Genomic DNA, 113,499 nt, shown 5'->3' with positions numbered 1-113,499 from the left:
GCCGGATTCTCGTCGTCGCGACGGGCGCGCTTATGTCGCCGCTGGCGCTTCAGCAGAGCGAGTCCATCCCGGGCATCGCGCACGCGGTCGCGCTGGAGGCGCCGGATTCCATTTTGGAGAAGGAAGGTTAACGTCATGCCGATGTGGAGTCAGATCATTTTCCGCTCGCTGGGCGCGCTGGTCGTGCTGTTCATCATGGCCCGGCTGCTCGGCAAAAAGCAGATTTCCCAGCTTACTTTTTTTGAATATATACTTGGCATTACGCTCGGGGAACTCGCGGGCTTCATCTCCACCGATATGGAGGCCCATTATTCGCACGGGCTTATCGCGCTGGCTGTCTGGTTCGCCGTCCCCTTTACCCTGGAGTATATATCGATGAAAAGCATCCGGCTGCGCCATTTGCTCGAAGGACGCGGCCGGGTCGTCATCAAAGAGGGCAAGGTGATGGAGGATAATCTGAAAAAAGGAGCATCTGACGTCGGACGAGCTGATGGAACAACTGCGCGGCAAAAACGCCTTTAACCTCGCGGACGTCGAGTTCGCGGTCATGGAGACGAGCGGGGGAACTCAGCGTCCTGCTCAAAAAAGAAAAGCAGCCGCTCACGCCGAGCGATATGGGCATGCCCAAGGTTCACGAAGTCGAGCCGCAGGTCGTCATCATGGACGGCAAAATGATGAACGAGCCCCTCGCCACCGCGGGTCTTAGCCCGGGTTGGCTGGCGACCGAGCTGGAGAAAATCGGCGTTACGGTGGACAACGTATTTCTCGGTCAGGTGGACGCCTACCAGCAGCTTTACGTCGATCTGTACGACGACAAGCTTCAGGTGCCCGCGCCGCAGGGCAAGGCGCTGCTGCTCGCCAACCTGAAAAAGCTGGAGGCGGATCTGGAGCTGTTCGCCGTGTCGACGAAGGACAAGGACGCCAAAGCCATGTACACGCGCACCTCCGCTGCGCTCGCGCAGGTCATCTCCGACCTGAAGCCAATGCTGCAGGGGTAACGCGTTCAAGTAGGGCGGACCGTCAATAAATTCGGCTGACGATCTCCTCGAACTCGGGCTCCTCGACGTGCACGTCCGCGATGTCTCCCCAAGCGGACAGCAGGCGCAGGACCTCCATGACGCCGATCCGCTCGCGATTGAAGCTGACTGCGGCCTCCCGTCCAAGCGCGCTTTCTACGCAAATCTCTTCGGAGGCGGCCGTCAGGCCGTCTCCGATTCGCATGCCCGGCGCGAGGGCCGTGTCCCCGGCATACGTGACGCGCACCGTCGTCGGCAGTCCGATTCGCTCCCGGAGCTTCTCCAGCCCGCCGTCATACAGCAGCTCTCCGCGGCTGATCACGATGACCCGCTTGCACAGCGTTTCGATGTCGTCCATGTCGTGCGTCGTGAGCAGCACCGTTTTGCCGAATTGATCGTTGAGCAGCCTCAAGTGGTCGCGAATCTGCCGCTTGGCCGCCGCATCCATGCCGATCGTCGGTTCGTCGAGCACCAGCAGCTCCGGGTCGTGCAGCAGCGCCGCGGCCAGATCCCCGCGCATCCGCTGCCCGAGCGACAGCCGGCGCACAGGCGTATCCCAGAAATCCCGCAGCTGCAGCACTTCCTCGAGCTTCGCCAGCTGCCGCTCCTTCGCCGCGGCCTCAAGACGGAACATCGCCGCCAAGATGTCGAAGCTGTCCTTCAGCGGCAGGTCCCACCACAACTGCGACCGCTGGCCGAACACGACGCCGATACGCCTCGCCACGCGCCGCCTGTCCCGCTGCGGGCTAAGCCCGCAGATCCGCACCTCCCCCGCGCTCGGGTGGAGAATGCCGCACAGCATCTTGATCGTCGTTGACTTGCCCGCACCGTTAGGCCCAATAAAGCCGACGAACTCGCCTTGTTCGATATGCATGTCGAGCGCGTTGACCGCCGTCACGATCTTGCGGTCGCGCGAGAACAAAGTCCGCACCGCTTTAAGCCTGCCCGCCTTGGGCAGCGTCGTCGCGAACGTTTTTCCGAGCCCCTTGGCTTCCAGCATCGTAGTCATGCCGAGCCCTCCTTGTTCGATGGAATGTGTAAAATGACCGTCCGTTCGACGAATCAGGTACCCGTGCTTTGGTATCTCCGCACCCCGACGCGCCACAAGGCGAGCGCCGCGCCAAGGGACATCGCCGCCACGGCACCGGTCGCGGGGATCGTCCACCAGCCCCATTCGGACCGGATAATAAACATCGCCGGCACGTAGTTGATGAATCCGAACGGAACGACGGTCAGCAGCAGCGTGCGCAGCCAGTCGGGAAACAGGCTGAGCGGGAGCTGGCTTGCGGTCGTGGACGCATTGTCCGTCAGCACCGACAGATCCTCGGTTCGCGTCGTCCAAAAGCCGACCGCCGCCGTCGCGAGACCGACGGCGAACATAATGACGGTGCCCGTGCAGACGATCAGCAGCGTTAAAGGAATCGCCGACCACCCGGCCGTCCCGTCCCCGAGCAGCTTGCCGAGGCAGACGCCCAGCACGGTCAGGCTCTGCAGCAGCTCGCCGCCGACCATCCGGGTCCGGGAGGTCAGCACCGACAGCAGAAGCGGCATCGGCCGCAGCAGCAGCTGGTCCAGCTGTCCGTTCACGAGGTAAGGCTCGAAATTGTTGACGGCGGAGCCGACGCCCCGGTACAAATACTTGGCCGTCATGAGCACGCCGTAGAGATACCCGATCTCCCACACGTTCCAGCCCCGGATCGCGCCGAACGCGTGCAGCACGACCGCCAGGCCGAGAAACTCGGCGACGGTCACGACCGATGCGAGCAGCGTCGTCAGCAGGAAGCTGACCCGGTACTGCATCCTCGCGCGGACGTTGATCTTGTAGAGCAGCCAGGAGATTCGCAGCCAGTTCATCCGCCCTGCACCTCCACCTTGCGCCGTACGGCGGACGTCGCCGCGAAGCAGGCGAACGAGAGCAGCGCGCACCAGACCAGCGGCGCGAGCAGCGCGGCCGGCGCCGCATTGCCGAGATAGGTGCGGGTCGGAATGTCGTTGAACGCCGGGTACGGCGACAGTCTGGCGATCGTCTGCAGCCAGCCGGGCATCCAGGCGATCGGCATGAGGAAGCCGGACAGCACGAAGCTCAGCGAATAGTTCAGCAGGCTGAACCAGCGGCTCTCCACCGTCCATAACGCCGTCACGCCGATGCAGTACGAGATGCAGATGCCGATATAGGCGGCCATGGCGAGCGCCGCAAGCGTGCGCAGCCAAAGACCGGGTTCAGAGGGAACCGGCAGTCCGACGAACACCGCGTAGAGGACGTACAGGGGGAGGGCGGTGAAGAGTAAGTTGTAGGCGATCGAGCCGGTTTCCCGCCCCGCCGAGAACGCGAACAAGTGAATCGGGCGAATCAGGTCAAGCGCGATTTGCCCGGTACGGACCCGATCCTCCAGCCCGAGTCCATGGGAGGTGAACGTCAGCCACAAAATCACCTGGTTAAACGCGATGTAGGCGACCATCCCCTCCCGTCCGTAGCCCTCCAGCGCGTACTGCTCGCCGATCCCTTGCCATATCGAGATATAGATCATGCCGAAAATCACGCTGGCAACCGTGCGCACGGCGTGCGACGCCGTATATTGCAGACGGCTGTTGTACGCGCTTCTGGCCAGCACCCATAGCACAGTCATTGTATCCCTCTTTTCGCGTCAGATGGGCTCTCCCGGGAAGAGCATTCCAAATGATAACAAATTCACAAAAAAAGACTAGACTATTCTTTTCCGGCGTGTTAATCTAATATTATAGATGTCGAGGATACATATCTCTTTTACGATCAGCAACCACTGATCCCCTTACTTAAAATTTGCCTAAAATCCGCCTTTGGCGGTTTTTTTTTGTGTCCACACACGGTAATATGAAGTAACTCTTCTGCTTGGCTTCCCTCATTCAAGTCGGCGCGACCGAAGCTTGCCGAAGTTCCGCCCGCACCTTGAAGCATACGGACGGAGAAGCAGGGCATAGGATATAGGGGGCTTGGGACCGTCCCGTTCCAAAAAGTGGTTGTCGAAATGTGACATCGCTTGTAAAATTAGCATGGATTGGGTACAGGCTTCTGCACCACAACACGACGCAAAGGTGGAATTGAGCAAATGACGACAAGTTCGGAGCTTCGGGCACGAGCAAGAACGACATTGCATGGAAAATGGACGGAGCCGGTGCTGCTCGCGCTGGTCTATTTCATCGTATTTTCGGTAATCGGCATTCTCGAACGCATCCCGCTGATCGGATGGGTGGCTTCGCTTGTGCTGACCGGGCCACTGATGCTCGGGCTTTACGGGTACTTCCAGGATCTTGTGCGCGAACGCAATCCGAGCATCGGCGGGCTGTTCAGCGGCTTTAACCGCTTCTCCGAGGCCTTTATCTTAAACCTGCTCGTCGGGATCTTTACGTTCCTCTGGATGCTGCTGTTTATCATACCGGGCATCATCGCCGCGATTCGCTATTCGCAAGCCTTCTTCATCTTGCGCGACAACCCGGGCATCGGCGGCCTTGAGGCCATTCGGCGTAGCAAAGAGATGATGGCGGGCAACAAGGGACGCTATTTTGTCTTCTGCCTGAGCTATCTCGGCTGGGCCATTCTCGGCTTGATCCCGCTCGGCATCGGACTGCTGTGGGTCGTACCTTACTTCTACACCGGACTCGCCCACTTCTACGAGGATCTGAATCGGGCCAATTATGTTGAACCGCCCCTCCAGCCCGGTCTGAACAACTATCAATACTGATAACCGAAGCCTATCCGCAAAGGGAGACTGGACGATGACATCCGACGATTCGAATAACAATTGGAGCGGGCCGGGGCCGGCGGATCCGTCTCCCGGCTCGGACGCCGGCAAGGCGCCGGACGCTTCGCAAGCCCAGCCGTCGAACCGCGACGGCGAAGCCGCGGGAGACCGCGCGGCGAGCGATCCGGCGCGCGCGCACGAGGGGCAGGCTGCGGGCGACGGGAACCGCACGGGAGACGAACCGGCGCGGACGTTCGACCGGCAGGGGGGCCGGCGGCGGGTACCGCTCGGCGGATGAGCAGGCGTGGCCGCCGAATCGGCAGGCGCCCGGAGGCGGCTATCGCGCGCCCGAAGATCCATCGCGGGCTGCCCCGGGCTGGCATCCCGGGGCCCAGCCCGGCGCGTATCCGCCGCGAGCCGATCAGCAGCATGGGCATTATGCAGGCCATCCGTACGACCAGCATGCCGGACAGCAGCAAGGGCAGCATGCCGGTCAACCGTATGCCGGTCAGCAGCATGGGCAGAACCATGGCGGCTACTATCCGCCGCCCCAAGGCCCTTCTTATTCGCAGCATCACCCGAACCATGGCCAACAACCGTACGGCGGCGGGCCGGCTCAGAATCCTTCATACCGCCCGCCGGCCTACGATTATGCCCGTTCGCCCATGACGCCGCCTGCACGCTCGAACAGCAAGTCGGTCGCCGCGCTAATCCTCGGCATCGCTTCGATTGTCATCCCGTTCATCGGCTTCTTCCTGGGCGTCGTCGGCATCATCGTATCCGCGATCTCGTTGAAGGAGATCCGCGTTCGCGGCGAACAAGGCTCCGGCATGGCCGTCGCCGGACTCATTTGCTCGATCGTGGGCACGGTCCTGTACTTCGTCATTCTCGCGCTGATCCTCATCTTCGCCTTTGCCGCGACGGACAACAATTACGATTACAACAACTATTCGAACATCATCATGGAAGCATAAAAAAAAGGCTGTCCTTCCGAGCGCAACTTGCGATCGGGAGGGACAGCCTTCTTCATTCATGCCTCGGCCTTACTCCTCGTAAATCTTCGACAGCAGCGGCCCGAGCTCGCGCAGCGCTTCTTCTTCGCGCTCGCCGTCGACTTCCAGCGTGACTTCGTCTCCCTTGGCGAGGCCCAGCGAGAGCAGGCCCAGCGAGCTCTTGCCGTTGACCTTCTTGGTTCCTTTGATCAGGTTCACCTTGCAATTGAACTGCGTCGCCGCGTGAACGAAGATCTTGGTCGGGCGCGCGTGGAACCCGGACGGGTGAATGACGGTATACGTTTCGGACAGCATCAGGCATGACTCCTTTGTTCTACGAATTGTTTGACTTCCTCTTGCGTGCCGAGCTGCAGCGCCTCTTCGGCAAGCTTCGACCATTCTTCCTTGGACAATCGGCCGATCAGCTCGCGGGCGGGCAGCACGGACGACGCGCTCATGCTGAACTCGCCGAGGCCGAGGCCGAGCAGCAGCGGAATCGCCGTCAGGTCGCCGGCCATTTCGCCGCACATGCCGGTCCACTTGCCTTCGCGCGCCGCGGCGCGGATGACCATGCGGACGAGGCGCAGGATGGACGGATGATAAGGCTGGTACAGGTACGCTACGGCATCGTTCATGCGGTCCGCCGCCATCGTGTATTGGATCAGATCGTTCGTCCCGATGCTGAAAAAGTCGACTTCCTTCGCCAAGTAGTCCGCGTTCAGCGCGGCAGCCGGAATCTCGATCATGATGCCGACCTCGATATCGGCGGCGATAGGGACGCCTTCGCTTTCGAGCTTGGCGCGCTCCTCGCCCAGAATCGTCTTCGCTTGGCGAAGCTCGCCCGCAACGGCGATCATCGGGAACATGATATTCAGCTTGCCCGCCGTGCTCGCGCGGAGCAGCGCGCGAAGCTGCGTGCGGAACACGTCCTCGCGGCTTAGACAAAAACGAACCGCCCGCAGGCCGAGAAACGGATTGCTCTCCTTGGGCAGCGACAGATACGGCAGCTCTTTGTCGCCGCCGATGTCGAGCGTGCGGATGACGACGCGTTTGCCCTTCATTTTATCCAATACATGCCGGTAGGTCTCGTACTGCTCTTCCTCGGTCGGAAGCGAGTTGCGCCCCATGTACAGGAACTCGGTGCGGAAAAGTCCGACGCCGTCGGCGCCGTTCTCCATCGCCTTGGCGACGTCCTCGACGCCCCCGATGTTGGCGGCAAGCTCGACATGCACGCCGTCCGCCGATACGGAAGGCTCGGCCGCGAGCCGCTTCAACTCGGCCACCCGCGCGTCGTGGGCATCCTTTTTCGCCCGGTAAGCCGCAAGTTCTTCGTCGCTCGGATCGACGACGATTCGCCCCTCCGTCGCGTCGAGGACGATCGTCGTCCCGTCGGGGACGTCCGCCGCGGCTTTGCCGACTCCGACGATCGCGGGCAGCTCCAGCGAGCGCGCCATGATCGCGGAATGCGACGTGCGGCTGCCGATCTCGGTGACGAAGCCGCGCACGTAGTCCAGGTCGAGCTGCGCCGTATCGGACGGCGTCAGATCCTCAGCCACGATAATCGTCTCCTCCGTAATGCCGGACAGCGCGGCGTACGGCCGACCCTGCAGATGGCTCATGACCCGGCCGGAGACATCCAGCACGTCGGTCGCCCGTTCGCGAAGCATCTCGTTGTCCATGCCCCGCAGCATCTCGACGATCATGCCCGTCACTTCGTGAAGCGCGTATTCGGCGTTCACCGATTCATTGCCGATCTGCTCGAGGACGGCGTCCACGAGATCGGGATCTTCGAGGAGCATCAGATGGGCTTCGAAAATCTCTGCCTTCGCGGCGCCGAGCCTGCGCTCCGTCGATTCGCGGATCGCGTCGACCTCCGTCTTCGCCCGGGCGACGGCGGCGCGGAAGCGCTCCGCCTCCGCGGACGCGTCTCCGATCTCCGCGCGCTGCGGCGCCTCGGCCGCGGCATGCGCGTACCGGAACGCCCTGGCGATGGCGATGCCGGCAGAAGCCGCTATGCCGGTTAATTGTTGGGACATCGTGCATCTCTCCTTTTCGTCAGCGCTGCGTCCCGGCAGCCAATGCCTCGAACTGCTTCACTGCCAGCAGCAGCAGCGGGTGCGCCTGCGGCAAAGACGTATATTTAGCCAGCGTGGCCCCCGCCCCGGCCTCCTTCAGCGATCGTTGCAACTCCGCCGACTCCGGGTCGTCCGGGTAATCGAAGCGGAGCGCCGCGGCCATGACCTTGGCGAGCGCCGCGGGCTCTTCGCCCTGCTCGAGCGCTTGCAGCGCGGGGCTGACAAGGCGATCGTTCGGCGACAGCTTGCGGATCGGCGAACGGCCGACGCGGGCGATCTCGTCCGTCAGATGCGGATTGCGGAAGCGCCCGAGGATCGTATCGATATAGCGTCGGTGCGCCTCCGGCTCGAAGCCGTGCTTGCGGACGACGACGGCGCCCGTCTCGTCCAGCGCCGCGCGCACTTCGCCGACCAGCGCTTCGTCCGCCATCGCCTGTTGAATCGTCTCGTAGCCCTTCAGGTTGCCGAGATACGCAGCCGAAGCGTGACCCGTGTTGACGGTGAACAGCTTGCGTTCGATATACGGCGTCAGATCGCCGACGTAGTGCACGCCTTCAACCCGTTTAAATCCCGGGAACATCGCGGATTCGTCGACCGCCCATTCGTAAAACGGCTCCACCGTCACCGAGAGCGGGTCCTCGCTGTGCTGGATCGGCACGATCCGGTCTACCGCCGCGTTGGGGAAGGCGCACGCGGCATCGGCCTTGGCGCGCGTCTCCTCGTTCAGATGCCCGTATACGTGTTCCTTGAGCTGGGCGCTGCCGCCGATCGCGTTCTCGCAGGCGATCAGGTGAAGCGGAGCTGCGCCGGCGGCGATGCGGCGCTCGATGCCGCGCGCGATCCCGGGCGCGATATGCTTCAAAATGTTCACGCCGACGGCGGTCGTGACCAGCTCGGCTTCGGCCACGGCGGAGGCCACGGCGCCAAGGTCGGTGCCGTCAATCGCCGTCACGCCCGTCACCTGAATCCGTCCCTGCTCGTCGTCGGCCAAGGTCACCGTATATTCGCCCCGTTCGCGAAGCGCGTCGACCAGCGCCTTGTTTATGTCGGAAAACGTCACTTCATAGCCCGATCGAGACAGCAGGAGGCCGATAAACCCCCCGCCCGATGTTGCCGGCGCCGAAATGCAGAGCCTTCATTCCTCCGCACCGCTCTCGAATATTTCGATCATCTCTACAGGCGTCTTGGCCGCGAGAATGCGCGCCATGTTCTCGTCGTCCGAGCAGATCATCGCCACGTTCGTCAAAATATCCAGATGATCGTCGCCGACCGCCGCGATGCCGATGACCAGATGCGCTTTCTCGCCGTCGCCGAAGTCGACCCCGGCCGGCAGTTGGACGATCGACAGGCCCGTAGACTTGATCGTGCCCTTGGATTCGCTCGTTCCGTGCGGAATCGCGAGGCCGCCTCCCATATAGGTGGACAGCGAGTTCTCGCGTTCGATCATGCTGTCGACGTACGCCGGTTCGACGTGGCCCGCCTCCACCAGCAGCTGGCCGGCCAGGCGAATCGCCTCGTATTTGTCGCCGACGGAAGCGTTCAGCTTCACTTTGTTTGCGGATAAAATGCTCATATCGTTCACTCGCTTTCGGTTTTAGTTAGGAAAAAGCTTCTCAGATGCGCCGTCATACGCTCGCGGATCGCCGTCTCGTCGCCGCCCTCGAGCAGCGCGACCGTCTCCTCGTCGAGCAGCATCGCGCTGATCTCGCTTAAGACCTCGAGACTTTCGCGCGCCAGCGCCCGGGGGGGCCAGCATGAGGAGGAACCGGTTCAATTGAACGCCGGGCCCGTCTTGCTGCGGCATTCGAACCGGCTTGCGAAGCCGGTACAGCTTAAGCGTGGACCGAGAGATCTCCGGCGCCCGCGTATGAAAAAGCGCAAGGCCCGTGCCTGGGATCATCTGGCTGCCCTGCTCCTCCCGCCCGAGCAGCCGGTCCCGCACGGCGTCCGCGCCGCTCAGCAGGCCGAGCGCTTCCTCCCGCCGGCAGGCGTCGTCCAACGCCGCATACAGGTCGCCAGCCTCCTCGCCAAGCTCGATCGCCCGGAACCCGCCGACAATCGACACGATCTCGTCGAGCGTCGTTTTCAGGCGCTGCAGCCGGGCGAAGCCGCCGCCCTCGGACCGCGGCGAGCCGCTCTCTCCTTTGCGGACAGCGGCTCGCGACGGCTCCCACGGCGCTTCCCGGACGAATGCGCGCAGCCGGTCGGCCTCTCCCTGCGTCAGCAGGGGGCTGACCTTCATGTAGCGGTTCGGATCGATCGGAAGATCGATCGTGGAGATGATGAGGTCGTACGCGCCCTCGTCGAGGCGCGCCGCCTCGTACCAGGACACCCGGTCCGCGACCTCGATCTGCGGGAGCTCCTTGCGGATGCGCATCTGCAGCAGCTTGGAGGACCCGATGCCGCTCGTGCACACGAGGATGGCGCGCACGTCCCGCTGGAGCTGCTTGAGCCGCTCTTGAGAGGCGCCGAAGTGCATGACCAGGAAGCCGACTTCCTCGTCCGGCACCTCGAGCTGGGGCAGCGCCGCGTCTGCGGCATCCTTGACGGCAGCGAACAGCGACCCGTAGTCCCGGCGAATCTGGTCCAGCAGCGGATTGCGAATGCGCTGACCTTCGCCGAGACGCTGCACCGCCTGCTTCAAGTGCTCGAACAAGCCTTCCCGGAGCGACCGGTCCTCGTCAAAATCGCTGCCGGTCGACGTCTGCACCGACCTGATCAGCCTGCGGACCGTGTCCGCCAGCGCCAGATCGTCTCCCGGGAGCAGCGCGAGATCTTTGCCGTGCGCGTCCAGCAGCAGCTCGGCGACGTAAGCCGTCTCCGCCGGCCCGATCGCTACGCCGGGCCGCGCCGAGAGCTGCTCCGCCAACTGCGCGGCTTCCGCCGCGGCCCGCTCCGACGCCTGTCTGTCCGGGGGCGGCGGGTGGTACGGGACAGGCGCGTCCGCCGTCGTTCTGCCCTGCCGGACGCGATGCAGCGCGATCGAGAGGCGGATGAGCAGATCCGTGTAGACCTGTTCGTTCAGGCTGCCCGCCCACCTGCGCTCCAGGCGCCACAGCGCGCGCTCGATATCGGCCATGTCGCCGCGCCCGGCGAGCTCGAACAGCATGCGGTCGAGCGGATGCGACGGCGGCTCGCCCCGGCTCGCGATCAGCTCGGCGTCGTCGAGGCGCAGCCGGATGAGCTGCCGGATCGTCTCCCGCAGCTCGGCCTCCCCGCCCGCGAGCTCGACGCCGTAGCCTCTGCGGCGAATGAGCCGGACGCCGAAGCGCTCCACCCATTCGGCCAGCTCCTCCAGGTCGCTGCCGATCGTCTGTACCGTGACCTTCAGCTCGTGCGCCAGCGCGAATTGCTTGACGGGCTCCCGCTCCCTAAGCAGCAGGCAGAGCAGATAAATCTGCCGTTCGTCCGGGGAGAACTCGGTCTCCTCCGACGCGGATACGATGCCGCCGAGCCGCTCGAGCGCGGCCGGATCGCCCTGCAAGGCGATGCCCGAGCCGGATTTTTTCACCAGCGATACCGCTTGGCCCGCCAGCAGATCCTCGACCGCGGCGAGTTCGCGGTGCACGGTGCGGGAGCTGACCTGAAGCCCCGCGGCGAGTTCGGCGGCCGTCATCTCCCGACCGCTGCGCAGCAGCAGCTCCAGGATGCGCCGGGTTCGATTGGATACGATCATGGACGGATCATTCCTGTCTATCCAAAATGGGCTGAACGCCGGCGATATGCTCGCCAGCGTCAGCCGATTCGATATGTCGGAGGAGACGCCCCTCTGGGAGGCTCCTCTTCCGAATGCTCGCCCGGGATCAGGTCAGCCTGTTCACCAGCACGTCGTATTCCGGACTTTTAAGGAAGTTGTCGATCGAAATGTGCTCTGCGTTCGGCGCCTTCTGTCTGGCGCGGTCGGTGAGCGTCTTGTGCGTAATGACGATATCCGCGTCGTCCGGAATATCGCTGATCGCCGTATTGACGACCGTCACGTCGGATCCCGCGGCCTTCATCCTCTTGCGAAGGATCGAGGCGCCCATCGCGCTCGAGCCCATGCCGGCGTCGCAGGAGAACACGATCTTGCGCACGTCTTCTTTATCCTTTACCGCCGATGCTGCCGTTTGAAGACCTGCGTCGACGAACGCCGTGTCCGGAATCGCTGGCCGCGCCGCGCCGCTAGAAGCCGTGACGCCGGCGACCGGCGCCGCGGAATTGGCCGCTGCCGCAGCAAGCCGCTGGCGTACCCGCCGCTTTCATCGCCTTCATGCGGCTTTGCGCTTCCTCGATATCTTCGTCCTCCGCGTTTTTCTTTGACGTCTTCAGCAGCAGCGCCGCGACCGCGAAGGATACGATCGCCGCGGTGAGCACGCCGCTCAGCACCGGCAGCAGGCCGCCCTTCGGCGCCATCGCGATATAGGCGAAGATGCTGCCCGGCGAAGGCGGAGCGACCAGGCCCGCGCCGAACACCGAGAACGTGAACGTGCCGGTCACGCCGCCCGCGATGACGGCCAGGATCAGGCGCGGATTCATGAGGATGTACGGGAAGTAGATCTCGTGAATGCCGCCGAAAAAGTGGATAATCGCCGCGCCGGAAGCCGATTGGCGGGCCGAGCCGCGGCCGACGAGCATGTAGGCCAGCAGGACGCCGATGCCGGGACCCGGATTCGACTCGAGCATGAACAGAATCGACTTGCCGGTGCGCGACGCTTCGTCGAGCGCGATCGGACTCAGCACGCCGTGGTTGATCGCGTTGTTCAGGAACAGGATCTTCGCCGGCTCGATGAGCACGTTCGCCAGCGGGATCAGGTTGTGATTGACCAGGAACTCGACGCCGTCCGACAGCCAGGACGTGAGCTGCTCGATGACCGGCCCGATGCCCGAGAACGCCAGCAGCGTCAGGCCTGCGCCGATGATGCCGAGCGAGAAGTTGTTGACCAGCATTTCGAAGCCCGCTTTGATCTTGCCTTCGACGGATCTGTCGAACCGCTTCAATACCCAGGCCGCGAGCGGACCGCAGATCATCGCGCCGAGGAACATCGGGATGTCGGTGCCGACGATGATGCCCATCGTCATCAGCGCGCCGATGACGCCGCCTCTCGTCTTGTGCACCATGGTGCCCCCGGTATAGCCGATCAGGATCGGGAGCAAATACTTGATGATCGGGTCGACGAGCTTCGCGAGCTCCGAATTCGGCGCCCAACCGGTCGGTATGAACAATGCGGTGATGATGCCCCAGGCGATGAACGCCCCGATGTTCGGCATGACCATGCCGCTCAGGAATCGCCCGAATTTCTGGACGCCTACGCGTATGCCACCGCTAGAAGCAGAACGCTGTACATGCTCCATTTCGGTTCCTCCTTCAAGTTAACCGCTTTCTTTTCGCGGCACTCCGCCAGCGGTCGATATGCGTTTATCGTACCCCTCGCCCACTTCCGCGGCAACAGAAGGAAAACGCGAATTTGTCAATCATACTGTTGACAGCATTTGATGATTTTATGAGCCGGCAGCCAGCGGCGCGGGAGAAGGTACCGTCGTTTGCCGGGACATGAAAAAACCGCCAGGGAGGGTCGCAGCTTTCCCTGACGGTCCTTGCATCAAGCGCGTGCGCGATCGGCGGAAAGCCCGCGACCGCCTGAACGCACAACCAGCCGCGCCAACGCCTCTCCACAGCCGCCGCCAGCGAGGCGCGATTGAACGACGCATGTGCGCGAAGATGCGATAAGGCCGATATACCGCTAGATTAAACCTTGAACAACGCACGGCCTGCGGGCTTGATGAGCTTGGCAGGATTGGCGGGCTTGGCGGGCTTGGCGGGCTTGGCGGGCTTGGCGGGCTTGGCGGGCTTGGCGGGCTTGGCGGGCTTGGCGGGCTTGGCGGGCTTGGCGGCTTGGCGGGCTTGGCGGGATTGGCGTCCTCGAGGTTGACAGCCGACACGCGCCGCCGCACCTCTCGCGGGGAGCTGCGCGAGGTGCCGAAAGCGCTCGCAGCCTATACAAATAGCTGTTGAAACGCATTTATTTCCTTCGATCACGACGTTATTGGGCCAAATAAGTGTTGAAGCGCAATTAAATTCCCACTTTCGAGCGTTTTGACCCGGTCTTGAACCAATTAAATGCGTTTGAACACTTATTTTCTCCCCAGCCCCGATCAGCGCGCCGATTAACTGCTTTTCAACACTTATCGCCCCCCCGGCTTCCGACTCGCGGCTCCCAGCTCCCGGATTATCCGTGTCCAGATCGAGCACAATTGCGCTTGATCTCCTTTTGGATCTTCCTATTACAAAAAAACGAGTCTGTTCCTAACCGAGACTTCAACGACCGCGCGATGGCGCAGGAGGGCCAGTTTGTTCCCAAACAGAACTTCGACGCCCCCGCGACGGCGCAGGATGGCTAGTTTGTTTCTAACCGAGACTTCGGCGGCGGGGCGACAGTGCAAGCGTACTCGTTCGTTTCTAACCGGGAATCCTTCGGCAAAATAATGGTGAAGCCTCTCTTGGGTTTCGACTGATGCAAACTGAAATAGGCAGCATCCAGCATCGAATCTTTTCCCCTTACTCCACGGCAGCGCCCGCCGGCAGGACCTTGCCGGATTCGCCGGCTCCCTGTCTCGAACGCTTGTAGAAGAGCAGCGTCGCGAGAAACGCGGCGCCGAGCATGGCGGCGTAGACGTATAGCACAGGCGTCAGATGCGCCCCGAACTGGTCCGGCGTCGCGATCTCGCCGCCCTGCCGGAACACGAGGCTGCCGATGGCGATGCCGAACACGCCGCCGAGCTCCCGCGTAGCGTTGGCGACGCCGCTCGCCTCCCCGGAGCTTGAATCCGGCACGGCGGAGAGCACGCCCTCGGACAGCGGCGTCATGCTGAGCCCCATGCCGAGTCCCGCCAGCACCATCGCGGGCGCGAGGTAGGCGAAGGAGAATACGGCGCCGTTCGCGACGATGAGGATCGCGAACAAGATCAGCGCGGCCGTCTGCAGCAGCAGGCCGGCGAGCAGCACGCGGCGGGTGCCCAGGCGTCCGATGACGAGCCCCGCCAGCGGCGCGGCGACCATCGTGGCGCCGGTCCACACCATCTCGCGGATGCCTGCGCCGAGCGCGGAGTAGCCCTGCGCTTGCTGAAGGAACAGCGTGAGCAAGAAGATCGCGCCGAAGATGCCGGCGTACAGCCAAAATCCGGCGACGATCAACGCCGAGTAGTCGCGGCTCTTGAACAGGCGGAGCGACAGCAGCGGGTGCGGATGGCGCCATTCCCAGGCGACGAAAGCGGGGAGCAGCAGCAAGCCTCCCGCGAGCGGCCCCCACACTTCGAATTCTCCCCAGCCCGCTTCGTTCCCGCGAACGAGACCGAATACGATGCCGAGCATCGAGGCCGCGATGAGTACCAAGCCGAACAGATCGAGCCGTTTCTCTTCGCCTTTCGATTCGCGGATCCAGAGCCAGCCGAACGCGACGGCCAGCGCCCCGACCGGGACGTTGATCCAGAAGATCGTCTGCCAGGGCGAGCCGTTCACGATGAGTCCGCCGACAAGCGGCCCCATGGCGAGTCCAAGCCCGGAGACGCCCGACACGATGCCGATCGCCGCGGCCCGGTACTTGGCCGGGAACGCCGCGCTGACCAGCGTAAGGCTGATCGGCGTGATGGCCGCGCCGCCTATGCCTTGCAGCGCTCTTGCCAGCGTGAGGCCCAGCGCATGCGTGCTGAGCGCGGAGGCGAGCGAGCCTAAAGTGAATATCGCGATGCCGAGCAGAAACATCCTTTTGCGTCCGTACCGTTCCCCCCAGCATGCCGAAGGGAATGAGCAGCACCGCAAAGGTCAGTGTATAGCCGTTGGTGAACCATTCGAGATCCGCGAGACCTGCATCGAACGACTTTTGAATCGACGGCAGCGCCACGCCGAGCACCAGCGTATCCAGCATGACCATGAACAGCGCCAGGCAGACGACGACCAGCATCCGGTTCCTTTGGGAAGTTGACATCGTTGACATCATCTTTTCCACTCCTTATTTATCGATAAATAAATGAATTCCCTAAAACAGCCGCCAAGCCTCCAAGCCTGGCGGTTACAGCCATCGGTTATGCTGGCCGTTCCGGCATCTTTTGCGCTTCCGGAGATCGGCAAGCGGCTTGCGCTGCCTCATTCTTGCCCGTACCATGGGAGCAGTCTCGGCAGCTCCAATATTTGCGAGAGCGCGATGAGGAGGCCTACGCTGATGAACATGCCGGCTTCGCCCGACGCATCGGGAATGCCCGCCTGCGCAAAGCGGTTGCCGACCGTCCGATGAATCTCGTCGAACTTCGACTTCACCTCGTCCCGAATCGCCGGCTCGGGGATCGAATAGGCTTGCATGAGGAGCAGGATCTCGTTGCGATGGGTATCGAGCAAATCCTTGAAGGCGCAGCCCATCCGGTGAGCCAGCTCCTCGGGCGGACTCTCCACGGCGGAAAAGGCGTGCACCAGCCTGCGATAACCGCGGTCCAGCACGGCCAGGAACAATTCCTCCTTCGTCCTGAAGAAATGGAACACGTAGGGCTGCGTCACGCCCACGGACTTCGCGACCAGCGCCGTCGTCGTCTTGTAAAAGCCGTGATGCGCGAACAGCTCGGCGGCCGCGTCGAGGATTTGCGCTTTGCGCGTTGCCGTGGCTGCATCGTCTCTGGGTGTCATGTTCCGCAACTCCAAATCAAGTTTATTTATTGATTAATAAATATCACGTCAGGACATTCCCTGTCAATGCATTTGCTTCCCAAAAAGCTTTGGCGGAACGGGAGGGCTTTGCTTTCGGATTTTTGATAAGATAAAGGTATCTGGACAATTCGGAGGTCGCTGACGTGGACTACATCATATTGGATATCGAATTCAACGGACGCAAATTCGCGAGCGAGCTGCCCATGGAAGTGATCGAGATCGGCGCGGTGCGGCTAAACGACGCGTTGGAGGCGGTCGACGAGTTTTCGGCGCTCATCAAGCCCGTCTACTTTTCCAAGCTGAACAGCTTCATCAAGAAAAAAACCGGCATTCCGCAGGAGGATATCGATCGCGCGGACGGCTTCGTGCCGGTCATCCGTGCGTTTCAGGCGTGGCTCGGACGCAGCGAGGCTTGCCGCTTCGTCACGTGGGGCGGCGAAGACTTCAAGCGGATCGTGCTCGATACGCGCATGCACAAGCTGGACGATGCGTACTGGATGTCCGCCGTCTACTTCGACTTGCTCAAGGTATATCTGCGCAGCCGCGGGCTCACCAACGACGTCAGCGTCGAGGCGGCGCTCGAGGAGCTCGGCATTCCGTCCGAAGGCTCGGCTCACCGGGCGCTGGACGACGCGCGGATGACGGCGGAAATCTTCCGCAAGACGTTCGCCAAGCTCGATCCCGAGAAGGACGCGAAGCAGTACAAGGACACCTTCAGCAACGCCAAGGAACGGCGCACGGTCAAGAACGCGATCCGGCTGGCCCAATCGCAGAAGTTCGCGATGAATTGGGAGCTGCTGACGGAGCATGTGCTCGCCGGCAAGATCGACCTCTCCGATCCGCGCAAGGCGGCGGAGCTGAAGGCCTACTTCGAGGCGGAGACGGCGAAGCCGCCTAAGCCGCCCAAGCCGAGAAGCGCGGAGCGTCAAGGCGCAAGCCGGGAAAATGAAGGGCGGCAAATCGGGACGCACGCCGACGCCGAAGCGCCTGGCGCAAAGAACGTCGAGACGGATGCCGCAGAGCAGAACGCGGACGACGCTGACTGACCGCTATATCCGTAATAGCCTGACGGGTCGTTTCGCTTCGCATGCGACAAGAAAGCCGCCTGCGGTCTTTGGTTTGCAATAAGCGCGTAGCGGACGGACAGATGCGGACAGAGGAGCCGTTATCCTTGACCCTATCGCGATTCGCGGACCGCTCGCGGACTCAGAGGCCGTTATGGCGGAATTTCCGGCCTTGTTTAGCCTTAACTTGGGGTAATAATGTCCCTCCAGTCCAAAGTTCTCGCATTTGGACTGTTTTTTACCAAATAGCGTGTCCTGGGTCCGATGCCCTGTGCCCGCTGTCCGACCGCCCAACTGCCTTCCACTTCTTCACACAGTTCTCATTTGCAGCTATCCGCTTGCCTTTCCGCCTATCTTCGCCGCGAGGTTAGCAAGAGAAGCCTGCGATTTCTGCGTGAACTTATACATTCCGATCGTTTAAAAAAAGGCTCAAGCCGCAAACCGGCTTAAGCCTTTTTTTTGTTCTTATGCGACTCCCTCCGGTGAAGCTGCAACTCGCCGCCGCCCAGTCACGCCTTTTTGTTGCGCATCGCCTTGAGCACCTTCACGCCCTCGACCTCGCCGTCCGCGAACCGGCCGTAGTCCTCCGACTCTTTGGGGACGAGCGCAACCTTCCCCTCGGCGTTGAAGTGCAGGCCCCAGCCGTACTTCTTCGGCAGCATCGAGGCCCGCATGCAAGCTTTCGGCTTGCCGTAAAATTCAGCCCGCATCTCCGCCTCCCGCGCCTGCCGCTCCTCGGGCGAGAGCTGCTTGTGGCGAACGTAGGTCTCGTACAAAATCTCTTCCTGCGTGTGCGCGTAGGGCTCGCCGGCGATCATATCGTACTCGATGCCCGGCTTCGTCTTGCCGGCCGCCTTGTCCGGCGGCACCGCGCCGTACTCGACGGGGCAATCGTCCGACACGGCGATAAAGGTGTTGTAATAGTTCCATTCCACGGGAGAATTCCTCCTCTTCGGCGTATAAGCATCGGACATTTCCTCATGGCTTGAACGTAACATATCCGGACACGTCACACAATCGGTCTCAACGACGGGGGCAGCGAGGCGCAAACGGAATTTTGCATGTGAAGCTGCGAGATGGGAAAAGCCGTTCCCGGCGTCGGCGAGCCCGCGAACGGCTTAATTTAACGTCTGCTTCGCGATTTATTTTTTCTGAAGTTCGGCGAGCGCGAGCACGATCTTGAGCGCCTCCGCGCGCGTAGCTTGACCGTTCGGCACGAACCTGCCGCCGCCGCGGCCCTGTAAAATACCCGCCCGCTCGGCCAGCGCCGTCTGCTCCTTCGCCCAATCCGGGATCTCGCCGGCATCCGCGAAGTCCGGCTGTCCGCCGTCAAGGCCGGCGTCTTCTCCCAGCGCGCGTGCGACGATGACGGCGAGCTCTGCGCGCGTGATCGTCCGTCCCCCGCGGAAGGCGCCGTCCGCGTAGCCGCCGACGAGCCCCTTGGAAGCAGCCGCCGCAACGTGCGGGGCCGCCCAAGCCGGGATCGAAGCGGCGTCCGCGAAGCCGGAAACGTCCGGCTTCGCGGACGCCGCTATCCCTGCTTCAGGCGCAAGTCCCAACGCCTTGGACAGCATGACCGCGAACTCGAAGCGCGTGACGGTCGCATTCGGCTTGAAGGTGCGGTCCGGATAGCCGGACACGATACCCAGCTTCAGCGCGTCCCGGATCAGCGCCGCCGCCCAATGGCCCGCGATGTCCGTCGGCTCCTGCGGCGCCTGCGCGGAGGCGAATACGGCAAACTTCGTGAAGTGGTCGGTCTCGCCGACGATCGTGTCTTTGGACAGCTTGCCGCCAAGGGAGATCCACTTGCCCGCCTTTTCGTCGAAATAATGGATCGCGGCGGTCTCGCCGACGATCGGCTGCCTCGTCAGCTTGAAGCGCAGCTCGACGGCCGCTTTGAACGAACCCGGCACGCTTTTGCCGATCTCGAACACAGGGCTGATCAGCGCGGCGCCCGCTGGCGCCTGCGGATAAACCTCAAGCTTGGCGATCGTCGCGCGGTAAGCCTGATCGAGCGCGTTCGCAGGCAGCGTCACGACGGCTTCGTCGCCGTAGGTCAGCTTGCCGGCGCGGCCGGCCGGGACGTCGAGGACGCCGTCGGCGGTCACCGGCTCGCCGCCTCCTGAAGCGTCCGTCGGCACGCCGGGGCCTGGTCCGCCAGGTCCGCCAGGGCCACCTGGTCCGCCCGTGTCGCCGCGTTCGACCGCAATCTCGTAGTAGCGCTTGGCTGCGCCGTCCGGCGCCGTGACCTCAAACAGCACGGTTTCGTCTTCGATCGGCACGGCCACAGCCGTATTTTCGCCGACCGGGACGCCGTTGGCGCGAACGGTCGCGCCCGCGCCGCGAGGCGATGCCTTGACGGCGATCGCGGCGACGCCTGCCGGGAGGGTGACGCGGTAATCGGTCGTCTCCGGCGCGAAGGCCGGAGACAGCGCATAGCCTTCGACGGCAAGCGATGCCAGCGACGCGTCGGACGACAGGCGCGGATTGTCGATCTGCGCGGTGCCGCCGGCATAGACGTTGCCGCTGCGGTCGCGGACCGCCCCCGGCGCCGCGGAGAGCGCGGGCTTAACGCCCGCTGACAGCTTGGCGGACAGCGTCAGGCGGACCGATCGGCCGTCGGCGCCGTAGTCGGCGCCCATGACGGCGACCGGGACATCCTCGATCGCGAAGCTGCCCTTCGAGACGGGCGCGAATACGTCCAGGTCCTCGTCGAAGCTCAGCGTGACGACTGCGCCCGACGCGGAAGCGATAGCGGAGATCGCGCCCGGTCCTGCCAAATCCGGCGCTGCGACCAGGACGTTCGCCGCATAGTTCTCGGCCATGGCCGTACCCGAATAGCTGACGACGTTGGCCGCGTTCACCGAAAGTCCGACCGATTCGCCAGCCGGCACCGAGATCGGGCTCACGAACCGGAACGTTCGCGCCAGCGCGACGCCGTCGTCTCCGACGCGCGCGTCGACCGCCTCAAGCGTGCCCGCGAGCGCCTCGCCTCCGACGGTCGCCTTGACGCCTTCATCCGTCAACGCGCCTGCGGAGACGTACTTGTCGGTCCGGAATACGATGACGATGCCGCCGTCCGTCGACACGGTCGCCTTGGGCGCCGCCTCGATGCGCGGAGCCGCGTAGGACACCATCGGCACGTTCACCTCGAGTTGCGGCGGCGGCACGTCGAGCTCCGCGCTTTTCGCCGGCTCGTAGCCCGCCTTCTCGTAGACGACCTGCCATTTGCCCGGCGGTACGTCCCAGCCGTATTTGCCCTGGGCGTCCGTCGTCTGCGGGTTGGCCTGTCCGTACCATTCGGCGTCCCAAGGCAAGTAGCCGCCCGAGACCTGATCCAGATAATAGACGGTGGCCTTGGCGTCTGCGATCCGGTTGTCCGGGAATGTCTCGTAAACGTACCCGCTTGGATCGTAGATCCATACCGGCGTGGCGACGGGATTGCCCAGATGCGTCTCCGACACGCTGCCGTCCGGGTCCTTGGGCTCGCATTCGCCTTTCCCGGACTTGTTCGCCAGGTTCGTCAGCTGCTCCGTCTGGTGGCTGACGCTGGCGTCCAGCGCGGCGCCGATCGCCATGCTGGCGCCCATCAGGGCGAGCGAGCCGCCGAACGTAGCCGGCGCAAGCACGGCGCCCGCGATCATCATGCCCCACTTCGCCCCTTCGACGGCGATCGCATGCGTCGCCAGCTGGTCGATCTTGGCGCCGTAATAGCCGGCCATCGCCGGGTTGCACTGCGCGATCCGGTCCGCGAGATCGCCCAGGGCCGCCATATTGTCAGCGACCTGTCCGCGGCCGTCCACCGCGCTCTTCGTATCGTAGATGGAAGCTGCGCCCTTGCCTGCCTGGCCCGCGAGATCCTTTTCGTTCCACAGCACCTTGGCGCCCACCTTGACGAGGCTGCCGATGCCGCTCGCCAGACTCGAGATACGAACGGAGGCCCCCTTCGCAGAAGCGGATTGCCCTTTCCCCGCAGCCGCCGACATGATGGCTGCCAGCGTCCGGTCCGATCCGCCGATCAGGTTTTCCGGTACATAGGCGGTAAACGTTACGCTCATCTCGCCTTTGTCGCCCTGCTCGAACGCGTATTCGACGCCATAAGCCTCGACGCCGTCGGCTTGCGCCCGCCGCAGCTCTTCCTCCGTCGGCGTATAGGACGCCCCGGACTGCAGCGACAGATCGACGTGCATCGCCAGATCGCTGGCCTGCGGCAGCTTGATATCGGCGGACCCGCGGAGGATGCCTGCCCCGTCCGTCTTGAACGCGCTGGACGCGTCCGCTTCGTAGCCGCGCATGCCTGGCGGGAGCGCCTCGCTGAATTCCCGCTCGCTGCCGATCTGCTTCACGCCCGCCGGCTTGATGTCGTACGTCACGTAGATATTCTCCGATATCGTGCCCGAGAAGTTCATCGCCGCGATGTATATTCCGTCCTTAAGCTCCGCGTCGGCCGCCACGTCCCGGCCGTTCACCACGAGATGCACCTGTACGTGCTCGACGCGTTCGGGCCGGTTAAACGCCACCTCGAAGCGGAAGTCTCTGCCCGGCACGACCACGTACGGAAAACGGATCGGGCCGTTCGATACGTCGAGCTCGACCCTGCGTCCGTCGCTCTGTTCGAGCGTAAGCTTGCGAATCGTCGGACGGTCCGGGTCGTAGGCGACCGGCGCGACCGGCGTCGTCAGCGTCTCCCCGTCCCATGACGCTTCGGCGCGCAGCTCGAACGTCTTGGCCCCCTTGGGATCCGGCGCCGTCGCGTTCAACTGCCAGAAGCCGCCGGGGCTCGCGGTCGCTTCCCCGATCGGCGCGCCGGAGGCGAGCACCTTCACGACGGCGCCGGCAGGCGCGCGTCCGCCGAGCGACCAGGTCAAATCCGTGACCGAGCCCGGCGCGGAGAGCGTCAACGGCTCATTCGACAGTTCTGCGGAACCGAGCAGCTCCGTGCGCCTGCCGCCGGCCGGTCCGTACGACGCCTGACCGGTCGACGAGAGACGGGACGGCGCGCCGGGCAGCAGCTTCACCTGATAGGTTAGCGAACCGGAAGCGCCCGCTGCCAGGCTGCCCGCGGAGACGGACAACACCGTCCCGTCGAGATTGTACGCTGCCGGACTGCCGTTCAGCGAGACGGATTGCGGCACGAGCTCGGCGCCTTGCGGCACGTCCGCCAGCAGGACGACGTCTTTTGCCGCTTCGCCCGCTTGGTAGGTCAGCTTCAGCTTCGCCGTCTGCCCTGGCGACAGCGCCGGCGGGTACGCGGTCATGCCCGAGCCCTCGCGCCCTTCGAACGCGCCGGCCGCGCTCTTCAACTGAAGCGTACCGATATCGACGATACTTTGCCCGTCCGTCGTAAATGTCTTGGACGCCCGGCCCAGCCAGTTGTCGATCGTCAACCGGTACTGGCCCGGCGCGGAAGGCAAGCTCAGCTTGACTTTGTCGCCGTAGCCCGAGCCGCCGCCCCGCCATTCGGCAGGCTGCCGCCAATCGCCGTTCGCGTCCAGCTGCTGCAGCGTCGCCTGCCAGACGCCGATATATGCGGAGCTCTCTCCGACAGGCGACTTCAACGTGCCGACCAGCTGCTGCCCGATCTGGCCCAGCCGCAGGTCCACCTCGTTGACGCCTTCCCCCCAGGACGATGACTTTCTTGTCCGCGCCGAGTCCGCCTTCTCCGCCGTCCGCCGAGACGACGACCGTCTCTCCGGATTCGGCGCGCACGACGGTCGTCTCCGAGGTCACATTAGCGCCGTTAATTTGAATATGCAGATGAATGCCCGTCGTCCAATCGATCGGCAGCGGCCCCTGCCATTGTCCGCCCGCATAGCGGGTATACAGATTAATCTTGATCTTCTGGATGGGCGGCACGTCGAGCGTACGGTCGATCACGACCGTGTCGCCTTCCTTCACCGTGACGTTCTGCCGCGCGGACAGATCCCCTTCGCCCGTGAACGTCAGCACGCCGGACGCCGCAGGCGTCTTCAGCCTGTAAGCGCCGTTCGCGTCCGTGACGGCCGAATAGCTCGCTTGCCCCTCGGGAAATTCGATCGCCAGCCGGACGTTGACATTTTCCGCAGGCTTGCCGTTCGTCCGGGTCACCCGGCCCTGCACGGTGCCTTCAGGCATAGGTTCGAGCTTGATCGTCCGCACGGTCTCGCTTCCCGCGAGCTCGACGCTCGGGACGTTGTCCGTTCGGTACCGTCCGGCCGGCGCCTCCGGCGTCACGCGAATCGGGCTGCTGCCGGATGGCCAGCTCATGAACGTCGTCTCGCCCTTTTGATCCGTATCATCCCATGCCGTCAAGCCTGATGCAGCCGTCAGCTTGACTCGCAAATTGGCCAGCGGTCCATTGGCATCCTGCAGTCGAAGCTTCAGCCGGCGAGGCGGATCGACGGTGATCCTCTGCTTGGCGACGAGACCTGCGCGCGCGCCGATGCCCGCTACCTCCTGAACGAGACGGTCCTCGGGATCGAGCAGCCGGATATTATACGGCTGCCCGCCCTTCAGCCTGTCGAACGTCAGCACCGCCGGATTCGCTTCGCCGGCGATCGCCTTCATCTGCGCGAAGCTCCCGCCCGCGCCGGCGACGTTGACCTTGTAGCCCGACAGGTTCAGCGTCGAATCGACGGTAAGCGCGAGCGCGGCCTGGCTGAGGACCGGCAGCCCGTAGGCCGTCGCGGCCGGCGTCTGCGAGCCGTCCCCGTACGTCTGGCGGGCCTCCACCTTCGTCAGCCGCTCGATGCCTTCCGAGAAGGTGAAGGCGCCGAGATACAAGCCCGGCTGGTCCGCGCTCTCGGTCAGCGGGATATTCATGGTCGCTTCGCGCGGCGTGCCCAGATACGTTCCCGAGCCGTCCGCGGCTTCCCATGTGGCATAGGTGACTGTCGCCACGCTTGCAAGGCCCGGTTGGCCGGACAGACGGATCGTCTCGGTATCGCCGATCGGGACCGCGCCGCCATAGACGCCCGTGCGTCTCATCGAGACGTAGGCGGCCGCGCGGGCCGGCGTCGTCACGGTGCGCGGGAGCGTCTCGTACGCGACGTCGGCGCCGACATAACCCACGACCCGGAATTTGTATATCGTGGCGGGCTTCAGCCCCCCGAACGGTAAACGAAGTCGTGTCGCCGTCGGTCTCGCCGATCGCGCGCGGCGCGGATCCGTCCGTCTCGTCGAGCACCGCGTACCGCTCCGCCGAGCCGCCGGCCTGCCAAGTCAGTACCACGTTGCCGTCCTGCTGCGCGGCTGCCGACAGCTCGCCGCCCGCGGGATCGCCGGAAGCGGCGGTTCTGGCCGGGATCGGCGGCAGCGCGGCGCTCTCGTTGCCGGCGGCATCGACGGCCGTGACGTAATAGACGTAGTCTGTGTCCGGTGTCAGACCATCGGCGGCGTAGGTCGTCGCGGCGGTCTCCGCGTAGACGGCGCCAGGCGCGCCGGGTTCGGACGCGTAGACGCGATAGCCGGTTACCGCGCGGTTGTCCGCGGCGGCCGGCCAGGCCAACGTGACGCCGTTCGCCGTGCGGGCGGTCTGTTCGCCTGCCGCGCCGGACGGCCAGGAAGGCGGGGATACGTCTTCGCCCGCGTCGATGCCGTATTCGTACGCCGGGCCGTTCGCGCTGGTCTGGTACGCGCCGTTCACGGCTTCGACCCGATACGAAAGCTTGGTCTTGTCGGCGGGCAGCTGCGCGACGGTATAGGTCGTATCCGCCGTGCTGCCGATCAGCGATTCGATCGTATAGTAGGAGCCGAGCAGCGGGTTCGCCTGGATCTGATAGATCTTGTAGCGCACCGCGCCGGCAGGAGTCGCGCCGCTCCAGTTCAGTACAAGGCCTCCGGCCGTCTCCGACGCGTTCAGCGACTTGCCGGCCGGCCAGGCCGGCGCATCCGACGGACTCAGCGCCACCGCGACCGCGGACGTTTCCGTATAGGCGAAGCCGCCGTTCGACAAGGCGGGGTGCCGGCCGTAAGCGGCGCTCTGAAGGCCGCCGAGATTCGTCAGGCCGCCCGTTTCGACATCCGCGTAATAAAGCACGGCCGGATTGTACGTAAACTTTTTAACCAAACCCGCTCTCAGGTTCGAGGCATCGGACACGAAGCCGACATGCCTCCCGTCCGGACTGATGTCCGGCTCGTAGCTGTCGCCGTTCGAAGCGCCGCCGGCGCCGCGGCTGACCAACTGAAGCGCGTCTTGTTCGGCACGGGTCGCGTCGAACAGATAGACGTTGGACTTGACGCCTGCCGCGCCGTCCCCCAGTTGGTCCGCCGACGACGCGAAAACGACCCGCGTGCCGTCCGCGCTGATCGCAGGCGCCGGATAAACGCCCGAATCCCAGCCCCAGTCAGGCTCCGCGTTCAGCAGCGTGCGCGTATCCCCGCCGCCTTGTCCCGCGCCGGCCGCGTACAAATAAAAATCCGGGAGGAAACGGGAGAGCGACGTATCCTCGGGGTGCTCGCGGTACGCTTCGACCGTGTAGGCGACCGCGTCCCCTGTGCGATTGACGGCCGGCGTGTACGCGCTTCCCGCTTCCGGATCGCTGATCCGCTTGACGTCGATCTCTTCTCCTTCGCGCTTGTAGGCATATATCGAATAAAACGCAAATGCCTCTGCGGGCTCTGCCAGGTTATCGGCCGACGATTCGTAGACGATCGTGCCGCCGTCCCCGCTAATGTCGGGATTGTAGCTGCCGGCGTCGGCCGGATCGCCGGCGGGATCGACGCTCGCCAAATCGACGGCGTCCGCGCTCCGGTCGTAGGCCCCCCGAGGTTCTGCTGTAGACGTAGATCCGGTCGAAATTATCCACGTCCTGGGGCGAGAGGCTGCGGATCGACGGGTCGTCCGTCAGATTGGTCGCCTGGGACTGGAATACGATCCGGCTCCCGTCGTCGCTGATCGCAGGCTTACGGCTGCTCGCGTTCGCCGGCGTGCCGTCCGCTTCGGTATCGATCATCGAGGTCCGGCCGAGCAGCCGATCATGCACGTAAACATGGGAGGTATAGTCGGGCTCTCCTGCTTCGTCCGCGTACATGGCTTGCGCCGCAGACTCAAATACGACATACCTGCCGTCCGGCGTGATATCCACGCTCTCCAGCATGCTGCCGTATGCGAGCTCCCCGTCCAGGGCGCGGTGCACCTGCTCTTGCATCGTCCAGTACGGCTCGGTCTCCGCGGCGACGGTATGGCCGTACGAGGCCGGCGTCAGCAAGCTCGTTGCCAACCCCGCGACTACCAATAAAGGCGTCAGCCTCATTCTACTTTTTCTCAACGCGCTTCCCTCCATCATAACGCCTAGGTAATACCGGCATTATACGGGGGCGGGACTTACAAACTTTTTTACAAACCGCCTCTCTCGTCTTCGGAAAGGCGCAGCATGAGCGAATATTCGTCGGGATAGAGCAGGATGAATTCCGTCAGGCCGATCAGCCGGAACATTTTTTTGATAATGCCCGCTCACGCCGATGCCGTAGATTCGAAAGCCCGCCTTCTGCCCGGCGTGCGCAAGGCGGATCAGCAGCGCAATGCCCGCGCTGTTCACGATGCGCACGCCGCCGAAGTTCAACACCAGGTTGCGCCCTTCCGCCAGCCCTTCGTCCCATCGTCTGCGGCCGAGCAGCGCCTCCTCCGATTGCCGCGTCAGATTGCCCGCCAAATCGAGGATGAGCCCGGTTCCGAACCGGCGCTCCGCGATCGTCAGCTCTTCGTTCACGTCGACTCCTCCTCTCCGCCCCGGCCGGCGAACGCCAGCTCGACGCAAAAGCCGTTCTCGAGCCGGTACGCCCGCAGCTCGTCCGCGTATTCGCGCATGAACCGGAGCCCCCAGCCGCGCGGCTGCTCCCAATCGAGTTTGTCCGCGGCTTGAAGGGGAGGCTCCCCGGTTGCCAGAATGGTGCCCGCGCCGCAATCCGCGACGCGAAATACGCAGCCGCCCCGGCGCGCCCACATCGTCACCGTGACGGGCAGCTCGCGGTCGCAGCCGTTGCCGTGCTCGATGGCGTTCAGGCACGCCTCCGCGACCGCCGTGACGATCTCCTCGCGGCGGATCCGCAGCCGGTCGTCCCGGCCCAGCGTCTCGGACAATTCCCGCAGCAACTCCGCCTCTTGGCCGAGCTCGCTAGGCACAATCCATTCGCGAAGCAGCTCTGCATCGCCCATTCGGCTCTCTCCTCCGTCGGCCGCCCCCGCGGGGCCCGCGCCGTTTGCACCCACCCTATCACCCCGTTCCTTACAAATGACTTACAAATCGCCCGCTGCGCGGCGCGATCGTTCGATCAGCACGATCGTCCGGTCGTCAGCTTCCTCGGACGAGACGGCTGCGGCGTCAACCCGTTCCATAAGCGCCTTCATTTGTTCTCCCGGCTCCAGGCGGACATCCATGGTCATAAGGAGCTTCTCGAAGCGATCGAAGCCCAGCATCTCCCCGTCCGCGCCCGCGCATTCGACCATGCCGTCCGTATACATGACGAACCGGGCGCCGGCCGGAAAAGAAACGCGGCGCTCGCGGTAAACGACCGCAGCGGATACGCCGAGCGGCAGCGAGGACACCTCAACCTCTTCGAGCCGATCCTCGTTTAGCAGATACGGAGGCATATGCCCCGCGCTCGCATAATCGATGACGCCGGCCCGGGCGTCGATCATCGCAAGCCCCGCCGTCACGTACGTTTGACCCTGAAGCGCTCCGGCCAGCGACCGGTTCAGCCGCGTCAACGTATCCGCGGCCGTCCCCCCCGAGCTTGATCTCGCGCCGAAACAGCGCCATCGTCGCGGACATCAGCAGCGCCGCCTGCATGCCCTTGCCCGCGACGTCCGCGACGAGGATGGCCGCTCTCCCGTCGCCGAGCGGCGAGATGTCGTACAGATCCCCTCCGACGTCGCGGGTCTGCCTGCATACGGCCGCGATGCGGCAACCTGCGGCTTCCCGCTCTCCGCCGGGCAGCAGCCCCCGCTGGAGACTGTCGGACAGACGCAGCTCGCGGGCGGCATCCTCGTATCGGCGCGAGGCGTAAGCCTGCAGCTCGTTGAAGGCCCGTCCGAGCTGGCCGAGCTCGTCTTCGGCCGTCGCCTCGACGCGCCCCAGACGCGGATCGTCCTCACCCTCCAGCATGCCGTACATGCCGTCGATCATCGCGCGTAGGCGGCGCCGGAATCGGACGGCGAGGATCCGGAAGGCGGCGAGCGCGGCCAGGGCCGCGGCGGCCGCGAACGCGAACAGCCGCGCCAGGCCTGCGGGATCGCCCGGTATGTGCCAGACGCGAAGGTAGAGCAGAAGAAGGCCGGCGGAAGCGGCCAGCAGACCCAGGTAGGCGGTCATGAGCGACAAAATGAAGGTCGGCGCAGGACGTTTCCTCATCGTTCCCCCCTCCTCCCTCACGACGAGCAGCAGCGCGTTCGCATCGCCCCGCGACTTCGTCGAAGCCGCCGAGCGCATGCGCAGCAGCCCTTCCGCGAGTTGGCCGTCTAGCGGCTCGTCCGGATCGAGGCCGGCAAACGTGCGGCCCGCCGTTTCGTACAGCAAGGCCTCTGGAGCCGCGTCCGCTTCGTCGGTTGCCGACTTGACAGTCGCCGCTTTGCTGTTTGCCGTTTCGCCGGACGCTGCGATGATCGCCGCTTCGGCCGCCGCCTCCGAATACAAACAGACGCGATCGCCCTGCCGAAGACGCCAGCTGTCACCGCTCTTCAGCGACCGCCCCTCGCCGCCGCGCTGCAACCAGCCTCGCATGCCGCCTTGCATGCCGATCGCGATGGAGCCGCCCGCCGCATCTATGAACGCGACGGCCGCGGAGAGCTCGGCCTCCTCCGGAAAGATCTCCTTCAACTGGCTTGCGAATCGCGCCAGCGCCGTCTCGGGCGCCGATTCGCGCGAAGCCGCCGGCTCGTCTTGTCCCTCCAGCTCCGCCCGGAGCAGCAGCATCGCCGCCGACATCCGCAGCGCCGCCGGCAGCCCTTCGCCCGCGACGTCGCCGACGAGCGCCGCCAACCCGCCGCCGGCCAGCGGCACCGCGTCGCAGAAGCCGCTGCCGACCTCGGCGCGCGTCTCGTTCAGCACCGCCAGCGCGATGGCTCCGAAGCGCTGGCGCGAAGGCGGCTGCAGGCTGAGCTGCAGGCCGCGGGCGAGCCGCAGCTCCCTGACCACGGCGTCGTAATCCCGCCCAAGTCGATCGTGCAGCCGGTTAAACGCGACGGCCAGTTGGCCGATCTCGTCTGCCGCCAGCACGGGCATTTTCGGCTGCGAGGGACCGTGATCGCCCCGCAGCAGCTCGCGCAAGCCGCCGGCCAGCAGCTGCAGCTCCCGCCGGAAGCCCGACGCGAGCAAACCGAGGACGGCGCCCGCGAAACCCCATTCCAATCCGACGAGCGACAGTAGCACGGGCCAGCGGAACGGCTCGTTTTTGGCGTCGGCCACCCACACGTACCATAGCACGGACAGCATGTTGATCATCAGCAGCGCGCCGAACGTCGTCGTCAACATCGTCAGGAAGCTCCGACGGCCGATGCCGGCGCCTTGTGCATGCGTCATCCCGGCCAGCGCCGGCCGGATCAGTCTGCGGCCCACGGAGTAATACAGGATCGCCGCACTCGTGCCGACGCAAAGCTCGTACATGAAGCTGCGGATGAAATTTTGCCAATACGACGCCCCTACGTTCAGCAGCGAGTGGCCGTCGAGCGCGTAATGCACGATATGATAGGCCGGTATGGCGAAGACGGCGTAGCACACCGTCCAGACGAACAATTCCCAAGGCAGGCGCAACAGACTTCGGCCGGCCGCGGGCTCGCTGCTCGCCAGCGGATCCGATGCGCTGATTCGCGCGGCCCCGTTCAGCCGCAGCCAGACGTGGAGGCCGAGCATGGCGATGAGGATAAGCAGGATGAGCGACGTCAGCGGAATCGCAATCTTCATCTGAAAGGCGAGCGTCAGCCGCTTGATGAAGTAGCTCTCGAGGAACGACCAGCATAGCACCAGCGCCGCGCCGGACGCGAACAGCGCCAGAAAGCGCAGCATGATCGGCGACCAGGGCTTTATCGGCAAACGTTTCACCTCCCGAGCAGCCGCAGTGTCTCGTCCAAGGGGCGGATGCCGAGCTCGCTCGCCAGCCGTCGCTCCAGCTGCCTGTAAAGCTCCTCCGCCTCGGCGCGTCTGCCGAGTCGGCCGAGCAGCGCGATCAGACTCTGGTATGCTTCCTCCAGCAGCGGCTGAAGACGCACCCGCTCCCGCAGGTAGCTCTCCGCTACCTCTTCGTTCCCTGTCGCTGCCGCGGCTTCCCCCCAGCCGGCGCAGGCCTTCCCCCCTGCCGCTCCAGCTGCGTCTCCCGAAGCCGGTCCAGCCAATCGACGTACTGCAGCTCCGGCGCCAAGGCGCCGTAGAGCGGGACGGCTTGCCCATAGAGCGCCAGCGCTTGCTCCCGGTCGGCCGGCCACAGCTGCGCGGCGACTCGCATCAGCATGTCGTACCGTTCGGCGTCGGTCTCCGCGACGAGTCCTTCCTTTAGCCTCACAAGGCCTTCCCGAACCGCGATTCCGTTCGGCTCGCCCAGCCGCTCGGCGATGATCTGCTTGAGCTGATGGGATGCGACGTAAAAGCGGTTATCCGATTTGTCCGCCGCGGCATCGGGGAACAGGTCCTCGACGAGCCGCTCGCGGACCGCCGCCCGCTCCGGCTGAAGCAGCAGGTAGAGGAGCAGTTCCTTGGTCTTGCTGCGCTTCCAGCGGATGTCGCCGACCGTCGCGCCGTCCTCTCGCGTGAACAGCAGCCCGCCGAACAGCCGGACGTGCCAGCCGGACGAACGCGAGGAAGGCTGCAGCCGCCCGGGCGGCGCTGCGGACCGGGCAGGGGCTTGGGCCAGGTCCGAGGCTATGGATAGAACCGGCATTTGGGCCGAGGAGGCTGGATCTTGAGCTTGAGCTTGGGAGGATGAAGATTCGCCTGGCACTCCTGCCAACGCATGAGCCTTCGATTGAACGCTGGTCCCAACGTCCTCCCGCTCCAGCGCAGGACGCTCGGCCAGAGCGGCAAGCTGACGGGCAGCGCCTTCTAGCATCGCATCCGCGCCTGGAATCGGCATGAAGCCCGCGACTACGCGGGCTTCGGCGAAGCTCGCTTCGGCATCGGCCGCATCGTGCCGGGCAGCCGCCGCAAACGTTCGCGCGATCGCCCAGGCCAGCCGCAGCTCGACGTCCGCCGTACGGTCCAGGGCGAACGCTGCCAGCGCGTCCAGTTTGCCTGTGAGCGCCGGGGTATCGCCGCGCAAGACGGACTCGATGCGCACGTCGAACAGCCGCGCAAACCGATCGTAAGGATACGGCATGCCCTGGGACGCTTCCTGCTCCGTATCGGTACCTTCTCCGAGGCAGCGAGCCAGGCAAGCGTCAGCGGTCGCAAGCTCCTGCCGCCGCTCGGCGCGCAGCGCATCGGCGTAAAGCAGAAGCCGATCATCGATGCGGCCCATGGATGCGCGCTGCCCTAGCGACAGACGCAGCGCGAACCAGTCGGCGTCGCCGATCGCGGCGGCATGCCGCGTCAAGGCCTCAAGCAGCGCGAGGGCCGCGCGTTCGCCTTTGCCGTCCCGATCAAAGGCGGTCGCAGCAGCGCGATATTCGCGCATCTGCTCCTCAACGTCTCCGGCATACTCGGGCCCGAGCAGCGGGAGACCGAGCGCCAGCGCCCAGGCCGACTCACCCGGCATCCGCTCGCCTTCGTGCTCCCGCTCGTCCAGCAGGAAACGCAAAATCGTCTCCGCTTCGTGCCGCTGTCCGGTCCGTACGTGAACGATCGCCAGCAGCGACAACGCGGAGATCAGGGGCTCGCGTAGCGTGCCTGCGGCAAGACCCGCTACCGAAGCCGTCAACGCATCCCCCGCAGCAGCGAGATCGCCCTGCGGCAGCAAACTTTCCGCGCGGGCCTTAAGCAGCAACGGTGAAGCGGCAAGCCGCGACGCCGGCAGCGCGGCCAGTATAGCCGGATCTATGCTCCGGCGCAGCAGCGCTTCGTTCTCCAGCTTGATAACAGCCTCCTCGATCCGATTGCCCGACAACGCCTCGCGCACGAACTCGCCCAGCGTGGACTTCATAGCAGCATCTCGCCTTCTCCTGGTGGTGGTAACGCTTAATTCGACAGTCGCGCGGTTCAGTCCTGCAAGCCTAGGACGCAGGTCGCGGTTTGTTCCCGATCAAGACTTCCTTCCGAGGTAGGCGAGACATCTGGCGCGGTTTGTTCCTGCTCGAGAATTTCTACCGAGGTAGGCGAAGCGTCCGATAGAACATAAAAAAAATCCGCCGGCTTATGCAGCCCGACGGTCGTGATGAATTTCTGCCTAACTGAAGAAGAGCGTTCAGGGCGTCAGTCTCCAAGTTTGCACAAACGACACCGCCCTTCGCTGCCGCTTCGCTACACTCGCTTATGACCGTCGCGTCGGCCGCCCATTTTTACCTCCCAGGCGTCAGGTAGCCGGCCTCCAGCTCCGCCGCAGGCATCGGCCGGTCGATGTAGTAGCCCTGCGCGATGTCGCAGCGCAGCTCCCGCAGGCGGTCCATCTGCGCGGGCGTCTCCACGCCCTCCGCGATGACGCGGAGTTCCATGCCCTGCGCCATTTGGATGATCGCGCGCGTGAGCGCCTCGCTTTTCGGATCTGTGGTCAGCTCGGTCAGGAAGCTCTTGTCGATCTTTAAAATATCGATCGGCAGCTGCTTCAAATACCCCAGCGCCGAGTAGCCTTTGCCGAAGTCGTCGATCGCAATTCGGAAGCCCGCCGCCCTCAGCTCGCGCAGGACGGCGATGACAGGCTCCATGTCGACGATGCCGAAGCTTTCCGTGATCTCGAGCACGATCTGGCGCGGATCGCAGCCCGCCTCCCGCACGATGCCGCGGATCGACTCCGCCAGATCCGGCGCCATGAATTGCCTGCCGGACAGATTCACGGCGACCGCCGGCACCGCCCGCGATTGCCGGTCCCATTCGCCGAGCTGCCTGCATGCCTCCCCGAGCGCCCAGCCTCCGATCTCCCGGATCAGTCCCGTCTCCTCCGCGATCGGGATGAACTCTGAAGGCGGGATCGCGCCCAGCTCGGGATGCCGCCATCTGAGCAGCGACTCCATGCCCTCCAGCATGCCGCTCGCCAACCCGATCTGCGGCTGGTAGACGAGCCGGAGCTCCCCGCGTTCGGCCGCGAACCGAAGCTCCCGCTCCAGCCGAAGCTTGCGCAAAAAAAGCGCCGCTGATCCCCTCGTTGAACACCTGCGGCCCCGTGCCGAGCGACTTGGCCTCGTACATGGCCAGGTCCGCATGCCGCATGAGCGATTCCAGATCCTTGCCGTGATCCGGGTACAGGCTGATGCCGATGCTGGCCGTCATGTAAATCTCGTTGTCCGCCCCTTCGAACGGACGCTCCATTAGCTCCGCGATCCGCCGCGACGTTTCCATCGCTTCTTCCGCACGCTTCAGGCGCCGCAGGACGACGATGAATTCGTCGCCGCCGAGCCTCGATACGACGTCTTCCGCGCGGACGGCCCGCTTCAGGCGTTCTCCCATCTGCCGCAGCACCTTGTCTCCCGCGTCGTGGCCGAGCGAATCGTTGACGGACTTGAACCGGTCCAGGTCGATGAACAGCACGCCCAGCCGCTCTCCCTTTCTGCGGCAGCCCTCCATGACGTCCTGGAGCATCTCCTGCAGCAGCGTCCGGTTGGGCAGTCCGGTCAACGAATCGTAGTGGGCGAGATACTTCAGCTTGTCCTCCGACTGCTTGCGCTCGGTGATGTCCTTGAACATGCCAATGTAGTTCGTGACCTCGCCATGCTCGTCGCGCAGCGTCGTGATGGAGAGGAACTCGGGATACAGTTCGCCACCCTTCCGTCGGTTCCAGATCTCCCCCTTGCCATCTGCCGGTGCCGCGGAGGCTCGCCCACATCCGGTCGTAAAAGTCCCGTCCGTGCCTGCCGGACCGGAGCAGGGCGGGCGTATGCCCGCAAGCTTCTTCTTCCGTATAGCCGGTCACCGCGGTGAACGCCTTGTTGACGGACAAGATCCTGAGCCCCGCATCCGTGATCATGATGCCTTCTCCGGCATGGCTGAACACCTGCGCGTGCAGTCTGAGCTTGGAAGCGGCATTTTTGTATTCGGTGAGATCGAGGAACATCGCCATATAGTTTTGCAGCTGTCCGGCCTCGTCCTTAACCGCGGAGATCGACAGCCATTGCGGGTAAACCTCGCCGTTTTTGCGCCGGTTCCAGATCTCGCCCTTCCACTTGCCTTCGAGGTGAATAGCCGCCCACATCCGCGCGTAAAATTCAGGCGGCTGACAGTCGGACTTCAGCACGCTGGGCGTAAGCCCGACGACCTCGCCTTCGTCGTAGCCCGTAATTCTGGAAAAGGACGGATTCACTTGTATAATACGGGCGTGTCTGTCCGTGATCATGATCGCTTCCTGCGAATCGCGGTAAATTCGGGCATAGAGGGTCCATAACGTCTTGTCATGCTTCATGTTGCCCGCCGATGCCAAAAATCCGCTCATGCCCATGCCTCCCTGATGCCTCATGCCCCTGTCGTCTAATGCGAGAGCAGCCCGATTGCGTCGAGCTTCGGCTCCAGCCAGGCGCCAGCGTTCCTGATCTCGAACGTCGCTCCGATGTCCGCGCACAGGTTCCTCAAAGCCAGCAGCAGGCCGAGTCCCGAGCTGTCCAGGTCCGTGACCTCGTCCATTCGGAGCGAGACGCCCGGAACGCCCGCCGTTAACTCAGGGAACAGCCTGTGCCGGAGCTCGACCGCTTCGGCTACGCCGATCCTGCCCGACAGCACCACCTCGACCGTGCCATCCTCTCGCCTGATATCGAACTTCATGACGAACCTCCCGCGGGCGTCGACAGCCGTGTGATCCGAACCGACAGACACCGGCAAATTTAGGTAACTTTTTCTTATATACACCGTTACTGCGGGGATGTATGTGACATTTATCACACGCAGCATTCTTCCATTCGACACGGGTCGGCGGCAGCAGGTAGAATTGTAGAAAAGCGACGATCGACGAAGGAGACCATACGATGAAACTGGCGTCATGGAACGTGAACGGGCTGCGGGCAGCGATGAATAAAGGGTTCGGCGAATACTTCGACGCATTGGACGCGGATCTGTTCTGCGTGCAGGAAACGAAGCTTCAGGAGGGCCAGCTCAGCGTGGATCATGGAGAGCGGTACGGTCAGTATTGGAATTACGCGAAGCAAAAAGGCTACTCCGGCACCGCGGTGTTCACGAAGCGCAAGCCGTTGTCGGTGCGGTACGGGATCGAGGAGGACGCCGAGGAGGAAGGCCGCATTCTGACCCTGGAGTTCGAGGGGTTCTATCTGGTCAACGTCTATACGCCGAACGCGCGGCGGGACTTGTCGCGTCTTGATCTGCGGCTGGCGTGGGAGGATCGTTTCCGCCGATATCTGACCGAGCTCGATGCGATCAAGCCCGTCGTCGTCTGCGGCGATCTGAACGTCGCGCACGAAGAGATCGATCTGAAAAATCCGAAGCCGAACCGCGGCAACGCGGGCTTCACGGACGAGGAGCGCGCCAAAATGAGCGAGCTGCTGGGCGCGGGGTTCGTCGATACGTTCCGCCACCTGTACCCGGACCGGACCGACGTGTACTCCTGGTGGTCCTACATGCCCGGCGTCCGCGCGCGCAACGTCGGATGGCGCATCGACTACTTCCTCGTATCCGCGCGGCTCGCCCCCTTCGTGCGGGAAGCGTCGACCGACTGCGCCGTCATGGGCAGCGATCATTGCCCCGTGCTGCTGGAGCTGGACGATTCGGTCTGGGACGGCGTCGGGGCGAACCGATAGTCTCGGTTGGGACCAAACTTGCGCGGCAGCGGCGGCGGGGCGAACCGATAGTCTCGGTTGGGACCAAACTTGCGCGGTAGCGGCGGCAGGGCGGACCGATAGTCTCGGTCAGGACCAAACTTGCGCGGCTGCGGCGGCGGGGCGAACCGATAGTCTCGGTTGGGACCAAACTTGCGCGGCGGCGGCGGCGGGACGGACCGGTAGTCTCGGTCAGGATCAAACTTGCTCGGCAGCGGCGTCGGGGCGAACCGATAGTCTCGGTTGGGACCAAACTTGCGCGGCAGCGGCGTCGGGGCGGACCGATAGTCTCGGTTGGGACCAAACTTGCGCGGCTGCGGCGGCGGGGCGGACCGATAGTCTCGGTTGGGACCAAACTTGCGCGGCTGCGGCGGCGGGCGGACCGGTAATCTCGGTTGGAAACGAATTCGTGCGGCCCCCCCAACTGCCTAGCTGCCTGTGATCTCGACGCTAAGGCTGACGATCTGCACCATGATCGGCGTTCCTGCGAAAAGCGTCGCACCGTCGGGATCGATCGTCACGGACGTAGGCGTCAACGTGTAGATGTTCTGTTCTTGGGGCACGCCATTCAAATACAGCATCGAGTAAGCGCTTGGACCGAGCCCTTCGAACGAAGCGGCGGGCACGCCGTTTACCGTGAATTGGCCGGCACCGATCGTGACCGGGACGCTCGCGGTCTGTTCCAGAAAAGCGAGATACAGCGCGTTGCTTGGCAAAACGGCGATGTCCGCGGGTAGCGGCCCTGCCGGTCCGGGGGGGGCCCATCGGTCCGGGCGGACCCGGAGGGCCGACGGGGCCGGGAGGCCCGCTCGTGCCGGTCGGGCCCGCGATCCCGGGCTGACCGTTCGCACCGGCAGCGCCTGCGGGGCCGGCAGGTCCGGCGGGGCCCATGGGACCCGCCGGTCCCGCGAGACCTCTCGGATCCGGCGGAATTGCCTGGGCCGGCGGGTCGTCCGGATCTGGCGGGTCTACTGGATCTGGCGGGTCTACTTGAGCGGGCGGATCTGCCGGATCGGACGGGTCTATCGGCTTGGGCGGATCTATCTGAGCGGGCGGATCTGCCGGATCGGCCAGAACTGGCCCGCTTGACGGCCAAGCCCCCCCCTTGAGCGCCCCGATGGCCTTTCGACCCCGCAATGCGCTTCAGCCCGCGCCGGCTTAGGCGCCCTGTATGGCCAGGCGATCGGGGAGCGACTCGCATCCCCCGCGCACCGTCTCCGCTACGCTTGCGCGCGCCCGGCGTTCGAGCCGGGCGCTTTCCGGGCTTTCCGGGCTTTCCGGGCTTTCCGGGGTTTCCGGGCTTTCCGAGCTTTCCGGGCTTTCCGGGCTTCCCAGACGTTCCGCTCTGCGGACGCTCTTCCCGCTTTTTTCTTTTTTCCGGGAAGGCTGCGATGAATCGCCGCCTTCGCTGCCGGCCGCGCCGCGAGAGCGGCTTCGGCGCCTGCGCCGGTATGCGCGGCCGTCTGCCTTTCGAGCCTGCTTGCAAACGATAAGGGACATCCCCATCGGAATCCTCCTTTTGTGCGGTTTGCCGCATACCGCTTCCCGTTCGCTTACGCCGGCGGTCTCGTCTTGCCTTTGGCCTATCATATGCCGTGACGGCCGATCCGCTTTGGGCCGTTGGCCGGAAGGCCCGCGATTTGCGCCGCCTTTTCGGCAATTTGAGCCGGATGACGCAGTCGAAGCGCCGTACCGCAATCGCTCGCGATGCATGTACTGTTAGAAGGCCGAGGCTACGAAAGAAGTCCTCTCGGCCGGAGGAGGTGAGTGATATGCCCGTCATTAAACCTGTGATCGTCGCGATCGCCAGCAACCCCGTAGCGACCGGAGGCGTCATCTCGACGACCGTCAGCCCGACGGTGGACCGCTACTACGCCGCGGTGACGGCTGCCATGATCGTAGGCGGCGTGACCACGATACCGGCAGACAGCTTTCTCGACGACGCCGACGCCCCCGTGACCACGCTGCCGGATCCCCCCGCCAACGGCTATTACAACGTCTATGTCAACGGCACGCTGCAGCAAGGCGGACTGTCGACGCTGACCACAGCCAGCTTGGTGCTGGCGACCGGGGACCTGACCGAAGGTACGCCCGTTCTGCTCGAGGTCAGCAGCTTCGACGGCGCCTCGACGATGACGACGCAGCCGACGATCTCGGCTCCGACGATCACGGTCATCTCATAATCGGAAAAGCAAGAAGAGGCCGGCGCCCGCAAGGGGACCGGTCTTCTTGCGTCTCGCGGCGCAGTGCCGCTCGGTTTTGCGCGGATGGTATCAGTATCATCGACGGCGGCCCGGCCAAGACGCCCCATAAACATGCGGAAACACAAAAAAGGCGCAGCCCCTCGACCGATCGGAGAGGCTGCACCTTTTTCTAGTTCGTCACGGACGGGTAAACTGCTGCGTCCAATAGCTGCGATACTCGGAATCCGTGTAGTACGCGTAGCCGATGCCGATCTGTTCGTAGTCGCCGAGCATGTTCTTCAGATGACCCGGGCTGTTCTCCCAGGCGGCCACGACCGAGGCCGGCGTCTCCTGCCCGGCCGCGATATTCTCCGCCGCCGACCGGAACTTGATCCCCTGATCCCGCATCATCTCGAACGGATCGCCGTAGGTTGGCGAGTCGTGGCTGAAATAGCCCTGCTCGCCCATGTCGGCGGACTTCAGGCGCGCGACGAGCGACAGCGGCACGCTGAGGGCGAAAGGCTTGGTCTTGCCGTGCCGCGCGCGGAGGTCGTTGGTCCGGAAAAACGCCTCGATCTCCTCGTTCGACAGCTTGAACAGCTCGCCCGAGAGCGCGTACTGCTTAAACGTCATCTCCTGCGCTGCGTCCGCGTCGGGCTGCGAGATGACGGCGGTCTTCGTCGCCTGCCGCCATTCGAGCGCATGTCCGGTCAGCTCCGCGCTCGCCCGCAGCGGGATCATCGTGCTGTCCGACAGCAAGCTGCGCGGCGACGTCCAGCTTCACGACATAAACGGACGCCTTGCCGGTCGCGTCGGTGACCGTGCGCTGCACGTACGGCGAACCGATCTTCAGCAGCAGCGCGGTCCCGCCGCCCTGCGCAGCCTGCAGCGTCGCGGTCACGATCCGCGCATCCGGGTCCCAGGCCATGCGCGCGCCCATCGCTTCGAGCAGCGCGCGGGCGGGCACGAGCATGCGCCCGGCCTGGATGACCGGCGCCGCCTCCGCGAAGGCGACGGGCTTGCCGTCGACGACCGCATTCGCGGCGGACCCTGCCGCCGATACGATACCCGCGCCGCCGGGCGCCGGCACCGCCAGCCCGATCGCCAGCAGCAGCGTTAGTACCGCCTTGCTCATCGCACCGTATCGCCTCATCCGCATCGCCTCCTTCTATGGTGTCTATTTACCCGAATGCCAGAAGGCTCTACCCCGCAACGCTTAACGCTCGCCCAGCAGAATCCGCGTATACGGCGAATCCGCGGGCAGCATGATGACCGGCTCGCCCTTGAACGTGGTCGTGTAGCTCTGCAGCGTCCGATACAGCTTGTAAAACTTCGGATCCTTGCCGTAAGCCTCGTTATAGATGCGCGCCGCTTCCTTCTCGCCCTCGGCCACGATCTTCTTGGCGTCCGCCTCGGCCTGCGCGATGAGCTCCTGCGCCTGACGGTCCGCGTTGGAAGTCACCTTGCGCGACTGCTCGTCGCCCTCGGACAGGTAGCCGGCCGCGATCGACTGGCGATCCGAGATCATGCGGTTGTAGACGCTCTGCTTGTTCTCCTCCGGCAGATCCGTCTTCTTGATGCGCACGTCGATGATGTCGATGCCGTAGTTCTGATTCGCCGCGACGTCCTTGACCATCTGGGTGATCTCGTCGTTGATGTCGCCCCGCGCCGTCGTCTCGCTGATGATGCTGCCGTATTCGATCTCGGACAGCTTGCGCCGCACCGCGTTGTAGACGGCGTCGCCGATGCGTCCCTCGGCCGCCGATACGGTCTGCAGCGAACGCAGGAAGCGATGCGGGTCGGAGATGCGCCATACCGAGTAATTGTCGACGATGATCGGCTTCTTGTCCTTGGTCAGAATCGTCGTCGGCTGGCTATCGTAGATGCGCTGATACTTCGGAAGCGTGCGCACGGACTCGATGAACGGAATTTTAAAATGAATGCCGGGAGACTGGTGAATGCGCGTCGCCTCGCCGAACTTGAGCACGACCTTGTACTGTCCCTCGCCGACGACGAACATGGAGCCGGAGAGGAGAATGACGAGCAGCAGCGCGCCGACGCCGGTCAGAATCCATTTGCGGGTGTTCATTGTCCGGCACCTCCCTGGCCTGCGTTCAGGCTGCGTCGTCGTACCGCCCGTGCCGCTCGAAGTCGTCGACTTGGCGCCGCTGTTTTTGAGGAAGCTGTCGAGCGGCAGGTAGTTCACCGTGTCCCCGCTGCCGTCGGTCACGATGACCTTGGCGTTCGGCAGAATCTGCTCAAGCGTCTCGAGCACGAGACGGTCGGCGGTGACTTCCGGATTTTTAGCGTATTCATTGTAAACGGCATTAAATTGCGCCACGTCGCCCTGCGCGTTCAGAATCCGCGACTTCTTCTGCGCCTCTGCCTGCTCGATAAGCGCCTGCGCCTCGCCCCGCGCCTTGGGGAGCCGGTCGTTCACGTACTTCTGCGCCTGGTTGATCTTCGTGTTCTTCTCCTCGCGCGCATTGGTGACTTCCTTGAACGCCGTCTGCACCTGGCCCTCGGGCGGCTCGATGTCCTGGAACTTCAGGTCGTCGATCTGGATGCCCGTGCCGTACTTTTCCTGAATCTCAATCAGTTTTTTCTTGACGTCCGCCTGGATGACCGTCTTTCCCTCGGTAATCGCGTAATCCAGCTTGGTCGAGCCGATGACCGAACGGATCGCCGCGCTGGCGGAGTTCCGCAGGAACTGCTCCGGATCGTCGATATTGTACAAGTAATCGCGAATGTTGGCTATTTTCCACTCGATGACCGCGTCGGCGGAGACGATGTTCTCGTCGCCCGTGATCATGAGCGCCTCGGATTCGACCGGCGTCACCTTGCCGCCGCTGTCCTCGCGGTAGCCGATGTGCAGCTTCTGCGTCAGGTTGGCCGGCACCTTGACGACCCGCTGGATCGGCGACGGCAGCTTGAAGTGCAGGCCCGACTTCTCCTGCGTCGCCGTATACTTGCCGAACGTGAGAATCGCCGCTTGCTCCTGCTCCTGCACCGTGTAGAACGTCGTCGAGCCGATCCAGACGACGATGACCGCGACGATGCCGAGAAAGATCAGCCGCCACGTTCGCTTGGGCAGCTGCGGCATCTGGTACGTATTCTGCGTCTTGCCGCCTTGAAAAACTTCCATGTGCGCAATCCCCTCCCATGTTGTGTATAGGAGTACATACGCGCAAAGTGCGGAAGCGGTTGCCGGGAAATGCACGCGGCCCTCGTCGCGTGCCTGCGTAAAGCGCCGAATTAGCGCTGAATTAGCGCCGAGCCGGCGCCCGTCAATTGCCGTTTCGCGGCGATCATCGCCTGCACGAGGTCCGTCTGTACGTCGTCCAACCCTCGGACAAAAGCCATATAGTGAAGGCCGCCCCCCGCTCCAAACATAGTAGGTATGGCTGCGTTCGTCCGTCTGTCCCGTCCCGCGGCCGTAAGGGTCGAACGAGCGAAGCGAGTCCCGCACGACGGTCACTTCGGTGCTTCCCATGTTAATGCGGCTCGCCGACGGCAGCTTCGCGATATCGACGAGGGGCGTGCGGCTCTGATACAGCATCGCGTAATCGTTCAGATCGCCGATCGGCGCGTCGTAGGGCGCCCGGTACGTGCTCTCCAGCGCGTCGCCGGGCGGGCGGAAGTAGAAGGCCGTATTGCGGTCGTCCGGTCTGAGCAACAGCGCGTCGTTCAACTGCAGGCGATCGTCCAGCAGCGAGCGCGTCAGCTTGACGTCGAACCCGAGGATTCGCTCGGCCTCCGCAAGATCCTCCTCGTCGTAAAGGGGAAACGAGTTGCCCGCGCCGCTGTAGTCCGCTTGCCGGAGCTGCTCCGGCAGTACGAAGGACCGGAGCAGCCGGTCGCGCTGCGCGTCGGTCAGGTTCCGCCCATGCTGCGGCAGGCCTTCCTCCCTCGAATGGTTCTCGCTCCAGTAATCGAGCGCATACCAAATATCCCCTTCCTGCCAGATAAAGCTCTTGGCGCGCTCCGGCAGATGCCAGGCATACGCCTGGAGCTGCGTCGCGAGCGTACCCTGTATGCCGGCGAACGCGGCCGGCTCCTGCGTGTAGGAGATGGGCGCAGCCGCCCCCCCAGGTCGCGGGCGCCAAGGTCCGCATCTCCGCTCCCGGCTGCCGCTTGTACTCGGCGCGCAGATCCCGGGCGGAAGCCTTGACCGTGAAGCGCCTGACATCGTCCGTGCCGTAGCCGGCGTGGAACGACAGCGTTACGGCGTCTCCAGGCTTGGCGGAAGTACCCTGGCGGACCTCGACACTCTCCAGCTCGTACCCCGCCGGTATATCGTCCGGCACCTTGAAGTCGAAGGACACGTAAGCGCGGGCCCGCTCCAGGCTGTTAAACCATTTGTAATGGTCCATCAGCCGCACGATGCCGAGCGATCCGCCGCCGGCCGTTTGCCGCTCCTCCGCCGTCGCGGGGGCGAGGACCGGCGGGGACGCCATCGCGAGCAGCACCGCGCCTGCCCCGACGAGCGCCGCGATCGCGACGAACGGCAGGCGGCGCGACCCGGCGCGGAACCCGGCGATCAGCGCGATCCTTCGCCTCAGCTCCCCCGCTCTTCTTAGGGTAGAGCGAGAAGAAACGCCGGGCGCCGTCTTCCCTGCCGGCCGGGCGGCCAGCTGAAGCAGCGTCAGACCGTACGCGGCGGACTCGCGTTCGCCGAGCGCCTCCAGCACGCCGGCGTCGCAGGCGAGCTCCCGGTCCGCCTTCATCCGCCGGATCGCCAGCCATACGAGGGGGTTAAACCAGTTGACCGCGGCCGCGAATCCCCATAGGGCGCCCAGCCACAAGTCCCCGCGTTTGGCGTGGACCAGCTCGTGGCACAGAATATGCGTGAGCCGGCGTTCGTCCGGATCGGCCGTCATGCCGGCGGGCAGGTAGATCGCGGGCTTGACCAAGCCGTACAAGCAAGGTCCGGAGATGGCGTCGTGCGCGTAGACGGCGATCGGACGGCGAATGCCGAGCCGCTTCCGGCAGGCCGCCAGCGCCGAGACGAGGCCCGGCTCATCCGCCGGGACGGATGCCTGCAGATGCCGGCGATAGCGCAGCGCGGCGACGACGCCGGCCAGGGCGAGCGCCAAGGCGCCGGCGAGCCAGACGAGGGAGCCGGCCTTCAGCCATAGGCCGGCGGCGGTGTGCGGCGCCCGTGCGGGCACGCCGGCAGCGGCACCGGCGGCAGCTTGTACGCCGGTCGCGGCTTGGGCGGCATTGGCGGCCGCCGCAACCGCGGACGCCGCTTCTCCTGCGGCCGGAGCGACCTGCGCAGCCGCGGGAGGGGGCGTGCCCGTCGCGTGAGCGGAAGCCGGCCGAACGACCTGCGCTTGCTGCGGCAGGCCGGGAATTAGCTGATACAGGTTGAGCGGACTGGCGGGCACGGCCGGGATCAGCAGTTTGGCCAGCACGAGCAGCCATACAAGCGACATGAGGCGGGGCTGCAGGCGTACGCCCGTCCATCTCCGGACCAGCAGCGCAAGCGCGATGAGCGCCGCCGACGTCAGCGACGCTTGCAGCATCAGAATAAAGATCGTTTCCAGCGTCCTCATGGCTTCAGCCCTCGTTCTTCCGTTTGTCCAGCAGTTGCCGGAGTTGCTCGATGTCGCGGTCGGACAACGGCTCTTCCTCCAGGAACTTGGCGCACATCAGGCCGACGGCTCCGTCGTATACCCGGTTCAGGAACGACCGGTTCTCGGCCTTCAGATACTGGTCGCGCGAGATCAAGGGGTAGTACAGGTAGTTGCGGCCCGCCTTTTCGAAGCGAATCGCGTTTTTTTTTGAGCAGACGGTTCAGAAAAGTCTTGATCGTCTGGTCCGACCAGTCCGTCTGCAGCCGGAGCCGATCGATAATTTCGCCCGCCGACAGCGGCTCCCGCTCCCACAACAGCTTCATGACCGTCCCTTCCGCCTCGCTAATGCGTACGTCTTCACTCATGACGTCCCTCCTCTTTCGTTTACATATGTAAATGATAATTAAGATTACAATCGTAAACGACGATAGTCAAGCGTCCGCGCATCAAAGGAGGATGGGCGTCTTCACGAAAAAAAGGGATGAACGGGCATATGCCCGCATCATCCCGTACGATTATTAATGTTCGCTCGCGGCACTCCGGATGCTCAGATCGTCTCCCGCTTCAAGTCCAGCCAGTCCATCTCAGCTTTCGAAAGCGCAAGCCGCATCGCCTCGTCGCAGGAGCGGAGCTCCTCCGCGTTGCGGGCGCCGATGAGCGCGCAGGCGGGGAACGGCTGGTTCAGCACATAGGCGAGCGCGATCTGGATGGCGGTGAGGCCTTTGTCCGCGGCGAGCCGTTCGGCGCGCGCAAGACGCTCCCAGTTGGCGTCGTTGTAGAATACGCGCACCAGATCGGCGTCGCTGCGGTCATCCGGGGAGAAGCGCCCCGTGAAAAAGCCGCGCGCCTGCGACGACCAGGAGAGCAGCGGGAGCTGGTGCTTCTCGTGCCAGTCGATCGTCGCCTGGTCCGCGGAGACCGCGTCCTTCCAGTAAGGCTCCTTGGCCTTCGCGAGACTGAGGTTCGGGCTGCTGAACGTAAATCCGACGAGTCCGTGCGCCGCTGCGTACTCGTTGGCCGCCTGCAGCCGCTGCCACGTCCAGTTGGAGCCGCCGATCGCCCCGATCGCGCCGGATTCGATGTGCGCGTTCAGCGCTTCGACGATGACGCCGACATGGACGTCGGGGTCGTCGCGATGGAGCGCGTACAGCTCGATGTGATCCGTCCGCAGCCGTTCGAGGCTGACTTGAAGATCGTCCGCGATCGCCTGCTTGTTCACGCGCGGTCCGTTCTGGTCATGGTGCGCCCCCTTGGTCAAGATGACGATCTTGTCCCGGTTGCCGCGTTCTTCCATATAACGGCCCAGCACCTCTTCGCTCTGCCCGCCGCAGTAGATGTGCGCGCTGTCCACGGCGTTGCCGCCGAGCGCGAGAAAGGCGTCCATGTTGGTCGCCGCCAACTCGTACGAGTCGTGGTAAAAGTAGTCGGTTCCCTTGATCAGGCGGGATACGGGCAAGCGCGATCCCGGAATGTCGATGTAATCCATGCGTGCAGCCTCCCTTGGTTAAATGACGATGCGCGCGCGCTCCGAAGCCGATCGCAGCACCGCGTCGATGACCTTCATATTGCGCACCGCGTCCTCGGGTCCGAACGCCGGCGTCTCGCCGTCCAGTACCGTCGCGGCAAATTCGTCGCCTTGCAGCGCATATTGATTGCCGCGCGGCACTTCGATCTCTCGTCTGCCGTCCTTGGAGACGACGAAGAAGTTGTACCCGCCGTCCGGCCCGGCGACGAAAGCCGAAGGCACCTCGATGCTCGCCTGGGTGCCCAGCACCTCGAGCGTATTGCGCGAGTATGCCCACATGCCGCAGTCGAAGGTCAGCGCCACGCCGCCCGCGAACTCCACCAGCCCGGACGCCATCATATCGACGCCGTCGTGCTCGGGCGAGAAAAACGCGTGCGCCGTCGCCGCCTCCGGCTCCTGCCCCAGAACGAGCCGCGCCGCGCTGATCGGATAGCAGCCGACGTCGTACACCGAGCCGCCTCCCCAGTCGCGCCGGTAGCGGATGTTCGTATGATTGGCGGCGTTGTTGAACGTAAACGCGCCGTGAATGCCCCGCACCTCGCCGATCTCGCCGGATTCGACCATTTGCCGGATCATGCGGTAGCGCGGATGATGGCGGTACATGAACGCCTCGGCCAGATGCACGCCCTTGTCCCTGCAAACTTCGACCATGCGCGCCGCCTCCGCCGCATCGAGCGCGATCGGTTTTTCGCAAAGAACATGCTTGCCCGCTTCTGCGGCGCGAATCGTCCATGGCAGATGCAGATGGTTCGGCAGCGGCACGTAGACCGCGTCGATCGTATCGTCCGCGAGCAGCGCCTCGTAGCTGCCGTAGGCGCGCTCGATGCCGAGCCGCTCCGCCGTCTCCTTCGCCTTGTCCGCATCCCGGCTCGCGATGGCCGCGACGACGTTTCGCTCCGACTGCTGAAGACCCGGTATAACCGCCCGAACCGCGATGCCCGCGCATCCGAGAATGCCCCATCTCAACTTGCGTTCCATTAAATCTCCGCCTCCTCGCTTGCGCTGGATTGATATGATATTGTCAGTATAATAACAACGATTTAAAATGAAAATGACATCTTATTGATCACGATTAATACAATATTGCCATACTGGAGGCAGGCTTTGAAAAGACAAGCGCATCTGCTGACGCTGGCCGGAAGCCCATATCTCGTCATGCCCGAATCGGTGGGCGTCTACCGCGATTTTCCTGACCATGAGGTCCTGCGGGAGGCCGGCGTGCTCAACAACTTCAACATCCATTATGTCGCGGCGGGCAAAGGCTACGCGGAAACCGAAACCGGCGTGCACGAGCTGCGGGCGGGGGGATGCCGTCCTGTATTTTCCGCTGCAGCGACAGCGCTACTATAGCAGCGAGGACGAGCCGTGGGACGTGCGGTGGGTTCACTTTTACGGAGAAGAACTGCGCGACTACCTGGTGCGTCTCGGCTTCCATCAGTCCGCGGTCTGGTCCATCCGTCAGCGGGAGGCTTGGGAAGCCGCGCATCTGGAGCTGCTGGAGGAGGCGGAGACGCATCAGCTGCTGCGTCCCGTACGCCTGTCGATGCTGACCTATGCGTTGTTTTCGGCGTTCGTGCAGCAGGCCGTTCCCGTCTCCGGCGTCAAGTCTGCGGGAACCGACCGCCGCATTCTGGACCTGCTGCCCGATATGCAGCGGGAAGCTTGCGCGCCGTTCATGCTTGAGGATTGGGCGTCGCGCGCGGGCGTGAGCCGCCATTATTTTTGCAAGCTGTTCCGGCAGGCGATGGGCTTCTCGCCCATGGACTTCGTCACCCGCTGTCGGCTGCAAGCCGCCAAGCAGTGGCTGCTCGAGCACCCGACGCTCCCTGTCGGGCGCATCGCGGAGAGTGCGGGATATCCGAGCGCGAGTTACTTCAACAAGCGTTTCAGCGCGCATGAGGGCGTCACGCCGACGGAGTACCGGAGGTTGTTCGGGAAGGCATGAGGCGAGAGGGCATGAAGCTAGAGGGCATGAAGCTAGAGGGCATGAAGTGAAATGGCATGAAGTGAGAAGGCCTATGCTTAGACCGGTCCGCGAGGCTGTAGAGTAACTTTGCCTTTACAGCACCATTTGGACCGGTCCGCGAGCCTGTAGAGTAACTTTTTGCCTTAACAGCACCATTTAGACCGGTCCGCGAGCCTGTAGAGTAACTTTTTGCCCTTACAGCACCTTTTGGGCCGGTCCGCGAGGCTGTAGAGTAACTTTTTGCCTTTACAGCACCATTTAGACCGGTCCGCGAGCCTGTAGAGCAACTTTTTGCCTTTACAGCACCATTTGGACAGTGCCGCGAGGCTGTAGAGTAACTTTTTGCCCTTACAGCACCATTTGGACAGTGCCGCGAGCCTGTAGAGTAACTTTTTGCCCTTGCAGCTCCTTTTGGACAGTGCCGCGAGCCTGTGCCCTTACAACACCTTTTAGACCGGTCCGCGCGAGTGCGCGGAAAAGACAAGTCCTGCCCCCCGTCAGCGATGCAGCGCGTAAACGTTCGCCTTGCTCGCGCCGCGGATCGCTTCGAGCTCGGCGGCCGAGAGGGGCGGCACTTCGGCGGCCGCTAGGTTTTGCAGCAGCTGCTCGCGGCTACTGGCGCCCGGAACCGCCGCGGCGACGGCCGGATGCCCGAGCGAGTAGCGGATCGCGAGCTGCGAGAGGCTGCGCGCCGGCGACGTCAGCCGCTGCAGCTCGCCGCGCAGCGCGACCAGCTCGTCCAGCTCGTAGTCGAGCACGCCTTTCGCCGGCTCGCGTCCTTCCGCCAGCGCCCCGCTCGCTACGGGGCCGCGCGCGATGACGCTGATCCCCTTTTCTGCCAGAAGCGGCAGCACCGTCTCTTCGGCCCGTCGATCGACGATGCTGTATTGGTTCATGACGCTCGCGATGCCCGAACGCGCGGCATACGCGCGGATGACGTTCGGCCGGATCGAGGAGATGCCGTACGCCCGGATGACGCCCTCGCGCTTCAGTTGCTCGAACGCCTCGATCGTATCGTCGATCGGGTCGTCCAGCGTGCCGCCGTGCAGCTGGTACAGGTCGATATAGTCGGTGCCGAGCCGCTTCAGGCTATTCCGGACCGCCGACAGAATATAGGACTTGGAGGCGTCCCAAGTCCAGCCCTCCCGGCCAGGCACGCGCCGGTTGCCTACTTTGGTGGCGAGCACGACCTGCTCGCGCCGGCCGCGGATCGCCTTGCCCACCAGCTCCTCGTTGCGTCCGCCGTCGTACAAATCCGCCGTATCCAGCAACGTGACGCCGCGATCGAGCGCCTCCCCGACCAATGCGACCGCCTTCGTCTCCTCCGTGCCCAGCGACATACAGCCGAGGCCGATCTCGCCGACGTACAGTTCCGAACCGCCCAATCGATTCTTTTTCATCAGCCAATCCCCTCCTCATGTTCGAATTTGACGCTCTTTAAACCCGATCATGCCCTTGCCTTGCGCCCTTGCCGCTTCTTCTCGATCCTATATATGCCGGTCACGTCGTGCTACAGGCCGAGCAGCGCGCGCTTGGCCGCGGCCGGATCCGCTACGGCCGCCGACGCGCCGGCCTCGCCGAAGATCATCGTCGTCCGCTCCGGGTCCCCATAGGCGGGCCACGCCAGCTTCGCCGAATCCGGCGATCCCGCCTTCGCAAAGGCGAGCCAGGCGGCCTGCATCTCCCCGGACAGGCGCGCGGCGTCCTGCTCCAGCGTCACGCCGAGCTGCCTCTCCAGCACCTGCAGGCTGCCGAAAACAAAAGCGATCTCCCGCGTATGCACCGCCCGCGCGAGCGACGGATGCGCGGACGAAGTCCAATCGAAGCGGTACATCCAGACCGGCGCATGGCCGACCTGCGCGTGGGCGAGCCGAACCGCGGCGCGCCAGAAAAACAAATCCGTCATAATGTCCGCCTGTCCCTGAGCCGTATGGGGGTACGAACGCACGAGCGTCGCCGCGTCGGCAATGTCCGTCATGAGCTCGACGCCGAGAATCGCGCCCTCCATCGGCATAGGCGCGGACCCTGGACGAATGAAGTATTCGCCTTCATCCCTGTTCGTGCCGACGAGCAGCGCGACGCCGCCCGCCGCGCCTGCCCGAACCGCCTCGAGCGGCTCGACCGGCAGCGTCGCCGCCTCGACGACAGGCTGGAAGAGCATAGCCGGCCCGCCGCCCAGCATGCGCCCCATCTCCTCGGCTGCCTGCATGACGGCGGATGCGGGGGAGCGTCTTCAGCAGATGCGCGTCGGACCTCTCGATGCCGAGCAGCAGCAGGATGCCTGCCGCGACCTGCTCGGCCTGGTCCGCCGGCAGCGTCTGCGCGGCGCCGCTCTGCAGGATCGCCCGCGCGAACAGTCCCTTCGCGCCCGGCATCGCAAGCAGCGCGGCGATGCTCATCGCGCCGGCCGACTCGCCGAACACGGTGACCTGCGCCGGATCTCCGCCGAACGCGGCAATCTCGGCGCGAATCCAGGACAGCGCGGCGATCTGGTCGAGGAGCCCCGCGTTGGAGACGAAACCCTCGCCGAGCGGCGCGAGATGCAAAAATCCGAAGGGACCGAGCCGATAGTTGATCGTGACCGCGATCACGCCCTGACGGGCCAATCCCGCGCCGTCATAAACCGGATCCGCGCCGGTGCCGGTGACGAACGCGCCGCCGTGAATCCAGACCATAACGGGGAGCGCCCCTTTCGTCCGCTTGGCCGGCGCCCATATATTTAAGTACAGACAATCTTCGCCTGGCTGCGGCGTATCTCCGGACAGACCGTATTTCTCGCCAGGGTCGCCGGGCTGCAGGCTCGGGGGACCGAACGTTGCGGCCGGCCTGACGCCCGCCCAAGCCGCCGGACGCTCCGGCGCCGCGAATCGCCGCTCGCCGACGGGCGGCCTGGCGTACGGAATCCCTTTCCACGTTCTCGCGCCGTTCTCGGCTTGCCCCTCCAACCATCCGGAGCTTGTCTTGATTCGCAAGTCGTCCACAGGCGCGCACCCTTTCCTGTCAACCTTCCTTATCTTATTATCAACGCTGGCAAAGTGATTTTCCAGTCGCCTGCCCAAGCCGATGGCCGCGAGTTTCATACGCTGTACCACATGGACACAAAATGCCGGCAAACGGCCTCCGTGAGCGGAAAGGAGTGGCGATCGACATGGCTTCAACCCCATCGGGCGCAGGAAAGACGGGTCCCCGAATCGACGTGCTGATCCCCGCCATCGAAAAGGATCTGGGCACCCTGCCCCACGTGATCGACGGCATCCGCAAGCAGGTCAAACATCCGATCGCCAGCTTCATGATCGTCTCGCCGAACAGCGAGCGAATCCGTGCGCTGTGCCGGAGAAAAGGCTGCAAGTTCGTCGACGAGCGTACGGTGCTGCCGATCGGCAAAAAGGATATCCGCTACGGCACGAAGCGCTGGAATCGCGCGGGTTGGCTCTATCAGCAGCTGCTGAAGCTCGCGGGCAGCAAGCTCGGCGCGGCGGGTCACTACCTCGTGGCGGACGCGGATACGGTGCTGATTCGGCCACATCGCTTCATATCGGGCGGGCGGCCGGTGTTCTACTGCCGAAGCTGGAGCCAGGGCGAGTACTTCCGCACGTACCGCAAGCTGCTGGGCGCCAAGGCTACGGCCCCCCGTTCCTTCGTTACGCACTACATGCTGTTCAACAAGGCGAAGGTCCGGCAGCTAAAGGGGAAAATCGAGGCGCGCCACGGCAAACGCTGGTACAAGGCGATTATCGGCAGCATCGACAAGACCCGGCAGTTCGGCTTTTCCGAGTTCGAGACGTACGGCAACTTCCTGCACAGCCGCAATCCCCGCGGCATCGTCATGAAGTCCGCTTTGAACAAAAGCCTGCACACTTCGTTCTCCTCGCTGTCGCCGGCACGGCTGCGCAAACTCGCGGGGAAGTACCGCTCGATCTCCTTCCACAAGCGGAAAATCTATTCGAGGCCCGGCGTATAAATGCATGCTCGACGGCAGTCCGGGCGCGATGCGCTTGGGCTGCTGTTAGGACTGGCGCGACCCCGCATTCTTCAACTGCTTGAGCAGCCGAGATAAGGCGCAAAGGGCATTATCCCCGGACTCAAGCTGCTTACGGAGGCCGAGATAAGGCGCAAAAGGCATTATCCGTGGGCTCAAGCTGCCTGCGAAGGCCGAGATAAGGCGCAAAGGGCATTATCCCCGGACTCAAGCTGCTTACGGAGGCCGAGATAAGGCGCAAAAGGCATTATCCCCGGGCTCAAGCTGCTTGCGGGGGCCAAGATAAGGCGCAAAGGGCATTATCCGTGGGCTCAAGCTGCCTGCGGAGGCCGAGATAAGGCGCAAAAGGCATTATCCCCGGGCTCAAGCTGCTTGCGGGGGCCAAGATAAGGCGCAAACGAAACTAACGGCAAACGGGCACCGCGGAAGTAGGGCCACCGGCACGGCACCTGCTTGTCCCCTGCTTGTCCCCCACCCCTCCTCCGCTTGTTCCCCGCTTGATCAATCCGGCCGTCTGGGCTACGATACTTGCAAGGCAAGCGCCTCCCGCGGACACGCATCGTTTCAGCCACCATGAACACGGGGAGACGGCTCCTACATATCTCGGCTGGAGGAATCATACATGACCAAGATCGCCATCATCATCGGAAGCACGCGTCCCGGGCGCAAAGCCGAGGACGTCGCCAAGTGGGTATACGAGATCGCCGTCAAACGGAACGACGCATCGTTCGAGCTCGTGGACATCGCCGACTATGCCCTGCCCCTGTACGACGAGCCGATCCCTCCCGTCATGGGCAACTACAAGCACGCGCACACGCTCGCCTGGTCCGAGCGGATCAAGGGCTTCGACGGCTTCGTGTTCGTCACCCCCGAGTACAATCACTCGACGTCGGGCGCGCTGAAGAACGCGATCGACTATCTATACCACGAGTGGAACGACAAAGCCGCCGGCTTCGTCGGCTATGGCAGCGCGGGCGGCTCGCGGGCGGTCGAGCACCTCCGCCAGATCGCGGGCGAGCTGAGAATGGCGGACGTTCAGGCGCAGGTCTCCCTGTCGCTCTTCCATGACTTCGAGAACTTCAGCGTCCTGCGTCCCGGCCCCAAGCAAGAGGCGTCCGTGAACAACATGCTGAACCAGGTCGTCGCTTGGAGCGGCGCGCTCAAGACGCTGCGGGCGTAACAAATGAAAAGAGAGGCCAGGCTGCGGCAATTTAAACCGCGGCCTGGCCTCTTTGCATGCCGCGGGATGCGAAGGCTCAGCTTTTTGAAGCAGCCGCAGCAGCGTTCTGCCTGTTATCTCGGACGCCGCTCTTCGCGAAGGAGGCCAAGCCCGCCGACAGCGAGAGCAGCGCGAACGCGAGTCCCGCCCAGGGATGATAGCGGACCGTGGACGATGCGTCGGCGAGCAGGCCGCCGGTTAAAGATCCGATCGCGACGCCAAGATGAAGCAGCGACGTGTTGAGTCCGAGCACGATGTTCGCCGATTCGGGCGCGATCCGGACGAAGTACGTCTGGATCGCCGGAATCGCCGCGGAGTAGGCCAGCATCCAAGCCGCGGCGACGGCGATGCCCGACGAGAGGCCGCCTGCCGCGGAGGAAAAGACGGATGCCGCGAGCGGCATCAGCGCCAGGGCCAGCGCCATCGCGGCCAGGCCCCGCACGATGACCGCAGGCGGACCGAGTCTGTCGGCCGCGCCGCCGCCGAAGCGCGTGGCCAGCGTGCCGGCCAAGCCCAGCAGCAGCATGGTCAACCCTGTAAAAGACGCCTTTAGCCCGAGGACGTCCTGGAGGAAAGGCACGAAATACGTGTTCAGCAGGGCGATGCCCGACGAGAACAGGAGAGACATCAGCAGCCCTGCCGCGAGGGCAGGACGGCCCAGCACGGCGAACTGACGGCCGAAGCCGACGGGGGCGTCGCCCTCCACCTCGGGCATGAGCCGCAGGACGCCCAGCATCACGAGCAGCGCGCCCGCGCCGAGCAACAGGTACATGGCCTGCCAGGACCATCCGTCCGCCAGCGCGATGCCGATCGGCGCGCCGAGCACGGAGGCGGCGCTGAACGCCATCATGACGGTGCTCATGGGACGGCCGAGCTGCGCCGCCGGCATGAGCTTGGGGAGCGCGCCCAGCGCCGTCGTCAGATAGACGCCAGCGCCAGCGCCGATCAACGCGCGCAGTCCGATCATCGTCGCATAACCTTCGCTGAAGTACGAGAGCAAGCTGCCGGCGGCGAATACGAGCAGCGCGGCCGCAAGGAGCCGCCGCCGCGATATCCGCTGCGTCAACGAGACGAAGATCGGCGTGCCGACGGCGAAGCCGAGAGAGAAGGCGGTGACAAGCTGACCCGCTTGGGCAATGCTGATGCCGGCATCCTGGGAGATGGTCGGCAGGATGCCGATGACGGCCAATTCGGCGAAGCCGGTCAAGAAAGTGCCCAGCGTAAGCATATACAAGATCGTGCGATTCATTTTAACCACCTCTTATGTTTGTCGGGGAGCCGCGCGGCCCTTGTAGCGACAGTATAAGCGGGTTACTATATAAAAGTAAGAACGCAAAACGTTTGGGGATAATCCTAATTAACGGACTTACTAACTTAAATAAAGCTAATGTGCGGGAGGCGTATACAATGGCCGAACAAGCAAGGGACGAGGATAAACCGATCTGCGAGGTTCTGCAAGTGCTCGGGGCCAAATGGTCCTTCGTCGTGATCGCGGAGCTGCAGAAAGGGCCGAAGCGGTTCAACCGGCTGCAGCGGGATGTCGCGATCGTCGGCACGCAGTCGCTTACGGACACGCTCCGGCATCTGGAGCAGAGCGGAATCGTGCGGCGGGAGGTATACCCGACCGTGCCCGTGACGGTCGAATACAGTCTGACGGATAAGGGCTTGGACTTTCAGGCCACGCTCGCGGAGATGGAGAAGTGGGCGCTGCGCTGGCGGAAGCCCGACGGGGAGAAGTTCGCAGGCGAGGACGCGCCGGGATCGAAAACCGTCGGCGCAGGCTGACCGGCGAAGACGCCCCCGGCGTCGTCAACCACCGAGACCGAAGCCGCCAGTACGGCGGTTACAGCGATACCGCCAAGTGAACCAGCAGCGGCAAGTACAGGAAGCTCGCAACGGTGGAAAAGGCGACGTTCATCGCGACGAGATCCTTGTCGCCGCCGTAACGCTCCATGAGCACGAGCGAATTGATCGCCGCGGGCATGCAGGACTGAACGAACAGCACCGCGGCGGTCAATCCGTGCAGGCCGAGCATCGCGATCGCGGCATACGACAGCAGCGGCACGACCGCGATGCGCAGGCCGAGCGAGATCCAGATCTCCCGGCGCAGGCTGCGGCGCCAGTCCGTCTTGCGAAGCTGCATGCCGAGGAGCAGCAGCACGACGGCCGGGTAGGCGCCGCCGACCAGCTCGAGGCCCGACGACAGGCTCTCCGGCAGGCGCGCCTTGAACAGGAACAGCGCGATGCCGACGGCGGACGCATAGACGAGCGGCGTCTTCGCGATCTGAAGAAACGCCTGTCTCGGCCTAAAGGACGCGCGCGCCGCCAGATAGAAGCCCAGCGTATTCACGAGAATGACGTGCGTCACGACGTTGGTCACGCCGATCGCGAAGCCTTGCGTGCCGAAGGCAAGCAGCAGCAGCGGCAATCCGTAATTGTTGGAGTTGGAAAAGATCGTCGTCAGCTCCATCGCGCGCCGCGATGGCTCGCTCATCCGCAGCAGCCTTCCCGCGGCGGCGGAAGCCGCCCAGCAGAGCGCCGTCTGCAAGAGCGTGTAGATCGCGACCGTCCCGAGCGTGCCGGTCTTCAGATCGCTGCCCGCGAGCGCCGATACGATGAGGCACGGCGAGAGCACGAACAGGCTGAGATCGGCCAGCAGGCGCGAATCGGGGGGTTTTGTACTTTTGATACAGATAGCCCAAGCAGCAGGCGATCAAAATGGGGATGCTGACGTTCGCGAACGTATGGAAATATGGCATGATCCGGTCGTCTCCTGGCCCGGCGGACCGGGCGATCGATTTGATGCTCTAATCATAAGTCGGCCAGAACTATTGATGAAATATATATAGTTTATAAAGTTAATAGTCATTAACTATAATTTACTGAAAAGACGCGAATTCGCCATCGAAAAAAAGAGCCCGATCGGCACCGAGGCCGGTCGGACTGCATCATGGTCATTACAATGACCGCATACCTACCAGCCCAGGTCCAACGTCTTGCCCGTCTCGACGTAGGATTTGATGTTGCTCAGGATCATCGGCCAGCTCTGCTGCGTACTCTCGTACGAGGGGTGCCCCTCCGGCCACCGGTCGTTGACGAGCGTCACCTTCGTGCTTGCGCCCATCGGCTCGAGCGTCATCGTGACGCGCGTCTCGAGCTCGGCATGATTTTCCCGATAGGACGGTCCCGCGTGCTCGGTGTAGCTCATCAAGCGATGGGGCTCGAATGCCAGCACCGTGCCGTATACGTGCACGGTCTCGTCGCCGTCGTTGCCCGGTCCGACGTACGCGTAAGGCGCGCCGACTTCGAATGTCGACTGGAGCACGCTGCCGAAAAAGATCGCGCGCGTGCCTTCCGGCGAGACAAGGGCGTCCCATACCTGCTCCGGCTTGCCGCCGATATAGATCGTGTACTTCAAATCTTCCATTCCGTTTCCCTCTTTTCTGGCTCGATTAGAATTGCGGCGCTTGCCGGGGACTGCTAGTATCGATTGTAAAGCAGCATCGTCGATTTGTATTGGAAAAACGCGACAAAACCCGGAGGTCGATTGCCATGAAGCCCATCTCGCGTCCCTTGGACAAGGCCATCCTCAAACCGGAGGAGGCCGCGCGCAAGTTCGATCTGAAGCTGTATGCGCCGTCGCCCGCACTCGCGGATTGGGTCGAGCACTATTGGACGCTTGCCTGGGACCTGCGGGACGACGGCCCCTTCAGCCAGCAGGTACTGTCCTACCCGAGCATCAATCTCACGCTGGAAAAGGACAACGGCGTCCCGCGCGGAACGTTCACCCGTACGCTGACGGGATTCGGCGAGTGTTTCAGCGTCAAGTTCCGGCCCGGCGGCTTCTTCCCCTTCTGGCGTCAGTCCGCCGCACGGCTGACAGGACGCAGGGTCCCGCTCGGCGAGATGTTCGGCGAGCCCGGGGAGACGCTGGCCGACCTGCTGACGGCCGTCCCCGCGGCCGAGACAAGACTCGCCGCCATGGAACGATGGCTGCTGGAGCTCGCGCCGGTGCGGGACGCGTCCGCCGCGCTGGCGGGACGCATCGTGCAGGATGCGGCGTCGGACCGCAGCCTGCTTCATGTCGAGGCGATGGCCGAACGGCACGCCATGAGCGTCCGCACGCTGCAGCGGCTGTTCGGGCGTTATATCGGCGTATCGCCGAAGTGGATTCTGCAGCGCTTCCGGCTGCAGGAGGCCGCGGAGCGCATGCGGCAGGAAAAGCTGCAGGATTGGGCCGGGCTGTCGATGGAGCTGGGGTATTACGATCAGGCGCATTTTACCCGCGACTTCAAAGCCGTCGTCGGCGTGCCGCCCGAGACTTACGTGCGCGGGCTGGGCTGACCGGCGCGTTACAGATTTTGATCCGCCAGCCAATCCTTCAGCCCGCGCAACGGCGCGCCGACGAGCCGCCGCAGATCCGGGGACACCGCCGCCGTCTCGGAGAGGGGCAGAAGCCCGTAGACCATGCCCTTCATCGCCGGATCGACGCGATGGACGACGGGCCTGCCCGACCTTTCGGAGAGCGCGCGGGCCAGATCGTCCAGCCGCCACGGCCGCGAGGCCGTGAGTTCATAAACCCGGCCTTCATGCCCGCTCTCCGTCAGCACCGTCGCTGCGGCCGCGGCGAGGTCTTCCCTGGCGGCGGTATTTAATGTCCAGTCGCCCGGCGGACTCAGCAGTACGCCGCCGGTCAACGCCGCTCGCCACCCCAGCATCTCGACGATGTCCATATAGTAGGCATTGCGCAGTATCGTGTAGTCGAGTCCCGACTCGCGGATGAGCCGCTCGGTCGCGAGATGCGTCGCATGCAGCGGCAGTCGTCCCCGTTCGGCGTACGCGATGCTCGTGTAGACGATCCGCCCCACCTTCGCCGCCTCCGCGCCTTCGACCGCGGCCCGATGCTGCCGCAGCCGCGCCTCCTCGTCCCGCAGCGGCGACGAGACGAAAAGCAGCCGATCCGCATCCTTGAACGCGGCCTGCAGCGATGCCGGCTCGTCGTAATCGCCGTACCGGACCTCGATGCCCCGGCCACGCAGCTTCTCCGCTTCCTCCGGCCGCCGTGTCACGATCGCGATGCGCGAAGCCGGCATGCGCCTGAGCAGCTCCTCCAATACCAGCGATCCGAGATGCCCCGTAGCGCCGGTCATTACGATTTTCATGACTGTCACATCCTTTTCGTTTTTAGTTAAATATTTAACCAAATGAGCGAAAAAGGCGCGGGACGCGAGCGTCTGTTGCGCCGCTCACGTCATCCGCCCGTCAGTTTGCCTAGCAGTCCGAGCAGTTGGCGAAGCTCCGCTTCCTCCAGCCGGCCCATAAGCGTCTCCAGCACGTCCCGGTTGCCCGGCAGCGCGTCCAGCAGCAGCCGCTCGCCCGCCGGCGTCAACGTCACTCGACGCCGCCGGCCATCCGCCGGATCTCCGGCGATCCGCACGCTGCCTTCTTTGGCGAGCGGCACGAGCAGCACGCTGATATTCGCCTTGGTCACGCCGATTCGCTCGGCCAGCGCGGAGGGCAGCAGCGATCCGCCCGCCTTCGCGAGCTCCACGAGGATTCGGACGCGCGCGCCGTTCAGCCCCCGCGACTGCCAGTACTTCTCGGATACGCCGATCAGGCTCGCCGTCGTCTCGACCAGCGCGAAAAAAGCGCGCACTTTGGGCGGCTGCTCCGAAACGTATCCTTGCAGGTCCTCCATGCGATCTTCTCCATTTGATTAAATATTTAACTATATGGAGAATACGACAGCCGGACGGGGATGTCAATCGGCGCGATCGAGATCGGCATCCGCCATCGTTCTGCCTATCACGTAAAAGTGCCGCATCTTCTATACGAGACACCCTGGTTCTCGCATAAAGCGACGAACCGCCGCGCCCAATTTTCGCGTTAGATCGCATAAACCCGTCTACTTGTCTTAGAATGACGCACTTTTGCCAAGGCTCTAGGCAGCTCTGGCGATCTATGCTATCATCGATACGAATTGTATCATAACTGAGGAGCTGATCGTTTTGTCCGCACGCATTATGCCAAAAACAGCCTTGCTTCTGCTCACCCTCGCGCTTCTTGCCTTTGCATCTCCCCTGTCCGCTTCCGCCGCGGGCGGATCCTACATTCTGCTGACGCTGGACCAGATCAGCGGCGACAGCCAAGTCGACGGCGCGAAAGGGGCGATCGACATCACGTCCTTTCAATTCAGCGCCTCGAACGCGGCTCCCTCGCCAGGCGGAGGCAGCGGCGGGAAGCCGATCTATTCGGAGTTCGTCCTGACAAAGCTGCAGGATTCGGCGTCCATTCCGCTGCTGCAGAGCCTGACGACGGGCAAAGCCATCAAAAGCGGATCGATCGCCTTCTACAACGGGCAAGGCAAAAAGCCTTACCTGACGATCAAGCTCGAAAACGTCCACGTCACTTCCGACGCCTACAGCGCAGGCAGCGATGGAAGCCGGATCTCGGAATCGCTGGCGCTTCAAGCAGGCAAAGTGACGTTCACCTACCAGGCCGTCGATGCCAAGGGGCAGCCGCTGCCGCCGCAAACCTTCGAATACGACCTGGGAAAAAACGTCGTTAAATGACCTTATTTTTGCCGAAAAGGAGTTGTGCCGCATGAGCGTGACAATCGACCAGAAGTCCAAGCTGCCCTGGCGGGCGCCGGCGCTCGAGACGCTGCCCGTCAAGGAAACGATGGACGACGGCGGCCTGTGGGCGTTTTCGCCGAAGGACGATTTCTACCAGCGCAGCTTGCTGCTGGACAGTTGATTCCGGCCCGATGCCGGAGCCGTTCGCTTGCATCCGCCGATAGCCCATAAAGGAGTAGATCGATTTGCTCGCTAGATTATTGAACCGGGTCCTCGTCGCGGCGTTGGTCTCCGGGATGCTGTTCCTCTCGCCGGCGCCTCCGTCCGCCGACGCGGCGGAAACCGAACTTCCCTCGATCCTGTTGACGCTGGAGGGCATTCCCGGCGAGTTCGACGGCAAGGACAAGCAAATGAAAGACGCGATCGTCGTCAACAGCTTTCACTACGGCGTAGCCGCGGAAGCTCCTTCGGGCGGCGGCGGCACTCCCGGCAAGCCGGAGACGTCCCCGGTGGAGATCGCCAAATCGTTCGATTCCTCCTCGCTGCCGCTGCTGCGCGCGCTGACGGACGGCAAGGCCATCAAGGAAGGCTACCTTTATTTTCAGACCCGCGGCGCGGGCCAGAGTCGGACCTATATGGTCGTGCATTTAACGGACATCAGGATAACGGGCTACAGTTCCGCCTCGGGCAGCCAGCGTCCGAACGAATCGATCAAGCTGAGCGCGCGATCCGTGCTGTTCAAGTACATGCCCGAGAAGCCGGGCGGCGGAACCGATCCCGATCCCGTCGGCGAGGTGCTGACCAAGTATCGCTTCGATCCGATACAAGCCGTCACGCCAAAAGGCAATGCTTACGTAAAAGGCTTCACGGTTACGCTCCATGCCGACGGCGTCGGCGACACCCCCGCCCAGACGCGCTACCGCGTGAACGGCGGCGCCTGGATCGACTATACGGCGCCGTTCGAGATCTACGCGGCGGACACGCATACGGTCGAATACTACACCGTCGGCGGAGACGGCCGCATCGAGGCGACCAACGTCATGGACTTCGACCAAGGTACGTTTACGGGCCATGGCTCCTACTAATGCCTTCCCGATCAGGAGGATTTTTGCGATCGATCGCGGCCGGACGAGTTCGGACGCGCCGAGCGAGCTGAGCGAAGAACCCCGCGCGTCCGCGCGGGGTTCTTCGCATACGAGCGTCAAACGTTCGGCTTATACCGGATCGGGCAGCGCCCATACCGACACGCTGCCGCCGTTCGCCGGGAAGCTGCCATAGCCGTCCTCCCCCGATGACGACCTTTTCGCCCAGCGTCTGCGTGAAGTCGACCCATGCTTCGCCCGCGCGATGCTCGCCGACGTACATTCTTTCTCGCCGCCCTCGCCCGTGCAGACGACGACCGCGCAGCCGGAGCGCTCGATCTCGTCAACGCCGCGCCGCACCCAACCGATCAGCCGCGGATCGTCGAAGTAATCCTCCTGCTCGCCGTACGCTTTGTGATGACGGCTGTACAGCAGCGGGTCGATGGCCATTTTCTTGCCTTCGATCTCCTCTTCGTCTCCCCCCGATGTGAAAATAGTCGCCGTAGAAGACGCACGGATATCCGCCTTCCCGCAGCAGGATGAGCGCGTACGCGCTCTGCTTGAACCAGTCCGAGATCCACGACTCCAGCGCTTCGCCGGGCTGCGAATCGTGATTGTCGACGAAGGTGACCGCGTTGGTCGGGTTCGTCTGCACGAGCGTATCGTCGAACAGCTTGGTCAGGTCGTAGTCGGCGCCTTTTTCCGATGCCTCGTGCAAATTGTAGTGCAGCCGCACGTCGAAAAGACTGATGCGGCCGCCGACCTTCTCGAGGAATTGCTGGCAGGCTCCCGGGTCGCTGTTCCAAAACTCGCCTACGATGAAGAACGCGTCGCCCCGTTCGGCGTACATCGCCTCGGTAAAGTCGCGCACAAAAGTATGGTCGATATGCTTGATCGCATCGAGCCGATAACCCGCGCAGCCCAGCGTGTCCGCGAGCCATTTCCCCCAATCGATCATCTCCCGTCGCACGTCCGGATGGCGATAGTCGATGTTGGCGTACATGAGATAGTCGTAGTTGCCGAAGGCGTCGTCGACGTTTTCGTTCCACCCCTTGCCTTCGCCGACGATCCGGTAGATGCCCTGACGGTCTTCCCGCGCGTCGCAGTCGGTGCCGTTGAAGTGCTCGAAGCTCCACTTGAACGACGAATACGCATCCCCGCGTCCCGAAAAATCGAACTTCGTCCAGCCCTCGATGTCGAACGGCCCGGAGATGTCTTTAAGCCGGTTGTCCGCCTCCACCTCGACGACCTGAAACGTCTCCGTTCCGTCCGCGCCCGCCTTGTGGTTCATGACCAGATCCGCGTAAACGCCTACGCCGGCCTGCCGGCATGCTTCGATCGCTTCAAGCAGCTCCTCCTTCGTGCCGTACTTCGTGCGTACGCCGCCCTTCTGGTCGAACTCGCCCAGGTCGTACAGGTCGTATACCGCATAGCCCGTGTCCTCGGGTGACACCGCTTTGGTGGGCGGCGGGATCCAGACGGCGTCGATGCCGCGGTCCTTGAGCTTCGGCGCGAGCTTCGCAAGACGGCGCCAGTGCTTGCCGTCCGCCTCGAGATGCCACTCGAAAAATTGCATGATCGTATGATTGCGCTCCATTCGGCGGCCTCCATTATATGCAGCTGCGTATTTGTCCGGCGTTGATCGTATCCTCCAATGACTTACCTCAACCGGCGCGCGCGTAAACAAATCCGTGCGCCTCGCGCTTCTACGCGGCGCATTGAGATCGAGGCCCGATTCGTATATGATGATGGAGAACTTAAGCGGCATCCGTTCCGTTCAATTTTTAGCAAAGCGAGCTGAATCTCTTGTATCCACGAGACCTCCAATATAAAATGCCCGCCGAATGGGCGCGGCACGAACGCACCTTCATGTCCTGGCCCGTCCGTGACTCCATGGTCTACCCGGACGACCACGAATCCGTCTGCGGCGGCTATGCGCAGGTCGTCCTGGCGATCGCCGAATTCGAGCCCGTCAGCGTGCTTGTCAATGAAGCCGACCTGGCGCTTGCGAAGCGCCATCTGGACGCGCCCAACATCGAGCTCGTGCCGATCGCGCACAACGACGCCTGGCTGCGGGACAACGGCCCGACCTTCCTCGTCGACCCGAACGGCGTGCTGGCCGGCGTGAACTGGCGCTTTAACGCCTGGGCGGCAAGTACGCGCCTTGGGATCTGGACGACGCGGTCGCGCCGCAGATTCTCGAGCGCATGGGCGTGCGCCGGTTCGACGCGCCTGTCGTCATGGAGGGCGGCTCGATCCACGTCGACGGCGAAGGCACGCTGCTCACGACCGAGGAGTGCCTGCTGAACGTCAACCGCAACCCGGAGCTGAGCCGGGAGCGAATCGCCGAGCTGCTCGCGCAATACGTCGGCATCGACAAGATTATCTGGCTGAACCGCGGCCTCGCAGGCGACGAGACGGACGGACACGTGGACAACATCGCCTGCTTCGCGGCGCCGGGCAAGGTCATCATACAAGTGTGCGACGATCCGGACGACGAGAACTACGCGATCACGCAGGAAAACCTGCGCATTCTGCGCGAGGCGACCGACGCCAAAGGCCGAAAGTTCGAGATCGTCGAGCTCCCGCAGCCGCCGCTCGCCTCCTTCGAGGACAGCCGGCTCACGCTGAGCTACCTGAACTTCTACTTCGTCAACGGCGGCATCATCCTGCCGATCTTCGGCGGCACCGCCGAAGAGACGGACCGCGAAGCCGCGCGCATCCTGGCCGAGACGTTCCCGGACCGCCGCATCCGCACCGTGGACGGCATGGCGATCATCAAAGAAGGCGGCAACGTTCACTGCACGACGCAGCAGATGCCTGCGCGGGGCTGAGCAGAGCGGCCAGTACGGCGTAGGATGCAAGATATGCGATTCCGCCGCACAACGGCGCCCTGGAGTCACGTTTTGCGGGGAGTTATGCGATTCCGCCGCACAACGGCGCTTTTGAGTCACGTTTTCTCGGAAGTTATGCGATTCCGCCGCACAACGGCGCCCTTGAGTCACGTTTTCTCGGGAGTTATGCGATTCCGCCGCACAACGGCGCCCTGGAGTCACGTTTTCTCGGGAGTTATGCGATTCCGCCGCACAACGGCGCCCTGGAGTCACGTTTTCTCGGGAGTTATGCGATTCCGCCGCACAACGGCGCCCTGGAGTCACGTTTTCTCGGGAGTTATGCGATTCCGCCGCACAACGGCGCCCTGGAGTCACGTTTTCTCGGGAGTTATGCGATTCCGCCGCACAACGGCGCCCTGGAGTCACGTTTTCTCGGGAGTTATGCGATTCCGCCGCACAACGGCGCCCTGGAGTCACGTTTTCTCGGGAGTTATGCGATTCCGCCGCACAACGGCGCCCTGGAGTCACGTTTTCTCGGGAGTTATGCGATTCCGCCGCATAACGCACCCTTGAGTCACTTTTTGTAAATCGAATTCATGAAGGAGGTTACCCGAATGAGGAAAGTCAAAGTGGCTGCTACCCAGATGAGCTGCTCCAGCGATATCGACGAGAACATCGCCAAGGCGGACAAGCTCGTGCGCGAAGCCGCGGCCCAAGGCGCGCAGATCATCCTGCTGCAGGAGCTTTTCGAGACGCCATACTTCTGTCAGAAGGAGAAGTCGGATTACTACGTCTACGCGACCGAGCTGGAGCGCAACAAGGCCGTTAACCACTTCAAGGCGGTGGCCAAGGAGCTGCAGGTCGTGCTGCCGATCAGTTTTTACGAGAAGAAGAACTACGCCCGCTACAACTCGCTCGCGGTCATCGACGCGGACGGCGAGATCCTCGGCCACTATCGGAAAAGCCATATCCCGGACGGTCCCGGCTACGAGGAAAAATTCTACTTCAATCCAGGCGACACCGGGTTTAAGGTTTGGAACACGCGCTACGCCAAGATCGGCGTCGGCGTCTGCTGGGACCAGTGGTACCCGGAAGCGGCGCGCTGCATGGCGCTCATGGGCGCCGAGCTGCTGTTCTATCCGACGGCGATCGGCTCGGAGCCGCAGGACGGCTCGATCGATTCCAAAGACCACTGGCAAATGTGCATGAGAGGCCACGCCGCCTCCAACCTGATGCCGGTCATCGCCTCCAACCGCATCGGGCGCGAGGAGGACGAGGATTCGTCCATCGACTTCTACGGCTCGTCGTTTATCGCCGGCCCGCAGGGCAACATGATCGAGGAAGCAGGCCGTTCGGAAGAGACGGTGCTGACCGCCGAGTTCGACCTCGACCAACTCGAGATCCAGCGCATCGAGTGGGGCATCTTCCGCGACCGCCGGCCCGAACTGTACCGCGTCATCGCCTCCTACGACGGCAGCACGACGATCTAGTATAGGAAGACCGCCAACGCTTGGCGGTCTTTTACTTTGCGTAGACTGTGATATGCACGAAATGTGTGTCCAGCTCCCAAGCATCGATCTACGACCACTCTTTTTGCTGCGATCGTGCGTCGGGCTCCTAAGTATCGATCTACGTCCACACTTCACGCTGTTAAATACCCTTGTTCGGCGCACACAGCCCCATTAGTCGGTTTGCGGCGATCTCGCAGCCTCGCGGGGGCCCGCGCGAGAGCCCGATAGGTCAGTTAGCCGGGCTCTCCGTCTATATTACGCTCCCGCACGGTCTCGGCGATTCCGTCAGCCGATTCTATCGGCTGTCTCGCTCGGCAGGACGCCCACGTATGCGGATTGCGGCCGGAAGATGCGGTTGTGGCCGGCTTGCTCGAGCATGTGCGCCGTCCAGCCGACGACGCGCGCGGCCGTGAACGTGGGCGTGAACAGTGCCGTCGGCAGCGCGATCGCCTTCATGATGGCGGCGGCGAAAAATTCGACGTTCGTGTGCAGCCGCCGCCCGGGCTTGTATTCGGCGAGCAGCCGCGTCGCCGTCTCCTCCACGTGCAGGGCGAGCGCGAACGCCGGGTCGTCGCCGGTCAGGCCGCGCGTCACCGCGCGCAGCGCCTCGGCGCGCGGGTCGACGGTCTTGTAGATGCGATGGCCGAAGCCCATCAGCCGTCCGCCCCGCTCCAGCACGTCGCGCAGCCAGGGCTCGGCGCGCTCCGGCGTGCCGATCGCCTCGAGCATGGCGATCACCTCGCTCGGCGCGCCCCCGTGCAGCGGGCCGCCCATCGCGCCGATCGCCGCGCTGACGGCCGGGTACAGGCCTGCCTGCGTCGACAGCGCGACCCGCCCCGCGAAGGTGGACGCGTTCATGCCGTGTTCCATGCCGAGTACCAGATACGCGGTCAGCGCCCGGGCATGATCGGGCTCGGGCCGGCGGCCCGTCAGCATGTACTGGTAATTGGCCGCGTGATCCAGCTCCGCGTCCGGCTCGACGGGCGCGAGCCCCTGCAAGGCGCGATGCCGATAGGCGATGATGCCGGGCATCAGCGCCGTCATCCGCTCCGCCTGGTCCGCCCGCGGCGGCCAAGCAGGCTCTTCTCCGTCCGCCAGCGCGGCGGCCGCCGACTGGAGCACGGCCATCATCGGCAGCCCGGCCGGCAGCGCGCCAAGGAGGCGCCTCAGCTCGCCCGGCAGGACGCGCGCAGCGGCCAAGCGCTCCTTCAACGCCGACAGCTCGCGCTCGCCGGGCAGCTGTCCGTACCACAACAAATACGCCGTCTCCTCGAACCCTCGGCTCACCGCCAGGTCTTTTGCCCAATACCCCCCTGTATACAAGATGCCCGCGCTCGCCGTCGACGTGCCCGATCTCGGTCTCCGCCGCCACGACGCCCTCCAATCCGGTTACGCTCGCCATTCGATCTCTCACTCCTTTTGTTGTTAAATTCAATATACATCGCCACATTAATTATGTATATTTATTGTATTTTTTATGGATGAAAAATTTCATTTATCGAAAAGTCGAATGATTATCTATATTAATCGACCCGATCAACTTTTTTCATCAAAGTGGTTGACAAGGTTTGGCTATCCCCCTTAATATAGCCATTATCTCATCAGAAAGGAGGCCGGCCGACATGACCGCGATTCAACTCACCAGCCGCTACGACACTTGGACCCAACTGAATATGCCGCTCGATGTCCGCCGGCCTCTACGGGCCGATCCAAGAGGCAGACCCGGATAATGCGCGTTCCCGCTGGGGAAGAGCGTTGAATCCACGGGGTTGTCTTGACGTATCCAGGGACCGCGAGCGAATCGGCTTGCGGTCTTTTTTTGTTTTCTAAAAATCCAAATCGATAAGAGGTCACAACGAATTTATGATACCGAACGAAACTTATTACCGGCGCATCGATCTGCCCGCGGGCGATCTTCACGTCTTCGCCGGAGACGCGCTGTTCCGCGCCATGGGCGCCAAGCCGCTCGAGATTGCGAACAACAATCTGCAAATTCCGAACATCCGCTACATGAGCTACACGCCGGACGCCCACGTCGGGGTTGGCACCTGCATCGGCACGACGGCCGTCTGGCAGGCGGACGAAGGCTTCGTCTCCCCGACCATCGTCGGCAGCGACATCGGCTGCGGGATGCGGGTGCACCTGACGAACCTGGACGCGGACGACCTGAAGGACGTCAAGCTTCGGCGCAAGCTGGTGAAGGCGATCGAGAAGCGGATTCCGACGGAAAATCACGCCCGCGGGCACTTCTCCGACATTCGGCTTGAGGACGTGCTGATCAAAGGCCTCCACGGCTTGCCCGGAAAATACGTGCCCGACGCCTACACGCCTCGCAGGGCGACCTCGCTCACGCACGTAGAGCATGCCCGCTTCCGCTACGACGAAGACGCGCTGAACCGGATTCCCGAGCATTTGTGGCACCGGGCCCATCGCCAGCTCGGCACGCTCGGCGGCGGCAACCACTTCGTCGAGCTGCAGGCGGTCACGCTGGACGAAGCGAATCGCGACATCGGCGAGCGCTGGGGGCTGCGCGACGGGCAGGTCATCGTCATGATCCACTCGGGCTCGCGCTCGTGGGGCGGCGCCGTGAACCAGCACTGCGGCTCCGAAGTCGTCAAGACGATGCGCAAGCTCGGCCTCGGCACCGCGGATCCCAAGCTCGCTTTCGCGCCGCTGGACAGCGAAGCGGGCGCCACGTACGTCAATCTGATGTACGCCGCGCTCAACTTCGCCGTCGCGAACCGCCATTTGCTCGCCTTCGCCGTAAGGGACGCGCTGCGCGAGACGCTGGGCCCGCAGGCGGAGACGCGCACGCTGTACGACCTGATGCACAACTACGCGCTGGAGGAAAGCCACGACGGCGAGCCGTTGTTCGTGCACCGCAAAGGCGCGACCCGCTCCCTCCCGCCGGGCCATCCGGACAATCCGGAGCCGTACCGGGAGACCGGGCACCCGGCGCTCATCCCCGGATCGATGGGGACGTCCTCCTACCTGATGGTCGGCGTACCGTCCGGCGCGCGCAATTATCACTCGATCTGCCACGGCGCCGGCCGGGTCCGCTCGCGCAACGCGACCAAGCAGCTCGTCACCGTGGACGAATTCGCGGCCTCGCTGCGCGTCGGACAGGAGGACGAGGTCGTCGTCAATCACCGCGCGCTCGAGGCGATCATCGACGAGTCGCCGCAGGCTTACAAGGACGTCGATCAAATTATAGAAAGCGTGGCGGGCGCAGGCCTGGCGGCCGTCGTCGCCAAGTGCCGGCCGCTCGCGACAGTTAAAGGAGTATAACATCTATGACATTAATGAATCCAAAAGCGCTGCGCCCTTTCCTCATCCGGCGGGACGACTATGCAGCGGAGCCTGCCGGCATGCAGGCCTACTTCGACTATACGATGGCCGTGCGCCGCATTGCCGATTGGCTTGACGAACGCTACGGCTACGAATTCCACCTCTATTATCAAGAAGACAGCGACGACGCCTGGGACGGGCTTGCGGACGACATTCGCGGCGGCTACCCCGGCGTGGAGCACGCGGCCAGCCTGTTCGATCTCGTCGAGACGCGCAGCTTCAAGTATGCGTCCGACCCCGAGCCGGACGCCGGTCCTGCGCGCAAGCCGTCCGCCGGCGGCGCGCACGACATTCGCATGGCCGTCCGCAACAACCTGTTCGTCTATCCGGCGCACCGCGTGGCATTTGCCCGCGTACCCCGGCTCACGCAATACGGGCTGGGGTACGAGGACCTTATATTCGCGGAGAGCGATGCGCAGCTCGGCAGCTTCCTGAGCGAGATGCGCGAACGGCAGCTGGCCGACCGGCAACTGCTCGTGTTCACGGACACCCGCGACGGCCTCGAGCGCAGCCGCGAGACTGCGGAGCGCCCGGTCGACCGGGATGGCGTGTTTATGGACGAGTCTTTGAAGGCGCAAATCTTCCGCTCCGTGGACACCTTTTTCGCGGACGACCGCAGCTTCTATCAAACCTACGGCGTCCCCTACAAACGGGGCATCCTGCTGTACGGCAAGCCGGGCAACGGCAAGACGACGCTCGTCAAATCGATCTCCGCCACCGTCAACGCGCCGGTCGCCTACTGGCAGATCACCGAGTTTACCGGCAGCGAATCGATCCAGCAGGTGTTCGACGCAGCCGTGAAGCTCGCGCCGATGGTGCTCGTCGTCGAGGACATCGATTCGATGCCCGAATCGTGCCGCTCGTACTTTCTCAACACGCTGGACGGAGCGACCTCGCGAGAGGGCATTTTCCTGATCGGGACGACGAATTATCCGGAGAAAATCGATCCCGCGCTCATGAACCGGGCCGGGCGCTTCGACCGCGCCTACGAAGTCAAGCTGCCGAGCGAGCCGCTGCGGCTAGCCTACCTGGTCTACAAGGGAGCTGGAAGGCTGACGGAAGAGACGGCACTTCCCGAGATTGCGCGTTTGACGGAGGGATTTACTTTCGCGCAGCTCGCCGAGCTCTATGTCTCGGCCGCGCTCGAGCTGCATCAGACCGGATCGACGGATTGGGAACGGCTGATCGCGGGCATGAAAACCGATCTGTCCAAAGGACGGAGCCGGGAGTGGATGACCGAGAGCGCCGGACGCAGAGTGGGCTTCTCGGCGGGGAACTGATGCGATCCTGCAAAAGCGCATCATCCAAGGCTCGTATGGCTGCACTTTTGCGCGATAGACGATACGCCGAACGAATGCGGCTCTCAATCGCGTACTTTTGCGCGATAGCCTTACGCAGGCCGCTTCGCTTTACTCGCTTGCTTTATTCGATTAATGATAAACGCTGCGATAGATCAATCATTTTAAACGATCGCCCGCCGCAGGGCAGGGCAAGGCAGCGCGAAGAGGCGGAGCGCCGGCAGCTCCGCCTTTTGGTTATGCGCTTTGCGCTTCCGCGGCGGAGCGGCTGACGAGCTCCGGCCCTGTCGGCGCTCAGGCGTCCGACGCCTCCGATTGCGGCAACACCGCCCGCCCGGCTACGGGGGACGACAGAATCACCGACGTATTCAGCATGCCGCAAGGCAGCAGCCGTTCGACGAGACGGTTCAACGCGTTCAGGTCCGTCACGGCCGCCTTCAGGATGAACGTGACGGCGCCCGTCACGCGATAGCACTCCAAGACGTCGCTGTCTTCCGCGATCCGCCGCTCGAACACGAGCGGGGACACCTTGAGCTCGCTGACCTGAATGATCACCTGTACGCTTCTTCCGACGGCCGGCGCCGACACGACGGCGCAAAAACCTGTGATGACGCCTCGCTCCTGCAGGCGCGCGAGACGCTCCGAGACGCTGGGGCGGCTGAGCGACAACCGCTTGGACAGCTCGCTGACCGTCATTCGGCCGTCCTCCTGAAGCAGCTTGAGCAGGCTGATGTCTATGCGATCCATGTCGTTTCACCCTCACCTTCAAATTGCAGGACATCCGGCGCTTATTGTTTCAATGTGATATTAAGTGACACAAAAGAGCTTCACTTCAACCTTTCTCGGCGCTTCTCCGCTGCGTATCATGGAAGATAACATTACTTCATGGTAGGCAAACAGAAGCGGAGGCGTTTGTCATGAATCATATCATGCATCAGCGACGCAGGGAATGGCTGCTCATCGCGCTGGGCTGCATCGTCACGGCCATCGGCGTATCGCTGCTGAAGGAAGCCCGGATCGTCACCGGGGGCAGCGCCGGACTGGCGCTCAGTCTCTCTTACTTGTTCCATATGAAGTTCCCGGTGCTGTTTATCCTCATCAACCTGCCCTTCCTGCTGTTTGCCTGGGTCAAAATGGGCCGCTCGTTCACGCTCCGGACGATCGGGGCCATCGGCCTGCTGTCCGGCTTGACCGCGCTCGAAGGGCTGCTGCCCGAATACGGCATGCCCCTCATGGTCGAAGCTGTCGCCGGCGGCGCGCTCGTCGGCATCGGCATCTGCATCCTGTTCAAAAACGGCGCGTCGTTCGGCGGCTCGACGGTATTGGCCCGCTATCTGCAGCTCAAATACGGGCGAGACCCCGGCAAGACCGGCTTCGCGTTCGATCTCGCGGTCATTGCGACGAGCCTGTCCGCCATCTCCCTCGGCGGCGCGCTGATCTCCGCGCTCTCGCTCGCGATCACCGGCACGGTAATATCGCTGTACAAGGGACGGCTGGACGCCTCCCGGCGCCAGGCACCCGGTCAGACCGCTTCCCCGTCCGCTACCACGATGGCCGCAGGATAAAAAAAACCGTCAGGGAAGGTCGTGGCTCTCCCTGACGGTCCTTGCATCAAGCGCGTGCAACGTTCGGTGGACAGCCCGCGACCGCCTGAACGCACAACCAACCGCGCCAACGCCTCCACAGCCGCCGCCAGCGAGGTTCGATTGAATGGCGTCTGTGCGCGATCAGAATACGCGAAGGTTTAAGGTTACTTAGCATCCTGACGGGTTTGACGTCATGGCGCTCGCGGCCTGTATGTAATAGCTGTTGAAACGCATTTATTTTCTTGGGTCATGACGTTATTGGCCTAAATAAGTGTTAAAGCGCAATTAAATTCCCACTTTCGCGCGTTTTGACCCGGTCTTGAACCAATTAAATGCGGTTGAACACTTATTTCCTCCACAGCCCCGGTCAGCGCGCCGATTAACTGCTTTTCAACACTTATCGCCCCCCGGCTTCCGACTCGCGGCTCCCAGCTCCCGGGTTATCCGTGTCCAGATCGAGCACAAATGCGCTTGATCTCCTCCTCGTTCCTAACCGAGACTTCAACGATCGCTCAATGGCGCAAGCGGGCCCGTTTGTTCCTAAACGGAACTTCGAAGCCCCCGCGCTGGTGCAGGAGGGCCCGTTTGTTTCTAACCGAGATTTCGGCGACGGGGCGACATCGCAAGTCTACTCGTTCGTTTCTAACCGAGACTTCGGCGGCGGGGCGACAGCGCAAGTCTACTCGTTCTTTCCTAACCGAGAATTCTTCGGCAAACGCTCGGTGAAGCCGTCTCTTGGGTTGCTACTGAGAAGGCTGTTTAAAAAAATCCGGCGCGCTCGTTCGCCCGGCGTCGCGGCTTCCGGGGGTCCGGACGTCTTTTTTTATTGGTATACCGTCATCGGCTGATGATGCGGCACTTCCCGGTAAATCTGTCCGATCGTCTCCATCAGGTTGCCCGTCGCGGGCACGATCGGATACCAGCTTTTGCGGCCCATATACGACCATACTTCGTGAGCCTGATGCGAGCACATGCGGAACGCGTCTTCGAGAAACGCCCGCAGCTGCGGCGTCCCGCATTCGAAGGCGGCCCACGCATACTCGCGGCCCGCGCGCTTCAAGGTCAGCAAGTACGAAGTGGCGATCGCCCGGTCGTCCAGTTCGGACAGCTTCACCTGGGGCTCGATGGACGGATACGGCGGCGCAGCCACAGGAAGGAGCGCCGTCATCGACAGGCCGGGGACGTTCAGCTTGTCCGTGGAGCCGGTCATTTTTTTCACGAATTCGATCTTCATATTGTAATCCTGAACGTGGACCGGGTAATGCTTCCCGATCATCTCCTTCAGCTCGGGATCCTTCGCCTGATCCAGGAACAGCGCCATCGATTGAATGGCGTTCGTACAGCTCATCAGCAGTTCGCTCAGCTCGAGCGCTTCATGGTTGCCCAGATTCAATTTGGAAGATCCTCCTTCGGTTGGATGCGTGTCCGGAGTAGTATCCCAATCGGGGCGCCGGTTATGCGAGGCCTCACGCTGCCAAGGTCTTTGGAACTATTTTATACAAATCGTTTGCGCAGCCTTTCCATTCATTTTTATACTAGAATGGCATATCCGTAAATAAATGCGACAGGAGCGTGAACAGATTGAAGAAAAAGCTGACCGCGGCCGTCATCGGCCTGTCCATGGTCGCCAGTATGGGAGCGGGCGCCTACGCCGCTTCGAACCTGACGCCGATCAAAGCCTTTTTAAATTGGGGACTCAGCTTCAAGGTGAACGGCAAACCGTTCCAGCTGCGCGACGGCAACGGCGGCACGCTGTCGCCGATTACTTACAACAATACGACCTACCTGCCGATTCGGTCGGTCTCCGACGCGCTCGGCATCGCCGTGCACGTGGACAACAAAGGCCTCATCCAGCTCGGCGAAACGGTCGACGGCATCTCGATCGCGACCGGCTTCGAGGGCGACAATCGCACGAAGGATCCGTCCAAGACCGTCTACGACGGGAAGGACTACAAGGACGTGTTCTTGGACAACAACAGCGGCGATCGCAGCGCTTCGTTCATGCTTTATCCGAAAAAGAAGTACCAGAAGCTGTACATTCAAGTCGCCGCGATCGGCAAAGACATCAAGGCGTTTAACGTTCAGGACAGCGACACCGATATCGAGCTGAAAACGAAGCCGATCGCCATGGGCGACGGTCTCGTCACGATCGAAGTCGACATCGGGGGTTCCGATGCGCTCTACGTATGGGCCGAAACGTCCGACGGCGGCTCGGTGTTCATTCCGATGACGACGTCTTATTTCAAATAACTTTTTATCGGAGTCGATTCAGAAAAGTACAGGTAAAACTTATATTTTTCGAATCGTGATGCAAAACCCCGTCAGTGCAAGCGCGCTGACGGGGTTTATTTTTATGCGGGTCCGGCGTGCCCATTCGGCTCAATCGCCGCGCCGCCGCGCCTTGCTCACGATAAGCCTGGCGAGATCGATCACGACGCCGAGCCCAAAGCCGATGGCCAGCAGCTCCAGATAGATCAGCAGGCTCGCCAGATCCTCCCACCCCGTAGCGCCGCGCGAGGCGATTGCCATGAACAGCAGGCCGAGCAGATGGCCCGCCAGGAGCGAGACCGCCAGCCATCTCGCGCCGAGCCATCCGGAAAGCGCGATGACGGCGCTCACGACGAGACAGACGAGGAAATAACGCAAAGCGTGGATCGCGGACCATGACTGTCCGAGGACGGAAAACCGGATCAGCCAGAGCAGCAAAGTAGTGACGACAGCGGAAGCCGCGCCAACGTCGATCCATCTTTTGCTTTTGGACGCAGGCAGGAGAGGCATGCGAATCCACCCTTTCTTCGCCGTGCTCCTATTGATTCAACTGAACCTTCCGTGTGTTCAGCATGCCTTCCAGACCGGTCGGATCCTGGCTGGTCTTGAAGCGCGCGAACGCCTCGGCGGCCTCGGAGGTCCGGATGCGCAGGGGCTTGGTCTCCATTTGCAGCAGCTCCCCCTACGACGTCCGCGACCGATTCCGCCGTCTGCGGCACGGAATTGCGGCTTGCGAAGCCGTCCAGGTAACGCTGGACGACCGGCTTGTATTCGTCGTCGAGAATGCCGCCCGTCGCGTTCACCTGCTCCATCACGGTGCCCACGAACTGGGTCGCGATCGCGCCCGGCTCGAGCAGCGTGACGTCGATATTGAACGTCGGCTTGTAGTAGGTCGCCAGACTCTCCAGCAATCCCTCCACCGCAAACTTGCTGGCGCAATAGATCTCGTTGAGCGGCTGCCCGACGAGACCGCCGACGCTGGAGGTGGCGATGATATAGCCGCCGTTCGCCGCTTGGCGGAGGAGCGGCAGCGCCGCGCGAATCGTATGCATGACGCCGTAGACGTTGGTATCGAACACGCGGTGGATATCCGCAGTGTCGGCTTGTCCCAATGCACGGAGAAATCCGAAGCCCGCATTGCAGAATAGCGCGTCAAGCGTTCCCCCGCTCGCGTTCGATCCGCCCAAACGCAGCCTCCAGCGAGGAGACGTCGGTGACCTCCATTTCGACCCAGTACAGGTTATCTTGCCCGGCATAAAGCTCCCGGTCCCGCTCGACATGGCGGGTTCCCGCGTAAACGATCCAGCCCTCTTGCGCCAGCTTAAGCGCCGTCGCCAGTCCGATACCGGAAGAAGCGCCCGTAATTGCGATAATGCCGCTCATATCATCGTCCCCCCTATATGGCTTTGCCTTCGCTTAACGCTTGCACGGCCTTGTCGATGCGGCGCAGGCGCGTTTCTTCGGTCTTGGCGCCTTCGACGGAGAGGACGACGCGGCTCTTGTTGCTGTTCGAGAGTCCGTCGAAAAAAAGCGCGTGCCGCGGGAGCTCCCGCGAGCGCGGCGGCCAGATCGTCCGGCACCTTCACCTCGCGCGGGTCCGTATCCAGCATAAGCGACACCTCGACCTCGTCCCCTGCCGCAACGCCGGCGGCGCCTCGATGCTCCGCGCTCAGCGGCAGCATGTAGCGTCCGCCCATCGCCGCAACCGTGCTGCGATACGTATAGCCGGCAACCGTCGCATATACCGCCGGCTTTTTGCCCGATCCCAGCGCTTCGACAGCTTCGGCCGGTACCTCGATGCCCGTCGCCGTCTTGCCGTTCAATTCGACTGTCGCTTTGAATTTCAACGTCGTCCGCTCCTTCGCTTTGATCGTGTCCTCACCAGTATAGCAGGCCGAGGCGGACCGTCGCACGAATCTTTAGAACGGCGAGCAAGCGGTGCCTGCTACCCGCCCGTCTCTTTGATCTTCTTGTTCATCTTGACGATCCCATATCCGAGCAGAGCGAACAAAATTGCGTAAATAGCGAGCAACGGCACCGTAATCCCCCCATCGCATGGAAGCTTCAAGCCTGGAGACGATATTGGCGAAGTTCGCGAACAAAATGACGAGATTCGCGAACAGCATCGCCGCCATCACGCGTTTGATCTTTTTGTAATGTTCGACCAGAGACTCCCGGTCTGTATACAGCTTCGGCGTCTCGCCCGGTTCCCAAGGCCTGCGAAAGTAATGCCAGACACCGCTGAACGAGCTTACGTACGCCCATCCCATGTCCCGGTACAGCTCAATGTACGCGTCCAGCTTGCCGTTTTTCTTCGTCAGGCCGCCCTGATAATCGAGAGACCGTAGGTGTAACGGACCGTCCCGTCGCGCTCGAACTCGCTTCTGAACGCGCCTCCCTTCGTCATATGCAGCCCGCGGGCCGACTGCTCGTTCAGCCACCGTTCCTCCTTCTCGTAGTTCCAACTCATCCACGCATGCCATCTTTTTTCCGTCCGCGCCATTCTTAATCCCTCCCGTTCAACGCATGTCTTCCCGCCGTCAGCAGCTCCTCCAGCCGCTCGACCTCCGCAGCCAGCACCGTACGCCCGCTCGTCGTGATCGCATACAGCTTGCGCCTGGCGTCCGTCCCCTCAGCGCCCGGATACGGCTCGATGAGCCCCTTGCCCTGCAGCGTGTTCAGCGCGGTATACAACGTGCCGGCACCAATCTTGAGCCTGCCGCCGCTCATGCGCTCCACCTCCTGCATCATGCCGTAACCGTGCGAGGGCTCCGCGCACAGCGTCACCAGAATATAGTAGAATGCTTCCGTCAACGGCAGTATTTGCTTCGATTTGTCCAAGTTCGTTCCCCCCGCATCGCATACATATCGGAAAGCAATATATCGAATGTCAATATAGTTTCCACGCCTGGAATGAGCAAAGACCGCCAAGAGAGGGTGTCCTGGCGGTCTCGTGCGTATATGGCTTTATTTGATGGGCCGTACGTGCGCATCCGGCGCCTTGTCGGCAACGACGTTCAGCTCGATACCGTGCTCGAGCAGAGCCTTCAGCGCGCAGAGCACCATGTTGAAGCCGCCGGTCGAATCGAGCGCCTGGGCCACGACCGCGTCGCCGTCGCCCTGGAAGCCCGAGTTGACGACGCTGACGAAGGTCTCGTTCGCCCCGCGGTCCGTAAAGGTCCATTCCACTTGCGTAAAGCCGTTTGTCTCGTCGCCCCATCGGATCTTAATCCGACGATTCGGCTCGATCGCAAGGACGTCCACCTCCGCCGCCGCGCCGTACATCTCCCACTCCCAACGGACGCGCGCTCCCTCCGCCAACCGGCCACTGCTCTTGGTGAACCAGAACCGCGTCGTTACCGACGGGTCGACGAACGCTTCGAATACTTCTTCTACCGGCCTGCGCACGAGCATCTCCGCTGTCGCCACCGGCACTTGGCTGAGATTAATGGAAGTCACCGACGATCTCTCCTCGCTTTAAAAGAGTCTGGTTTTCTCTCCCAGTTTAGCACGTAGACGCGCGCCAGGTTTCTTGCCGATTGCCGGTTTTGCGGTTTGGCGGTTTTACGGTTTTGCGGTTTTACGGTTTTGCGGCTTTGCGGCTTTGCGGCTTTGCGGCTTTGCGGCTTGGCGACTTGGCGACGAAAAGATCAGCGGCCGCCAAGCTCGCGCGACAGCGCGTGCACGGCTTCGGCAAGCCGGCGAAGCGGCTGGCCAATCCGTACGCCTCGCGCGGCTTCCGCGCGCTCCGCAGCATCGACCATCGACAGCTGCGCGACGGCGACGAACCTCTCCGGGTCTGCGTCGAGCAAACTGTCCAGTTCGCCCTGCACGGCGTTCAGATAAGCCTCCTTTTCCCCGCGCATGACGAGATCGAATGCCTCCGACAGCACGACGGCCTCGATCTGCGGCCTCGCGCGCTTTTCTCGCTCCGCATGGGCGTACAGCCGCGCCATCGTCCCCTCGACGGTGGCCGGGTTCGTGAACAGCAGCGCTTGGGCGCCTTCGCGGCCGTACAGCTCCTCGAAAAACGGCTCGTCGATCTTGAGAATCGGCAGACGGACGGTCGGCCGCGCTTCGTCCAGCAGGGCGATATAGTTCGTGCAAGTGATCAGGATCGCGTCGGCGCCGGCCATCGCCATCCATTCAAGCTGACGAACGACATGGTCGCGAGCGCGATCCTCCGTAAACGCAGCGTCGGCGCTCATCCGGGCGATCAATCCCGGATCGACGTAATGCGCCCAGGACATCTCTGCGGGCAGACGGATACGCGCGATGTAGGCAATATTCGATTCATGCGCATGCAGACAAGCGATTTTCAGTCCCAACGCATTGCGCCTCCTTTTCAGAGCGTCAGAGCGCCAGCCGCCAGTCGTTGCACCGCATCCAGCTGCCCGGCGGATATTCGAATTCGATCTCCCCGATTAGCGTGAAGCCGAGCTTGCGGCAGACGGCGTTCGACGCGGGATTGCCGGCGCCCGGATACGCATGGATCGTGCGACGGGCGCCCTGCGCGCGGACGGCCTCGATCGCTTGCGCAACGGCTGCGGTCGCGAGGCCTCGGCCCTGGTAGGCCGGCAGAATGCCCCAACCCATCTCGCACACTTGCCGTCCCTGCCAATTGCGCTCCCAATATCCGACGCTGCCTGCGAGCTCCCGCTCCGGGAGCAGAACGACGGCGAACATGCGCCCCGTTCCTTTTTGGGCAATCCGCATATAACGTTCGTGGCGCTCCGCGACCTGCGCCTCCGTCTCCGGTCCGCCCAGATGCTCCGTCATCTCCGGCGCGTTCATTCGGCGCAGCAGCTCGAGATGGCCTCCGGACCACGGTACGATCTCCACTGGCGTTCGTTCGTTCACTCGTGTCTCCTCCTCTGGGTTGCTGTCCTGTAATCCCATTCTATCAGCCATAACCGCCATCAACCAAAGGCTTGCCCGGCCACCCGAATAGAAGCGCAACATCGCAAACCCGGACACGTGCTATAACTGGTCTTGTAAAAAAAGAGAAGGAGCTGATCCATATGGCGAGACTGAACGGGAAGGCCGCATTGGTAACGGGAGCGAGCAGAGGGATCGGACGCGGAATCGCGCTGCGCCTTGCCGCGGACGGCGCAACCGTCGCGGTGCATTACGGGAGCAACCTGGCGCGCGCGGAAGCGGTCGTTCGCGAGATTAGGTCCGGCGGCGGTTCGGCGTTCGCCATTGGCGCCGATCTCGCCTCCGCCGGGGGCATCGAGGCTTTGTTCGAGGCGCTGGACGGGCGCCTCGACGCGCCCGCAACCGGCACGCGGCTTGATATTTTGGTCAATAACGCGGGCATCGGCCAACAGATCGGCATCGAGGAGACGACGGCGGCATCGCTTGACGAGGTGCTGGACATCAACGTCAAGGCGCCGATTCTCGTCATCCGGGAAGCGCTGAAGCGCATGAACGACGGCGGCAGCATCATTAATCTGTCTTCCGCCGTGACGCGTATCCCGCTGCCGAATCTGCTCGGCTACAGCGTGTCCAAAGGCGCCGTCAATACGCTCACGCTGAATTTGGCGCAGGAACTGGGAAGCCGCGGAATCCGGGTCAACGCGCTCCAGCCCGGCATCATCGACACCGATATGAACGCGGGAACGCTTCAGGATCCCGGAGGACGGGCATTCGCCGCAGGACTATCGGTGTTCGGCCGTTGGGGCCAGCCCGAGGACGTCGCCGACATCGCCGCGTTCCTCGCTTCATCGGACAGCCGCTGGGTGACGGGCCAGCTCATCGATGCGAGCGGAGGTTCGCGGCTTTAAATGCCCAAGCTGCCTTGTCGACACAAACGCGGGGAAGACACCAAGTCTTCCCCGCGTGCTGTCGTTTGCAAGCACATCATGCGACGCGGCGCCCGCTGCAGGCCAAGTGCTGTCGCACAAAAGTACGTACGAGGCGGTCATTTTTTCAGCCTGCTGCCACTGTACAAGGAAGAGATGGACTTCAAGGTGAATCAAGGCCCGGAGGCTTTATTCGAAAAGCTGGAAGCAGCCGGCGTCAACGAACTGCTGCGCGCGGACTGCAAAAATGTGTGCAAGAAACGGTTTGGCCTATTCTGAACGCAATCGCGTTAACAAAGAGCTGCATTGCCCGCCGCGGATCGACAAGATATACTAAATGGATATCATGATCGGTAACGATTCAAAGGAGATTGCGCTCAATGTCCGACCTGCCTCTCGCGGAAGTCGCCTACCAGGAACTCCGGCAGCGGCTGCTCAGCGGTAAGTACCTGCCCGGCCAGTTGCTCTCGGAGAGCGAGCTCGCGAGCGGGCTCGGCATGAGCAGGACGCCCGTCCGGGCCGCCGTCATGCAGCTGGAAAAGGAAGGATTCCTGGAAACGCTTGTCAAGCGCGGGATCCTCGTCAAAGGCATCGATGTCAAGGAACTGTACGACATGTTCGACTTGTTGAACGCGCTTTATCTGTTCGTGCTGGAACGCATGGAGCAGGATCAGTACGAGCCCGACTTCGAGCGGATGCGTTACTATCTGGACCTGCTCATCGAGGCCAGCGAGCGCAAGATGCACCGCGAGTATTACGAGTCCGGCCTCATGTTCATGAGCACGCTGCTCTCCACGATCGGCAACCGGAGCATCATGGAGACGTTCGACCGCTACAAGGACAAGGTTCTCTATGTCGTCGTCGCCTATCGATCGACCGAGGGCTCGAATCGTCCATACACAGGCAAAAAGCTGTACGCCGAAATTTACCGTCACTTAACGGAAGGCAACTACGTGGAGGCCAAAGCCGCCATCCAGGCGTCCAAACGCAACTCGCGCGAAGAGCTGCTCCGAAACGGCTACAAAGTATAAAAACGTATAGCTTCGCCGTTTTTCGGCACCGCCGCATCGCCGAACCCGCCCCGAAACCTCTCGTTTCGGGGCTTTTTTTGCGTGTCCGTCACATTTTACACAACTCCGAACGCTCGTTTATACCTTTCTTACATACAAGATCGATAATTCTTGTATACAAGATTATTTTTCAAAAACCAAGGAGGCTGATTGAAGATGAAAAGCATGAAATTCGTCCACCTGACCGACACGCACATGAACGCGCCGAGCTCCGAGGGCCCCTTCGCCAAGTTCAAGCTTGCCGAGAAGGTCAAGCAGACGTTCCTCCACCTCCGCGACGCGAACGTCGCGCCGCACTTCGTGCTCATCACGGGCGACCTGTCGCATGAAGGAGACGCAGCGGACTACGCCTACATCCGCACGGTCCTCGACGAATGCGCGGCGCTGATCGGCGCGCCCGTGCACGTCGTGCTCGGCAATCACGATCATCGCTCCGCTTTCCGCCAGGGCTACCTCGGCGAAGCGCCGTCCGAAGAAGCCTACTACTACTCGCTCGACTTTAACGGACTGCGCCTGATCGGCCTGAACTCCCAAGTCGCCGGCCGCCACGACGGCGAGCTCGACGCCGCGCAGCTCGCTTGGCTCAAGGACGAGCTTGCTACCCCCCGCTCCGCTCGGCACGATCGTCGGCATCCACCATCCGATGATGAGCGTGCGCGGAATGCCCGGCGACCACCTGCTGGCGAACCGCGCGCAGCTCGGCGACGTGATCGAAGGCACCGACGTCATCGGCGTCATGGCCGGACACGTCCACTCCAACAACGTCGGCACCTACCGCGGCATCCTCAACGTCGCAGCCGCAGGAACGGCGTTCACCGGCGAGCTGGCGGACGCGGAGAACTACAAGATGGTCGACTTCTGCGGCTTTAACATCGTCGACGTGACCGAGGAAGGCATCTCGATCCAGACGACCGTGCTGCCGACTTCAGGCGAAGAGTATTTCCGCTTCCCGATCTCCATGCTCGTCGCCCAGCACTGATTCCATCCGACGCCAGGTCGCCGGCGCCGATCACGAATGCTTATTAGAACGCCGGACGCCGGCAGCCCGGTCTACCGACATCGATAACCGAGGAGAGACGCAACATGACGACGATTCAAATGCCGGCCTGCCTGCTGCCGCTGGAAGGCGCCTTTAACTTCCGGGACATGGGCGGACTGCGCACCGAAGACGGCCGAACGGTCAAAAAGGGACTGCTGTTCCGCGCCGCCGAGCTGACCGGCCTGACGGAAGCCGACCACGAGGCGCTGCGCGCCATCGGCCTGAGGCACGTTTTCGACTACCGCAACCGCGCCGAAGCCGAAGAGAAGCCGGACCCGGTCATCGGCGAAGCGCTCTACATCCGCGTGCCGGCCAACGAAGCGGCCGAGGACGCGCCGCATGTGACGATGGAGCAGCTGTTCAAGAGCGGCATGCACAAGGCGTTCTCGGACAACATGCTGGACAGGCTGTACGCCAGTCTGCCGATCAACAACGCCTCCTACAAGCAGCTCATGTCGCTGCTGCGCACGCCGGAAACGAGCCTGCCGCTCGTCCATCACTGCGCGGGCGGACGGGATCGCACGGGCGTCGGCGCCCTGCTCATTCTGCTCACGCTGGGCGTGCCGTACGAGACGATTATGGAGGACTACCTGCTGTCGAACGTAACGCTAGAGAAGTTCCATGCGCAAATGTTCGACATGGCCGCCCAATATCTCGACGAAGCGTCGCTCGAAACGATGCGCCGCACGATGGCGCTGCAGGAGCGGTACCTCGATGCCTCGATGAACGCCATTTTGTCCGCGCACGGTACGTTCGAACAGTATTTGCTCGCCGAATTCGGCATCGACGCCCAAGATCGGGCGCGTATACAAGCTTACTGCCTGGAAGCTTAGTCGCTTAGACGGAACAGGCATCCATTATTGAAAAGGGGGGACTCATGATTTTATGAAACCGTTCATGAAAGGCACCGCTTTGGTACTCGCCATCGCATCCGCAGCCAGCCTGTCCGCCTGCGGCTCCGCCGCAGAAGGCGAATCCGATGTTGCTGCCGCTACCGCGGCGCCAAGCCAGACGGAGCTCGCCAAGCTCGATCCCGCGAATCCGACCAAGGTCACGTTCTACTCGTACAGCCTCGCCTACCCGACGATGAAGCCGGGCATGGAGCAGCTGATCAAGGAATTCAACGACACGGTCGGCAAGGAAAAGGGCGTCGTCGTCGAAGGCGTCGCGGACACGACGATGCAGCAGTACAAGGCGGACATCTCCGCGGGCAAGGAAGTCGACGTCGTGCAGCATCCGTTCGGCACGCTCGACGCCTCCCGCCTGAGCCTTGGCTTCAAAGCGTACGAGGACGTCTTCCCGAAGGCGGAACTGGACGCGCATCTGCAGGGCATCTCGCCCAACGCGCTTGAGCTCGGCAAGATCGACGGCAAGATGTACGGCCTCGCCTTCACGTTCAGCACGCCGATCGTCTTCATCAACGGCAAGCTGTTCGAAGCGGCCGGCCTCGATCCGGCAAAGCCGCCGAAGACTTGGGCCGAGATCAAGGAAGCCTCCCTTAAGATCAAGGCCGCGACAGGCAAGGACGGCTTTGGCCTCACGCCGACCAACGGCTGGATCACCGAAGGCCTCATCCTGAGCAACGGCGGCGAGGTGCTGTCGAAGGACCGCAAGTCGGCGGAATTCGCGAGCCCCGAGAGCGTCGAGGCCATCGAGACGTGGCAAGATCTGTACCAGAACGGCGCCTCCGCGCCCGGCACGGAAACGGAGTTGGTGGAGCAGTTCATGGCCGGCAACCTCGGCATGTACGCCTCCTCGACTTCGCTCTACAGCGGCATCAAGAAGGCGTCCGAAGCCGGCGGTTGGAAGGTGTACGGCGCAGGCATGCCGCAGTTCGGCGACAAGCCTGCCGTCCCGGTCAACTCGGGCAGCGTACTCGCCGTCCGCTCGGACAGCCCGGAGAAAAGCGCGGCGATCTGGGAGTTCATCCGCTTCGTGACCGGCGACCGCGGCTATACGATCATCACCTCGCAAATCGGCTACCTCCCGCTGCGCACAGCGCTCGCCGACGATCCGAACGGCCTGAAGGACTTCGTCGAGCAGAACCCGCTTTACCGGATTAACCTCGAGCAGTTGTCCCATATCCAGCCGGTCGCCATATGGCCGGGCGAATACGCCACCGAAGCGGCCACCGCGTTCACGGACGCCATCGTCAAGTCCGTCATGACCAAGGACGGCGACGTCAAGGCGACGCTGCAGAAGGCCCAGGACGACATCAACCAGATGATCCAGTAACGAAAGGAAAGGAGCCGTCATGAGCCAAGCGATCGAAAACGCCTACGCGCCCCCCCTCGCGGGGGAAGCCGCCCGTAGCCTTGGACCGGCCTCGTACCCGGTCCAGGGCGCTTCGCATGCTGAAGCCCTGGCTGTACCTGCTGCCCGCGCTGGTCCTGCTCGGCATTTTTATGTACAGGCCGCTGCTGTACACGTTTTATCTGGCTTTTCACAAATGGAGCATGGTCCCCGGCACCGAACCGCTGTACGTCGGCTTCGACAACTTCTCGCGGCTGCTGGCGAACAAGAGCTTCGCCGACTCGATCGGCAATACCGTGTTCTATACGGCGCTGCTGCTGCCGTTTTCCATCGTCATCCCGCTCGCGCTGGCCGCGGTCACCCATCACATGGAAGGCCGCATGAAAAACGTGTACCGCGCGCTCTTCTTCATCCCGATGATCCTGGCGCCGGTGTCCGTGAGCGCGATCTGGCGCTGGCTGTTCCACCCGTCCGGCGGCCTCGTGAACACCGCGCTGATGAAGCTCGGCCTGATCGAGACGTCGATCGCCTACTTCTCGGATCCTTCCTTCGCCAAGTGGATCATCCTTCTCATCACGGGGTGGAAGATGATCGGCTTCAGCACGATCATGTTCTCCGCGGCGCTGACCGGGATCAACAGCGAGTATTACGAGGCGGCTTCGCAGGACGGCGCCGGCAGCATGCGCCAGTTCTGGAACATCACCGTGCCGCTCATGTCGCCGATGATTATTTTCATGCTGACGATGAGCATCCTGTTCTCCAGCCAATGGACGTTCGCGTACATCGACATCCTGACGACCGGCGGTCCGTACGGCACATCGACCAACGTCTACTACGAGATGTACAAGTTCGCTTTCTCCAATCTCAACGCGGGCTTCAGCTCGGCGGCGTCGCTCCTGTTCTTCGTCGTCTTCGGCGTCATCTCGCTGCTGCTTAATTCGCTGTCGCGCCGATTTTCCTTTTACGATAACTAAGACGGGAGGAGCCGACCATGAAAAGAAAATCGCCGGCGGTCTCGATCCTGCAGCATGGCCTGCTGTCGCTCATGTGCGTGATCGCGCTGTTCCCGCTGTACTGGATGCTGAATTCGTCGTTCAAAAACGAATCGGACATCTTCAAGTCCGACTTCCTGCCGCCCAGCCCGATCCTGAGCAACTACAGCTACGCGTTCGAGCAGATGCCGATCTTCCGCATGATGTTCAACTCGTTCGGCGTCTCGATCCTGATGACCGCGCTGCAGCTGTCCACCGGCCTGCTCGCGGCGTACGCGCTCGTCCGCTGGCGCTTCCGCGGGCAGACGCTCATCTTCACGCTGCTGAGCCTTACGTGGCTCATCCCTTTCCAGTCGATCATGATCCCCAACTATGTGCTCGTCAACGACATGGGCATGAACGAAACGCTCATGGGCATCGTGCTGCCGTTCGCCGTGTCCACCTTCGCCATCCTGTCGCTGTACCAGAGCTTCCAGTCGTTCCCCAAAGTGCTCATCGAGGCGGCATGCATCGACGGACAGAGCGACTTCGGCATCCTGACGCGGCTCATCCTGCCGAACATCAAGTCCTCGGTCGCCTCGCTCGGCATCATCCTGTTCATCAATGGCTGGAACGAGTACCTCTGGCCGATGCTCATCACCAAGAAGATGGAGAACGCGCCGCTGCAGATCGGACTCAAGCTGTTCGTCAACTCCGACTCCAACATGTGGGGCTCGCTGATGGCGGCCACGACCGTCTCCTGCCTGCCGATCCTCCTCATCTACCTGCTGCTGCGCCGCCAGATCGTGGACTCGTTCGTGCGGTTCGGGATCAAGTGAGGGGTTTGTGAAAAGAAATCGCCCTCCGGCGGCCACGTATGTGGCGGGAGGGCGATTTTGTCGATAGCGCGGGCGGAGGCAAGGAAATAGTTGTCAAAAAGCAGCTATATTCGCCGATTTCCCGAATCGAGAAGCGATAAGTGTTAAAAGGCAGTTACTTCGGCGGGCGGAGGCGGATATGCGGCTTAGCGGGAGGAATTAACTGTCTTTTGACCGCTATCCGGGCAGGCGGCGTGACAGGCGTAAAATTAGATGCCTTTTGACAACGATCCGGCGCATCAACGGACGCCTACCGCCCAAGCCCGCCTCGCAACAAAAAACATCACAACACGTCACCTCACAACACATCATCTCACCTCATCGCACCTCACGCCGCCACACCACCTCGCCTCAGACCACCTTACCTCACCACACACTCAATGCCCCGCCTCAATCACCTTGTCGTGCGCGGCCGCGAACGCTTCCGGCGTGACGGCTTTGCCGAACAGGGCCTGAATCTGGTTCAGGTGCGTCTCGGCGGCGGCCGGCGTCATCTGCACGTCGGCGAACAACGTGACGCTCGTCTTTTTTGTTGATCTCGTTCAGCAGGTCGACGTACAGCCGCGGCAGCTTGACGGCCGCGGTATCGACCTTGGTCGCCGGGATGACGCCCGCGTCGGTGACGGACCGCTCGCCCCAGCGCTTGACGAAGTATTCGACGAACGACTTCGCCTCCGCCTTCACCTCGGAGTTCTCGGCGACGAACATGCCGACGCCGGGGCCGCCGACCCAGCCGTCGATATCTCCCTTGCCTCCCTCGACCGTCGGGAACTTGAAGAAGCCGACGCTGTCGCGGAAGTCTTGGGGGATGTCTTCGTTCGTCGTGAAATTCGGCAGCTCCCACGTGCCCACCATGTACATGGCGGCTTTGCCGCTCAAGAACATCGCCTTGGCTTCATCGTTGGACAGACCGTTAAAGTTCGGGTTAAAGGCGCCCGCGTCCACCAGGTCCTGCACGCTCCGCGCCGCCCGGACGAGACCGGGATCGGCGAAGGAGCGCTTGCCCGCGATGGCGTCCGCCAAGGTCTGGGCGCCCGCGATACGGTCGGCCATGTACATATACCACATCGAGCCGGTCCAGCGGTCCTGATTGCCCAGCGCGATCGGCGCGAGACCGCCCGCCGCGAGCGTCCCGATGACGCCGCGGAGCTCGTCGTACGTCTTGGGGACCGCCAGATGGAACTCGCGGAACAGCGCTTTATTATAGTAGATCGGCGCGATATTGAATTCGAGCGGCAGCGCGTACGTCTTGCCGTCCACGGCATACGCTTCCGTCGTGCCCGCCACGAACGAGTCCTTCAGCTCGCCGCGCAGCAGGTCGTCGAGCGGCGTGAACAGCCCGCCCTCCACGAACGGCCGCAGCGCCCCCGCCGCCCAAGTCAAGCCGACGTCCGGGAGCTCGTTGACGGCGGAGAGCACCCTTAGCTTCGCCTTGTATTGCTCGTTGTCGAGCACTTCCTGCTTGACGACGACGTTCGGATGCTCCGCCTCGTACTCCTCGATGATCTTGTTCACGATCCGGTGCTGGCCGAGCGCGCCGGCTTCCGGCCACAGATGCATCATCCTGATCGTCACCTGGTCGCCGGCGCCCGCGCCCGCGTTCGAGGCGAGCCGATCGTCCGAGTCCTGCCGGCATCCGGCCGCCGCGAGGACCGCGCCGGCCGCAGCCAGCGCCGTTACCGCCCGAATGGTTATTCGCACGTTCATTGCCTCCACCATACAGCATGACGATCCGTCCGGCGCCGGGCCGGACGGATCGCGGGTTCTTATTCTTTTGACGCCGCCGAGCGCGACGCCTGCGATAATATACCTGGATAGCAGGAAGTATATCACGAAGAGCGGCAGGGCCGTAAGGGCGAGCCCCATGTAGATCGAACCGAACTCCGTCTTGTAAATATCCCCTTTAAGCAGGCTGACCATAATCGGCAGCGTGTACTTTTCCTTCTGCGTGAGCAGGATGAGCGGCATGAAGAGGTTGTTCCAGCTGGCGACGAAAGCAAAGATCGCCTGGGTGGCGATGGCCGGTACCATGATCGGCAGCACGATCCGGTTGAACGTGTACAGCTCCCCCCGCTCCGTCGATACGCGCCGCTTCCACCATTTCGATCGACAGCATCGAGAGCAGGTACTGCCGCATGAAGAATACGATGGCAGGCGCCGCGATCGCGGGCAGGATGAGCGGCAGCAGGCTGTTCGTCCAATGGAGCTGGTACATGAACTTGTAGAAGCCGATGGCGCTCGCCTGCGCCGGGATCATCATGACGAGCAGGATAAACGTAAAGAAAGCCTGGCGGAGCTTCCAGTTGTAGGCGACCAGCGCATAGGCGGTGAGCGACGAGAAGTAAACCGCGCAAAGCGTCGAGAAGCCCGAGATGATGAGCGAATTGAAAAATCCTTTGAGCGGATCGAAGCTTTTGCTCAGCAGCACGTCCAGATTCGTCTTCATATGCGTGGACGGCAGCAGGGACAGCCCGCTCTGGATCTCCGCCGTCGAACGCGTGGCGTTCACGAACATGATCCAGAACGGCAGGATGCTGAGCAGCGCCAGGGCGATGCAGACGATATAGACGATCGTGCGGTTGACTTGAAGCGAGGCTCTGGATTCGGTCCGTACGTTTTGCATGAATCACAGCCCCCCTTGCCGCCGCTCGCGCAGCTTTATCGATTCTTTTTTTGCGCTTTTTTGAGCCGGGAGGCGTCGCGGTCGCGCATGAGGTAGAACAAGAGACCCGACAGGACCGCCGCGATCGCGAACATGATCATGCTGGCCGCCGCCGCTTTGTTGAACAGGTAGCTGCCCTTGAACGCTTGCCCGTAGATGAAGACGGACGTCGTGAGCGTCGCATCGTCGGGACCGCCGAACAGGAACAGCTGCGGGATGTCGAACAGCTGAAGCCCCCCCGATCATCGACGTGATCAGCGTATAGAGCATGATCGTCTTCAGGCTCGGCAGTGTGATCCGCATGAACGTCTGCCAGCCGTTAGCGCCATCGATGGAGGCGGCCTCGAACAGCGCGGGGTTGATGCCCATGACGCCGGCGATCAGGATGATCATCGTATTGCCGTACCACATCCAGAACTGGATAAAGGCGACGATGCCCCGCGCGGTCGTCTTGTCCTGCAGGAAGTTGACCGGCGCGTCGATCCAGCCCAGACTCTCGAACAGACTGTTCACGGGACCCATCGGATAGGAAAACAAAGAGTTAAAAAGCACGGCGATCGTGCTCGCCGTGATAATATTCGGCATGTAGAGGAGCACTTTGAACGCGCCTTGCCCCCGCACCTTGAGCCGCTGGTTGGTGAACCAGGCGGTGAGCAGCAGCGCCAGTCCGATCTGGGGAATGAAGTTCAGGATCCAGATCAACGCGGTATTCGTAAGCGAAATGCGAAACGACGTATTGTGCATAATGAGATCGGCGAAGTTGCCGAAGGGATTGTCCAGCAGATGGACCGGCTTCGGAATGACGCCCTTCATGTCGGTAAAGCCGATGACAGCCGTATACAAGACCGGATAGAACGAGAACACAAGGAACGCGAGTATGAAAGGCAAGCTGAACATGTAGCCGAATCTCGAATAGCTGACGCTCTTGCGGCGCATGGCTACCACCTCGTTTATTCATATAAAGGGCGGGCCGTCGACCCGCCCCTTCGGCGCAAAGTGCCGTCTTATTCGCTGTCGATGTCGAGCTGGTCCTTGACCTTCTGCTTGAAGTCCGCGATCGTCTTCTCCCGGCTCTTGGTGCCGTTCGCGTATTCGCGCACCTGATCGCGCCAGATGAGGTTGATCGACTCGTCGTACTGCGTCAGGTTTTTGCCGGTCGCGTTGGCGTTGGCCGGTACGAATACGTCGAACATGTTCTGCCCGCCGAGCAGCGCGACTTCGCCGTTCGACTTGGACATCACGACGCTCGACGCGACGCTGTCCTTCGTGCCCTGCTCGCCCGCCTTCATCGTGCCGTTCGCCCAGTAATATTGGAGACCGGTCTCGGACGTGTCCAGCGTCACCCACTTGATGAAGTCGGCGACCGCAGCCTTCTTGGCGTCGTCCTTGACGACGTTATTGTTGGCGAGCAGCCACGTGCCGCCCCAGAAGAAGCCGGTCGGCGATTCGGTCACGGCCCAGTCGCCGTTCGTGTCCTTGACCTGGCCGTTCATGACGTAGTTGATGAGCCAGGCGGGGCCGAAGAAGCCGAAGATCGGCTGCTTGCCGGTGCCCGACATGTCGGCGTACCAGGCTTCCGTCCAGTCCTTCGTATCGTTCGAATAGCCGTTGTCCTTGAGCTTCTTGGAGAAATCGAGGAACTGCTCGCGCTTCGGATCGATATGCAGCTTGCCGTCCACGATCCAGCCTTTGTCGGAGCTGTTCTCGATCGGGTGCCAGATGTCGCCGTCGCCGGATACGATGCCGTAGCCTTTGGCTTTGAGCTTGGCGGCCGCGTCGAAGAACTTATCCCAGCCCGGGCCGACCGCGGTCTTGATCGTCGCCGGATCGTCCGAGCCGAATACGTCCTTGGCGATCGAACGGCGATAGATGAAGGCGCCGCCGGTCGCCTGGTAGGCGAGCCCCTTGAGTTGGCCTTCCTTGCTGCCGATGTCGACGGAGTACTGGGCGATGCCCGCGTCCTTCACCAGATCGTCGCCGAGCCCCAGATCCGCGTAGTTCGCGGCGTAGTCGGAGGCGTCGCCTTGCGTATACTTCAGGACGAAGGCCGATTCGGCCGCATAGATATCGGGGGCGTCCTTGCCGCCGCCGGCGAGCGCCTGGTCGAGCGCTGGCTGATAAGCGCCGTCCGTCGTCGCGATGACGGTCGTCTTGAACTCGACGTTCGCGTCGGGGTGGGTCTCGGTATACTTTTTCGTCATGTTGGGAATCTCGTCGGTGAAGCTCCAGAGGTTGATCGTCACCTTTTCCTTCGGCTTGCCGCTGTCCGAGGGCGCGGCGCTGCTCGAGGCGGCGCCGCCGCTCGGGCTGGCCGATTGGCTGGCGCCTGCGTTGTTGGAAGCGTCCGAGCCGCACGCGGCCAGGACGGAGGACAAGAGGACGATGGCGGTGCTTGCGGATAGTGCGCGTTTCATTTTTTTAGCCTCCCTTTTTTACGACACAGTCACTTTGTAATCGCATACACAGTATAAAACCGGAAATGTAAGCGCAACAGTTAACTGCGATTGGGAGAAATTCCACTTTTATTGGATCGACGGATCTTCTTCCGCCGCTTGCTGCCTATACTGCCTGGGGCTAGTCCCTTCGCTTTCTTTGAACACCTTGATGAAATATTTGACCGTCTGGTAGCCGACCTTCTCGGCAATCTCCCAGATCGGCAGGCGGGTCGCGACGAGCAGCTCCTTCGCCTTCTGCAGCCGGATGCGCGTCAAATAGTCGCTGAACGTCACGCCCGTCTGCTCCTTGAACAGCACGCTGAAGTAGCTCGCGTTCAGGTGAAGCTGCTCCGCGACCTGCTTCATCGTGATCGCCTCATGCAGATGGCCGTAAATCAAGTCGATCGCGTCCTTGACGGAGGTACCGTACCGAGCTTCGTCGCGGCTTGCCTCGAGCAGCTTCGGATCGACGAGCTTCTCCATCGCGCCCACGCGATCCTTGTCGCTGTCGCGCTCGAACGCCCGCTGCACCGTGTCGATGAGCGCCGCTTTGTCGAGCGGCTTAAGGATATAGTCGAACGCGCCGAGCTGCAGCGATTTTTTGGCGTATTCGAATTCGGCATGGCCCGAGATGACGATGACGACGGGCAGCGGCCCGCGTTTGGCGAGCGTCTCCAGCATCTGCAAGCCGTCGACCTCGGGCATGCGCACGTCCGTGATGAGAATATGGACCGGATTCGTCTTCAGCCATTCAAGCGCTTCGACGCCGCTTGCGGCGCATTCGATCCGGTATTTGCCCGCCGCCCAGGCGACGAGCGTCTTCTGGATGCCGAGACGCGTGCGCGGCTCGTCGTCGACGATCAATAACGTCTTCACAACGGTTCGACTCCTCCCGGAGGTATGGTGATATCGAAACGGACAATCGTACCGACGCCGGCCTTGCTCTCGATACGCAAGCCGCTGCCGGCTCCCGCGGCGTCCGGATAATACAGCTTGAGGCGTCGCTGCACGTTGGACATGGCCACCCCCCGCCCCCCTTCTTGGAAGCGGTCTGCTGGCTGCCGCCTTCGATTTTTTGCAGGAGCTTGGCCAGCGTCTGCTCATCCATCCCGAGGCCGTCGTCGATGACGGCGACCGTCGCGATGCCCGGCTTGCCCGACGATACCTGGATCGTCACCGACCCCGGGCCGATGCGGCTCTCCACGCCGTGCAGGATCGCGTTCTCCACGAGCGGCTGAATGATCAGCTTCGGGATCGGTACGTGCATGAGCCCCTCGTCCGCGGCGATCCGCCAGTCCAGCCGGTCGATCAGACGCATTTTCATAATCTGCAAATACCGCTGCGCATGCTCGAGCTCGTCGCGGACGGTCACCCATTCGTCGTCGCCCCCCCGTGCCGCCTATGACATAACGGAACAAGCCGGACATGGCGACGACGATGCCCGCCAGCTCCTCTTCTCCCTTGTCCTCGAGCGACCAATAGAACGCTTCCAACGTGTTGAACAGGAAGTGCGGATTGATCTGCGCCTGCAGCGCCTTCAGCTCGGTGCGGCTCTGGGTGATCTCCTTCTCGTAGACGACCTGGATCAGCTCGTTCATGTGGGTCACCATCTGGTTGTACGTGTTGTTCAGCTCCCGGATCTCCAGGGAGGCGATCGTCGGAGACGGCGACAGGTTCTGCTTGAGTCCGCCCAGCCGCGCGCCGCGCATCGTACGCATCAGCTTCAGCATCGGGCGCGTGATGAGCGTGGACAGCAGCAGCGTCAGCAGCAAAAACGCCACCGCGCCGATGCCGATCGACACGAGGATCGCGGTGCGCAGCACCGAGATGCCTTCGGTCGAGGCGCGGACCGGCGTGAGCAGCACGAGCGTCCAGCCCGTCGCGCGGGACTGCCGGCGAACGGACAACAGCTCCTCGCCGCCGACGGAGACGGCGGAGCCGGTCTGCGCGAGCACCTCCTTGGCGTCCTCGGCCGACAGGTCCGAGGTGATCGGCGCGCCCTGCCCGTCCGCGAGCAGCATGTACTCGTCGTCGCCGCGCGCCTCTCCCTCTCCGGCGGTCTGCGCGTTCATCTCGAAGTAATCCCGGCTGAGCCGGACCGCCAGATAGCCGCCCGCCGCGTAGCCGCGGTCGATCAGGCTGATGCGGCGCATCGCGAGCACCGTATCGGGCTGCGCCGGATCGAGTCCGAACCAGACGAGCCGGCCCTTCAGGCGGTCGGTCTGCCAGATCATATCCTGCGATACCCTCGCGTCCAGGCTGGTCTGATCGAGGGGGAACAATCGCCTGTAGTCCCTGGCGTAGAGCTCCATCGAACGGATGCCCGTGGAATAGGCCGTGTAGGTGCTCGCGATCTGCAGCAGCGACTGGCGCTGGGCGAACGCGGCGCGGACGCCGTCCGCTTCCTGGAGCAGCAGCTTCTGGACGTAATCGTTGGTCGCCACCTGCGTCGTCAGCGAGTCGATCTGGTCGAGCAGCGCGTCGAGGCGTCCGTTCGCCTGCACCGCCGTCTGCTGGATATGCTTTTCCGCGCTGCTCCGCAGCAGGTCGGATACCTGGCCGTAAATATAGATGCCCGCAAAGGTTAGCACGACGATCATCGTCAACGTAAAAGCGGCGAAAATCTGGTTTCGCAGCGTGTTCAGTTCGCTCCATTTGACCAATCGCATCGCCGCCCGTTTTTCGCATGAGTCCAATCCCGTCTACTGTATCACAAAGAACGAATGTTCAGCCAACCGTTCGGCGAAGGCGGCCAACTCCTAAAGATTATAGGTATAAAACCTAATCATTGTGCCGTATTTGCGCGGCGATATATTTGCTAAGATGAAAAGAAATCCATTGGATGCGCTTACAAGGAGGTGCCGGAATGACGATAGAATCGCGGGGCGGCGCGCCGCTGGTCACGCATATTTACACGGCGGATCCTTCCGCCCACGTCTTCGAGGGCAAGCTGTACGTGTACCCTTCGCACGATCTGGACCACGAGATGACGTCGAACGACAACGGCGACCAGTACGATATGGAGGACTACCACGTCCTCTCGCTGAACGAGGATCTGACGCAGGCGCTCGACCACGGCGAAGCGCTGCATCTGAACGATATTCCCTGGGCGAAAAAGCAGTTGTGGGCGCCGGACGCGGCCTACAAGGACGGCACCTACTACTTGTTCTTCCCGGCGCGCGACTATAACGACGTCTTCCGCATCGGCGTCGCGACCGGCATCTCGCCGAAGGGACCTTTCCGCGCGGAGCCGAACTATATACCCGGCAGCTTCAGCATCGATCCGGCCGTGTTCGCGGACGACGACGGCAAAGCGTACGTCTACTTCGGAGGTCTGTGGGGCGGGCAGCTGGAAAAGTGGCAGACCGGCGCGTTCGAGCCGGATGCCGCGGGGCCGTCGGGCGACGAGCCCGCGCTCGGACCGCGCGTGGCGGAGCTGACCGACGATATGCTCGGATTCAGGGAGAAGCCGCGCGAGATCCGCATCGTGGACGAGGACGGCGTGCCGATTCGCGCCGGGGACGAGGAGCGCAGATATTTCGAGGGACCCTGGGTGCACAAGCACGAAGGGCGGTATTACCTTTCCTACTCGACCGGGACGACGCACAAGATCGTCTATGCCGTCGGGGACGAACCGTACGGCCCTTTCACGTTCAAAGGCACGATTCTGACCCCCGTCGTCGGCTGGACCACGCACCATTCGATCGTCCGCTATCGGGACAAGTGGTACCTGTTCTACCACGACAGCTCGCTGTCGGGCGGGGCGGACAACAAGCGCTGCGTGAAGATGACCGAGCTGCATTACGAGGCCGACGGCGCCATTCGCACGATCGATCCTTATCCGGAGGAATAGGAGCAGGCGGCGGCGCGTTCAACCGGTTTCGGCATCATTTTGGCGGATACCCCCCCATTTCGAACGGGTTCTCATTTGGCCGCGCTCCGCAAATTCTTGTGGAAAATTAACATAAGAAACGGCCGGAATGCGTAACTTATGTATAGAAATCTCCGCAAAGGGGTATTTTCTCGATGAACCGCCAAAATTCGGCTGAAGGAGTGGATCCGGTATGAAAACGCTAAACGCCATCGCGCTCGCCATTCTGATCATCGGAGGCATCAACTGGCTGCTGGTCGGTCTGTTCAAGTACGATCTCGTCGCCGAACTGTTCGGGGGTCAGGAAGAAGTCGCATCCCGTATCGTGTATACGATCGTCGGTATCTGCGCGCTGTACGCGATCAAATTTTTCAACGACGTCAGCAGCGATTCGCGCGCGCGTTAACCTATTTGGCACGGAGAAAAAAAGCCGGATTGCCGCCTCCAGGGGCGACGGTCCGGCTCTCTTTGTTCGTCTGGGCGCGGCCCGCTCGCGGCGGGCCCCCACGTACTTTGCGCTTACGTTGCAGCGCGACAGAGATCCTAGGTTAGCGCAATTTTGCGCTATTTACTGGCCATCCGCTCGCCGCATACGCCCACGAACTTCGCGCTTACGTTGCAGCGCGACAGCGGGCCCAGGATAGCGCAATTTTGCGCTAATTGCTGGCATTACGTCGCCGCATGCGCCCCACGCCCTTTCGCGCTTACGTTGCAGCGCGATGGCGGGCGCAGGATAGCGCAATTTTGCGCTATTTATTGGCCATCCGCTCGCCGCATGCCCCCCACGCACTTCGCGCTTAAGTTGCAGCGCGACAGAGGTCCTAGGTTAGCGCAATTTTGCGCTATTTGCTGGCATTACGTCGCCGCATGCCCCCCACGCACTTCGCGCTTAAGTTGCAGCGCGACAGAGGTCCTAGGTTAGCGCAATTTTGCGCTATTTGCTGGCTGCTCGTTCGTACCGTTCGGCCCACAAGCGTCACGCTCACCGCTCCCCCGCCTAAACGGGCACAGTCTAGCCATCAAATCAAGACGCTTCGGGCTCGCTCTGGAGGGCGTCGCCGAGCATTCTAAGCAGCTCGTTCGTGCCATGCTCGCGCTGTTCGGGCGTATCGAGTCCGTCGAGATACACGCCCTGTTCGGTAAAGACCAGCCGCGTGCCGCCTTCGACCGGGTGCAGCTCGACCGTCGTCACTGAGGCCGAGATTCGCCGGTCCCCCATGTCCAAGACATACGAATAAACGATGCGCGCGTTCGGCACGATATCCTGGTAGCAGGCGTCGAACGTGAAGACGGGACCTTCCGGCGGTCCGCCGCGGCTGTACTCCCGTCCGCCGACGCGGAAGTCGAAGGTCTCGGCGGGGGAAAACCAGCGCGCTTTCGCTTTGGCGTCAGACCAGGATCTGAAGACGCGCTCCGGCGTCGCGGGATACGTTCTTTCCACCGTAAAGGTGGCGTGATGCGCCGAGCGTTGTTCTTGTTGTTCCATTTTGTTCATCCTCCCTGAATATGGTCTTCCGGCTCGTTCGCCAGCCAATCGCCCAAGCGGTCGAGCGCTCGTTCGGCCTGCGTCCGCCGCTCCCAAAAATACTTCTCGTGGCTCTGCTTCATCATGCCGAGCAGCTTCGTGAACGCCTCCACGCCGAGCGGCGCGTGCGAACGCACGGCCGCCGACGCCTGCTCCAGCTCGCTCAGCAGCTTCTGCTGGACGCGAATCTTCTCCCGCAGCCGGCCGATCTGGGCGGCGATGATCTCGGACAAGTCGGGCGCGTCCCGCTCGAGGACGGACTGAATCTCCGTGAGCGGCAGGCCCAGCTCCTTGAGCGCCAGAATCTGGTGCAAGCGTGACAGGTCAGATTCGTCGTACAGCCTGTGCCCCGAGCCGGTCTGGCCGGAAGGGGAAAACAAGCCGATCTGATCGTAGTAGCGCAGCGTGCGAATCGTCAGACCCGTCAGCGCGGCGATGTCCCCCACCTTCCAGCGGCGGCTCGCCGCGCCCGCTTCGCCGTCCGTCGAACCTTCCCGATGCTTGGCCACTTTTTCCGCCTCCCGTCCCGCCTTATGTCCGTAACTTTACTATAAGACGTGACGCAACGTAAGGTGCAAGAGGGAAATTCACTTTTTTAAAACAACGGCGAACAGACGCTTCAAAGGCGAAGCGCCTGCGTGCCTGTCATCGAACGTCGAGGCACAAATCAAATCAACATCAGCCAGTAACACGCGCCGAATGAAAGATTCGGATCCTCAACGATATGGGTCGTATCGTAACCTGCAATCGGCGTTATCGGATCGATAGCGGAGGCCTAGTTGGTCGTAAACGACGTTTGCGCGAGCACATTGCTGAATCTGAAAATGACGGTCGTGCCTGCAGATTGCTGCGGAGGCGACGGAAAGGGGTCCGAATCGAGACCGATCAGCCCTTTTCCGCCGAACTTTGGACATGATTGTCATATACGGCTATAAACCGCAAAATGTTCAGGTTCGGGTCGAAGAAAAGAATAGGCACGTTCCCTTCCTTGGTTGAAGTGTTATGAACGAAATACAACTGGATGTAATTTTCATCAAACCAAGATCAAGCTCCGTCGAATGACAGGCGGCCGCAGTTGGAACGATTACATCCTTCGAAGTGGCGAATTTGTTTTGTGTTTGTTAAAGATGCACTCAGACAAACGAACATCCTCGAGCGCCTTCGTAGTGTATTAAGGCACTGGTCGCGTTGGGACATACTCCGCTGCGAATTATCTACCATTTGATCGCAACAAAAACACCCTATGAAGAGCTTGGAGCAGACTATGTGGAATGCTTCAGGCAAGAACGTGAGAAACGGCGCGAAGCCGAGGTCATTCGACAGTTTGAAGCCAAAGGATTCGCGATTTCTAGTTTAGCCTGATCCTCACTTTCAGACCAAGGTCCGCCGAGAGACCGTCTTGCTTTGTCGTGCCTTCAGCACAGTCGCGCAAAGACCTATTTTCATAAAAAAAGTACCCGAATCACACATCGGATACTTTTAGCATTGCTAAGTTAAGCGCTCTGTATTTTCTCAATATGGGATCCGAGTACGAAAATGGCGTTGGTGTAACCACCTGAAACATTTTCGAATCCGGAAGCCCCGATAGGCACGCCCCAGAACTGAACGGAATCATCCTCTAAAATATCTCCTGTCGACTTATAGATCATGACTTGGTAGGATTGTTCGTCCTCATCCAATACATGAGCGATTGCAAGCGTGTTATCCGCGTCGAGTTGGGTCTCTTCGATAGATATTACTACACCGCTAAAGGAAACCATCTTATCTAAATAGGGAGCGGCATTTTTGTTTATCAGCTTGCTCGAGATGCTGGCATCCACCATTTTTTTTGCAGCCCCGATATCTTCTGTGGTTTTCGCGGGGAACAGTTTATAATTTTTCACTACAAAGTCATAGCTTTTTTTGATCCATTTGCAGTCCATCCGCAATTTCCGGAATCGCCGAGACCGCATGATCCGCGTACATCGTTTGCTCGCTTACGACTTGAGGCTCTGCTTTTTGGGAAGCAGGCGGGCTCTGCTCTGCAGTTTTTTCGGCAGCCTGAGTCGCCGCAGGGCTAGCAACGCTCGTGCTTGGAGCTACTGAGGAAGATGGCGGGCTTTTAGAGGAAGAAGCCTCCTTGTTCGAAGAACACCCCACTAGACCCGCAACTGATATTAGCGCCGCTCCGAGTAATAAAACGTGCTTGAAATTCATTTTCCGTCCCCGTTTCCCTTTGTTTTTGATGGAAGATAACCTAGTAGGTCTTCATACATAGTTATTTAGTAATCTTTCTCTGCATTGGAAAATCGCAACTTGGAATTACTCCCATTCGTTAAATAATTATAGGAAAAATGGTAGGCGGTGTCGATACTTATCGGAAAATTTTTTAAATTTATAGTCATTTAGAACTAAATCATTTTTACTCACAGATGAAATGAAATATGAACACATGGTAATGAAGGTGAATTCTTCAGCCAAGCGTCGCGGCGAAGCCGTCGCGCCAATCGGCGAAGCGCGGCTGCCAGCCGAGCCGCCTCGCCTTGGCATTGGAGGCACCGCGCTCGCCGCGGGCGCTGCCGGGCACCCGCTCCGGAGCCGGCGCGCCCAGCAGCGCGGCATAATGCGACAGCCACTCGCCGCCCGGCGACGGACGGTCGTCGACGACGTTCACGGCCCCGGACGGCCAGTCCAGCGCGAGCAGCGCGGCCCATGCCGCGTCGTCGACGTGGACGAACGACGCTACCCCGTCCGTGGCGGGCAGCGCGCCGCGGCGAACCTCGTCGGCCATGAAGCCGTCCTTCGCATACCATGTTCCCGGGCCGTAGAACAGCCCGTACCGCAGGAGGACGGCTTCGGGCATCTCCAAGGCCGCCGTCTCCAAAGCGTGCACGCCTTGAATCATGCCGCTGCGGGGTGCCGGTGCGTTCAGGTCGAGCGCCTCTTCTTCGTACGCGGGGCCTTCCCCCGGTGCGTATGCCCATGAGATGCTCTGCGCGATCATCCGGCGTACGCCAGCGGCCGACGCGGCGTCGACCAGATGCCGTGTGCCGACCATCCGGATGCGCGAGTTCGATGCGAAGTCGCGCTCGCCGAGCGAGGTGAGCTGGTGGATGATCGTCTCCGGCTCCGCCTCGCGAATCGCCGCGAATACGGCTTCGCGGTCAAATATGTCGAGCACGGCCGCCTTCGCGCCCTGCGCCTCGAGCCAAGCTGCGTTCGCCGCGTGCCGGGTGAAGCCCGTTACTTCGTGTCCGGCAGCGACGAGCAAGGGGATAAGTGATTTTCCGATCGCGCCCGAGGCGCCTGCGACTGCGATTTTCATGAGCGATCGACCTCCGAAAATAGATTTTGTGCGGGAGCTGCACCTGATTTAAGCGTTCGCTCCCGGCTGCCGAGACGGCGGGTTTGTTTCTACTCAGGACTTCCGGCGATGGTCGGGCGGACGAGACTGCGCTTTTGTTTCCGTTCGGGACTTCCGGCGATGATTCGGCGCACGCGACGGGGATTTTGTTTCTATACGGGACTTCCGGAGTCCGCGCGGCGAGTGAGACGAAGGCGCTGTTCCTATCCGGGACTTCCGGCGGCTGTTAGGCGAACGAGACTGCGCTTTTGTTCCGCTGGGGACTTCCGGCGATGATTCGGCGCACGCGACGGGGATTTTGTTTCTATGCGGGACTTCCGGCGATGATTCGGCGCACGCGACGGGGATTTTGTTTCTATACGGGACTTCCGGAGACCGCGCGGCGAGTGAGACGAAGGCGCTGTTCCTACCCAGGACTTCCGGTCGCTGTTAGGCGGACGAGACTGCGCTTTTGTTTCTATCCAGGACTTCCGGCGATGATTCGGCGCTCACGGCGACGTTGTTGTTCCTATCCGGGACTTCCGGCGAGGATTCGGCGCTCACGGCGACGTTGTTGTTTCTATTCGGGACTTCCTCCGCCTCCGCCGCGTCGTTTTTTGTCAAATCTGCCCCGGTCCCCCTGCTGTCGGCATCACGGCGCTTCCCGCCGCGGTAGTTCGCGCCGATCACGCCGGCCAGCATGCAGGCCGTGCCGATCGTCTGCGCGCCGCTCCAATGGTCGCCCATGATCAGGACGCCGGAAGAGATCGAGACGAGGTTGCCCAGGTTGACGAACAGGCTGACCTTGAACGCTTCGATGCGCGCGAGCGCGAAGTTGGACAGCCACGACGAGACGAGCGACGATAGGATCGCAATGTAGAGCAGCGGCAGCCAAAATCCCGGCTCGGACGCCGGCGCGAGCAGCGCGGACATCGTGTCTTGCGTCAAGTGGCGCACGAGCGCGAGCCCGACGAAAAACAAGCAGCCCGTTCGCATCATGGCGTAGCTCAACTCGACGGCGGTGTATGCGTTGCGCAGGCCGCGGGCCAGCACGCCGTACAGCGCGAGCGCGACCGCCGACAGCAGGATCAGGCCGCCGCCGAGGGCGCTCGTTCCCCGCAGCGCGTCCGCCGAGACGCCCGTCATGAAGACGAGGCCGAAGGCGGACACGAGGACGGACGATAGCTGAAGCTTGCTCGCCCGCTCCTTCAGCAGCAGCGCGCCGAGCAGCAGCGCGAAGATCGGCGCGGCGGCGGAGAAGATGCCGGCGCCCGAGGTCGTCGCGGCGTCGAGCCCCACCGACTGAAGACCGAAAAAGGCGGTCGGATACACCAGGCTGACGAGCAGCAGCGGCAATCGCGGTCGTCCCTGCTGTCTGCGCGGCGGCATCCGGATCCAGCCGGCCCGGACCGGAATGGCGAGCGCCGCGAACGACAAAGCGAAGCGATAGGCGAGCAAGTCGAACGGGTCGGCGTGATCCAAGGCAAGCTTCGTAAACATAAAGGAAAATCCGATGACAAACGCGTATAATATAGCCAACGCGTAGAGGGCGGCGTTGTTTTTGGCGGTTGCGGGCAAGTCGGTCATGCCTCTTCCTCCCTTGCTTGAATGCGGAGCCGGCCGGCTTCATGCTTTCAGCATAAAGTACCTACCGCGTCCGTCGCCATCCATTCATCCGCAAACTGTACCGGAACAGTTTGCGACCAAGGAGTGAACCCGTCATGATGAGATACGAAGCGCTGATCCACGATATCGAGCTTAGCATCGAAGACGGACGCATCCGCGGCGGCCAGAAGCTGCCGTCCGTCCGAGAGGCGTCCGAACGATACGGCTGCAGCAAAAGCACGGTCCTTCGCGCCTACGCGGAGCTTGAAAAACGGCACAAACTGTATTCCGTCCCCCAAAGCGGTTATTACGCGGTGACGCAGAAGAACGCCGAGACGCCCGCTTCGGCGAGCGCCGGCTGGAACTTCGCGTCCGCCGCGCCGGATCCCGAGGTGTTCCCCTACCTGGACTTTCAGCATTGCATCAACAAGGCGATCGACCGGTACCGCAATCATCTGTTCGCCTACGGCACGCCGCAGGGACTTCCCTCTTTGCTCCAGGTGCTAAGCAGGCACCTGGCCGCCTACCAGGTGTTCGCCCCGCCGGAGCGGATCACGGTCACTTCCGGCGTGCAGCAGGCGCTGTCGATATTGACGCATATGCCGTTTCCTTCGGGCAGGCGGACGGTGCTGGTGGAGCAGCCGACGTACACGATCTTGCTGGAGATGCTCTCCCTTTTCGGCGCCCCCGTCCAAGGGATCGCAAGGACGGCGAAGGGCATCGACCTGGACGAGCTGGAGACGCTATTTCGCACCGGCGATATCAAGTTCTTCTATACGATCCCGCGGTTTCAAAATCCGCTCGGCGCCTCCTTCGGGACCGAGACGAAAAAAGCGATCGCCGCCCTGGCCAAGCGCTACGACGTCATCGTCGTGGAGGACGATTTCCTCGCCGACCTCGAGACCGATCCCAAAGCCGATCCGATCCACGCTTACGGCGCATCGCACGTCGTCTATTTGAAGAGCTATTCGAAAATCGTATTCCCCGGCCTCCGGGTCGGCGTCGCGGTGCTGCCTCCCGGCCTGCAAGACGTCTTCAGCCGATACAAGCGCTTCACCGACATCGACAGCTCCATGCTGTCCCAGGCTGCGCTCGAGATCTATATTCAGAGCGGCATGTTCGAGCGGCGCAAGCGCATGATCTCGGATACGTACCGCCATCGGATGCTGCGGCTGGTCCGCGCGCTCGACGCGGGCAACGACACGCAGGACGTACGCCATCTTCGGCTGGAGGCCGGTATGCATACGCATATCGAGCTTCCGCCTACGCTAAGGTCCAAGACGCTGATCGACCGCCTCGCCAAAAAGAAAATCCAACTGCGGGACGCGGACGCCTGCTTCCTGCCTTCGTTCCCGAAGCGATCGCTGCTGCAGCTCAGCATCTCGCAGATCGCGGACGACCGGATCGACGAAGGCGTCGCCGCCCTCTTCGGCGAGATCGCGCGGATGCGGCGGATCTGAAGCCCGCCCAGAGGCCTTTCCCCTTGGCCCGCGCATCGCCGGACCTCCGGCCGCTTCGGCGGTCAGGCTTCGTCCCGGCGCACGGTCCAATCCTGCACGTCGATGAACATGCCGAAGTCCTTCGGCGTCGCGCCGATGACGCGCCCGTTCACGGCGCCGAGCGCCTTGGCGGCATAAAGCGCCGGCATCGGCACGTCCTCCGCAAGGATAGCCTGAAGCTCGCCGTACAACGCCTTGATTTTCGCCTCGTCGACTTCGGCGCCGACAGCCGCCAGCAGCTCGTTCACCTTTTCGTTTTTGTAGCCGTTCGGGTTGCCCGCGCCGAGGAGGTAAGCGAGATCCGGCAGCGGATTGACCGGCGTCATCGTCAACGGCAGAAGGCTCAGATCGAAGTCCTGCTTCAGGAGCTTGTCCGACAGTTCGGCCTGTCCGACGATCTCTACATTAACTCGGATGCCGACTTTGCCAAGACTGTCCGACACGCGATGAGCCGCTTCCCGGATCGCTTCGTCGCCTGAAGGCGCGGACAGCGTCAGCGCCTTTCGCCCGTTCCAGCCCGCTTCCTTCAGCAGGCGCCTCGCCATCGCCAGATCGAAGGCCGCCGGTTCCGTGTCCGCGCTGCGATACGGACTGACGCTGCTGAAGTAGCCGTCCACGATCTCGCCCGCGCCGCCCAGCAGTTTGTCGACGAGCTTCCGGCGGTCGATCGCATGCGAGATGGCCCTGCGTTGTTTTCGGTCGGGAACGGCTTTTTCGTTCACGTACATATATAACGTCGTCAGCGGCTGACCGCCTACCGTCGAGACGTTCGGCAGCCTTTCGATCCGCGCGTAGTCTTGAACCGGAATGACCCCGGCCGAAGGGATGTTCATGTCGATCTCGCCGCGCGCCAGCGCGTCCGCAAGCGCGGACGCCGGCAGCACCTTGAAGTTGAGCCGCTCCAGCTTGGGCGCTCCTTTGAAGTAACCTTTATTCGCGATTAGTCCCACGAACCGGTCCGGCTCGTACCGCTCGAGCTTAAACGGACCCGACGTCACGTTCGGCGCGCGCATGAAGGCGCTTTTGCCCATATCCTCCGGCGCGACGCCCTCGAACGCGCTGCGCGGCAGCGTCCGTAGATTGCGGCCGACCGTATCCTCGAACACCGCGAGCGTGGTCGGCACCTTCGTCCGCATCTCCACCGTATGATCGTCGATTTTGCGCACGCCCGATATGTCCCGCTCCCCGTCCGGCAGCAAGCCCGAAGGGCCGAGCCCCTCCAGGATCGCGAACAAATACGCGCAGTTGGACGCCACCATCGCATTCGCCATCAGCTTCAAGGTGAAAATAACGTCGTCCGCCGTCACGGACGCGCCGTCGGTCCAATTCGCCGCCTCGTTCAGCCTGACCTTAAAGGTGCGGTTGTCCGCCGTCTCGATCGCATCGGCGAGCATCGGCTTGTACCGCAAGTCGGCATCGATCTCGACCAGAGGCGGAAAAAGCAATCCGGCGACATAGGCCGATACGGGACCGTCCGGCGAGAGCGGGTTGATGTCGCTCGGCGCGTACGTGACGCCGACGTTCACCGTTTTGTCCGCAGCCGCGTCCTGGACGGCTTCGACGGCCGGCGAAGCCTGCGCCGTGCCTTCGCTCCCTTTGCCGGACCGCCCTTCGCACGCCGACAGAACGAAGAGCGCAAAGACCAGTGACAGAGAGACGGCAAACCTCGGGGCGAGCTTGAACCTCATATTCGTTACTCCTTGCTGCTGCGATCCGTTTCCTGCATGGATATGTAATCATATTATCGGATTTTGTCGAAAATATCGCCACCCCAATAGGAAAATTTGACTATAAGTTAGGTGCGAATAGGGTTGGATTTGGATTGAAATTGAACTTCGAATGCTTAGTTCCTCCCTATTCGGTTTAGATAAGGAAGAGCGGGCCAGCGAATAATCGACGAGGAGGATACGAATGGATATCAAGCGCAAAGTCGAGGACATCGTCGCAAGGATCAAGAACGACAAAGACATTTCGGAGAAATTCAAGCGCAATCCTGCCGCCGCGATCGAGACGGTCGTCGGCGTCAATCTGCCGGACGAGCAGGTGAACGCGATCGTCTCCGGCGTCCGCGCCAAGCTGACCGCGGATAGGGCGGGAGACCTCATCGGCTCGTTCAAAAAGCTGTTTTAGCGCCGGCGCTTGCCGCCGTGAATGCCTGCGGGCCGCAGGGCTTCCGACCGGGTAGCCCTTTCGGCCCTATTTGCGCTGCGTCCGGCTAAATAAATAAACGATTGTCGCGTTCGCGTCTCCGGTCGGCTATAATAAACGAAAATCGCATGATCGAATAAAATCGAATTTTGTCTATAACAGTATCGCATGGAGAGGTACGCCGATGACGATCGATATTCTCGCAAGGAACAACGTGAAGGTGCTGGGCGACGGGGAGCGGACGATCGTGTTCGCGCACGGCTTCGGCTGCGACCAGGACATGTGGCGCTATATCGTCCCCGGCTTCGCGTCGGATTACCGCGTCGTCCTGTTCGATTATGTCGGCTCCGGCCGGTCGCAGCTTCAATATTACGATGCCGGCAAGTACAACGATTTGAGCGGTTACGCCGAAGACGTGAACGAGATTTTTGACGCGCTCGGACTGCGGAATGCGATCTTCGTCGGCCACTCCGTCAGCGGCATGATCGGCCTGCTCGCTTCGATCCGCGACGAGCGCCGCTTCGGACGAATCGTCATGATCGGCTCCTCACCCCGCTACGTCAACGATGAGCCGGACTACTTCGGCGGCTTCGACGCGGAGGAGATTCAGGCATTGCTCGACATGATGGAGATGAACTTCATCGGCTGGGCCAGCTACATGGCGCCGATCGCGATGCAGAACCCGGATCGCAGCGATCTGGCCGAGGAGCTCGAGCGAAGCTTCTGCTCCAGGGACCCGCATATCGCCAGGCAATTCGCGGAGGTCACGTTCTTGTCCGACTGCCGCGGCGAGCTCGAACGTGCGCCCGTCCCGGCCTTGATCCTGCAGTGCGACGAGGACAGCATCGCGCCCATCGAAGTCGGGAATTATTTGCATGCGCACCTTAAGAACAGCACGCTCAGGCTCATGAACGCCAAAGGCCACTACCCGCACCTCAGTCATCCCGAAGAAACGGCATCCCTCATCCGACAATATTTGGCCGACGCATAAGGCCCAGGAGAAAGGCAGTTTAATGGAACTGGACGCACAGCTCAATGACGCCCCTTGCGGTTACTTTTCGATGACCGCCGAAGACCAGCATATCCGATCGGTCAACCGAACGCTGCTGAATATGCTCGGATACGAAAGCTCCGAATTGGCGGATCGGCACGTCGAGTCGATCCTGTCCGTCGCCAACCGGCTTTTTTTCCATACTTATTTTTATCCTTACATCCAGCTGTACGGGCAAGTCAAACAGATGTATCTCGCCTTGCGGACGAAGGACGGGCGGAACCTCCCCCGTGCTGATGAACGGCGTTCGGCAGGCGCGCGGAGGCGAGCTCTTCATCGACTGCGTCGCTTTGGAGATGAACAAGCGCATCGAGCACGAAAAAGACATTTTGCGTACGAAAACGCAGCTGGAAGCGCTCTACCAGGCCACGCAGGAGGCGAACGTGCGGCTCGAACTGCTCCATGCCGAATACGAGGCCAAGCAGCAGGAACTGCTTCGGCTTAACGCGAAGTTGGAAGCCCTGGCCACGACGGACCCGCTCACGGGACTTCGCAACCGCCGATTCTTCAAGGACAGCCTGGGCTCCCTGGTGGATGACGATGCGGGAACCGGCATACCCTTTTCGCTGCTCATCCTGGATATCGACCACTTTAAAAAAGATTAACGACACCTACGGACACCCCGTCGGCGATCTGGTGCTCGCAAGTCTCGCCGCGCTTCTTCGCGCCGAGTCGGGCCCGAACGACATTGCGGCCCGATACGGCGGGGAAGAATTCGTCGTGCTGATGCCCGGCGCGGACCGCGCGGCCGTCGTCGAGGCCGCGGAGCGATACCGCGCAGCCGTCGAGGCCGCCTCCTGGGAAGGGCTACGCATCACGATCAGCGTCGGCGCGGCGACGGTCTCCCCGGGCGACACCGACGAGACGCTGGTGAATCGGGCCGATCAGGCGCTTTACGCCTCCAAGAGCGGCGGGCGCAATCGCGTCACGCATGCGGAGGCGGAGCGGTGAAGCCGGCGCAGGCGTCCGCGCGGTGAAAATCGTCCTGTTAAGACTACTGTCCGCGATCATTCTGTGATACGCTGGAGCAGTAAAGCGAGAAATCGCAATCTTACATATGGAGGCGCTTGCATGAGCCAGGAGACGCTGCAGGAAGGATACTTCGGGGAGTTCGGGGGCAGCTTCGTGCCGCCGGAATTGCAGGAAGTGCTGAGCTATCTCAGCGAGCAATTTTACAAGTTTCGGGACGATCCGGCATTCAACGAGGAGCTGCAGTATTACCTGCGGGAGTATGTCGGCCGCGAGAGCCCGCTGACCTATGCGGAGCGTCTGACCGATGCCTGGGGCGGCGCCAAGATCTATCTCAAGCGCGAGGACCTGAACCATACGGGCGCGCACAAGATCAACAATGCGATCGGCCAGATTCTGCTCGCCAAGCGGATGGGCGCGAAGCGCATCATCGCGGAGACGGGCGCCGGACAGCACGGCGTCGCGACGGCGACGGCTTGCGCCATGTTCAATATGGATTGCGTCATCTACATGGGCGCCGAAGATACGCGGCGTCAGGCGCTGAACGTATTCCGCATGGAGCTGCTCGGCGCGAAGGTCATCCCCGTCGACAAAGGACAGGGCCGGCTGAAGGACGCGGTCGACGAGGCGCTGGGCGATCTGGTGCAGAACTATAAGAATACGTTCTACCTGCTGGGCTCGGCCGTCGGACCGCATCCGTTCCCGACGATGGTCAAGCACTTCCAGGCGATCATCAGCGAGGAGTCCAAGCGGCAGATTCTGGAGAAGGAAGGCCGGCTGCCGGACGCCGTCATCGCCTGCGCGGGCGGCGGCAGCAACGCGATCGGCGCGTTCGCGCATTACATCGACGAGCCGGGCGTTCGCCTGATCGGCGTCGAGCCGGATCAGGCGCCTACGCTGACCGAAGGCGTGCCGGGCATCATCCACGGCTTCAAATGCCTGGTGCTGCTGGACGAAGCGGGCGAACCGCGCAAAACCTACTCGATCGCCGCCGGGCTCGACTATCCGGGCATCGGACCGGAGCACAGCCACCTGAAAGTGTCCGGCCGCGCGGAGTATGTGACGGTCACCAACGACGAAGTGCTGGCGGCGTTCCAGGAGCTGTCGCGCACCGAGGGCATCGTGCCGGCGCTGGAGAGCGCGCACGCGGTCGCCCACGCCAAGAAACTGGCGCCGACGCTGACGCGGGACCACATCCTCATCGTCAACCTGTCCGGCCGCGGCGACAAGGACGTCGAGCAAGTGTTCCATATGCTGAAAAAGTAGGCCGGCATCGGCCAGCGAGCGTGCGAAAAGCCGCCCCAGTCAGATTCTGCTGACTCAGGGGCGGCTTTTTTGCGGTTTGGCTGCTTCGGTGCACCGGCCAACTATCGATCTACGTCCCCACTTCCCGACTTGCTGCCTGCCTCTAGCGCCGCATCTATCCAACTTGCGCGCGGCTGCTCAAGCCTCCTGAAGCCACTCCTTCAGATCGCCTGTCGTGCGCAGAATGTCCTGACGCTGCTCTTCGCCGGTAATCTCGCGCTCGATGATGTACTCGCCGGCGAAGCCGATCTCCTTCAGCTTGCGCACGAACGCGGGGAAGTTCACCTTGCCCGTGCCGGCCCGGACTTCCTCGCCCAGATTGTCGCCGTCCGTCGGGTACAGCCCGTCCTTCACGTGAATATTGCGCACGTAAGCGCCGATCGTATCCAGCGCGTCGATCGGGTTGCCTTTGCCGTACAGAATCAGGTTGGCCGGATCGAGGTTGATGCCGAGATTGGACGTGCCGACGCGCTGGATCGTGCGCAGCAGCACGACCGGCGTCTCCTGCCCCGTCTCGAACCAGAAGCCGATCCCCTTGCTCTCGCAGTACGCGGCGACCTCGCGAACGGCCTCGACGACCGCCGGATAAGCGGGATCCGTCATATTTTCCGGGATAAATCCGACGTGCGTGATGATCGCGGGAGCGCCGATCCACGACGCAAAGTCCGCCCAGCTCTTCAGCGCCTTTACCCGCTCCTCGCGGTAAGCTTCGGGCACGAGGCCCAGCGTGAGCGGACCCTGCGTGAAGTTCCACGCCGCCGGCCCCGGCACGCCCGCCCACACCGCGCAGACGCGTACGCCGGCCTCTCCCGCTTCCTTGACGACCCGCTCGGCCACTGCCGGCGTGCAATCGTCCATGTTCCACGAATTCAACTGGCACACGCCGAATCCGTAATCGCTGACGACCTTGAACATATTGCCCTGCGCGTTCGTATCAATCGTATGAATAACGCCGATTTCCACGACTAAGCCCTCCCCGTATCCGCCAAAACGCAAGACGCAGTCCGCGTCCGCCATCGGCGTTGTAAGTTTGCTAGCCTCATCATAGCCCGTTTCCAAGCGGCTTGATTTAGAAAATTTGTCGGGAATTTTGCACTCTCTTTTGCATAATCGGACGGAAAGTTTATACTTTAGTTCGGAGGGGGAAGGCGAATGGATTTTATCAAGCACAGACTTCGCGAGCAGCTCGTCGTGAACGACATTTACACCTGCTATTACTTCGAGCAGTCCAATCGGGAGCAGTACGTCGCGGAAATCCACGATTTCTGGGAGATCGTCTACGTCGACAAAGGCGAGGTGAACGCCAACACGGGGTCGGGGTACTATCGGCTTAACCAAGGCAACATTCTCGTGCATAGTCCGAACGAATACCATCAGTTGGAGAGCACCGGCAGCAATGCGCCCAACCTGTTTATCGTCACCTTCCGCTGCGAAGACGAGGCCATGGCCTTTTTCGACGAAAACAAGCTGTTCCGCATCGGACAAACCGAGCATGCCGCGCTCGCGCGGCTGATGAAGGAGGGACAGGACGCCTTCAGCCCGAACGAGTACCCGATCGCCCCCCGGCCGGAAGCCGCGTTCGCTGCGGAACAGCTGTTTAAACTTTATCTGGAGCAGCTGCTCATCCTTCTCATCCGACAAGCGCGTTCTGCGAGGCAGCAGACCGAACAGCTCATGTCCACCACGGCGGAAAATCAGAGCGCGCACATGGGCAAGCGCATCATCGCGTACCTCGAGCAGAATCTGTCCGCCAAAATCACGCTGGACGGCCTGGCCGCGCAGTTCAGCATGAGCCGCACGCAGCTCAACATTTTGTTCAAGCGCACGGTCGGCATCGGCATCATCGCTTACCTTAACCGCCTGCGGATCGAGCGGGCCAAAGCCTATATTCGCGAGGACATTTACAATTTGACCGAGATTTCGAATCTGCTCGGGTACAGCAGCGTCCATTACTTTTCACGTCAATTCAAGCTGTCCGTCGGCATGACGCCGTCCGAATACGCCAGGACGATCAAGGCAAGGAACGAGCGTTGAGCGGTAAGGACCGCGTCAGAGCTTGAACTTGGCGACCGCCGCTTCCAGCACGGCGCCCCTCTTCTTCAGCTGGGCCGTCGTGTCGGCGATCCGCCGCGCCGCTTCGAGCTGCTCGGCCGACATCCGCTGGATCGACGCCGCGTTCTCCGCGCTCACCGCCGAGATCTGCGACATCTGTTCGACCGAGGCGGCGACTTCCTCGGAGCCTGCGAGCAGCTGTTCGGCGGCCGCGGAGATCTCCTGGATGTGGCCGTTCACGAAGACGAACCGGTCTACCGTATCGTCGAACAGCGCGGCCACCTCGCCGGACAATGCCGTGCCTCGCGTCATCTCCGCCGCTTCCGCGGCCATCCGCTCTCCAATCTGCGCCGACTCGCCGCGAATCTGGTCCAGCAGCGATGTGACCTGCGTCGCGGACGCGGCCGCCGACTCGGCAAGCTTGCGAATCTCGCCGGCTACGACGCCGAAGCCCGCGCCATGCTCCCCGGCCCGCACCGCCTCGATCGACGCGTTCAACGCAAGAATCTTCGTCTGATCCGCGTTGCTCGCGATCGACTGGAGGACAGGCTTGATCTCCTGCATATAGTCGTTCAGCGTCTGCACCGAGCTCGTCGTCTGCTCGGCGACGGCGGACATCGATCCGACCTGCGCCTTGAGCACGCGGATGGCGCTTCTGCCGTGCTCCGCCGTCGACAGCGCGTCCGCGGAAGCCGCGGCGACGCTCGACGACGCTTCGGCGACGCGCTGAATGGCCATCGAGATCTCTTCCATCGACCTCGCGCTCTCTTCCGCGCCCGTGCGTTGATGCGACGCCCCGTCGGCCAGCTGCGCGATCGATTGCTCCATCCGTACGTTAAGCCCGACCATTCCCTGCGCTTCGGCCCCGAATTGATCGGTCGAGCGGACGAGATCCGCCGTCGTCGCCGTCACGTCCTGCATCACGTCTCCAAGCGTGACGCTTAGCCGTTCGGTCATCCGCGTCATGGCGGCATACGCTTGCCCGATCTCGTCCTTGGACCGCACGCGCCGCGCGCCCAACTGACGCTGCGCCTCCGCAAGATCTCCGCAGGCCATCGCCTCGGCGCCGCGGACGATCGTGCCGAGCGGCCGGAGCGCGCGGGCCATGAACCAGGCGATCAGCAAAAAGACGAGAAGCGTAAGCGCGCCCATGAGCACGAACGCCGTCATGCTTTTTCCCAGGACGCCCCGATAGATCGTATTCGACACGGCGACGTCCGTATCGATGCCGAGCGCGCCGATCACCTGCCCGCTTGCGTCGCGCAGCGGCGCGAACGAGGAGAGATAGTCGCCGTATTCGGGGTTGTGAATAATGCCGGTCTTGGCCGCCTTGCCCGCCAGCACGTCGGCGATCGCCGCCTTCGGCATGTCGGTGACCTCGCCGATCGGAGACGCCGTCTTTTCGTTCTTCGGCTGGCCGTCGATCAGAATGACAGGCTGACCGAGTTCGTCGAACTTCACCGTGTAAACGTAAAGCGCGCCGATCTCGAGCCGATAGCGATTCAACGCGTTGCGCAGACCCCAATAGAGATCGTTCTCCTTTTCGTCCTTGAGGAAATTCCCGTATGAAGCCATATCGAACTGCCCCGCGTAGGCTTCCGCGATATGCATGCCGATGCTGCCGATCGCTTCCTCGCTGGCCTGCTTCGTATTGCGAACTTGCAAATAGATGAGTGCGGCGGACAAGATGGCGAGAATCGTCATTATCATGACCGACAGCTTGAATACGAGGCGGCTGCTGAATCTAAACATTCGGGTCCATGCTCCCTTGTATGGTTTGCGACAAGATTCCCTGCTTTTCCTGAGATCTCGACATAATATAGTTCGCTTAGACTACGCCTTATCCTTCTTGCAAGAAGGCATTTACCGCCAAATATACGCATAACGCGCTGAACGCGAAGAAGACGATCGCAAGCGGCCGGTTGCGCCGGAACGGCACGCCCCATACGCCGAAGAAGACTGCCGCAGCCAGCTTGGCTCCGCCCTCGTAAGCATTGTCCTCTCCGAATAGCGAACTGCTCAGAAGGATCGACATGAGCAGCGCTGCCGGCGCTAAAACCTTGAACCAGAGCGGTTGCCCAAGAAAGAAACGATACATAAAATTCAGTCGCTGCATGCCGATGCGGCCCCTTCCTTATAAACCTTACTATTAGCATATCGGCGCATGGCTCCCGCGAATGAATCCGTTTTAATGCTTAAGGCGGCAATCGCACGAAACTTAAACGCCTCGACGCGTGTGCCTACCGTTTTCTCCCCCCCCAAATGTAAAATAAACTTTACACCGTGTAATAAATATATTACATTATGAATACCAAACTTAACTAACGACGGTAAGGGGAGAACATTCGCATGACCTATCAAGAAAAGAAGAGCATCGTCACGTTAATCAGCGCGGTCCTGATTTTTGTCGCGTACTCGTCGATCATGTACCCGCGGCATCCCGGCGACGGCGCCGAGACCGACGAAGTCTTTCGCTACTGGGGCTCCTTCGTCCTCATTCTGATGCTGGTCTCGATATTCGCGCACATCGTCATCGGCATCGTCTTCAATATCGTCCATCGGATGACGACCGGAGAGAAGGAGCCCTCGTTCGCCGACGAGCTCGACAAGCTGATCGACCTGAAGGCGTTCCGCAACTCGTTCCTGGTGTTCATCCTCGGCTTCCTGGCGTCCATGGGCGCGCTGGCGGCCGGCCAGCCTTCGCAAGCGATGTTCGTCATCCTGATCGGCGCCGGCTTCCTCTCGGACGTGACCGGCTCCGCGACGAGGCTGTACCACTACCGGAGAGGCGTCTAACGATGGGCAAGAACCTGGTTGGCAATCATATCCGGAGGCTGCGGTTCAACCGCGACGAGATGACGCAGCAGCAGCTGGCGGAGTTGACCGGCGTGACGAGGCAGACGATCGTGGCCCTGGAAAAGGGCAACTACTCCCCCTTCGCTGGAGCTTGCCTTTCGCATCGCGCGCGCTTTTAAACTACCTTTGGAAGAGGTGTTCTTCTATGGAGAAGACGCAGCAGAGTAAGTATTCGAGTACGCTCGCCTCCAAGATGGCCGGCATCTTCTTTATCCTCGCGGCCGCTTCTTCGATCGCCGGTCTCCTGCTGTACGACCCGATCCTGAACGGCGCAGACGATCTCGCGCAAGGCGCCGCGCACGGCGATCAGGTGATTCTGGGCGCGGTGATGGAGCTGATCCTCGTCGTATCCGCCGTAGGGACTTCGATCACGATGTTTCCGTATTTGCGCAAATACAATCAGACGCTTGCGCTCGGACACGTATGCTTCCGGTTCATGGAGGCGGTCATCATCGTGATCGGCATCGTCGGCGTCCTGTCGCTGCTGACCTTGAGCAGGTCCTTCGCCGGCGCAGCCGCGCCCGATGCCGCCGCGTACGAGGCTTCCGGCGTCTTGCTGAAGGCGATTCACGACTGGACGTTCCTGCTCGGCCCGAACTTCATGCTGGGCGTGAACACGATGCTGTACAGCTATATTTTCTACAAGTCCGGGCTTGTGCCGCGATTCATCCCGATCCTGGGCATGACCGGCGCAGCGGCCGTCTTCGCGGCAGCCCTGTTCGAAATGTTCGGCGTATTCGAGCAATTGTCCGTCTGGGGCGCGCTGCTGTCGCTGCCGGTCGCGGCGAACGAGATGACCCTCGCGGTCTGGCTGATCGCAAAGGGATTTTCGAGGTCTCCTCGTATTCCGGCGCTGAAGGCGGCCTGAGGACGGGAATTATTT

The 113,499-nt window shown here is 62.4% G+C and carries 105 protein-coding genes and 16 pseudogenes (1 of these 121 only partly in view); 46 read left to right on the top strand and 75 right to left on the bottom strand.

Annotation, left to right across the window (positions count from 1 at the left end; all coding sequences use genetic code 11):
• Positions 1-131, top strand: a pseudogene (gene spoVAD, locus OMP40_RS08240) (stage V sporulation protein AD) (it extends 909 nt beyond the left edge of the window).
• Positions 132-135: 4 nt separating this feature from the next.
• Positions 136-998 (top strand): annotated as a pseudogene (locus tag OMP40_RS41335) (DUF421 domain-containing protein).
• Between the two features lie 22 nt (positions 999-1,020).
• Here OMP40_RS41335 and OMP40_RS08230 read toward each other — a convergent pair.
• The 3 genes from OMP40_RS08230 to OMP40_RS08220 all read right to left on the bottom strand — a co-directional run bounded on the left by OMP40_RS08230 (position 1,021) and on the right by OMP40_RS08220 (position 3,643).
• Positions 1,021-2,016 (bottom strand): ABC transporter ATP-binding protein, encoded by a 996-nt coding sequence (locus tag OMP40_RS08230; RefSeq protein ID WP_277533049.1) that lies wholly within the window; start codon positions 2,014-2,016, stop codon positions 1,021-1,023.
• 62 nt (positions 2,017-2,078) lie between these two features.
• On the bottom strand, positions 2,079-2,870 hold the full coding sequence (locus tag OMP40_RS08225; protein WP_277530625.1) for an ABC transporter permease: 792 nt from the start codon (positions 2,868-2,870) through the stop codon (positions 2,079-2,081).
• Positions 2,867-3,643 carry an ABC transporter permease gene (locus OMP40_RS08220; RefSeq protein WP_277530623.1) on the bottom strand — a complete coding sequence of 259 codons (777 nt, stop codon included), beginning with the start codon at positions 3,641-3,643 and terminating at the stop codon, positions 2,867-2,869. The genes OMP40_RS08225 and OMP40_RS08220 overlap by 4 nt, the downstream gene beginning before the upstream one ends.
• A gap of 459 nt (positions 3,644-4,102) precedes the next feature.
• On the opposite strand from OMP40_RS08220, the gene OMP40_RS08215 reads away from it, so the two are divergent.
• From OMP40_RS08215 to OMP40_RS08205, 3 genes are all read left to right on the top strand, one after another.
• Complete coding sequence (locus tag OMP40_RS08215; protein WP_277530621.1) at positions 4,103-4,735, top strand: DUF975 family protein; 633 nt, start codon at positions 4,103-4,105, stop codon at positions 4,733-4,735.
• Positions 4,736-4,769: 34 nt separating this feature from the next.
• Positions 4,770-5,033, top strand: coding sequence for a hypothetical protein (locus OMP40_RS08210; RefSeq protein WP_277530618.1), 264 nt, complete (start codon positions 4,770-4,772; stop codon positions 5,031-5,033).
• Between the two features lie 367 nt (positions 5,034-5,400).
• Positions 5,401-5,709 carry a DUF4190 domain-containing protein gene (locus OMP40_RS08205; protein ID WP_277530617.1) on the top strand — a complete coding sequence of 103 codons (309 nt, stop codon included), beginning with the start codon at positions 5,401-5,403 and terminating at the stop codon, positions 5,707-5,709.
• A gap of 69 nt (positions 5,710-5,778) precedes the next feature.
• Here OMP40_RS08205 and OMP40_RS08200 read toward each other — a convergent pair whose 3' ends face one another.
• The 9 genes and pseudogenes from OMP40_RS08200 to OMP40_RS08160 all read right to left on the bottom strand — a co-directional run bounded on the left by OMP40_RS08200 (position 5,779) and on the right by OMP40_RS08160 (position 16,452).
• Positions 5,779-6,042 (bottom strand): HPr family phosphocarrier protein, encoded by a 264-nt coding sequence (locus OMP40_RS08200; RefSeq protein ID WP_277530615.1) that lies wholly within the window; start codon positions 6,040-6,042, stop codon positions 5,779-5,781.
• Positions 6,042-7,763: a phosphoenolpyruvate--protein phosphotransferase gene (ptsP, locus tag OMP40_RS08195; protein ID WP_277530613.1), complete on the bottom strand. Its 1,722-nt coding sequence runs from the start codon at positions 7,761-7,763 to the stop codon at positions 6,042-6,044. The genes OMP40_RS08200 and ptsP overlap by 1 nt, the downstream gene beginning before the upstream one ends.
• 19 nt (positions 7,764-7,782) lie before the next feature.
• A pseudogene (locus OMP40_RS08190) lies at positions 7,783-8,941 on the bottom strand (mannitol-1-phosphate 5-dehydrogenase).
• Positions 8,938-9,375 (bottom strand): PTS sugar transporter subunit IIA, encoded by a 438-nt coding sequence (locus OMP40_RS08185; RefSeq protein ID WP_277530611.1) that lies wholly within the window; start codon positions 9,373-9,375, stop codon positions 8,938-8,940. Before OMP40_RS08185 ends, OMP40_RS08190 begins: the two are co-directional and overlap by 4 nt.
• 21 nt (positions 9,376-9,396) lie before the next feature.
• Entirely contained in the window at positions 9,397-11,478 is a 2,082-nt protein-coding gene (locus OMP40_RS08180; protein ID WP_277530609.1) for a BglG family transcription antiterminator, read from the bottom strand.
• Between the two features lie 127 nt (positions 11,479-11,605).
• Positions 11,606-13,133, bottom strand: a pseudogene (locus tag OMP40_RS08175) (PTS mannitol transporter subunit IICB).
• A 394-nt stretch (positions 13,134-13,527) separates the two neighbouring features.
• Positions 13,528-14,031, bottom strand: coding sequence for a hypothetical protein (locus OMP40_RS08170; protein ID WP_277530607.1), 504 nt, complete (start codon positions 14,029-14,031; stop codon positions 13,528-13,530).
• A 306-nt stretch (positions 14,032-14,337) separates the two neighbouring features.
• Positions 14,338-15,597 carry an MFS transporter gene (locus OMP40_RS08165; RefSeq protein ID WP_277530605.1) on the bottom strand — a complete coding sequence of 420 codons (1,260 nt, stop codon included), beginning with the start codon at positions 15,595-15,597 and terminating at the stop codon, positions 14,338-14,340.
• Between the two features lie 324 nt (positions 15,598-15,921).
• The gene (locus OMP40_RS08160) at positions 15,922-16,452 is read right to left on the bottom strand and encodes a TetR/AcrR family transcriptional regulator (RefSeq protein ID WP_277530603.1); all 531 of its coding nucleotides are present in this window, start codon (positions 16,450-16,452) and stop codon (positions 15,922-15,924) included.
• A gap of 164 nt (positions 16,453-16,616) precedes the next feature.
• Between OMP40_RS08160 and OMP40_RS08155 the strand changes: the two genes are divergently transcribed.
• Positions 16,617-17,519 (top strand): 3'-5' exonuclease, encoded by a 903-nt coding sequence (locus tag OMP40_RS08155; RefSeq protein WP_277530602.1) that lies wholly within the window; start codon positions 16,617-16,619, stop codon positions 17,517-17,519.
• A gap of 527 nt (positions 17,520-18,046) precedes the next feature.
• Here the strand turns inward: OMP40_RS08155 and OMP40_RS08150 are convergent.
• From OMP40_RS08150 to OMP40_RS08085, 15 genes and pseudogenes are all read right to left on the bottom strand, one after another.
• Positions 18,047-18,472 (bottom strand): DUF6157 family protein, encoded by a 426-nt coding sequence (locus OMP40_RS08150; RefSeq protein ID WP_277530600.1) that lies wholly within the window; start codon positions 18,470-18,472, stop codon positions 18,047-18,049.
• Positions 18,473-18,679: 207 nt separating this feature from the next.
• Positions 18,680-22,795 (bottom strand): S-layer homology domain-containing protein, encoded by a 4,116-nt coding sequence (locus tag OMP40_RS08145; RefSeq protein ID WP_277530599.1) that lies wholly within the window; start codon positions 22,793-22,795, stop codon positions 18,680-18,682.
• Between the two features lie 613 nt (positions 22,796-23,408).
• Positions 23,409-23,651 (bottom strand): annotated as a pseudogene (locus tag OMP40_RS08140) (carboxypeptidase-like regulatory domain-containing protein); the annotation flags it as partial.
• Between the two features lie 358 nt (positions 23,652-24,009).
• Positions 24,010-26,247, bottom strand: a complete 2,238-nt coding sequence (locus OMP40_RS08135; protein ID WP_277530598.1) for a fibronectin type III domain-containing protein — start codon at positions 26,245-26,247, stop codon at positions 24,010-24,012.
• Positions 26,186-26,785, bottom strand: a complete 600-nt coding sequence (locus OMP40_RS08130; RefSeq protein ID WP_277530596.1) for a TolB-like translocation protein — start codon at positions 26,783-26,785, stop codon at positions 26,186-26,188. The genes OMP40_RS08135 and OMP40_RS08130 overlap by 62 nt, the downstream gene beginning before the upstream one ends.
• A gap of 39 nt (positions 26,786-26,824) precedes the next feature.
• Entirely contained in the window at positions 26,825-27,226 is a 402-nt protein-coding gene (locus OMP40_RS08125; protein WP_277530595.1) for an STAS domain-containing protein, read from the bottom strand.
• Positions 27,223-27,672, bottom strand: coding sequence for an ATP-binding protein (locus OMP40_RS08120; RefSeq protein ID WP_277530593.1), 450 nt, complete (start codon positions 27,670-27,672; stop codon positions 27,223-27,225). The genes OMP40_RS08125 and OMP40_RS08120 overlap by 4 nt, the downstream gene beginning before the upstream one ends.
• Positions 27,673-27,753: 81 nt before the next feature.
• Positions 27,754-28,224: a PP2C family protein-serine/threonine phosphatase gene (locus OMP40_RS08115; protein WP_277530591.1), complete on the bottom strand. Its 471-nt coding sequence runs from the start codon at positions 28,222-28,224 to the stop codon at positions 27,754-27,756.
• A gap of 313 nt (positions 28,225-28,537) precedes the next feature.
• Positions 28,538-29,947 (bottom strand): annotated as a pseudogene (locus tag OMP40_RS08110) (PP2C family protein-serine/threonine phosphatase); the annotation flags it as partial.
• A gap of 602 nt (positions 29,948-30,549) precedes the next feature.
• Entirely contained in the window at positions 30,550-30,843 is a 294-nt protein-coding gene (locus OMP40_RS08105; RefSeq protein ID WP_277530589.1) for a BTAD domain-containing putative transcriptional regulator, read from the bottom strand.
• Positions 30,744-32,582, bottom strand: coding sequence for a hypothetical protein (locus OMP40_RS08100; RefSeq protein ID WP_277530588.1), 1,839 nt, complete (start codon positions 32,580-32,582; stop codon positions 30,744-30,746). The genes OMP40_RS08105 and OMP40_RS08100 overlap by 100 nt, the downstream gene beginning before the upstream one ends.
• Positions 32,583-32,937: 355 nt before the next feature.
• Positions 32,938-33,795, bottom strand: a complete 858-nt coding sequence (locus tag OMP40_RS08095; protein WP_420871908.1) for a putative bifunctional diguanylate cyclase/phosphodiesterase — start codon at positions 33,793-33,795, stop codon at positions 32,938-32,940.
• A gap of 16 nt (positions 33,796-33,811) precedes the next feature.
• Positions 33,812-34,324, bottom strand: a pseudogene (locus tag OMP40_RS41330) (diguanylate cyclase domain-containing protein); the annotation flags it as partial.
• Positions 34,296-34,988 (bottom strand): annotated as a pseudogene (locus OMP40_RS41325) (PAS domain-containing protein); the annotation flags it as partial. The pseudogenes OMP40_RS41325 and OMP40_RS41330, both read right to left, overlap by 29 nt.
• A 65-nt stretch (positions 34,989-35,053) precedes the next feature.
• Complete coding sequence (locus tag OMP40_RS08085; RefSeq protein WP_277530584.1) at positions 35,054-35,344, bottom strand: STAS domain-containing protein; 291 nt, start codon at positions 35,342-35,344, stop codon at positions 35,054-35,056.
• 200 nt (positions 35,345-35,544) lie between these two features.
• On the opposite strand from OMP40_RS08085, the gene OMP40_RS08080 reads away from it, so the two are divergent.
• The gene (locus OMP40_RS08080; protein WP_277530582.1) at positions 35,545-36,330 is read left to right on the top strand and encodes an exodeoxyribonuclease III; all 786 of its coding nucleotides are present in this window, start codon (positions 35,545-35,547) and stop codon (positions 36,328-36,330) included.
• Positions 36,331-36,776: 446 nt separating this feature from the next.
• Here OMP40_RS08080 and OMP40_RS08075 read toward each other — a convergent pair whose 3' ends face one another.
• Positions 36,777-37,064: a DUF4183 domain-containing protein gene (locus tag OMP40_RS08075; RefSeq protein ID WP_277530580.1), complete on the bottom strand. Its 288-nt coding sequence runs from the start codon at positions 37,062-37,064 to the stop codon at positions 36,777-36,779.
• Positions 37,065-37,280: 216 nt separating this feature from the next.
• Here OMP40_RS08075 and OMP40_RS08070 point away from each other — a divergent pair, with 216 nt between their 5' ends.
• Both OMP40_RS08070 and OMP40_RS08065 read left to right on the top strand, forming a co-directional pair.
• Positions 37,281-37,457 (top strand): hypothetical protein, encoded by a 177-nt coding sequence (locus OMP40_RS08070; protein WP_277530577.1) that lies wholly within the window; start codon positions 37,281-37,283, stop codon positions 37,455-37,457.
• 663 nt (positions 37,458-38,120) lie between these two features.
• A complete protein-coding gene (locus OMP40_RS08065) occupies positions 38,121-38,531 on the top strand; it encodes a DUF4183 domain-containing protein (protein ID WP_277530576.1) in 411 nt (136 codons plus the stop codon).
• A gap of 198 nt (positions 38,532-38,729) precedes the next feature.
• Here the strand turns inward: OMP40_RS08065 and OMP40_RS08060 are convergent, their stop codons facing one another.
• The 8 genes and pseudogenes from OMP40_RS08060 to OMP40_RS08025 form a co-directional block, all read right to left on the bottom strand.
• Positions 38,730-39,164, bottom strand: a complete 435-nt coding sequence (locus tag OMP40_RS08060; RefSeq protein WP_420871952.1) for a CAP domain-containing protein — start codon at positions 39,162-39,164, stop codon at positions 38,730-38,732.
• Positions 39,154-39,684, bottom strand: coding sequence for a copper amine oxidase N-terminal domain-containing protein (locus OMP40_RS08055; protein WP_277530574.1), 531 nt, complete (start codon positions 39,682-39,684; stop codon positions 39,154-39,156). The genes OMP40_RS08060 and OMP40_RS08055 overlap by 11 nt, the downstream gene beginning before the upstream one ends.
• Positions 39,685-39,747: 63 nt before the next feature.
• The gene (gene hflK / locus OMP40_RS08050; RefSeq protein WP_277533042.1) at positions 39,748-41,634 is read right to left on the bottom strand and encodes an FtsH protease activity modulator HflK; all 1,887 of its coding nucleotides are present in this window, start codon (positions 41,632-41,634) and stop codon (positions 39,748-39,750) included.
• Positions 41,635-42,025: 391 nt separating this feature from the next.
• The gene (locus OMP40_RS08045; RefSeq protein WP_277530573.1) at positions 42,026-44,089 is read right to left on the bottom strand and encodes a M56 family metallopeptidase; all 2,064 of its coding nucleotides are present in this window, start codon (positions 44,087-44,089) and stop codon (positions 42,026-42,028) included.
• A 4-nt stretch (positions 44,090-44,093) separates the two neighbouring features.
• Positions 44,094-44,264 (bottom strand): BlaI/MecI/CopY family transcriptional regulator, encoded by a 171-nt coding sequence (locus OMP40_RS08040; RefSeq protein ID WP_277530572.1) that lies wholly within the window; start codon positions 44,262-44,264, stop codon positions 44,094-44,096.
• 115 nt (positions 44,265-44,379) lie between these two features.
• Positions 44,380-44,433 (bottom strand): annotated as a pseudogene (locus OMP40_RS08035) (hypothetical protein); the annotation flags it as partial.
• 224 nt (positions 44,434-44,657) lie between these two features.
• Positions 44,658-45,596: an aldo/keto reductase gene (locus tag OMP40_RS08030; protein WP_277530570.1), complete on the bottom strand. Its 939-nt coding sequence runs from the start codon at positions 45,594-45,596 to the stop codon at positions 44,658-44,660.
• Between the two features lie 18 nt (positions 45,597-45,614).
• Complete coding sequence (locus tag OMP40_RS08025) at positions 45,615-46,613, bottom strand: Gfo/Idh/MocA family protein (protein WP_277530568.1); 999 nt, start codon at positions 46,611-46,613, stop codon at positions 45,615-45,617.
• A 126-nt stretch (positions 46,614-46,739) separates the two neighbouring features.
• Here OMP40_RS08025 and OMP40_RS39840 point away from each other — a divergent pair, with 126 nt between their 5' ends.
• On the top strand, positions 46,740-46,985 hold the full coding sequence (locus tag OMP40_RS39840) for a hypothetical protein (RefSeq protein ID WP_338131060.1): 246 nt from the start codon (positions 46,740-46,742) through the stop codon (positions 46,983-46,985).
• Positions 46,879-47,580, top strand: coding sequence for a helix-turn-helix transcriptional regulator (locus OMP40_RS08020; RefSeq protein ID WP_338131059.1), 702 nt, complete (start codon positions 46,879-46,881; stop codon positions 47,578-47,580). Before OMP40_RS39840 ends, OMP40_RS08020 begins: the two co-directional genes overlap by 107 nt.
• 518 nt (positions 47,581-48,098) lie before the next feature.
• On the opposite strand, the gene OMP40_RS08015 is transcribed toward OMP40_RS08020, so the two are convergent.
• The 3 genes and pseudogenes from OMP40_RS08015 to OMP40_RS39835 form a co-directional block, all read right to left on the bottom strand.
• Positions 48,099-49,001: an aldo/keto reductase gene (locus OMP40_RS08015; protein WP_277530567.1), complete on the bottom strand. Its 903-nt coding sequence runs from the start codon at positions 48,999-49,001 to the stop codon at positions 48,099-48,101.
• 110 nt (positions 49,002-49,111) lie between these two features.
• Complete coding sequence (locus OMP40_RS08010) at positions 49,112-49,783, bottom strand: carboxylesterase family protein (RefSeq protein ID WP_338131058.1); 672 nt, start codon at positions 49,781-49,783, stop codon at positions 49,112-49,114.
• A gap of 193 nt (positions 49,784-49,976) precedes the next feature.
• Positions 49,977-50,681: pseudogene (locus OMP40_RS39835) on the bottom strand (carboxylesterase family protein); the annotation flags it as partial.
• Between the two features lie 68 nt (positions 50,682-50,749).
• Here OMP40_RS39835 and OMP40_RS08000 point away from each other — a divergent pair.
• On the top strand, positions 50,750-51,562 hold the full coding sequence (locus OMP40_RS08000) for a DUF6492 family protein (RefSeq protein WP_277530562.1): 813 nt from the start codon (positions 50,750-50,752) through the stop codon (positions 51,560-51,562).
• A gap of 640 nt (positions 51,563-52,202) precedes the next feature.
• Positions 52,203-52,760: an NADPH-dependent FMN reductase gene (locus OMP40_RS07995; protein ID WP_277530561.1), complete on the top strand. Its 558-nt coding sequence runs from the start codon at positions 52,203-52,205 to the stop codon at positions 52,758-52,760.
• Positions 52,761-52,836: 76 nt separating this feature from the next.
• Here the strand turns inward: OMP40_RS07995 and OMP40_RS07990 are convergent, their stop codons facing one another.
• Positions 52,837-54,048, bottom strand: coding sequence for an MFS transporter (locus OMP40_RS07990; protein ID WP_277530559.1), 1,212 nt, complete (start codon positions 54,046-54,048; stop codon positions 52,837-52,839).
• Between the two features lie 158 nt (positions 54,049-54,206).
• Here OMP40_RS07990 and OMP40_RS07985 point away from each other — a divergent pair, with 158 nt between their 5' ends.
• Positions 54,207-54,584, top strand: coding sequence for a winged helix-turn-helix transcriptional regulator (locus tag OMP40_RS07985; protein ID WP_277530557.1), 378 nt, complete (start codon positions 54,207-54,209; stop codon positions 54,582-54,584).
• Between the two features lie 58 nt (positions 54,585-54,642).
• Here OMP40_RS07985 and OMP40_RS07980 read toward each other — a convergent pair whose 3' ends face one another.
• Both OMP40_RS07980 and OMP40_RS07975 read right to left on the bottom strand, forming a co-directional pair.
• Positions 54,643-55,434 (bottom strand): AEC family transporter, encoded by a 792-nt coding sequence (locus OMP40_RS07980; RefSeq protein WP_277530556.1) that lies wholly within the window; start codon positions 55,432-55,434, stop codon positions 54,643-54,645.
• 339 nt (positions 55,435-55,773) lie between these two features.
• Positions 55,774-56,226 (bottom strand): SRPBCC family protein, encoded by a 453-nt coding sequence (locus tag OMP40_RS07975; RefSeq protein WP_277530555.1) that lies wholly within the window; start codon positions 56,224-56,226, stop codon positions 55,774-55,776.
• A 125-nt stretch (positions 56,227-56,351) separates the two neighbouring features.
• On the opposite strand from OMP40_RS07975, the gene OMP40_RS07970 reads away from it, so the two are divergent.
• A complete protein-coding gene (locus OMP40_RS07970) occupies positions 56,352-57,143 on the top strand; it encodes a helix-turn-helix domain-containing protein (protein ID WP_277530554.1) in 792 nt (263 codons plus the stop codon).
• A gap of 8 nt (positions 57,144-57,151) precedes the next feature.
• Here the strand turns inward: OMP40_RS07970 and OMP40_RS07965 are convergent, their stop codons facing one another.
• A complete protein-coding gene (locus OMP40_RS07965; protein WP_277530553.1) occupies positions 57,152-57,961 on the bottom strand; it encodes an NAD(P)H-binding protein in 810 nt (269 codons plus the stop codon).
• A gap of 89 nt (positions 57,962-58,050) precedes the next feature.
• Positions 58,051-58,497, bottom strand: a complete 447-nt coding sequence (locus OMP40_RS07960; protein WP_277530552.1) for a MarR family winged helix-turn-helix transcriptional regulator — start codon at positions 58,495-58,497, stop codon at positions 58,051-58,053.
• 310 nt (positions 58,498-58,807) lie between these two features.
• Between OMP40_RS07960 and OMP40_RS07955 the strand changes: the two genes are divergently transcribed.
• From OMP40_RS07955 to OMP40_RS07945, 3 genes are all read left to right on the top strand, one after another.
• Positions 58,808-59,371, top strand: coding sequence for an Hcp family type VI secretion system effector (locus OMP40_RS07955; protein ID WP_277530550.1), 564 nt, complete (start codon positions 58,808-58,810; stop codon positions 59,369-59,371).
• A gap of 31 nt (positions 59,372-59,402) precedes the next feature.
• The gene (locus OMP40_RS07950; RefSeq protein ID WP_277530547.1) at positions 59,403-59,555 is read left to right on the top strand and encodes a hypothetical protein; all 153 of its coding nucleotides are present in this window, start codon (positions 59,403-59,405) and stop codon (positions 59,553-59,555) included.
• A gap of 64 nt (positions 59,556-59,619) precedes the next feature.
• Positions 59,620-60,459 carry an Hcp family type VI secretion system effector gene (locus tag OMP40_RS07945; protein WP_277530546.1) on the top strand — a complete coding sequence of 280 codons (840 nt, stop codon included), beginning with the start codon at positions 59,620-59,622 and terminating at the stop codon, positions 60,457-60,459.
• 129 nt (positions 60,460-60,588) lie between these two features.
• On the opposite strand, the pseudogene OMP40_RS07940 reads toward OMP40_RS07945, so the two are convergent.
• Positions 60,589-62,053 (bottom strand): annotated as a pseudogene (locus OMP40_RS07940) (alpha-amylase).
• Positions 62,054-62,289: 236 nt separating this feature from the next.
• On the opposite strand from OMP40_RS07940, the pseudogene OMP40_RS07935 reads away from it, so the two are divergent.
• Both OMP40_RS07935 and aguB read left to right on the top strand, forming a co-directional pair.
• A pseudogene (locus OMP40_RS07935) lies at positions 62,290-63,290 on the top strand (agmatine deiminase family protein).
• A 614-nt stretch (positions 63,291-63,904) separates the two neighbouring features.
• A complete protein-coding gene (aguB, locus tag OMP40_RS07930; RefSeq protein WP_277530545.1) occupies positions 63,905-64,780 on the top strand; it encodes an N-carbamoylputrescine amidase in 876 nt (291 codons plus the stop codon).
• Between the two features lie 306 nt (positions 64,781-65,086).
• Here the strand turns inward: aguB and OMP40_RS07925 are convergent.
• A pseudogene (locus OMP40_RS07925) lies at positions 65,087-66,203 on the bottom strand (citrate synthase).
• Positions 66,204-66,664: 461 nt separating this feature from the next.
• Between OMP40_RS07925 and OMP40_RS07920 the strand changes: the two are divergent.
• Positions 66,665-68,089 (top strand): RtcB family protein, encoded by a 1,425-nt coding sequence (locus tag OMP40_RS07920; RefSeq protein WP_277530544.1) that lies wholly within the window; start codon positions 66,665-66,667, stop codon positions 68,087-68,089.
• 5 nt (positions 68,090-68,094) lie between these two features.
• Entirely contained in the window at positions 68,095-69,429 is a 1,335-nt protein-coding gene (locus OMP40_RS07915; protein ID WP_277530542.1) for an AAA family ATPase, read from the top strand.
• A gap of 312 nt (positions 69,430-69,741) precedes the next feature.
• On the opposite strand, the gene OMP40_RS07910 is transcribed toward OMP40_RS07915, so the two are convergent.
• Complete coding sequence (locus tag OMP40_RS07910; protein WP_277530541.1) at positions 69,742-70,194, bottom strand: Lrp/AsnC family transcriptional regulator; 453 nt, start codon at positions 70,192-70,194, stop codon at positions 69,742-69,744.
• A gap of 170 nt (positions 70,195-70,364) precedes the next feature.
• Here OMP40_RS07910 and OMP40_RS07905 point away from each other — a divergent pair, with 170 nt between their 5' ends.
• A complete protein-coding gene (locus OMP40_RS07905) occupies positions 70,365-71,012 on the top strand; it encodes a YitT family protein (protein ID WP_277530538.1) in 648 nt (215 codons plus the stop codon).
• An 844-nt stretch (positions 71,013-71,856) separates the two neighbouring features.
• On the opposite strand, the gene OMP40_RS07900 is transcribed toward OMP40_RS07905, so the two are convergent.
• Complete coding sequence (locus OMP40_RS07900; RefSeq protein ID WP_277530537.1) at positions 71,857-72,426, bottom strand: spore coat protein; 570 nt, start codon at positions 72,424-72,426, stop codon at positions 71,857-71,859.
• Positions 72,427-72,614: 188 nt separating this feature from the next.
• Here OMP40_RS07900 and OMP40_RS07895 point away from each other — a divergent pair, with 188 nt between their 5' ends.
• The gene (locus OMP40_RS07895) at positions 72,615-73,283 is read left to right on the top strand and encodes a hypothetical protein (RefSeq protein ID WP_277530536.1); all 669 of its coding nucleotides are present in this window, start codon (positions 72,615-72,617) and stop codon (positions 73,281-73,283) included.
• Positions 73,284-73,412: 129 nt separating this feature from the next.
• Here the strand turns inward: OMP40_RS07895 and OMP40_RS07890 are convergent, their stop codons facing one another.
• The 10 genes from OMP40_RS07890 to OMP40_RS07840 form a co-directional block, all read right to left on the bottom strand.
• A complete protein-coding gene (locus tag OMP40_RS07890) occupies positions 73,413-73,739 on the bottom strand; it encodes a hypothetical protein (RefSeq protein WP_277530534.1) in 327 nt (108 codons plus the stop codon).
• Positions 73,724-74,488 carry an SDR family NAD(P)-dependent oxidoreductase gene (locus OMP40_RS07885; protein WP_277530533.1) on the bottom strand — a complete coding sequence of 255 codons (765 nt, stop codon included), beginning with the start codon at positions 74,486-74,488 and terminating at the stop codon, positions 73,724-73,726. Before OMP40_RS07885 ends, OMP40_RS07890 begins: the two co-directional genes overlap by 16 nt.
• Positions 74,454-74,684: an SDR family NAD(P)-dependent oxidoreductase gene (locus OMP40_RS07880; RefSeq protein ID WP_277530531.1), complete on the bottom strand. Its 231-nt coding sequence runs from the start codon at positions 74,682-74,684 to the stop codon at positions 74,454-74,456. Before OMP40_RS07880 ends, OMP40_RS07885 begins: the two co-directional genes overlap by 35 nt.
• Entirely contained in the window at positions 74,681-75,148 is a 468-nt protein-coding gene (locus OMP40_RS43070; protein WP_459076907.1) for a DUF1905 domain-containing protein, read from the bottom strand. The genes OMP40_RS07880 and OMP40_RS43070 overlap by 4 nt, the downstream gene beginning before the upstream one ends.
• A gap of 72 nt (positions 75,149-75,220) precedes the next feature.
• Entirely contained in the window at positions 75,221-75,583 is a 363-nt protein-coding gene (locus OMP40_RS07865) for a DUF2812 domain-containing protein (protein WP_277533040.1), read from the bottom strand.
• A 35-nt stretch (positions 75,584-75,618) separates the two neighbouring features.
• Entirely contained in the window at positions 75,619-75,804 is a 186-nt protein-coding gene (locus tag OMP40_RS07860) for a DUF2812 domain-containing protein (RefSeq protein ID WP_277530529.1), read from the bottom strand.
• Between the two features lie 2 nt (positions 75,805-75,806).
• Positions 75,807-76,142 (bottom strand): PadR family transcriptional regulator, encoded by a 336-nt coding sequence (locus tag OMP40_RS07855; protein ID WP_277530528.1) that lies wholly within the window; start codon positions 76,140-76,142, stop codon positions 75,807-75,809.
• 126 nt (positions 76,143-76,268) lie between these two features.
• Complete coding sequence (locus OMP40_RS07850) at positions 76,269-76,715, bottom strand: SRPBCC family protein (RefSeq protein WP_277533039.1); 447 nt, start codon at positions 76,713-76,715, stop codon at positions 76,269-76,271.
• A gap of 236 nt (positions 76,716-76,951) precedes the next feature.
• On the bottom strand, positions 76,952-77,629 hold the full coding sequence (locus OMP40_RS07845; RefSeq protein WP_277530526.1) for an aspartate/glutamate racemase family protein: 678 nt from the start codon (positions 77,627-77,629) through the stop codon (positions 76,952-76,954).
• Positions 77,630-77,654: 25 nt separating this feature from the next.
• Entirely contained in the window at positions 77,655-78,200 is a 546-nt protein-coding gene (locus tag OMP40_RS07840) for a GNAT family N-acetyltransferase (RefSeq protein WP_277533038.1), read from the bottom strand.
• Between the two features lie 122 nt (positions 78,201-78,322).
• Between OMP40_RS07840 and OMP40_RS07835 the strand changes: the two genes are divergently transcribed.
• From OMP40_RS07835 to OMP40_RS07795, 9 genes and pseudogenes are all read left to right on the top strand, one after another.
• Positions 78,323-79,087, top strand: a complete 765-nt coding sequence (locus tag OMP40_RS07835) for an SDR family NAD(P)-dependent oxidoreductase (protein ID WP_277530524.1) — start codon at positions 78,323-78,325, stop codon at positions 79,085-79,087.
• On the top strand, positions 79,088-79,384 hold the full coding sequence (locus tag OMP40_RS07830; protein ID WP_277530522.1) for a suppressor of fused domain protein: 297 nt from the start codon (positions 79,088-79,090) through the stop codon (positions 79,382-79,384). It begins immediately after the preceding gene.
• 101 nt (positions 79,385-79,485) lie between these two features.
• On the top strand, positions 79,486-80,136 hold the full coding sequence (locus OMP40_RS07825) for a GntR family transcriptional regulator (RefSeq protein ID WP_277530520.1): 651 nt from the start codon (positions 79,486-79,488) through the stop codon (positions 80,134-80,136).
• Between the two features lie 195 nt (positions 80,137-80,331).
• Positions 80,332-80,712: pseudogene (locus OMP40_RS41320) on the top strand (metallophosphoesterase family protein); the annotation flags it as partial.
• A 58-nt stretch (positions 80,713-80,770) separates the two neighbouring features.
• Positions 80,771-81,154, top strand: a complete 384-nt coding sequence (locus OMP40_RS07815) for a metallophosphoesterase family protein (RefSeq protein ID WP_277530517.1) — start codon at positions 80,771-80,773, stop codon at positions 81,152-81,154.
• 104 nt (positions 81,155-81,258) lie between these two features.
• Complete coding sequence (locus OMP40_RS07810; RefSeq protein ID WP_277530516.1) at positions 81,259-82,047, top strand: tyrosine-protein phosphatase; 789 nt, start codon at positions 81,259-81,261, stop codon at positions 82,045-82,047.
• Between the two features lie 52 nt (positions 82,048-82,099).
• Entirely contained in the window at positions 82,100-83,449 is a 1,350-nt protein-coding gene (locus tag OMP40_RS07805; RefSeq protein WP_277530514.1) for an ABC transporter substrate-binding protein, read from the top strand.
• Positions 83,450-83,565: 116 nt separating this feature from the next.
• A complete protein-coding gene (locus OMP40_RS07800) occupies positions 83,566-84,441 on the top strand; it encodes a carbohydrate ABC transporter permease (protein WP_277530512.1) in 876 nt (291 codons plus the stop codon).
• 17 nt (positions 84,442-84,458) lie between these two features.
• Positions 84,459-85,277, top strand: coding sequence for a carbohydrate ABC transporter permease (locus OMP40_RS07795; RefSeq protein ID WP_277530511.1), 819 nt, complete (start codon positions 84,459-84,461; stop codon positions 85,275-85,277).
• 416 nt (positions 85,278-85,693) lie between these two features.
• On the opposite strand, the pseudogene OMP40_RS07790 reads toward OMP40_RS07795, so the two are convergent.
• From OMP40_RS07790 to OMP40_RS07765, 7 genes and pseudogenes are all read right to left on the bottom strand, one after another.
• A pseudogene (locus OMP40_RS07790) lies at positions 85,694-87,023 on the bottom strand (extracellular solute-binding protein).
• Between the two features lie 196 nt (positions 87,024-87,219).
• Positions 87,220-87,939, bottom strand: coding sequence for a carbohydrate ABC transporter permease (locus OMP40_RS07785; RefSeq protein WP_277530509.1), 720 nt, complete (start codon positions 87,937-87,939; stop codon positions 87,220-87,222).
• A gap of 3 nt (positions 87,940-87,942) precedes the next feature.
• The gene (locus OMP40_RS07780) at positions 87,943-88,914 is read right to left on the bottom strand and encodes a carbohydrate ABC transporter permease (protein ID WP_277530508.1); all 972 of its coding nucleotides are present in this window, start codon (positions 88,912-88,914) and stop codon (positions 87,943-87,945) included.
• A gap of 68 nt (positions 88,915-88,982) precedes the next feature.
• Positions 88,983-90,392, bottom strand: a complete 1,410-nt coding sequence (locus tag OMP40_RS07775; RefSeq protein ID WP_277530507.1) for an ABC transporter substrate-binding protein — start codon at positions 90,390-90,392, stop codon at positions 88,983-88,985.
• Between the two features lie 108 nt (positions 90,393-90,500).
• A complete protein-coding gene (locus OMP40_RS07770; RefSeq protein ID WP_338131146.1) occupies positions 90,501-91,277 on the bottom strand; it encodes a response regulator transcription factor in 777 nt (258 codons plus the stop codon).
• On the bottom strand, positions 91,165-91,617 hold the full coding sequence (locus tag OMP40_RS39830) for an ATP-binding protein (protein ID WP_338131057.1): 453 nt from the start codon (positions 91,615-91,617) through the stop codon (positions 91,165-91,167). The genes OMP40_RS07770 and OMP40_RS39830 overlap by 113 nt, the downstream gene beginning before the upstream one ends.
• Positions 91,514-93,076: a cache domain-containing sensor histidine kinase gene (locus tag OMP40_RS07765; RefSeq protein ID WP_338131056.1), complete on the bottom strand. Its 1,563-nt coding sequence runs from the start codon at positions 93,074-93,076 to the stop codon at positions 91,514-91,516. The genes OMP40_RS39830 and OMP40_RS07765 overlap by 104 nt, the downstream gene beginning before the upstream one ends.
• Before the next feature lie 203 nt (positions 93,077-93,279).
• On the opposite strand from OMP40_RS07765, the gene OMP40_RS07760 reads away from it, so the two are divergent.
• Positions 93,280-94,266, top strand: a complete 987-nt coding sequence (locus OMP40_RS07760) for a glycoside hydrolase family 43 protein (RefSeq protein WP_277530503.1) — start codon at positions 93,280-93,282, stop codon at positions 94,264-94,266.
• 211 nt (positions 94,267-94,477) lie between these two features.
• Positions 94,478-94,690, top strand: a complete 213-nt coding sequence (locus OMP40_RS07755; RefSeq protein ID WP_090116399.1) for a DUF378 domain-containing protein — start codon at positions 94,478-94,480, stop codon at positions 94,688-94,690.
• 618 nt (positions 94,691-95,308) lie between these two features.
• On the opposite strand, the gene OMP40_RS07750 is transcribed toward OMP40_RS07755, so the two are convergent.
• The 5 genes from OMP40_RS07750 to OMP40_RS07730 form a co-directional block, all read right to left on the bottom strand.
• Entirely contained in the window at positions 95,309-95,770 is a 462-nt protein-coding gene (locus OMP40_RS07750) for an SRPBCC family protein (RefSeq protein WP_277530501.1), read from the bottom strand.
• A gap of 5 nt (positions 95,771-95,775) precedes the next feature.
• Complete coding sequence (locus OMP40_RS07745) at positions 95,776-96,318, bottom strand: MerR family transcriptional regulator (protein WP_277530499.1); 543 nt, start codon at positions 96,316-96,318, stop codon at positions 95,776-95,778.
• A 984-nt stretch (positions 96,319-97,302) separates the two neighbouring features.
• Positions 97,303-97,731, bottom strand: a complete 429-nt coding sequence (locus tag OMP40_RS07740) for a hypothetical protein (protein ID WP_277530498.1) — start codon at positions 97,729-97,731, stop codon at positions 97,303-97,305.
• Positions 97,732-98,261: 530 nt separating this feature from the next.
• A complete protein-coding gene (locus tag OMP40_RS07735) occupies positions 98,262-99,113 on the bottom strand; it encodes an NAD-dependent epimerase/dehydratase family protein (RefSeq protein ID WP_277530496.1) in 852 nt (283 codons plus the stop codon).
• Between the two features lie 468 nt (positions 99,114-99,581).
• Positions 99,582-100,718: a DMT family transporter gene (locus tag OMP40_RS07730; protein WP_277530494.1), complete on the bottom strand. Its 1,137-nt coding sequence runs from the start codon at positions 100,716-100,718 to the stop codon at positions 99,582-99,584.
• Positions 100,719-100,852: 134 nt separating this feature from the next.
• Here OMP40_RS07730 and OMP40_RS07725 point away from each other — a divergent pair, with 134 nt between their 5' ends.
• Positions 100,853-102,196, top strand: a complete 1,344-nt coding sequence (locus OMP40_RS07725; protein WP_277530492.1) for an aminotransferase-like domain-containing protein — start codon at positions 100,853-100,855, stop codon at positions 102,194-102,196.
• A 62-nt stretch (positions 102,197-102,258) separates the two neighbouring features.
• Here the strand turns inward: OMP40_RS07725 and OMP40_RS07720 are convergent, their stop codons facing one another.
• On the bottom strand, positions 102,259-103,923 hold the full coding sequence (locus OMP40_RS07720) for an ABC transporter substrate-binding protein (protein WP_277530491.1): 1,665 nt from the start codon (positions 103,921-103,923) through the stop codon (positions 102,259-102,261).
• Between the two features lie 223 nt (positions 103,924-104,146).
• Between OMP40_RS07720 and OMP40_RS07715 the strand changes: the two genes are divergently transcribed.
• Both OMP40_RS07715 and OMP40_RS07710 read left to right on the top strand, forming a co-directional pair.
• The gene (locus OMP40_RS07715) at positions 104,147-104,365 is read left to right on the top strand and encodes a hypothetical protein (protein WP_277530490.1); all 219 of its coding nucleotides are present in this window, start codon (positions 104,147-104,149) and stop codon (positions 104,363-104,365) included.
• A gap of 202 nt (positions 104,366-104,567) precedes the next feature.
• Positions 104,568-105,374: an alpha/beta fold hydrolase gene (locus OMP40_RS07710; protein ID WP_277530489.1), complete on the top strand. Its 807-nt coding sequence runs from the start codon at positions 104,568-104,570 to the stop codon at positions 105,372-105,374.
• Between the two features lie 19 nt (positions 105,375-105,393).
• On the opposite strand, the gene OMP40_RS07705 is transcribed toward OMP40_RS07710, so the two are convergent.
• Positions 105,394-105,576 carry a hypothetical protein gene (locus tag OMP40_RS07705; RefSeq protein ID WP_277533246.1) on the bottom strand — a complete coding sequence of 61 codons (183 nt, stop codon included), beginning with the start codon at positions 105,574-105,576 and terminating at the stop codon, positions 105,394-105,396.
• Between OMP40_RS07705 and OMP40_RS39825 the strand changes: the two genes are divergently transcribed.
• The 4 genes from OMP40_RS39825 (at position 105,496) to trpB (ending at position 107,669) form a co-directional block, all read left to right on the top strand.
• A complete protein-coding gene (locus OMP40_RS39825) occupies positions 105,496-105,879 on the top strand; it encodes a hypothetical protein (RefSeq protein WP_338131145.1) in 384 nt (127 codons plus the stop codon). The genes OMP40_RS07705 and OMP40_RS39825 overlap by 81 nt on opposite strands.
• Positions 105,818-106,039, top strand: coding sequence for a GGDEF domain-containing protein (locus OMP40_RS39820; RefSeq protein WP_338131055.1), 222 nt, complete (start codon positions 105,818-105,820; stop codon positions 106,037-106,039). The genes OMP40_RS39825 and OMP40_RS39820 overlap by 62 nt, the downstream gene beginning before the upstream one ends.
• Positions 105,969-106,385: a GGDEF domain-containing protein gene (locus OMP40_RS39815; RefSeq protein WP_338131054.1), complete on the top strand. Its 417-nt coding sequence runs from the start codon at positions 105,969-105,971 to the stop codon at positions 106,383-106,385. Before OMP40_RS39820 ends, OMP40_RS39815 begins: the two co-directional genes overlap by 71 nt.
• A 120-nt stretch (positions 106,386-106,505) precedes the next feature.
• Complete coding sequence (gene trpB, locus OMP40_RS07695; protein ID WP_277530488.1) at positions 106,506-107,669, top strand: tryptophan synthase subunit beta; 1,164 nt, start codon at positions 106,506-106,508, stop codon at positions 107,667-107,669.
• A gap of 177 nt (positions 107,670-107,846) precedes the next feature.
• On the opposite strand, the gene OMP40_RS07690 is transcribed toward trpB, so the two are convergent.
• The gene (locus OMP40_RS07690; RefSeq protein WP_277530487.1) at positions 107,847-108,671 is read right to left on the bottom strand and encodes a sugar phosphate isomerase/epimerase family protein; all 825 of its coding nucleotides are present in this window, start codon (positions 108,669-108,671) and stop codon (positions 107,847-107,849) included.
• 189 nt (positions 108,672-108,860) lie between these two features.
• Between OMP40_RS07690 and OMP40_RS07685 the strand changes: the two genes are divergently transcribed.
• Positions 108,861-109,742 carry an AraC family transcriptional regulator gene (locus tag OMP40_RS07685; protein WP_277530486.1) on the top strand — a complete coding sequence of 294 codons (882 nt, stop codon included), beginning with the start codon at positions 108,861-108,863 and terminating at the stop codon, positions 109,740-109,742.
• Between the two features lie 15 nt (positions 109,743-109,757).
• Here OMP40_RS07685 and OMP40_RS07680 read toward each other — a convergent pair whose 3' ends face one another.
• Together OMP40_RS07680 and OMP40_RS07675 are read right to left on the bottom strand one after the other, a co-directional pair.
• Entirely contained in the window at positions 109,758-111,512 is a 1,755-nt protein-coding gene (locus OMP40_RS07680; RefSeq protein WP_277530484.1) for a methyl-accepting chemotaxis protein, read from the bottom strand.
• Between the two features lie 88 nt (positions 111,513-111,600).
• Complete coding sequence (locus OMP40_RS07675; protein WP_277530482.1) at positions 111,601-111,876, bottom strand: hypothetical protein; 276 nt, start codon at positions 111,874-111,876, stop codon at positions 111,601-111,603.
• A gap of 233 nt (positions 111,877-112,109) precedes the next feature.
• Here OMP40_RS07675 and OMP40_RS07670 point away from each other — a divergent pair, with 233 nt between their 5' ends.
• The 3 genes and pseudogenes from OMP40_RS07670 (at position 112,110) to OMP40_RS07660 (ending at position 113,484) form a co-directional block, all read left to right on the top strand.
• On the top strand, positions 112,110-112,556 hold the full coding sequence (locus tag OMP40_RS07670; protein ID WP_277530480.1) for a hypothetical protein: 447 nt from the start codon (positions 112,110-112,112) through the stop codon (positions 112,554-112,556).
• A gap of 2 nt (positions 112,557-112,558) precedes the next feature.
• Positions 112,559-112,784: pseudogene (locus tag OMP40_RS07665) on the top strand (helix-turn-helix transcriptional regulator).
• Positions 112,762-113,484: a DUF4386 domain-containing protein gene (locus OMP40_RS07660; RefSeq protein ID WP_277530479.1), complete on the top strand. Its 723-nt coding sequence runs from the start codon at positions 112,762-112,764 to the stop codon at positions 113,482-113,484. Before OMP40_RS07665 ends, OMP40_RS07660 begins: the two are co-directional and overlap by 23 nt.
• Positions 113,485-113,499: the final 15 nt, after the last annotated feature.

Origin of the sequence: Cohnella rhizosphaerae, assembly GCF_029525575.1 — a bacterium.
Classification (GTDB): Bacteria; Bacillota; Bacilli; order Paenibacillales; family Paenibacillaceae; genus Cohnella; species Cohnella rhizosphaerae.
The sequence above is the reverse complement of the archived record's forward strand: the minus strand, read 5'-3'. Positions and strand labels throughout refer to the sequence as shown.

What these genes read in the sequence shown, in the direction of transcription:
- OMP40_RS08085 (WP_277530584.1), bottom strand. Translation starts at nt 35,344, where the DNA reads ATGAAGTTCGATATCAGGCGAGAGGATGGCACGGTCGAGGTGGTGCTG.
- OMP40_RS07780 (WP_277530508.1), bottom strand. Translation starts at nt 88,914, where the DNA reads ATGCGCCGCAAGAGCGTCAGCTATTCGAGATTCGGCTACATGTTCAGC.
- OMP40_RS08220 (WP_277530623.1), bottom strand. Translation starts at nt 3,643, where the DNA reads ATGACTGTGCTATGGGTGCTGGCCAGAAGCGCGTACAACAGCCGTCTG.
- OMP40_RS07995 (WP_277530561.1), top strand. Translation starts at nt 52,203, where the DNA reads ATGACCAAGATCGCCATCATCATCGGAAGCACGCGTCCCGGGCGCAAA.
- OMP40_RS07800 (WP_277530512.1), top strand. Translation starts at nt 83,566, where the DNA reads ATGCTGAAGCCCTGGCTGTACCTGCTGCCCGCGCTGGTCCTGCTCGGC.
- OMP40_RS39815 (WP_338131054.1), top strand. Translation starts at nt 105,969, where the DNA reads ATGACGATGCGGGAACCGGCATACCCTTTTCGCTGCTCATCCTGGATA.
- OMP40_RS07915 (WP_277530542.1), top strand. Translation starts at nt 68,095, where the DNA reads ATGACATTAATGAATCCAAAAGCGCTGCGCCCTTTCCTCATCCGGCGG.
- OMP40_RS07725 (WP_277530492.1), top strand. Translation starts at nt 100,853, where the DNA reads ATGATGAGATACGAAGCGCTGATCCACGATATCGAGCTTAGCATCGAA.
- OMP40_RS07705 (WP_277533246.1), bottom strand. Translation starts at nt 105,576, where the DNA reads ATGGAAAAAAAGCCGGTTGGCGACGGACAGGATCGACTCGACGTGCCG.
- OMP40_RS07850 (WP_277533039.1), bottom strand. Translation starts at nt 76,715, where the DNA reads ATGCTCGTGCGCAGGCCGGTAGAAGAAGTATTCGAAGCGTTCGTCGAC.
- OMP40_RS07920 (WP_277530544.1), top strand. Translation starts at nt 66,665, where the DNA reads ATGATACCGAACGAAACTTATTACCGGCGCATCGATCTGCCCGCGGGC.
- OMP40_RS07675 (WP_277530482.1), bottom strand. Translation starts at nt 111,876, where the DNA reads ATGCAGCGACTGAATTTTATGTATCGTTTCTTTCTTGGGCAACCGCTC.
- OMP40_RS08200 (WP_277530615.1), bottom strand. Translation starts at nt 6,042, where the DNA reads ATGCTGTCCGAAACGTATACCGTCATTCACCCGTCCGGGTTCCACGCG.
- trpB (WP_277530488.1), top strand. Translation starts at nt 106,506, where the DNA reads ATGAGCCAGGAGACGCTGCAGGAAGGATACTTCGGGGAGTTCGGGGGC.
- OMP40_RS07985 (WP_277530557.1), top strand. Translation starts at nt 54,207, where the DNA reads ATGGCCGAACAAGCAAGGGACGAGGATAAACCGATCTGCGAGGTTCTG.
- OMP40_RS08180 (WP_277530609.1), bottom strand. Translation starts at nt 11,478, where the DNA reads ATGATCGTATCCAATCGAACCCGGCGCATCCTGGAGCTGCTGCTGCGC.
- OMP40_RS08080 (WP_277530582.1), top strand. Translation starts at nt 35,545, where the DNA reads ATGAAACTGGCGTCATGGAACGTGAACGGGCTGCGGGCAGCGATGAAT.
- OMP40_RS07730 (WP_277530494.1), bottom strand. Translation starts at nt 100,718, where the DNA reads ATGACCGACTTGCCCGCAACCGCCAAAAACAACGCCGCCCTCTACGCG.
- aguB (WP_277530545.1), top strand. Translation starts at nt 63,905, where the DNA reads ATGAGGAAAGTCAAAGTGGCTGCTACCCAGATGAGCTGCTCCAGCGAT.
- OMP40_RS07795 (WP_277530511.1), top strand. Translation starts at nt 84,459, where the DNA reads ATGAAAAGAAAATCGCCGGCGGTCTCGATCCTGCAGCATGGCCTGCTG.
- OMP40_RS08060 (WP_420871952.1), bottom strand. Translation starts at nt 39,164, where the DNA reads ATGACGTTTAAGCAGTACGCGCTCTCGGGCGAGCTGTTCAAGCTGTCG.
- OMP40_RS07860 (WP_277530529.1), bottom strand. Translation starts at nt 75,804, where the DNA reads ATGGCGCGGACGGAAAAAAGATGGCATGCGTGGATGAGTTGGAACTAC.
- OMP40_RS39825 (WP_338131145.1), top strand. Translation starts at nt 105,496, where the DNA reads ATGCTCGGATACGAAAGCTCCGAATTGGCGGATCGGCACGTCGAGTCG.
- OMP40_RS08030 (WP_277530570.1), bottom strand. Translation starts at nt 45,596, where the DNA reads ATGGATTACATCGACATTCCGGGATCGCGCTTGCCCGTATCCCGCCTG.
- OMP40_RS07910 (WP_277530541.1), bottom strand. Translation starts at nt 70,194, where the DNA reads ATGGATCGCATAGACATCAGCCTGCTCAAGCTGCTTCAGGAGGACGGC.
- OMP40_RS08100 (WP_277530588.1), bottom strand. Translation starts at nt 32,582, where the DNA reads ATGAAGTCCACGCTGGGCGAGTTCGTGCGCGAGGCGTTGTCGGGCAAT.
- OMP40_RS08065 (WP_277530576.1), top strand. Translation starts at nt 38,121, where the DNA reads ATGCCCGTCATTAAACCTGTGATCGTCGCGATCGCCAGCAACCCCGTA.
- hflK (WP_277533042.1), bottom strand. Translation starts at nt 41,634, where the DNA reads ATGCCGCAGCTGCCCAAGCGAACGTGGCGGCTGATCTTTCTCGGCATC.
- OMP40_RS08095 (WP_420871908.1), bottom strand. Translation starts at nt 33,795, where the DNA reads ATGCGGACCTGGCCATGTACGAGGCCAAGTCGCTCGGCACGGGGCCGC.
- OMP40_RS07750 (WP_277530501.1), bottom strand. Translation starts at nt 95,770, where the DNA reads ATGGAACAACAAGAACAACGCTCGGCGCATCACGCCACCTTTACGGTG.
- OMP40_RS07880 (WP_277530531.1), bottom strand. Translation starts at nt 74,684, where the DNA reads ATGAGCGGCATTATCGCAATTACGGGCGCTTCTTCCGGTATCGGACTG.
- OMP40_RS07775 (WP_277530507.1), bottom strand. Translation starts at nt 90,392, where the DNA reads ATGAAACGCGCACTATCCGCAAGCACCGCCATCGTCCTCTTGTCCTCC.
- OMP40_RS07760 (WP_277530503.1), top strand. Translation starts at nt 93,280, where the DNA reads ATGACGATAGAATCGCGGGGCGGCGCGCCGCTGGTCACGCATATTTAC.
- OMP40_RS07810 (WP_277530516.1), top strand. Translation starts at nt 81,259, where the DNA reads ATGACGACGATTCAAATGCCGGCCTGCCTGCTGCCGCTGGAAGGCGCC.
- OMP40_RS08215 (WP_277530621.1), top strand. Translation starts at nt 4,103, where the DNA reads ATGACGACAAGTTCGGAGCTTCGGGCACGAGCAAGAACGACATTGCAT.
- OMP40_RS07960 (WP_277530552.1), bottom strand. Translation starts at nt 58,497, where the DNA reads ATGGAGGACCTGCAAGGATACGTTTCGGAGCAGCCGCCCAAAGTGCGC.
- OMP40_RS08205 (WP_277530617.1), top strand. Translation starts at nt 5,401, where the DNA reads ATGACGCCGCCTGCACGCTCGAACAGCAAGTCGGTCGCCGCGCTAATC.
- OMP40_RS07950 (WP_277530547.1), top strand. Translation starts at nt 59,403, where the DNA reads ATGAGCGTGACAATCGACCAGAAGTCCAAGCTGCCCTGGCGGGCGCCG.
- OMP40_RS08055 (WP_277530574.1), bottom strand. Translation starts at nt 39,684, where the DNA reads ATGAGGCGATACGGTGCGATGAGCAAGGCGGTACTAACGCTGCTGCTG.
- OMP40_RS08160 (WP_277530603.1), bottom strand. Translation starts at nt 16,452, where the DNA reads ATGACACCCAGAGACGATGCAGCCACGGCAACGCGCAAAGCGCAAATC.
- OMP40_RS07970 (WP_277530554.1), top strand. Translation starts at nt 56,352, where the DNA reads ATGAAGCCCATCTCGCGTCCCTTGGACAAGGCCATCCTCAAACCGGAG.
- OMP40_RS08225 (WP_277530625.1), bottom strand. Translation starts at nt 2,870, where the DNA reads ATGAACTGGCTGCGAATCTCCTGGCTGCTCTACAAGATCAACGTCCGC.
- OMP40_RS07830 (WP_277530522.1), top strand. Translation starts at nt 79,088, where the DNA reads ATGCCCAAGCTGCCTTGTCGACACAAACGCGGGGAAGACACCAAGTCT.
- OMP40_RS08010 (WP_338131058.1), bottom strand. Translation starts at nt 49,783, where the DNA reads ATGCTGGGCGGCGGGCCGGCTATGCTCTTCCAGCCTGTCGTCGAGGCG.
- OMP40_RS08120 (WP_277530593.1), bottom strand. Translation starts at nt 27,672, where the DNA reads ATGGGCGATGCAGAGCTGCTTCGCGAATGGATTGTGCCTAGCGAGCTC.
- OMP40_RS08015 (WP_277530567.1), bottom strand. Translation starts at nt 49,001, where the DNA reads ATGAAAAAGAATCGATTGGGCGGTTCGGAACTGTACGTCGGCGAGATC.
- OMP40_RS08185 (WP_277530611.1), bottom strand. Translation starts at nt 9,375, where the DNA reads ATGAGCATTTTATCCGCAAACAAAGTGAAGCTGAACGCTTCCGTCGGC.
- OMP40_RS07990 (WP_277530559.1), bottom strand. Translation starts at nt 54,048, where the DNA reads ATGAATCGCACGATCTTGTATATGCTTACGCTGGGCACTTTCTTGACC.
- OMP40_RS07755 (WP_090116399.1), top strand. Translation starts at nt 94,478, where the DNA reads ATGAAAACGCTAAACGCCATCGCGCTCGCCATTCTGATCATCGGAGGC.
- OMP40_RS08145 (WP_277530599.1), bottom strand. Translation starts at nt 22,795, where the DNA reads ATGACCGCGTACCCGCCGGCGCTGTCGCCAGGGCAGACGGCGAAGCTG.
- OMP40_RS07840 (WP_277533038.1), bottom strand. Translation starts at nt 78,200, where the DNA reads ATGGGATTACAGGACAGCAACCCAGAGGAGGAGACACGAGTGAACGAA.
- OMP40_RS07805 (WP_277530514.1), top strand. Translation starts at nt 82,100, where the DNA reads ATGAAACCGTTCATGAAAGGCACCGCTTTGGTACTCGCCATCGCATCC.
- OMP40_RS07710 (WP_277530489.1), top strand. Translation starts at nt 104,568, where the DNA reads ATGACGATCGATATTCTCGCAAGGAACAACGTGAAGGTGCTGGGCGAC.
- OMP40_RS07965 (WP_277530553.1), bottom strand. Translation starts at nt 57,961, where the DNA reads ATGAAAATCGTAATGACCGGCGCTACGGGGCATCTCGGATCGCTGGTA.
- OMP40_RS08210 (WP_277530618.1), top strand. Translation starts at nt 4,770, where the DNA reads ATGACATCCGACGATTCGAATAACAATTGGAGCGGGCCGGGGCCGGCG.
- OMP40_RS07785 (WP_277530509.1), bottom strand. Translation starts at nt 87,939, where the DNA reads ATGCAAAACGTACGGACCGAATCCAGAGCCTCGCTTCAAGTCAACCGC.
- OMP40_RS08045 (WP_277530573.1), bottom strand. Translation starts at nt 44,089, where the DNA reads ATGAGGACGCTGGAAACGATCTTTATTCTGATGCTGCAAGCGTCGCTG.
- OMP40_RS07825 (WP_277530520.1), top strand. Translation starts at nt 79,486, where the DNA reads ATGTCCGACCTGCCTCTCGCGGAAGTCGCCTACCAGGAACTCCGGCAG.
- OMP40_RS07740 (WP_277530498.1), bottom strand. Translation starts at nt 97,731, where the DNA reads ATGGACTGCAAATGGATCAAAAAAAGCTATGACTTTGTAGTGAAAAAT.
- OMP40_RS07670 (WP_277530480.1), top strand. Translation starts at nt 112,110, where the DNA reads ATGACCTATCAAGAAAAGAAGAGCATCGTCACGTTAATCAGCGCGGTC.
- OMP40_RS07975 (WP_277530555.1), bottom strand. Translation starts at nt 56,226, where the DNA reads ATGGAAGATTTGAAGTACACGATCTATATCGGCGGCAAGCCGGAGCAG.
- OMP40_RS07905 (WP_277530538.1), top strand. Translation starts at nt 70,365, where the DNA reads ATGAATCATATCATGCATCAGCGACGCAGGGAATGGCTGCTCATCGCG.
- OMP40_RS07835 (WP_277530524.1), top strand. Translation starts at nt 78,323, where the DNA reads ATGGCGAGACTGAACGGGAAGGCCGCATTGGTAACGGGAGCGAGCAGA.
- OMP40_RS07685 (WP_277530486.1), top strand. Translation starts at nt 108,861, where the DNA reads ATGGATTTTATCAAGCACAGACTTCGCGAGCAGCTCGTCGTGAACGAC.
- OMP40_RS07735 (WP_277530496.1), bottom strand. Translation starts at nt 99,113, where the DNA reads ATGAAAATCGCAGTCGCAGGCGCCTCGGGCGCGATCGGAAAATCACTT.
- OMP40_RS08230 (WP_277533049.1), bottom strand. Translation starts at nt 2,016, where the DNA reads ATGCTGGAAGCCAAGGGGCTCGGAAAAACGTTCGCGACGACGCTGCCC.
- OMP40_RS07720 (WP_277530491.1), bottom strand. Translation starts at nt 103,923, where the DNA reads ATGAGGTTCAAGCTCGCCCCGAGGTTTGCCGTCTCTCTGTCACTGGTC.
- OMP40_RS07715 (WP_277530490.1), top strand. Translation starts at nt 104,147, where the DNA reads ATGGATATCAAGCGCAAAGTCGAGGACATCGTCGCAAGGATCAAGAAC.
- ptsP (WP_277530613.1), bottom strand. Translation starts at nt 7,763, where the DNA reads ATGTCCCAACAATTAACCGGCATAGCGGCTTCTGCCGGCATCGCCATC.
- OMP40_RS08025 (WP_277530568.1), bottom strand. Translation starts at nt 46,613, where the DNA reads ATGGAACGCAAGTTGAGATGGGGCATTCTCGGATGCGCGGGCATCGCG.
- OMP40_RS08000 (WP_277530562.1), top strand. Translation starts at nt 50,750, where the DNA reads ATGGCTTCAACCCCATCGGGCGCAGGAAAGACGGGTCCCCGAATCGAC.
- OMP40_RS07680 (WP_277530484.1), bottom strand. Translation starts at nt 111,512, where the DNA reads ATGTTTAGATTCAGCAGCCGCCTCGTATTCAAGCTGTCGGTCATGATA.
- OMP40_RS08020 (WP_338131059.1), top strand. Translation starts at nt 46,879, where the DNA reads ATGTCGCGGCGGGCAAAGGCTACGCGGAAACCGAAACCGGCGTGCACG.
- OMP40_RS07660 (WP_277530479.1), top strand. Translation starts at nt 112,762, where the DNA reads ATGGAGAAGACGCAGCAGAGTAAGTATTCGAGTACGCTCGCCTCCAAG.